This is a genomic window from Actinacidiphila yanglinensis, from assembly GCF_900107965.1.
Classification (GTDB): Bacteria; Actinomycetota; Actinomycetes; order Streptomycetales; family Streptomycetaceae; genus Actinacidiphila; species Actinacidiphila yanglinensis.
The window spans coordinates 515,758-629,109 of the sequence record NZ_FNVU01000003.1; the positions used below are offsets into that span (position 1 = coordinate 515,758).

The 113,352-nt window shown below is 73.7% G+C and carries 99 protein-coding genes, 2 tRNA genes and 1 pseudogene (2 of these 102 cut by a window edge); 56 read left to right on the forward strand and 46 right to left on the reverse strand.

Translation table 11 applies throughout. From position 1 onward, the window contains the following. Positions 1-751: the 5' portion of a glycoside hydrolase family 76 protein gene (locus C4U44_RS09180; RefSeq protein WP_103885152.1), read on the reverse strand. Its footprint begins 467 nt before the window's first position; the window shows 751 of its 1,218 coding nt (coding positions 1-751); the start codon lies at positions 749-751; its stop codon lies beyond the left edge, outside the window. 269 nt (positions 752-1,020) lie between these two features. Between C4U44_RS09180 and C4U44_RS09185 the strand changes: the two genes are divergently transcribed. Beyond that, positions 1,021-1,851 (forward strand): 3-hydroxybutyrate dehydrogenase, encoded by an 831-nt coding sequence (locus C4U44_RS09185; protein ID WP_103885153.1) that lies wholly within the window; start codon positions 1,021-1,023, stop codon positions 1,849-1,851. 85 nt (positions 1,852-1,936) lie between these two features. Beyond that, entirely contained in the window at positions 1,937-3,925 is a 1,989-nt protein-coding gene (locus tag C4U44_RS09190) for a helix-turn-helix domain-containing protein (RefSeq protein ID WP_103885154.1), read from the forward strand. A gap of 51 nt (positions 3,926-3,976) precedes the next feature. Here the strand turns inward: C4U44_RS09190 and C4U44_RS09195 are convergent, their stop codons facing one another. The 7 genes and pseudogenes from C4U44_RS09195 to C4U44_RS09225 form a co-directional block, all read right to left on the reverse strand. Further along, positions 3,977-5,503, reverse strand: coding sequence for an extracellular catalytic domain type 1 short-chain-length polyhydroxyalkanoate depolymerase (locus C4U44_RS09195; RefSeq protein ID WP_103885155.1), 1,527 nt, complete (start codon positions 5,501-5,503; stop codon positions 3,977-3,979). A gap of 143 nt (positions 5,504-5,646) precedes the next feature. Beyond that, positions 5,647-6,615 (reverse strand): alpha/beta fold hydrolase, encoded by a 969-nt coding sequence (locus C4U44_RS09200; protein ID WP_103885156.1) that lies wholly within the window; start codon positions 6,613-6,615, stop codon positions 5,647-5,649. Then, positions 6,612-7,700 carry a branched-chain amino acid ABC transporter permease gene (locus C4U44_RS09205; RefSeq protein ID WP_235031951.1) on the reverse strand — a complete coding sequence of 363 codons (1,089 nt, stop codon included), beginning with the start codon at positions 7,698-7,700 and terminating at the stop codon, positions 6,612-6,614. The genes C4U44_RS09200 and C4U44_RS09205 overlap by 4 nt, the downstream gene beginning before the upstream one ends. A gap of 86 nt (positions 7,701-7,786) precedes the next feature. Further along, positions 7,787-8,674, reverse strand: a complete 888-nt coding sequence (locus C4U44_RS09210) for a branched-chain amino acid ABC transporter permease (protein ID WP_103885157.1) — start codon at positions 8,672-8,674, stop codon at positions 7,787-7,789. A 203-nt stretch (positions 8,675-8,877) separates the two neighbouring features. Then, positions 8,878-9,582: pseudogene (locus C4U44_RS09215) on the reverse strand (ABC transporter ATP-binding protein); the annotation flags it as partial. Positions 9,583-9,623: 41 nt separating this feature from the next. Continuing rightward, positions 9,624-10,493 (reverse strand): ABC transporter ATP-binding protein, encoded by an 870-nt coding sequence (locus C4U44_RS09220; RefSeq protein WP_103885158.1) that lies wholly within the window; start codon positions 10,491-10,493, stop codon positions 9,624-9,626. A 5-nt stretch (positions 10,494-10,498) separates the two neighbouring features. Next, positions 10,499-11,740 (reverse strand): substrate-binding domain-containing protein, encoded by a 1,242-nt coding sequence (locus C4U44_RS09225; protein WP_103885159.1) that lies wholly within the window; start codon positions 11,738-11,740, stop codon positions 10,499-10,501. A 276-nt stretch (positions 11,741-12,016) separates the two neighbouring features. Here C4U44_RS09225 and C4U44_RS09230 point away from each other — a divergent pair, with 276 nt between their 5' ends. Together C4U44_RS09230 and C4U44_RS09235 are read left to right on the forward strand one after the other, a co-directional pair. After that, positions 12,017-13,084, forward strand: coding sequence for an RNA ligase (ATP) (locus C4U44_RS09230; RefSeq protein WP_103885160.1), 1,068 nt, complete (start codon positions 12,017-12,019; stop codon positions 13,082-13,084). 153 nt (positions 13,085-13,237) lie between these two features. Beyond that, entirely contained in the window at positions 13,238-13,663 is a 426-nt protein-coding gene (locus tag C4U44_RS09235) for an SseB family protein (RefSeq protein ID WP_103885161.1), read from the forward strand. Positions 13,664-13,738: 75 nt separating this feature from the next. Here C4U44_RS09235 and C4U44_RS09240 read toward each other — a convergent pair whose 3' ends face one another. After that, entirely contained in the window at positions 13,739-15,223 is a 1,485-nt protein-coding gene (locus C4U44_RS09240) for a phosphatase PAP2 family protein (RefSeq protein ID WP_103885162.1), read from the reverse strand. A 551-nt stretch (positions 15,224-15,774) separates the two neighbouring features. On the opposite strand from C4U44_RS09240, the gene C4U44_RS09245 reads away from it, so the two are divergent. Next, positions 15,775-16,986 carry an aminotransferase class I/II-fold pyridoxal phosphate-dependent enzyme gene (locus C4U44_RS09245; RefSeq protein ID WP_103885163.1) on the forward strand — a complete coding sequence of 404 codons (1,212 nt, stop codon included), beginning with the start codon at positions 15,775-15,777 and terminating at the stop codon, positions 16,984-16,986. A gap of 50 nt (positions 16,987-17,036) precedes the next feature. Then, positions 17,037-18,110 carry an MBL fold metallo-hydrolase gene (locus C4U44_RS09250; protein ID WP_103885164.1) on the forward strand — a complete coding sequence of 358 codons (1,074 nt, stop codon included), beginning with the start codon at positions 17,037-17,039 and terminating at the stop codon, positions 18,108-18,110. Between the two features lie 91 nt (positions 18,111-18,201). Here C4U44_RS09250 and C4U44_RS09255 read toward each other — a convergent pair whose 3' ends face one another. Next, a complete protein-coding gene (locus tag C4U44_RS09255; protein ID WP_103885165.1) occupies positions 18,202-18,894 on the reverse strand; it encodes a DedA family protein in 693 nt (230 codons plus the stop codon). Continuing rightward, complete coding sequence (locus tag C4U44_RS09260) at positions 18,891-19,691, reverse strand: MBL fold metallo-hydrolase (RefSeq protein WP_200823185.1); 801 nt, start codon at positions 19,689-19,691, stop codon at positions 18,891-18,893. The genes C4U44_RS09255 and C4U44_RS09260 overlap by 4 nt, the downstream gene beginning before the upstream one ends. A gap of 276 nt (positions 19,692-19,967) precedes the next feature. Between C4U44_RS09260 and C4U44_RS09265 the strand changes: the two genes are divergently transcribed. Beyond that, complete coding sequence (locus C4U44_RS09265) at positions 19,968-22,115, forward strand: alkaline phosphatase family protein (protein ID WP_235031953.1); 2,148 nt, start codon at positions 19,968-19,970, stop codon at positions 22,113-22,115. Between the two features lie 75 nt (positions 22,116-22,190). On the opposite strand, the gene C4U44_RS09270 is transcribed toward C4U44_RS09265, so the two are convergent. Further along, complete coding sequence (locus tag C4U44_RS09270) at positions 22,191-22,961, reverse strand: SDR family NAD(P)-dependent oxidoreductase (protein WP_103885167.1); 771 nt, start codon at positions 22,959-22,961, stop codon at positions 22,191-22,193. A 152-nt stretch (positions 22,962-23,113) separates the two neighbouring features. Continuing rightward, on the reverse strand, positions 23,114-23,695 hold the full coding sequence (locus C4U44_RS09275; protein WP_103885168.1) for a TetR/AcrR family transcriptional regulator: 582 nt from the start codon (positions 23,693-23,695) through the stop codon (positions 23,114-23,116). A 97-nt stretch (positions 23,696-23,792) separates the two neighbouring features. Here C4U44_RS09275 and C4U44_RS09280 point away from each other — a divergent pair, with 97 nt between their 5' ends. Next, a complete protein-coding gene (locus C4U44_RS09280) occupies positions 23,793-24,569 on the forward strand; it encodes a Clp protease N-terminal domain-containing protein (protein WP_103885169.1) in 777 nt (258 codons plus the stop codon). A gap of 209 nt (positions 24,570-24,778) precedes the next feature. Here C4U44_RS09280 and C4U44_RS09285 read toward each other — a convergent pair whose 3' ends face one another. Then, the gene (locus C4U44_RS09285; RefSeq protein WP_103885320.1) at positions 24,779-25,510 is read right to left on the reverse strand and encodes a class I SAM-dependent methyltransferase; all 732 of its coding nucleotides are present in this window, start codon (positions 25,508-25,510) and stop codon (positions 24,779-24,781) included. A gap of 181 nt (positions 25,511-25,691) precedes the next feature. On the opposite strand from C4U44_RS09285, the gene C4U44_RS09290 reads away from it, so the two are divergent. Next, entirely contained in the window at positions 25,692-26,378 is a 687-nt protein-coding gene (locus C4U44_RS09290; RefSeq protein ID WP_103885170.1) for an SLATT domain-containing protein, read from the forward strand. A gap of 124 nt (positions 26,379-26,502) precedes the next feature. On the opposite strand, the gene C4U44_RS09295 is transcribed toward C4U44_RS09290, so the two are convergent. Together C4U44_RS09295 and C4U44_RS09300 are read right to left on the reverse strand one after the other, a co-directional pair. Beyond that, positions 26,503-28,329 carry an AMP-dependent synthetase/ligase gene (locus C4U44_RS09295; protein WP_103885171.1) on the reverse strand — a complete coding sequence of 609 codons (1,827 nt, stop codon included), beginning with the start codon at positions 28,327-28,329 and terminating at the stop codon, positions 26,503-26,505. A 355-nt stretch (positions 28,330-28,684) separates the two neighbouring features. Then, positions 28,685-29,575, reverse strand: coding sequence for a LysR substrate-binding domain-containing protein (locus tag C4U44_RS09300; RefSeq protein WP_103885172.1), 891 nt, complete (start codon positions 29,573-29,575; stop codon positions 28,685-28,687). 206 nt (positions 29,576-29,781) lie between these two features. Between C4U44_RS09300 and C4U44_RS09305 the strand changes: the two genes are divergently transcribed. Both C4U44_RS09305 and C4U44_RS09310 read left to right on the forward strand, forming a co-directional pair. Beyond that, positions 29,782-30,870: a bile acid:sodium symporter family protein gene (locus C4U44_RS09305; protein ID WP_407642817.1), complete on the forward strand. Its 1,089-nt coding sequence runs from the start codon at positions 29,782-29,784 to the stop codon at positions 30,868-30,870. Next, positions 30,761-31,318 carry a DinB family protein gene (locus C4U44_RS09310; protein ID WP_103885174.1) on the forward strand — a complete coding sequence of 186 codons (558 nt, stop codon included), beginning with the start codon at positions 30,761-30,763 and terminating at the stop codon, positions 31,316-31,318. The genes C4U44_RS09305 and C4U44_RS09310 overlap by 110 nt, the downstream gene beginning before the upstream one ends. A 48-nt stretch (positions 31,319-31,366) precedes the next feature. Here C4U44_RS09310 and C4U44_RS09315 read toward each other — a convergent pair whose 3' ends face one another. Then, entirely contained in the window at positions 31,367-31,741 is a 375-nt protein-coding gene (locus C4U44_RS09315) for a hypothetical protein (protein ID WP_103885175.1), read from the reverse strand. Positions 31,742-31,810: 69 nt separating this feature from the next. Continuing rightward, entirely contained in the window at positions 31,811-32,656 is an 846-nt protein-coding gene (fdhD, locus tag C4U44_RS09320; protein WP_103885176.1) for a formate dehydrogenase accessory sulfurtransferase FdhD, read from the reverse strand. A 158-nt stretch (positions 32,657-32,814) separates the two neighbouring features. On the opposite strand from fdhD, the gene C4U44_RS09325 reads away from it, so the two are divergent. Continuing rightward, positions 32,815-33,174: a chorismate mutase gene (locus tag C4U44_RS09325; protein ID WP_103885177.1), complete on the forward strand. Its 360-nt coding sequence runs from the start codon at positions 32,815-32,817 to the stop codon at positions 33,172-33,174. A 97-nt stretch (positions 33,175-33,271) separates the two neighbouring features. Further along, positions 33,272-33,356, forward strand: a tRNA-Leu gene (locus tag C4U44_RS09330). 70 nt (positions 33,357-33,426) lie between these two features. On the opposite strand, the gene C4U44_RS09335 is transcribed toward C4U44_RS09330, so the two are convergent. Both C4U44_RS09335 and C4U44_RS09340 read right to left on the reverse strand, forming a co-directional pair. After that, on the reverse strand, positions 33,427-34,068 hold the full coding sequence (locus tag C4U44_RS09335) for a hypothetical protein (protein WP_103885178.1): 642 nt from the start codon (positions 34,066-34,068) through the stop codon (positions 33,427-33,429). Positions 34,069-34,143: 75 nt separating this feature from the next. Then, positions 34,144-36,234: a heavy metal translocating P-type ATPase gene (locus tag C4U44_RS09340; RefSeq protein ID WP_103885179.1), complete on the reverse strand. Its 2,091-nt coding sequence runs from the start codon at positions 36,232-36,234 to the stop codon at positions 34,144-34,146. A gap of 97 nt (positions 36,235-36,331) precedes the next feature. Here C4U44_RS09340 and C4U44_RS09345 point away from each other — a divergent pair, with 97 nt between their 5' ends. Further along, on the forward strand, positions 36,332-36,724 hold the full coding sequence (locus C4U44_RS09345; protein WP_103885180.1) for an ArsR/SmtB family transcription factor: 393 nt from the start codon (positions 36,332-36,334) through the stop codon (positions 36,722-36,724). Positions 36,725-36,754: 30 nt separating this feature from the next. On the opposite strand, the gene C4U44_RS09350 is transcribed toward C4U44_RS09345, so the two are convergent. Beyond that, complete coding sequence (locus C4U44_RS09350) at positions 36,755-37,345, reverse strand: TetR/AcrR family transcriptional regulator (RefSeq protein WP_103885181.1); 591 nt, start codon at positions 37,343-37,345, stop codon at positions 36,755-36,757. 131 nt (positions 37,346-37,476) lie between these two features. On the opposite strand from C4U44_RS09350, the gene hpnH (C4U44_RS09355) reads away from it, so the two are divergent. Together hpnH (C4U44_RS09355) and C4U44_RS09360 are read left to right on the forward strand one after the other, a co-directional pair. Continuing rightward, positions 37,477-38,481 (forward strand): adenosyl-hopene transferase HpnH, encoded by a 1,005-nt coding sequence (hpnH, locus tag C4U44_RS09355; RefSeq protein ID WP_103885182.1) that lies wholly within the window; start codon positions 37,477-37,479, stop codon positions 38,479-38,481. 52 nt (positions 38,482-38,533) lie between these two features. After that, positions 38,534-40,240: an exo-alpha-sialidase gene (locus tag C4U44_RS09360; RefSeq protein WP_103885183.1), complete on the forward strand. Its 1,707-nt coding sequence runs from the start codon at positions 38,534-38,536 to the stop codon at positions 40,238-40,240. Between the two features lie 106 nt (positions 40,241-40,346). Here C4U44_RS09360 and C4U44_RS09365 read toward each other — a convergent pair whose 3' ends face one another. After that, the gene (locus C4U44_RS09365; protein ID WP_103885184.1) at positions 40,347-41,252 is read right to left on the reverse strand and encodes a calcium-binding protein; all 906 of its coding nucleotides are present in this window, start codon (positions 41,250-41,252) and stop codon (positions 40,347-40,349) included. Positions 41,253-41,675: 423 nt separating this feature from the next. Continuing rightward, positions 41,676-43,193, reverse strand: a complete 1,518-nt coding sequence (locus tag C4U44_RS09370; RefSeq protein ID WP_103885321.1) for a glycoside hydrolase family 3 protein — start codon at positions 43,191-43,193, stop codon at positions 41,676-41,678. 495 nt (positions 43,194-43,688) lie between these two features. Here C4U44_RS09370 and C4U44_RS09375 point away from each other — a divergent pair, with 495 nt between their 5' ends. From C4U44_RS09375 to C4U44_RS09395, 5 genes are read left to right on the forward strand one after another with little or no spacing between them, the layout of a single operon-like run. Further along, a complete protein-coding gene (locus tag C4U44_RS09375) occupies positions 43,689-44,759 on the forward strand; it encodes a phytanoyl-CoA dioxygenase family protein (protein ID WP_103885322.1) in 1,071 nt (356 codons plus the stop codon). 2 nt (positions 44,760-44,761) lie between these two features. Next, complete coding sequence (locus C4U44_RS09380) at positions 44,762-46,096, forward strand: DUF6271 family protein (RefSeq protein WP_103885185.1); 1,335 nt, start codon at positions 44,762-44,764, stop codon at positions 46,094-46,096. A gap of 8 nt (positions 46,097-46,104) precedes the next feature. Next, positions 46,105-47,280 (forward strand): type III PLP-dependent enzyme, encoded by a 1,176-nt coding sequence (locus C4U44_RS09385; RefSeq protein WP_103885186.1) that lies wholly within the window; start codon positions 46,105-46,107, stop codon positions 47,278-47,280. Beyond that, positions 47,281-47,880 carry a GNAT family N-acetyltransferase gene (locus tag C4U44_RS09390; RefSeq protein ID WP_103885187.1) on the forward strand — a complete coding sequence of 200 codons (600 nt, stop codon included), beginning with the start codon at positions 47,281-47,283 and terminating at the stop codon, positions 47,878-47,880. Positions 47,881-47,885: 5 nt separating this feature from the next. Next, on the forward strand, positions 47,886-49,058 hold the full coding sequence (locus C4U44_RS09395) for an MFS transporter (protein ID WP_103885188.1): 1,173 nt from the start codon (positions 47,886-47,888) through the stop codon (positions 49,056-49,058). Positions 49,059-49,225: 167 nt separating this feature from the next. On the opposite strand, the gene C4U44_RS09400 is transcribed toward C4U44_RS09395, so the two are convergent. Next, positions 49,226-49,528: a hypothetical protein gene (locus C4U44_RS09400; protein WP_103885189.1), complete on the reverse strand. Its 303-nt coding sequence runs from the start codon at positions 49,526-49,528 to the stop codon at positions 49,226-49,228. Between the two features lie 212 nt (positions 49,529-49,740). On the opposite strand from C4U44_RS09400, the gene C4U44_RS09405 reads away from it, so the two are divergent. Both C4U44_RS09405 and C4U44_RS09410 read left to right on the forward strand, forming a co-directional pair. Further along, complete coding sequence (locus C4U44_RS09405) at positions 49,741-50,148, forward strand: hypothetical protein (protein WP_103885190.1); 408 nt, start codon at positions 49,741-49,743, stop codon at positions 50,146-50,148. Between the two features lie 15 nt (positions 50,149-50,163). Further along, positions 50,164-50,237, forward strand: a tRNA-Met gene (locus tag C4U44_RS09410). Positions 50,238-50,451: 214 nt separating this feature from the next. On the opposite strand, the gene C4U44_RS09415 is transcribed toward C4U44_RS09410, so the two are convergent. Next, positions 50,452-50,751, reverse strand: coding sequence for a DUF6343 family protein (locus C4U44_RS09415; protein ID WP_103885191.1), 300 nt, complete (start codon positions 50,749-50,751; stop codon positions 50,452-50,454). A gap of 150 nt (positions 50,752-50,901) precedes the next feature. On the opposite strand from C4U44_RS09415, the gene C4U44_RS09420 reads away from it, so the two are divergent. After that, on the forward strand, positions 50,902-51,840 hold the full coding sequence (locus C4U44_RS09420) for a GNAT family N-acetyltransferase (protein ID WP_103885192.1): 939 nt from the start codon (positions 50,902-50,904) through the stop codon (positions 51,838-51,840). After that, positions 51,812-52,411 (forward strand): DUF1349 domain-containing protein, encoded by a 600-nt coding sequence (locus tag C4U44_RS09425; RefSeq protein WP_103885193.1) that lies wholly within the window; start codon positions 51,812-51,814, stop codon positions 52,409-52,411. The genes C4U44_RS09420 and C4U44_RS09425 overlap by 29 nt, the downstream gene beginning before the upstream one ends. Positions 52,412-52,507: 96 nt before the next feature. Here the strand turns inward: C4U44_RS09425 and C4U44_RS09430 are convergent, their stop codons facing one another. From C4U44_RS09430 to C4U44_RS09465, 8 genes are all read right to left on the reverse strand, one after another. Further along, the gene (locus tag C4U44_RS09430; protein WP_103885194.1) at positions 52,508-53,179 is read right to left on the reverse strand and encodes a TetR/AcrR family transcriptional regulator; all 672 of its coding nucleotides are present in this window, start codon (positions 53,177-53,179) and stop codon (positions 52,508-52,510) included. Further along, positions 53,167-53,907: an enoyl-CoA hydratase family protein gene (locus C4U44_RS09435; RefSeq protein WP_103885195.1), complete on the reverse strand. Its 741-nt coding sequence runs from the start codon at positions 53,905-53,907 to the stop codon at positions 53,167-53,169. The genes C4U44_RS09430 and C4U44_RS09435 overlap by 13 nt, the downstream gene beginning before the upstream one ends. 13 nt (positions 53,908-53,920) lie before the next feature. Further along, complete coding sequence (locus tag C4U44_RS09440) at positions 53,921-55,111, reverse strand: acyl-CoA dehydrogenase family protein (RefSeq protein WP_103885196.1); 1,191 nt, start codon at positions 55,109-55,111, stop codon at positions 53,921-53,923. 2 nt (positions 55,112-55,113) lie between these two features. Continuing rightward, positions 55,114-57,351 carry an ATP-binding protein gene (locus tag C4U44_RS09445; RefSeq protein WP_103885197.1) on the reverse strand — a complete coding sequence of 746 codons (2,238 nt, stop codon included), beginning with the start codon at positions 57,349-57,351 and terminating at the stop codon, positions 55,114-55,116. A 15-nt stretch (positions 57,352-57,366) separates the two neighbouring features. Then, on the reverse strand, positions 57,367-58,950 hold the full coding sequence (locus C4U44_RS09450; protein WP_103885198.1) for an acyl-CoA carboxylase subunit beta: 1,584 nt from the start codon (positions 58,948-58,950) through the stop codon (positions 57,367-57,369). Then, entirely contained in the window at positions 58,947-59,756 is an 810-nt protein-coding gene (locus C4U44_RS09455) for a TIGR03084 family metal-binding protein (RefSeq protein WP_103885199.1), read from the reverse strand. Before C4U44_RS09455 ends, C4U44_RS09450 begins: the two co-directional genes overlap by 4 nt. 244 nt (positions 59,757-60,000) lie before the next feature. Further along, positions 60,001-61,587 (reverse strand): FG-GAP repeat domain-containing protein, encoded by a 1,587-nt coding sequence (locus C4U44_RS09460; protein ID WP_146088221.1) that lies wholly within the window; start codon positions 61,585-61,587, stop codon positions 60,001-60,003. A 178-nt stretch (positions 61,588-61,765) separates the two neighbouring features. Next, positions 61,766-62,605: a DMT family transporter gene (locus C4U44_RS09465; RefSeq protein ID WP_235031928.1), complete on the reverse strand. Its 840-nt coding sequence runs from the start codon at positions 62,603-62,605 to the stop codon at positions 61,766-61,768. A 75-nt stretch (positions 62,606-62,680) separates the two neighbouring features. Between C4U44_RS09465 and C4U44_RS09470 the strand changes: the two genes are divergently transcribed. From C4U44_RS09470 to C4U44_RS09485, 4 genes are all read left to right on the forward strand, one after another. After that, on the forward strand, positions 62,681-63,565 hold the full coding sequence (locus tag C4U44_RS09470; protein ID WP_103885202.1) for a MurR/RpiR family transcriptional regulator: 885 nt from the start codon (positions 62,681-62,683) through the stop codon (positions 63,563-63,565). 136 nt (positions 63,566-63,701) lie between these two features. Further along, positions 63,702-64,874, forward strand: a complete 1,173-nt coding sequence (locus C4U44_RS09475; protein WP_103885203.1) for a helix-turn-helix domain-containing protein — start codon at positions 63,702-63,704, stop codon at positions 64,872-64,874. Between the two features lie 158 nt (positions 64,875-65,032). Beyond that, on the forward strand, positions 65,033-65,968 hold the full coding sequence (locus C4U44_RS09480) for a helix-turn-helix domain-containing protein (protein WP_103885204.1): 936 nt from the start codon (positions 65,033-65,035) through the stop codon (positions 65,966-65,968). Beyond that, a complete protein-coding gene (locus C4U44_RS09485) occupies positions 65,968-67,605 on the forward strand; it encodes an ABC-F family ATP-binding cassette domain-containing protein (RefSeq protein WP_103885205.1) in 1,638 nt (545 codons plus the stop codon). Before C4U44_RS09480 ends, C4U44_RS09485 begins: the two co-directional genes overlap by 1 nt. A 60-nt stretch (positions 67,606-67,665) precedes the next feature. Here C4U44_RS09485 and C4U44_RS09490 read toward each other — a convergent pair whose 3' ends face one another. After that, positions 67,666-68,754 (reverse strand): aldo/keto reductase, encoded by a 1,089-nt coding sequence (locus C4U44_RS09490; RefSeq protein ID WP_103885206.1) that lies wholly within the window; start codon positions 68,752-68,754, stop codon positions 67,666-67,668. Positions 68,755-68,844: 90 nt separating this feature from the next. Between C4U44_RS09490 and C4U44_RS09495 the strand changes: the two genes are divergently transcribed. Continuing rightward, positions 68,845-69,735 (forward strand): AraC family transcriptional regulator, encoded by an 891-nt coding sequence (locus C4U44_RS09495; protein WP_103885207.1) that lies wholly within the window; start codon positions 68,845-68,847, stop codon positions 69,733-69,735. 111 nt (positions 69,736-69,846) lie between these two features. Here C4U44_RS09495 and C4U44_RS09500 read toward each other — a convergent pair whose 3' ends face one another. Continuing rightward, positions 69,847-71,904: a putative Ig domain-containing protein gene (locus C4U44_RS09500; protein WP_103885208.1), complete on the reverse strand. Its 2,058-nt coding sequence runs from the start codon at positions 71,902-71,904 to the stop codon at positions 69,847-69,849. A 391-nt stretch (positions 71,905-72,295) separates the two neighbouring features. Between C4U44_RS09500 and C4U44_RS09505 the strand changes: the two genes are divergently transcribed. Together C4U44_RS09505 and C4U44_RS09510 are read left to right on the forward strand one after the other, a co-directional pair. Further along, positions 72,296-73,111 carry a TrmB family transcriptional regulator gene (locus C4U44_RS09505; protein WP_103885209.1) on the forward strand — a complete coding sequence of 272 codons (816 nt, stop codon included), beginning with the start codon at positions 72,296-72,298 and terminating at the stop codon, positions 73,109-73,111. Positions 73,112-73,308: 197 nt separating this feature from the next. Beyond that, positions 73,309-74,196: a DMT family transporter gene (locus C4U44_RS09510; protein ID WP_103885210.1), complete on the forward strand. Its 888-nt coding sequence runs from the start codon at positions 73,309-73,311 to the stop codon at positions 74,194-74,196. Between the two features lie 42 nt (positions 74,197-74,238). On the opposite strand, the gene C4U44_RS09515 is transcribed toward C4U44_RS09510, so the two are convergent. Further along, positions 74,239-75,027: an enoyl-CoA hydratase/isomerase family protein gene (locus C4U44_RS09515; RefSeq protein WP_103885211.1), complete on the reverse strand. Its 789-nt coding sequence runs from the start codon at positions 75,025-75,027 to the stop codon at positions 74,239-74,241. 322 nt (positions 75,028-75,349) lie between these two features. Between C4U44_RS09515 and C4U44_RS09520 the strand changes: the two genes are divergently transcribed. Further along, positions 75,350-75,853: an ATP-binding protein gene (locus C4U44_RS09520; protein ID WP_103885323.1), complete on the forward strand. Its 504-nt coding sequence runs from the start codon at positions 75,350-75,352 to the stop codon at positions 75,851-75,853. A gap of 73 nt (positions 75,854-75,926) precedes the next feature. Here the strand turns inward: C4U44_RS09520 and idi are convergent, their stop codons facing one another. After that, positions 75,927-76,535, reverse strand: a complete 609-nt coding sequence (gene idi, locus C4U44_RS09525) for an isopentenyl-diphosphate Delta-isomerase (protein WP_103885212.1) — start codon at positions 76,533-76,535, stop codon at positions 75,927-75,929. Positions 76,536-76,701: 166 nt separating this feature from the next. Continuing rightward, positions 76,702-77,658: a cation diffusion facilitator family transporter gene (locus tag C4U44_RS09530; RefSeq protein WP_103885213.1), complete on the reverse strand. Its 957-nt coding sequence runs from the start codon at positions 77,656-77,658 to the stop codon at positions 76,702-76,704. A 370-nt stretch (positions 77,659-78,028) separates the two neighbouring features. On the opposite strand from C4U44_RS09530, the gene C4U44_RS09535 reads away from it, so the two are divergent. The 17 genes from C4U44_RS09535 to C4U44_RS09615 all read left to right on the forward strand — a co-directional run bounded on the left by C4U44_RS09535 (position 78,029) and on the right by C4U44_RS09615 (position 99,101). After that, complete coding sequence (locus C4U44_RS09535; RefSeq protein WP_103885214.1) at positions 78,029-79,948, forward strand: DUF5941 domain-containing protein; 1,920 nt, start codon at positions 78,029-78,031, stop codon at positions 79,946-79,948. Continuing rightward, positions 79,945-80,697 carry a phosphocholine cytidylyltransferase family protein gene (locus tag C4U44_RS09540; RefSeq protein ID WP_103885215.1) on the forward strand — a complete coding sequence of 251 codons (753 nt, stop codon included), beginning with the start codon at positions 79,945-79,947 and terminating at the stop codon, positions 80,695-80,697. The genes C4U44_RS09535 and C4U44_RS09540 overlap by 4 nt, the downstream gene beginning before the upstream one ends. Continuing rightward, positions 80,685-81,746: an iron-containing alcohol dehydrogenase family protein gene (locus C4U44_RS09545; protein WP_103885216.1), complete on the forward strand. Its 1,062-nt coding sequence runs from the start codon at positions 80,685-80,687 to the stop codon at positions 81,744-81,746. The genes C4U44_RS09540 and C4U44_RS09545 overlap by 13 nt, the downstream gene beginning before the upstream one ends. After that, the gene (locus C4U44_RS09550) at positions 81,724-82,503 is read left to right on the forward strand and encodes a CDP-alcohol phosphatidyltransferase family protein (protein WP_103885324.1); all 780 of its coding nucleotides are present in this window, start codon (positions 81,724-81,726) and stop codon (positions 82,501-82,503) included. The genes C4U44_RS09545 and C4U44_RS09550 overlap by 23 nt, the downstream gene beginning before the upstream one ends. After that, on the forward strand, positions 82,500-83,387 hold the full coding sequence (locus C4U44_RS09555; RefSeq protein ID WP_103885217.1) for a glycosyltransferase family 2 protein: 888 nt from the start codon (positions 82,500-82,502) through the stop codon (positions 83,385-83,387). The genes C4U44_RS09550 and C4U44_RS09555 overlap by 4 nt, the downstream gene beginning before the upstream one ends. 85 nt (positions 83,388-83,472) lie before the next feature. Next, the gene (locus tag C4U44_RS09560; RefSeq protein ID WP_103885218.1) at positions 83,473-84,405 is read left to right on the forward strand and encodes an ABC transporter permease; all 933 of its coding nucleotides are present in this window, start codon (positions 83,473-83,475) and stop codon (positions 84,403-84,405) included. Beyond that, positions 84,392-85,201 carry an ABC transporter ATP-binding protein gene (locus C4U44_RS09565; protein WP_200823187.1) on the forward strand — a complete coding sequence of 270 codons (810 nt, stop codon included), beginning with the start codon at positions 84,392-84,394 and terminating at the stop codon, positions 85,199-85,201. Before C4U44_RS09560 ends, C4U44_RS09565 begins: the two co-directional genes overlap by 14 nt. A gap of 383 nt (positions 85,202-85,584) precedes the next feature. Next, entirely contained in the window at positions 85,585-86,472 is an 888-nt protein-coding gene (hpnC, locus tag C4U44_RS09570; protein WP_103885219.1) for a squalene synthase HpnC, read from the forward strand. Further along, positions 86,469-87,431, forward strand: coding sequence for a presqualene diphosphate synthase HpnD (hpnD, locus tag C4U44_RS09575; RefSeq protein WP_103885220.1), 963 nt, complete (start codon positions 86,469-86,471; stop codon positions 87,429-87,431). Before hpnC ends, hpnD begins: the two co-directional genes overlap by 4 nt. A gap of 217 nt (positions 87,432-87,648) precedes the next feature. Beyond that, a complete protein-coding gene (gene hpnE / locus C4U44_RS09580; RefSeq protein WP_103885221.1) occupies positions 87,649-89,145 on the forward strand; it encodes a hydroxysqualene dehydroxylase HpnE in 1,497 nt (498 codons plus the stop codon). After that, positions 89,142-90,221: a polyprenyl synthetase family protein gene (locus C4U44_RS09585; RefSeq protein WP_103885222.1), complete on the forward strand. Its 1,080-nt coding sequence runs from the start codon at positions 89,142-89,144 to the stop codon at positions 90,219-90,221. The genes hpnE and C4U44_RS09585 overlap by 4 nt, the downstream gene beginning before the upstream one ends. Before the next feature lie 99 nt (positions 90,222-90,320). Next, positions 90,321-92,402 (forward strand): squalene--hopene cyclase, encoded by a 2,082-nt coding sequence (gene shc, locus C4U44_RS09590; RefSeq protein ID WP_103885223.1) that lies wholly within the window; start codon positions 90,321-90,323, stop codon positions 92,400-92,402. 27 nt (positions 92,403-92,429) lie between these two features. Further along, positions 92,430-93,023 carry a phosphorylase family protein gene (locus C4U44_RS09595; protein WP_103885224.1) on the forward strand — a complete coding sequence of 198 codons (594 nt, stop codon included), beginning with the start codon at positions 92,430-92,432 and terminating at the stop codon, positions 93,021-93,023. Between the two features lie 5 nt (positions 93,024-93,028). Continuing rightward, positions 93,029-94,057 (forward strand): adenosyl-hopene transferase HpnH, encoded by a 1,029-nt coding sequence (gene hpnH / locus C4U44_RS09600; RefSeq protein WP_103885225.1) that lies wholly within the window; start codon positions 93,029-93,031, stop codon positions 94,055-94,057. Between the two features lie 132 nt (positions 94,058-94,189). Beyond that, the gene (gene dxs, locus C4U44_RS09605; protein WP_103885226.1) at positions 94,190-96,265 is read left to right on the forward strand and encodes a 1-deoxy-D-xylulose-5-phosphate synthase; all 2,076 of its coding nucleotides are present in this window, start codon (positions 94,190-94,192) and stop codon (positions 96,263-96,265) included. Further along, positions 96,262-97,713 (forward strand): aspartate aminotransferase family protein, encoded by a 1,452-nt coding sequence (locus C4U44_RS09610; protein ID WP_103885227.1) that lies wholly within the window; start codon positions 96,262-96,264, stop codon positions 97,711-97,713. Before dxs ends, C4U44_RS09610 begins: the two co-directional genes overlap by 4 nt. Before the next feature lie 26 nt (positions 97,714-97,739). Continuing rightward, positions 97,740-99,101 carry a serpin family protein gene (locus C4U44_RS09615; protein WP_107503980.1) on the forward strand — a complete coding sequence of 454 codons (1,362 nt, stop codon included), beginning with the start codon at positions 97,740-97,742 and terminating at the stop codon, positions 99,099-99,101. 37 nt (positions 99,102-99,138) lie between these two features. On the opposite strand, the gene C4U44_RS09620 is transcribed toward C4U44_RS09615, so the two are convergent. Beyond that, positions 99,139-100,038 carry a tyrosine-protein phosphatase gene (locus tag C4U44_RS09620; protein WP_103885228.1) on the reverse strand — a complete coding sequence of 300 codons (900 nt, stop codon included), beginning with the start codon at positions 100,036-100,038 and terminating at the stop codon, positions 99,139-99,141. Between the two features lie 404 nt (positions 100,039-100,442). Here C4U44_RS09620 and C4U44_RS09625 point away from each other — a divergent pair, with 404 nt between their 5' ends. Next, positions 100,443-101,261, forward strand: coding sequence for an SGNH/GDSL hydrolase family protein (locus C4U44_RS09625; protein ID WP_103885327.1), 819 nt, complete (start codon positions 100,443-100,445; stop codon positions 101,259-101,261). Positions 101,262-101,370: 109 nt separating this feature from the next. On the opposite strand, the gene C4U44_RS09630 is transcribed toward C4U44_RS09625, so the two are convergent. Then, entirely contained in the window at positions 101,371-101,829 is a 459-nt protein-coding gene (locus tag C4U44_RS09630) for an ATP-binding protein (protein WP_235031929.1), read from the reverse strand. A 176-nt stretch (positions 101,830-102,005) separates the two neighbouring features. On the opposite strand from C4U44_RS09630, the gene C4U44_RS09635 reads away from it, so the two are divergent. The 3 genes from C4U44_RS09635 to C4U44_RS09645 all read left to right on the forward strand — a co-directional run bounded on the left by C4U44_RS09635 (position 102,006) and on the right by C4U44_RS09645 (position 103,959). Beyond that, complete coding sequence (locus tag C4U44_RS09635; RefSeq protein WP_200823188.1) at positions 102,006-102,830, forward strand: helix-turn-helix domain-containing protein; 825 nt, start codon at positions 102,006-102,008, stop codon at positions 102,828-102,830. A gap of 3 nt (positions 102,831-102,833) precedes the next feature. Next, positions 102,834-103,085: a DUF397 domain-containing protein gene (locus tag C4U44_RS09640; protein ID WP_103885230.1), complete on the forward strand. Its 252-nt coding sequence runs from the start codon at positions 102,834-102,836 to the stop codon at positions 103,083-103,085. A 67-nt stretch (positions 103,086-103,152) separates the two neighbouring features. Further along, the gene (locus C4U44_RS09645; RefSeq protein WP_103885231.1) at positions 103,153-103,959 is read left to right on the forward strand and encodes an SAM-dependent methyltransferase; all 807 of its coding nucleotides are present in this window, start codon (positions 103,153-103,155) and stop codon (positions 103,957-103,959) included. A gap of 201 nt (positions 103,960-104,160) precedes the next feature. On the opposite strand, the gene C4U44_RS09650 is transcribed toward C4U44_RS09645, so the two are convergent. After that, positions 104,161-105,192: a saccharopine dehydrogenase family protein gene (locus tag C4U44_RS09650; RefSeq protein WP_103885232.1), complete on the reverse strand. Its 1,032-nt coding sequence runs from the start codon at positions 105,190-105,192 to the stop codon at positions 104,161-104,163. Between the two features lie 113 nt (positions 105,193-105,305). On the opposite strand from C4U44_RS09650, the gene C4U44_RS09655 reads away from it, so the two are divergent. Together C4U44_RS09655 and C4U44_RS09660 are read left to right on the forward strand one after the other, a co-directional pair. Then, positions 105,306-105,581 (forward strand): DUF5302 domain-containing protein, encoded by a 276-nt coding sequence (locus C4U44_RS09655; protein ID WP_103885233.1) that lies wholly within the window; start codon positions 105,306-105,308, stop codon positions 105,579-105,581. A 177-nt stretch (positions 105,582-105,758) separates the two neighbouring features. After that, positions 105,759-107,771, forward strand: a complete 2,013-nt coding sequence (locus tag C4U44_RS09660) for a M3 family metallopeptidase (protein ID WP_103885234.1) — start codon at positions 105,759-105,761, stop codon at positions 107,769-107,771. A 109-nt stretch (positions 107,772-107,880) separates the two neighbouring features. Here the strand turns inward: C4U44_RS09660 and C4U44_RS09665 are convergent, their stop codons facing one another. From C4U44_RS09665 to C4U44_RS09685, 5 genes are all read right to left on the reverse strand, one after another. Next, the gene (locus C4U44_RS09665; RefSeq protein WP_103885235.1) at positions 107,881-109,053 is read right to left on the reverse strand and encodes an MBL fold metallo-hydrolase; all 1,173 of its coding nucleotides are present in this window, start codon (positions 109,051-109,053) and stop codon (positions 107,881-107,883) included. A 106-nt stretch (positions 109,054-109,159) separates the two neighbouring features. Further along, positions 109,160-109,999 carry a GNAT family N-acetyltransferase gene (locus C4U44_RS09670; protein ID WP_103885236.1) on the reverse strand — a complete coding sequence of 280 codons (840 nt, stop codon included), beginning with the start codon at positions 109,997-109,999 and terminating at the stop codon, positions 109,160-109,162. 153 nt (positions 110,000-110,152) lie between these two features. Continuing rightward, positions 110,153-110,794 (reverse strand): SRPBCC family protein, encoded by a 642-nt coding sequence (locus tag C4U44_RS09675; protein ID WP_160145002.1) that lies wholly within the window; start codon positions 110,792-110,794, stop codon positions 110,153-110,155. Positions 110,795-110,820: 26 nt separating this feature from the next. Further along, positions 110,821-111,450, reverse strand: coding sequence for a GNAT family N-acetyltransferase (locus C4U44_RS09680; protein WP_103885238.1), 630 nt, complete (start codon positions 111,448-111,450; stop codon positions 110,821-110,823). Then, positions 111,447-113,352: the 3' portion of a glycoside hydrolase family 2 TIM barrel-domain containing protein gene (locus tag C4U44_RS09685; RefSeq protein WP_103885239.1), read on the reverse strand. 1,142 nt of this gene lie beyond the right edge of the window; the window shows 1,906 of its 3,048 coding nt (coding positions 1,143-3,048); its start codon lies beyond the right edge, outside the window — the gene reads right to left on this strand; the stop codon is at positions 111,447-111,449. Before C4U44_RS09685 ends, C4U44_RS09680 begins: the two co-directional genes overlap by 4 nt.

Here is a 113,352-nt window from a genome sequence, read left to right on the forward strand (position 1 = left end):
TCCAGTCGTAGAACCGCTTGGCGTTGTCCAGGTAGGTGCGCTTGCCGGTGATCTGGTAGAGCCGCAGGCCGAGTTCGGCGGCGGGCATGTTGGACACCGTGTTGCGGTCGGTGCTCCAGGACGCCTGGGTCCAGAAGACGCCGCCGGGTGCGGCGTGGCTCGCATCGGTGTCCCACCCGGACTCGACCAGCGTGAAGATCTGCTCGGCCCGCGACAGTGCCGAACGGTCGTCGTTCTGCAGGTAGTCCTGGACCTTCTCCAGCCCCACCCACTCGTTGTCGTCGTAGAACAGGTCGCCGCCCGCTCCGTACGGGGCGACGGCGTACGAGTCGTAGCCCGCCACCCCGGTCGTGCCGCCGGCGGCGTTCCAGTAGTGCTCCTGGGCTCTGTCCACCGCGGCCAGCTTCCCCCGCGCACGCGGGTCGACGGTCGAGATGTCCAGCGCCGCGACGTGCACCTGGGACAGCGGCCACTCGTACGAGTAGGCGTTGTCGCCGGCCGCCACCGGATACTGCTCGTGGAACAGCCCGGACCCGTCCGTCGTGCCCAGGTACTTCTCCAGTGCCGCGTAGGTCGCGGTGGCGCGGGCCGCGTTCGTACGGGCCGTCGTCCCCTCCTGGTGCGAGGCCGCCGCCGCGGTGGCGGGAGTCGCCGCCCGTGCCGCGCCGGGGGCCGCCGCACCGAGGGTTCCGGCGGCGAGGACCGCCACGACGGCGCCGGTCAGGGAGAGTTCCAGACGACGTGAGCGCATGGGAGCGCCTCCATTCCGCCTGCCGCGGGCGCGGCAGAGCATCGGGCCGACAACGTTGTCAAGTTGCGGATCGCCAGTCTCCCAGGCATCCCCCGCGGGGGGTAAGGCTCGTGCGCGATGTTTGTCCATCGTTTTTAAGAAGGGGTCCCTCCCTCGGTCGGGCCGGGCCGCCCTCGGGCCGGTCATGGAGGAGGCCACCACGCCCGGCGCGCCAACTATGGCGGCGGACGACGTGTGCCGGGTCTCCGGATGTTCCTAGCGTGGCGGGTATGGAGAGCATCGAGAGCCCCGGCGGCGCCCCCGCGACGCCGCCCCCGCCCGCGGCGGGCGTCGCCGTGGCCGGCCTGGCCGCGGGACGGTTCCTGGCCGGGCGCACCGCGCTGGTCACCGGCGCCGCCAGCGGTATCGGGCGGGCCTGCGCGGTCGCCCTCGCCGAGGCCGGCGCGGCCGTCTACGTGGTGGACCGGGCCGCGGACGCCGCCCGTCGGGTCGCCGCCGAGATCGGCGGCACCTGCGTGGTCGCCGACCTGGCCGACCCCGACGCGGTGGACGCGTTGCCCGACGACGCCGACATCGTCGTCAACAACGCCGGGCTCCAGCACATCGCCCCGATCCACGAGTTCCCGCCGGAGCGCTTCACCCACATCCAACGGGTGATGGTCGAGGCGCCGTTCCGCATCCTGCGCCGCACCCTGCCGCAGATGTACGCGCGCGGCTGGGGCCGGGTGGTGAACATCTCCTCGGTGCACGGCCTGCGTGCCAGCCCGTACAAGGCGGCCTACGTGGTCGCCAAGCATGCCCTCGAAGGGCTCAGCAAGGCCGTCGCGCTCGAAGCCGCCGAGCACGGCGTGACCAGCAACTGCGTCAACCCCGGTTACGTGCGCACGCCGCTGGTGGAGGACCAGATCGCCGGTCAGGCCGCCGCCCGCGGCATCCCCCCGGCGGACGTGGTGGCCGAGGTGATGCTGGAACGCACCGCGATCAAGCGGCTGATCGAGCCGGTCGAGGTCGCCTCCACCGCGCTGTGGCTGTGCTCCGCGCACGCGGGCTACGTCACCGGTACCTCGCTGCCGCTCGACGGCGGGTGGACCGCGCACTGACCACCGGCCGCAACGGCCCTAGTGTGGTGGGACCCGCGCCCGCGGGCCCCGCTCCCGTCCCCCTCCCACGGCACGGTGACCCCACATGTCCGAACCGCCCGCCCCCATCGCCGCGTCGATCCGCCTGCTGCTCGACCTCGTCGCGCGGGACGCGCCCGCCGAGGAGTACGGGGCGGTGGCCGCGCGGGCCCGGCTGGACGGGATGCGGCCGGCGGACCTGTCGGAGCTGGAGGCGGCCACCGGGACCGCGCTGCGCATCCGCGGGGCGCTGCGCCAGCACCGGCGCCGGGAGACCGAGTTGGCCGCGCTCTTCGACACCGCCTCGGACCTCGCCGCGCTCCGCGACCTCGACGCGGTGCTCCAGTCGATCGTCCGGCGGGCCCGGATGCTGCTCGGCACCGACACCGCCTACCTGACCCTGCGGGACACCGAGGCGGGCGACACGTACATGCGGGTCACCGACGGTTCGGTCTCGCCTCTCTTCCAGAACCTGCGGCTCAGTTACGGCGACGGGCTGGGTGGCCTGGTGGCGCAGACCGCCTGCCCGTACGCGACCCCGGACTACCGCACCGACGAGCGCTTCCGGCACACCGGGTCGATCGACGAAGGGGTGCTGGACGAGGGGCTGGTCGGCATCCTCGGGGTGCCGCTGCTGCTGGGTTCCGGGGGCCCGGCCGGTTCCCGGGGCGCCATCTCGTCCGGGGTGAAGGGGCGCGGCGGGGACGGCGGCGAGGTCATCGGGGTGCTCTTCGCCGCCGACCGCACTCCGCGGCCCTTCACCCCGGACGAAGTGGCGCTGCTGTGCTCGCTGGCCGCGCACGCCGCCATCGCGATCGACACCGCCAAGGCCGTCACCGACCTCGCCGAGGCGAGCACGGTGATCCAGGCGCACGCCGCCGCGACGCAACGCGCCGAGGAGGCGCACGACCGGCTCACCGACCTGGTGCTGCGCGGCGGCGACCTGACGGAGGTGGCCGCGGCGGTCGCCGGGCTGCTCGACGGCGCGATCGGCATCCACGACCCGCAGGGGCGTACGCTCGCGGCCGTCAGCCGGGGCGGCGCGCCCTTCGTCCACCGGCAGCCGGCGCCCGCCGACCTGATGCGGTACGCCGCCGACGCGAACGCCGCGGCCCGGGCGGTGTTCCGCGACGGCCAGTGGCACTGCGCGGTGCTCGCCGGGCCGGAACTCCTGGGCAGCCTGGTGCTGTACGGGCGGAAGCAGCTCGACGACCCGGACCGCCGGCTGTTCGAGCGGGCCGGCGTGGTCACCGCCCTCCTGCTGCTGCTCAGCCGTTCCGTCGCGGAGACGGAGAACCGGGTGCGCGGCGAGCTCGTCACCGACCTGCTGACGGCGGCCGGCCGTGACCCGGCCGGGCTGGTGGTCCGCGGCCGGCGGCTGGGCGTGGAACTGGACCGGCCCTGCCTGCTGCTCGTCGCCGAGACCTCCGCGGAGTGCCACGACAAGCTCGCCGGCGCGGCCGTCAGCCACCTGTTCGGCAGCGACGGCATCAGCGCCGAGCACGCCGGGGCCGTGGTGCTGCTGCTGCCCGATCACGGCGTGCCGCCCGGCGAGGTCGCGCGGGCCGCGGTCGCCCACCTCACCCAGCTCGTCGGCGCACCGGTCACGGTCGGCGCGGGCGGACCCGCCGCCGGGCCGACGGCGCTGGCCGGCGCGTACGGCGAGGCGCTGCGCTGCCTGCGGGCCCTGCAGTCCCTCGGCCGGATCGGCGACGGCGCCGGCACCCTCGAACTCGGCTTCCTCGGCGTCCTGCTGGGCAACGGCCGCGACGTCGACGCGTTCGTGACCGCCACGCTCGGCCCGCTGCTGGAGTACGACGCGAGGCGCGGCACCGAACTGGTCCGCACCCTGGAGGCGTACTTCGCCTGCGGCGGCACCCTCACCCGCACCAAGGACGCGCTGCACCTGCACGTCAACACCGTGGTGCAGCGCCTCGACCGCATCCACGCGCTGCTCGGCCCGGGCTGGAACGAGCCGGAGCACGCGCTCGAACTCCAACTGGCCCTGCGGCTGCACCTGCTGTCCGGCAAGGCGGCCGTGCCCCGCGCCCGCTGATCCCGGCCGAACCGCGCGGCCCGGCCAGGCTGCCGGGCCGCGCGGGAGGGGTCAGCGCACGGCGGCCGGGCAGCCGCTGTCGGCGAGGACGTAGTACCCGGGCGAGGTCTCCTCCAGGGTGTGGCTGTAGAAGACGTTGTCCAGGCCCATGGACTGGCCGGACCCGTTGGCGTAGGCCACGCCGCCGACGTCGTGCGCGCGGCCCGCCGTGACGTGGCTGTAGTTGCTGCCGGTGAAGCACTGCGCGGGCGGCGGTGTGCTGCCCGACGCGGTCGTGGCGGTGACGGCGGCGGACGCGGCGCTCTCCCCGGCCTGGTTCACCGCGGTGACGGTGTAGGTGTAGCGCGTCGCGGCGGCCAGGCCCGTGTCGGTGTACGAAGTCCCGCTCGTGCTGCCCACCTTGGTGCCGTTGCGGTAGACCGCGTACGACCCCGCGCCGGAGACCGCACCCCAACTCAGGCCCACCGAGCTGCTGGTGACCGTGCCGACGGTGAGGCCGGACGGCACTCCCGGCGGCGTGGTGCCGCCGCCACCGGTGCCGGCGGCGTCCAGGCCCCAGAACAGGCCGGTGTAGTAGGTGGAGCAGATGGACTGGAGGAAGTAGGCGCCCGCGGTGCCGCACTGGGCGGTGCCGGAGCCGGGGTCGACCGCGAGGCCGTGGCCCATTCCGGAGACCTGGTACAGCTCCACGGCGGGCTTGCCCGAACCGTCGTTGTAGATGGTCTGCGTGGTGCCGCCGGTCAGGGTGGCGGTGCTGGAGGGGGTCTGGCCGATGCCCCACACGTCGGTCCACTGGTCGCGCAGCTCGGTGGCGTTGACGGGTGCGACGGTGGTGTCGGAGGTGCCCTGCCAGATCGCCACCCGCGGCCACGGTCCGCCGTAACCGGGGTCCGAGGCGCGGGCCTTGGCGCCCCACTGGGCGGGGGTCAGGTTCTGGCTCGCGCTCTGGCAGCCGGACGCGGCGGCCTGCGTGGTGGCGCACTGCGCGGGCAGGCCCGAGTCGACGGCGCCGCCGGCGAACACGTCCGGGTAGTCGGCGAGCAGGTCCGCGGCCAGGCCGCCGCCCGCGGACAGGCCGGTGACGAACACCCGGTGGGTGTCGGACCCGTACTGGCTCTCGGCGTGGCCGACCATGGAGGCGACGGAGGCCGCCTCTCCCTGGCCGCGGGTGTCCTTGCCCGAGTCGAACCAGCTGAAGCAGGACAGGATGTTGTTGGCGGTGCCGGTCTGCGGGAAGACCACGGCGAAGCCCCACAGGTCGGCGTACTTCTGCCAGCCGGAGTCGGCGTAGTAGTCACTGGCGGTCTGGGTGCAGCCGTGCAGGGCCACGACCAGGGGCGCACCGGCGGGCAGGTTCGCCGGCGCGTACTCGTACATGGTGAGGTTGCCGGGGTTCGAGCCGAAGCCGGAGACCTGCTGGAGGGTTCCGGACGCGGCGGGTGCGGCGGAGGCGGCCGGCGCGGCGGTGGCGGGCCCGGCGGTGACCGCGGCGCCGAGCACGGCCGCGAGCGCGATGACGGCGGCGGACGCGGTGGCGCGGGTCAGGACTCTTCGGATGCCCGAAGTCGACACGTGCATGGGGGGCTCCTGGGTGGGGGGTCGCCGCGTCGTCCGGCGCGGCCACTGGCGCTGGACGCTACGACCGGGTGCCGGGGACATCCACGTGGCGAACCGACACAACAGCGCCCGCTTGCATGGTGGTTGAGGGTGTCGCGGGGCGCTCAGTCCTGCGCGGAGCGCGCCTCGGCGGCGGCCAGCAGATGGCCGGCCACGATCCGGGCGCCCTCGTCGCCGATCAGCGCCGTGTAGTGGTTGGTGCCGGGCATCGCGACCGGCACCACCAGGTCCGGGTCGAGCTTCGCCGCGGCCAGCCGCCCCGGATCGTAGAGGCCCTGCGGTTCGTCCATCAGCCCGCGCTCGGCCCACAGCAGAGGCGTGCGGAACGGCAACCGGTGCACGGCGTCCAGCACTTCGGGGGCGAACAGCCCGACCCCGTCCACACGGACCGCCTCGATCCGGCAGGACGACCGCAACTCCGGTTCCGTGCCGACGAGATCGCGCTGGACGTAGGCGTCCGCCCAGGGTGACCACGCGGCACGGAAGGCGGGATGGGCCTGCCAGTACGCCCGGTACGCGGCGCGGTCGGCGAAGGTCATCGACAGCCGCCGCATCGCCGGGCCGATGACGGCGGTGAGCAGCTCGTCCGCTGACAGCTCCACCGGCGCGGGGAAGCCCACGCCGCCGTCGACGAGCACTGCCGCACCGAACAGCCGCGGGTGGCGGGCCGCGGTGAGCGCGGCCGTGAACGCGCCCATGGAGTGCCCGGTGAGCACCGCCGCGCGCAGCCCGAGCGCGCGGGCCACGGCCGCCGCGTCCTCCGCGTGCGCGGGGATGCCGTACGGTCCGGGCAGCCCGGCGCTGGCCGCGCGACCGCGCAGGTCGGGCGCGATCAGGGTGGCCCGTCCGGCGAGGTGGTGGGCGACCCGGGCCCAGCTCAGCGCGTTGGCGGTGATGCCGTGCAGGGCGAGTACGGCGGGGGCGTCCGGCGCGGCCGCGGGCCAGCGCAGGACAGCCAGTTCGCCGCCGTCGACCGCCACCCGCACCTCTTCGTACGGCGGGTGGCCCGCCGGGTCGGCGGCTCCGCTCCAATTGCTGCTGCCGGTACCGGCGTTGGCATCGGTGGGGCTCATGGCGACGGCTCCTCCCGCAAGGGGACGCTGGGGGACGGGGTGGGATGCGACGGGACCCGGCGTGCGGCGGAGCGTATCCGCTCCGGCAGCCGGACGACCCCGCCCGGCAGGAGGTAGACCACCGCCACGAACAGCGTGCCGAGCAGGAACAGCGGCTGGGACAGCGGCACCCGCAGGACGGCGGGCAGCCCGCCCACCGTCCCGGACCCGGCCAGGTCGCCCAGCCGGTGGTCGGCCCACGTGTACAGCACGCCGCCGATCAGCGGCCCCCACCGGCTGCCGGACCCGCCGAGCACCACCATGACCAGCAGCGAGAGGGTGAAGTCGGAGGTGGTGGTCTGCGGGGTCGCGCCGCCGGTCAGCAGCAGGTGGACGACGCCGCCGAGCGCGGCCAGCGCGCCGGCCAGGACGAACGCCACCAGCTTGAAGCCGTAGGGCCGCAGGCCGGTCACCTCGACCCGGCGCTCGTTCTCCTTGATGCCCTCCCAGACCCGTCCGACGGGCGAGCGGACCGCCCACGTCACCGCCGCGAGCGTCACCAGCAGGTAGGCCAGGCTGATCCAGTAGAGGTTGACGGTGTGCTGGATGCCGATCAGCGCCCCGGGCAGCCGGCCCGCCGGCACCGCACGGCCCTCCTCGCCGCCGGTGGCGCCGCCCGGATCCCGCTCGACCAGGATCGAGCCGGCCTGCGCGAAGGCGAGGGTCACCATCGAGAACGCGATGCCGCCGACCCGCAGGCTCACCGAGCCGAGCAGGGCGGCCAGCGCGGTGCCGGCCAGCACGCCGAGCACGGCCGAGGCCGCGAAGGACAGCCCGGACTCGACCATGATCGTGTTGGTGGCGTAGCTGCCCGCGGCGAAGTAGAGCGCGTGGCCGAAGGAGAGCAGCCCGGTACGGCCGAGCAGCAGGTCATAGCCGGTGGCCAGGGCGCCGAACACCAGGCACAGGGCGAGGAGTTGCAGGTTGCCCGCGCTGCCGATCGGCCCGTCGAGCAGGCCCGGCAGCGGCAGCGCGCTGTAGGGGGCCAGCAGCAGTGCGGCGCCGAAGGCGGCCGGCCACCAGCGTGCGGCGCGGCGCAGCCGCATGGAGGGGGTGGCGACGGGCAGCGGCATGGCGGTGCCCTCCTCCTCGCCCGCGGCCGTGCGGGCGGCGCCGGTCCCTGCGGTGGTGCTCACGCGAGCCTCCCGGTCAGCCCGCTCGGCCGCAGCAACAGGAGCGCGGCCAGGAGCACGACGACGGACAGGTCACCGAGCCCCGCGGTGGTGTAGTAGTTGGCGAACTGCTGGACCAGGCCGACCGCCACGGACGCCAGCGCGGCGCCGGTGAGCGAGCCCATGCCGCCCATCACGACGACCACGAAGGCGAAGATCAGCAGGGACGTGCCCTGGCCGGGATCGACCGAGCCGAAGTAGACGCCGCCCAGCGCGCCGCCGAGGGCCGCGGCCGCCCCGCCGAGCGCGAAGACCAGCGTGAACGCCTTGCGTACGTCGATGCCGAGCGCGGTGACCATGGCGCGGTCCTCCACCCCCGCGCGCACGATCAGGCCGTAACGGGTGCGGCGCAGGAAGGCCTTGAGCGCGACCAGCACCACCAGCGCCGCCGCGGCCAGCACCAGCCGGTTGACGGGGATGCGCGCGCCCAGCAGGCCGAAGGTGCCCGACAGCGCCTTGGGCGTGGGGAACGGCCGCGCGTCGGCACCCCAGATCGCCGACAGCAGCGCGGGCACCGCGAGGCCGACGCCCACGGTGGCCAGCACCTGCTCGCGGGGCCGGGCGTAGAGCGGCCGGATCAGGGCGAGTTCGAGCAGGGCCGCGGCGGCGGTGCCGACCGCGGTGCCGAACGCGACGGCCAGCACGAAGCCGAACCCGCCGGACCCCGCGCCCGGCAGGTGCCCGGACGCGGCCCACCAGGTGGCGTACGCGCCGACGGCCAGCAGCGCGCCGTGCGCGAAGTTGAGCACGTCCATCAGGCCGAAGATCAGCGAGAGTCCGGACGCGATGAGGAAGTACAGCGCGCCCAGGCCGAGGCCGGTCACGGTGAGCAGGATGACGGTGGCCATCAGGCGTCGCCCTCCGCGGTCCGGCCGGCGGGGTCCGCCGGGATGTCGGTGGCGCCCGCCGGGGAGCGGGCACCCGGTGCGGTGGCCCGGGCTGCGGCGGCCTCGGTCGCGGCCTCCTTCGCGGTCGCGGTGTGCGCACGGTCCGCGAACTCGCCGCCGTCCGGGAGCGGTTGACCGAGGCCGGCCGCGACGGAGGACGGGCCGTGCGCCGGGGCGGGTCGCCGCCCGACACCGAGCAGCCGGCGGGCGGCCTCCGCGTCGGCCAGCAGGTCGGCGGCGGGCCCGCGGTGAGCGGTGCGGCCGTCGGCGAGGACGGCGCACTGCCCGGCCAGGCGGCGCACCACGGCGAGGTTCTGCTCGACGAGCAGGATCGGCACGGCCTCCGCGGCGCGCTCCAGCGCGTGCGCGACCTCGGTGACCACCTTCGGCGCCAGACCCTTGGTGGGCTCGTCGGCGATGATCAGCCGGTTGCCGTTGAGCAGGGTGCGCGCGATGGCGACCATCTGCTGCTGCCCGCCGGACAGGGTGCCGGCCGCCTGCCGGGCGCGCTGCCGCAGTTCGGGGAAGAGCTGGTGCACCAGGGCGTAGTCCGGTTCGCCCGCCTCCGGCCGCTCGGCCAGCCGCAGGTTCTCCGCCACGGTGAGCGCGGCGAACACCCCGCGCTCCTCGGGCGCGTAGCCGACGCCGAGCCCGACCAGCTCGTGGGTGCGCATCCGCACCGTCTCCGTGCCGCCGAGCCGGACGCTCCCGGTGCGCGGCGTGAGCCCCAGGATGCCGCGCACGGTGGTGGTCTTGCCCGCGCCGTTGCGGCCGAGCAGCGCGGTGACGCCGGTCGCGGCCACGTCCAGGTCGACGCCGTGCAGGATGTGCCGCCCCCCGATGACGACCCGCAGATCGCGAACGGCCATCAGACCGGGGGGAGTCGGCGGGTGCGCGGGGGTCGCGGCGCTCACAGGTCCTCCCCGAGGTAGGCCTGCTGCACGGTGGCGTCGGCCATCACGGCGTCGGGCGTGTCCAGGGCGAGCAGGGTGCCGTGGTGCATCACGGCGAGCCGGTCGGCCAGGCCGAGGAGGACGTCCATGTGGTGCTCCACCATCAGGACGGTGCGGCCCTCGTCGCGGTGCAGCGAACGGATCAACTCCGTGAGGGCGGGCACCTCTTCGGCGCTGACCCCGGCCATCGGCTCGTCCAGGAGCATCAGCCGGGGCTCGGCGACCAGCAGGACCGCGAGTTCGAGCTTGCGCTTCTCGCCGTGCGAGAGGGCCGCGGCCCGCGCGCCGGCGCGGTCACCCAGCCCGGTCCGCTCCAGCGTGCGGGCCACCTGCGGCCCGAACCGGCCGGCGCGCCGCCAGATCCGGTACGAGCCCCCGGCGGCGGCCTGGGCGGCGAGGCGGATGTGCTCGGCCACGGTCAGCGCGGGCCACAGGCTGGAGGTCTGGAAGGTCCGGCCGAGCCCGCGTCGGGCCCTGGCGTGCACCGGCAGCCCGGTGATGTCGGCGCCGTCCAGCGTGATGGTGCCCGAGGTGGCCGGGTGGAGCCCGCTGATCAGGTTGAACAACGAGGTCTTGCCCGCCCCGTTGGGCCCGATGAAGGCGAGGAACTCGCCCTGGCGCACGTCCAGCGACACGTCCTGCAGGATCGTCGCGCCGCCGACCCGCCAGGCCAGCCCGCTCAGGCCCAGCACGGACGGCGGGGAACCGGCGCCCGGCCCCGGACCCTCCGCGGACGCGGGTGCGCCGGAGCGGCCCGCCGCTCCGGGCCCGCCCGCGCCGCCCGGCCCGTCCCCCGCCACGGAGCGCGCCGTGCTCGCGGACCCCATCCCGCTCAGCCCGCCATCTTCTTGGCCGGCGGCGCGACGCTGCTGCCCGGTACGGCGGCCAGCAGCGCCGGCTTGGCGGACGCGCCGGTCCCGGTCAGCCGGGCCTGGAACATCGGCTGGACCAGCGCGTGGTCGGCCGCCCGCACCGTCTCGCTCCCCTTCGGCCCGGCGAAGGTCCACCCCTCCAGCGAGGAGACCATCGCAGAGGTGTCGGTCGGGCTGCCCTGGATCGCGCGGACGATCATCTGGGCGGCGGTGAACCCGTCGGGGGAGAACAGGTCCGGCGTGCCGCCGGCCTTCGTGATGCCCTGCAGCATCGCGGTCTCCACCTTGTTCCCGGCGCCCGCGCCGGGGAAGTAGTGCGCGATGAAGGAGATCTTGCCGCCCGCGCTGCCGAAGATCGGGTAGGAGGCGACGCCGGCCAGCCCGGTGACGACCTTGGTGCTGCCGAGGACGCCCTGCTGGTCCAGCGCGGTCCACAGCGCCGGCGCGGTCGCACCGGCCCAGGCCACGTAGACCAGGTCCGGCTTCGCGGCCTTGACCTGCCGGGCGAACGGGGTCAGGTCGGTCGCGCTGGGCGGCGCCAGCACCGAATCGACCTTGGCCCCGCCCGACCCGGTGCCGAGCACGGCCTTGACCGCGGTCACGTTGCCCTGGCCGAACGCCGAGTTCTGGGTCAGGACGACGATCTTCTTGCCGGCGGGGTCGCCGATCAGGGACCCGGCGGCGGCGATGTCCTGGTAACTCTCGCGTCCCGAGCGGAAGGTGTACTTGTTGATGCCGGTGATCCCGTCGGTGGCGGCCGGCCCCGCGATGTAGAGCGTCTGGTTCTGCGCGGCGAGCGGCGCCAGTTGGAGGGCCACGCCGGAGTCGGTGGTCCCGGCGAGGATCTTGTAGCCCTTGCCGATCAGCCCCTTGGCGTCGGCGACGGCCGTGGCCGGGTCGCCGGTGTCGTCCTCCTCGGTGACCTGGATCTCGTGCCCGTCGACCTTGCCGGTGCCGCCGGTGGCGTAGGAGAGCCCGGCCTTGAAGCCCTGCTCGTACTGCGTACCGTAGGCGGCGAGCGGGCCGGTCCGCGAGTAGACCAGCCCGACCTTGACCGGCGCGTGCGCGGAACCGCCGCCGCTCCCGCTGGAGGAGCCCGCCGTTCCGGCCGACGAGCAGCCCGCGAGCAGCGCGCTGGCGCCGAGGACGCACAGGGCGAGGAAGGGCCGGGATCCGGGGCCCGTACCGCGGGAACGTGTCATGACCGGCTCCAAAGGGTCTGCCACCCGACGGCAGCACAGGGGGTGTGGGGGGCCCACCGTAGAAGCAGGCCCTGCCCGCCGATATGTGGGCGGTTTCCGTTTCTCCGCGCCCTCACGTGTGGGAGGCGCACATGGACAAGCAACTCCCCGCCGCACCGCGGGGAATGGGTGCCACCGGCGAAAACCGATGGCCCGCCGGCGGGGGCGGCGAGCACAGTGGGGGCGCGCGCCGGGACGGCGCCGCGGCACACGGAACGACGAACGGGGGGCACCACCATGTCCACACTGCGGGTCACCGCCGAACGGCTCACCATCCTCGACCACCCCGATGCCGACGCGCTGGAGCTGGCGCAGGTCGGGCTCTACCGCGCGGTGGTGGCCAAAGGGGCCTATCGGACGGGGGAGTTCGCCGTCTACATACCCGAACAAGCCGTCCTCCCGGAGCCGTTGATCGACGAGCTGGGTCTGACCGGGCGGCTGGCCGGGTCGGCGCGGAACCGGGTGCGGGCGGTCCGGCTGCGCGGCGAGCTCTCCCAGGGCATCGTCTGCCGGCCCGGCGCGCTCGACGGCGTCGACCTGGAGCGCGCCGCCGCCGACGGCACGGACTTCGCCGAGCGGCTGGACATCGTCAAGTGGGTGCCGCCGGTGCCCGTCTCGATGAGCGGTGACGTCGACGCGGCGCCCGACCTGCTGCCCTGGATCGACATCGAGAACCTCAAGCGCTACCCGGACGTCTTCGCCCCGGGCGACCCGGTCACCGTCACGGAGAAACTGCACGGCACGGCCTGCTGCCTCACCTTCCACACCGGTTCCGGCACCCTCGAGGTCACCTCCAAGGGCCTGGGTGCCAGGCGCCTCGCGCTGAGGGAGTCCGACGGCAACCTGTACTGGCGTGCCGTGCGCGGCCACGGCCTGCCCGCGGTGGCGGCCGCCCTGGCCGAGCGGCTGGGCGCGGACCGGATCGGGATCTACGGCGAGGTGTACGGCAGCGGCGTGCAGGACCTCGGCTACGGCGCGAACGCCGGCGCCGGACTGCCCGGCTACGCCGCGTTCGACGTCTGCGCGGACATCGGCGGGCAGCTGAGCTGGTACGACCCGGCCGACCTGCTCGACGGCGAACTGCCGCTCGTCCCCCGGCTCTTCCACGGCCCGTTCGACCTGGACCGGGTGCTCGCGCTGGCCGCCGGCAACGAGACGGTCTCCGGTCGCGAGCTGCACATCCGCGAGGGCGTGGTGATCCGCACCGCCGACGGCAGGTACAGCCCCGACCTCGGGGGCCGCGCCATCGCCAAGGTGGTCGCCGACGCGTACCTGACCCGCAAGGGCGGCACCGAGTACGAGTGAGCCGCGCGACCGGCCGGGGTGAATTCGGTGAAGGGGCGGCATGCTCCGGCGCGGGCTGGGTACGCGCCGGGTTCAGCCACTTGCAGAGACTCCCCGTACCCCGAGTATCCCGAGTACCTCCGAGTGCAGACGCGGCGAGAGGAAGCCACGACGATGACCGACATCAACCCCGACGGTGCCCTGCCCCCGGCGCAGCGCGCCCTCCACGAGATCTCCCACGGCAGCGAGAACGTCATCGCCCTGAGCACGCTCGCGGTCAGCGAGGTACTGCTGCCGGTGCCGGGCGCCGAGGAGCGCCCGGAGACCGACGCGGCGGCCGCCGAGCCCCCCCGCGAGATCCAGCTCCCGGTCTACGAGCAGGAGGACGGCCGCCAGCTCGTCCCCGTCTTCACCTCGGAGACCCGGATGGCCGAGGCGCTGCCCGCCACCCGCCGCTACCGGCTGGTCCAGCTCGCCGTGCTCAGCGGCGCCTGGCCGTCGGACGACCTGATCCTTTCCATCGACACCGGCAACGAGGACGCGCTGAGCATCTCCGGCGAAGGGGTGCGGGCGCTGGCGGGCCTGGTCGGCGGCAACTGAGAGCGCCCACCGCCTGCCGGTACGACGACGGACGGCCCCCGCGCACCGCGCGGGGGCCGTCCGTCGTGCGAGACCTCAGGTGCGGGCGCGGTAGACGACCAGGCCGCCCGGCGCCTTGTCGAGCAGCACCTCCCCGGGCGCCGCGGCCACCTCCCCGTCGTGCGCGAGGTGCACGCCCGTCCCCGGCACGCGCAGCCGCAGCCTCGGCACGGCCGCCGCGGTGTAGACCGGCGAGGAGGTGAGCGCCCCGGTCAGCGCGGCGCCCATCATCCGCGTCCTGGCGAACGGCCCGCCGTCCACCATCCGCACGTCCAGCACCCCGTCGGCCAGGTCGCGCCGCCGCACCGGGGCCGGACCCCAGCTGGAGTAGCGGCAGTTCCCGGCGAACAGCAGCCACACCGAGCGCGGCCGCCCGTTCACCACCACCTCGACCGGCTCGCAGGTGCGCAGGACGTGCACGGCCGCCAGGACGCTCGCCGGCCAGCTGCCCACCCGCCGCGACCAGCGTTCCCGCACCCGGACCAGGTCCGGGTAGGCGCCGATGCTGAAGGTGTTCAGGAAGTGCGCCGACTCCCCGGGGCGCCCGCCGTCCCCGGCGCCGTCCGTGCCGGTGCTGCGCGCCACGTCCACGCGTGAGGCCCGCCCCGCCTCGACCGCGGCGGCCGTCAGTTCGATCGACAGCAGGCCCAGGTCGGCGGCGAAGTGGTTGCGGGTGCCGCCGGGGAACACCGCCAGCGGCAGGCCGTGGCGCACCGCCATCGCGGCCGCCTCGCCCACCGTGCCGTCGCCGCCGCACACCCCGAGCGCGCCGCCCTCCCGCGCCGCCGCCCGCGCGGCCCGCTCCAGCAGTTCGACCAGGTCGTCGTCCTCCGTGCACTCCTCGACGGTCGCCTCCGGCAGGGCCGCGGCGATCCGCACGGCCGGCGTGCTCAGCAGCGCCGGCGGGCCCGACGCGGTGTTCGCCACCACGTGCAGGCCCTTCCCCGCGGCCAGCCGGGGCGCCCGCGCCGGCGGTCCCGACTCCGGCCGCCGCTGCACCGGGAACACCGCCCGCAACGTCAGCGCCGCGCCGACGCCCAGCGCCGCCCCGACCACCACGTCGCTCGGGTAGTGCACCCCCGTGTAGACCCGGGAGAAGGCCACGCTCGCCGCGACCGGCGCCACCGCCGCGCCCCACGCGCCGGACTGCGCGGCCACCCCCGCCGCGAACGCCGCCGCGGAGGCGGAGTGCCCGGACGGGAAGGACGTGGTGAGGGGCTGCCGGTGCAGCCGCCGGATCATCGGCACTGCCTCCAGCAGCGGGCGGGCCCGGCGCACCGCGCCCTTGCCGAGGGTGTTCACCGCGAGCGAGGCCACCGCCAGCGACCCCACCCCGCGCAGCGCGGCCTTGCGGCCGTTGGGGCCGCCGGCGACGGCCATCCCCGCGGCGATCCCGAACCACAGCCGGCCGTGGTCGGCGGCCCTGCTCAGCCGCGGCAGCACGGGCTCCGCACCCGGCCAGTGCCGACCGGCAACCTGCGTGAACAGCACCCGGTCCCAGCTCTTCCACGGATACGTCATGCCGCTCAACTACCCCCCAAAAGCACACCTTCACCTGGAACGTGAGCCCGCGGCGCCGGGAGTACGAACGGTTTGCGGGTGGGGTGCGGATGAGTCGGTACGGTTCGCCGTTGTAGCCGGCGAGCCGAAGGGCGCGCCGGTGTCGAAAGGGAGAGCGCGCGGAGATCGCCGAGGAACGAGGTGATCGAGCACGGTCGACCGTCGACACCGGATCCAAGCGCCCGGAGGCGAGCCGGCGGCAAAAAGGGGCTTGAGTGGGTGCCTCCACGGGCGGACGGTTTCCAGGTGAGGGTGTCGATACGTTCGGCGCTTGCCTGTGAGCGCCCCGGGCCACGGTGGGCCGTTCTTACGTGGGTGCCTCCACGGGCGGACGGTTTCCAGGTGAGGGTGCCGATACGTTCGGCGCTTGCGCGTGAGCGCCTCGCGCCACGGTGGGCCGTTTCTCGGTGTAGGGCATCCACGTACGCGTGGAGGTCGCACTCGACAAGCGGGGACCCCGGAAACGGGGGAAGGTGGGCCGTAGTGCCTAACTTCGCACCTGGAGGTGCGCGATGCCGTGGGCGTATGAGGTGAGGCCCGATCCGGGGTTGCCGGTGCCCGGGTACTGGGAGGCGTGGCTGGCCGCAGCGGCGGCCGGGACCGAGCCTGCCGGGGGCGGCCGGGAGCTGCTGGAGGCGGCCGACGGGTACTGGTCGCGGCGGGCGCTACCAGGGGGCGCGGCACACGTGCTGGCCGCGCCCGGCGCGGAGCAGCTGCTGCTCGCGGTGCTGGCGGCCAGTGACGGCGACCCGGTGCTGGCCCGTCCGGCCGCGGCGTGGCAGGCCCCGGTGGCCCGGCTGCTCGGCCGCCGGGTGCACACCGCGCCCACGCCAGCGGAGGGCGGCGGGGTGCCGGACCCGGTGGCGCTGCTGGAGACGGTGCGGCGGGCCCGGGCGGAAGGCGGCGACCCGCGGCTGCTGGTGCTGTCGGCCGCGGACGACCCGACCGGCACCGTCACCGCGCCGGAACTCCTGCACGAGACCTGTGAGGCCGCCGCGGAGGCGGGCCTGCTGATCGTGTCCGACGAGACCTACTCCGACACCCTGCACCACCGCGAGACGGTCCTGCTCAGCCCGGCGGAGATGCTGCCCGAGCACACCGTGGTACTCACCGACCTCGGCGCGACGCTGGTGCCGGCGGGCGTGCCGGCCGCGCTGGCCCGCTTCCCGGACACCGTGCACGGCACGTCGTGGCGGCAGCGGGCCGTCGACGTGCTGGCCGCGCTGCGGGCGGTGCTGCCCGCGCCCGTCGCCGCCGCGACCGCGTACGTGCTCGGCGAGCCGCCCGAGGTCACCGAACGCAGCGCCGCCGCGAACCGGCTGCACGCCAGGACCGCGGCTGCCGCGTACCGCGCGATCACCGAGGCGGGGGCGTCCTGCCGCCCGCCGAAGGCCGGCTTCCAGCTGTATCCGACCGCCGGGCCGTCGGGGCCGCACGCGGCGCGGCAGGCCGAGGAGCAGTTGAGTGCCGCGCTCGGGTACACGGTGCCCGGCGGGCACCGCTTCGGCGACGACCCGCAGGAGCCGAGGGTGCGGATCGACACCGGGCTGCTGCACGGTGCGACCGAGGCCGAGCGGCAGGCCGTGCTGGCGGCGGCCGACCCGGCGGCGGTGCCGCACGTCGCGGCCGGGCTGGCCGCGCTGACCGCGGCGTTCACCGCGCTGACCGGCGTGGACGTGGTCAGTGGTTCGGCCGACACCGGATCGCGGGGGTCGGGGGTCTGACCTACGTTCGAGGTGACGTTCCAGCCGGGTGGGGGAGCGAGGGAGTGCCGATGAGCGACCAGCGTGCACGCGTCCTGGCCGCGCCCGGAGCCGTGGACGGTCCCGCGGACACCCCTCGCACCGACCGCCCCCGTACCGACCGCCCCCGCACCACCGATGTCCCGGAGCCGTCCGCCGGGCCGAGGAACTGGCCGGCCAGCTTCGTCGACAGGCTCTCCGACCCGCTGCCGATGCCGGGGGTGCGGGACATCGTCCGGCTGGTCCGCGAGTGCGCGGTCCGGCCGCCGTCGCACAGCCTCAAGGACGTGCCGCTGCTGCCGGTCGAGCCCGGGCCACTGCCTTCCGCGGGCCGCGCCACCGTCAGCGTGACCTGGGCGGGGCACGCGAGCTGGGTGGTCAGGATCGGCGGGCTGACGGTCCTCACCGATCCCGTCTGGTCACGCCGCATCCCCGGGACGCCCCGCCGGATCACCCCGGTCGGCGTGCCCTGGAAGGCGTTGCCGCCGATCGACGCGGTCGTCATCAGCCACAACCACTACGACCACCTCGACGCGCCGACCGTCAAGCGGCTGCCGCGCTCCACGCCCTGCTACGTGCCGGCCGGGCTCGGCGAATGGTTCCGGCGGCGCGGCTTCACCCGGGTGGCGGAGCTCGACTGGTGGGAGGGCACCTGGCTGCGCGGGGTGCGGTTCGACTTCGTGCCGGCCCACCACTGGAGCCGCCGCACCCTCACCGACACCTGCCGGTCGCTGTGGGGCGGGTGGGTACTCACCGACTCCGACGGGCACCGCGTCTACTTCGCCGGGGACACCGGCTACGGTGCCTACTTCGCGGAGATCGCCCGGGTGCACCCCGGCATCGACCTCGCGCTGCTGCCGATCGGTGCCTACACGCCGCGCTGGATGCTGCGGCCGGTGCACACCGACCCCGAGGAGGCGGTGCAGGCATTCCTCGACCTCGGCGCCGCCGCGATGGCACCGATGCACTGGGCGACGTTCCTGCTCTCCGGCGAGCCCCCGCTCGAACCGCTCACCCGGCTGCGCGCGGCGTGGTCGGCCGCCGGGCTGCCGCGCGGCGCGCTGTGGGACCTGCCGATCGGGGCGTCCCGGGTGCTCGCCGGGTGAGCCCGCACCGCATCCGGTAAGGACCGTCCCGTCAGGGTCTTGCCCCTTACCGCTTGCCCCTTACCGCCGCTGTCCCGTCGGGACCTGCCGCCTAAGGTGCCGTGCGCGGCTCCTGCTCCGGGCCGTCCCCGCGCCGCTGCTCCGGCGCGTCCTCCTTCGGCTGCCGCATCTTCCGGATCCGCCCGGTCACCGCGGGGACCGCGGCGATCACCAGGGTCATCGCGACCGCCAGCGCCACGCCCTGCCACGGCTTGTCGAAGAGCGACCCGCCGAGTATCCCGATGAGCTGGTACGCCGCCGCCCATGCCAGGCACGCCGGTATGTCGCCGCGGACGAAGCGCCGCAGCGGCATCTCCGCCAGCAGGCACGCCACCATCACCGGGATCCGCCCCGCCGGCACCAGCCGGGACAGCACCAGCACCGCCGCGCCGTGCCGGTCGAGCTGGCGCTCCGCCCGCTCCAACGTGCCCTGCTCGGACCGCTGCTGGAGCCGGTGCAGCCAGCGCGAGCCGTTCCGCGACCGCACCCCGCGCAGCCCCAGCCAGTACAGCGCCACGTCGCCGATGAACGCCGCTACGGACGCCACCGCGAAGACGAGGACCAGCGCGACGGGTTCGGTCTGGTGGAACGCCACCACCGCCGCTCCGGACACGACCGCGCCGGTCGGCACCACCGGCACGAGCGAGCCGAGCACCACCAGGAGGAACAGCGACGGGTAGCCGACCGCCGACTGCGTGCTCTGGGACGCCGGGGAGTTGGCCGCCGCGGCCAGGATGCCGATCATCCGCCGCTCCCGTGACCGGCCCGGCCCGCGGTGGTGACCCGCACGCTCTGCCCGTGCTCCGGCCGGTGCACGGCGACATCCGGCGCGAGTGCGGCGGCGTACCGCTCGAACTCCTCGCCGGGGGTGTGGAACTCGTGCGGGCGCACCGCCTCCATCCCGATCGGCCAGTACGTGCCGTAGTGCACCGGCACGGCCGCCTGGGGCGCGAGGTCGGCCAGCGCACGTGCCGCCCGCTCGGGGTTGAGGTGGCCGGCGCCCAGGAACGGCCCCCAACCGCCCACCGGCAGCAGCGCGATGTCGCACGGCCCGACCGCCTCGGCCATCCCGTCGAAGAGCCCGGTGTCACCGGCGAAGTAGGTCCGGGCCTCGCCCGTCACCACGTACCCGAGCGCGTCGGTGCGCTGCGGGCCGACCGGCAGCCGCCGCCCGTCGTGCGCGGCCGGCACCGCCCGGACCGCCAGCCCGCCGAACTCCCGCACGTCCCCGGCAGCCACCTCGACCAGCCGCAGCCGCTTCCGGACCCGGCGCAGCGCGGGCACCGCGGCCTGCGCGCCGCGCGGCAGCAGCACGGTGGTGCCCGGCGCGAGCCGCGCCAGCGAGCCGACATGGAGGTGGTCGGCGTGCAGGTGCGACACCAGCACCACGTCGGCCCGGGCGGCGGCCGCCGTGGGCAGCGCCCCGCGGCGCCTGCGCAGGTGCGCCAACCGCCGCGTGAACAGCGGGTCCGTGAGCACCCGCACGCCCGAGTCCACCACCGTCACCGTGGCATGCCCCCACCACGTGATCTCCACCGCCACGCTGCCACGCACCCTTCCGGCCGTTCGTCCCCGGGGACCCGGCCCGGCCGCGATCCGCCGTGCGCCGCCCGCGCGCCCGCGGCGTCCGCTTCCGGCCGCCCGTTCGCCGCCGTCCTTGAGCGTATGCCCTGCTCGCGCGCCCCGATCACCTGCGGGACCGCCGGACCGTACCTGCCGATATGGCAGGCTGGGGGCGTGCCTCAGCCGGGAGAGAGTCGGAGACGGGCCGCGAGGCGCAGTGCCGTGCGGACCGTCGGCCGCGTGCTCGCGGTGTGGATGGTCACCTCCGCGACCCTCGCCGTGCTCGCCGCGATCATGCCCGACCTCCGGCTGGAGTCGACCGGCGGCGACAGCCCCACCCAGGTCGCGACCACCGCGGCGCTGGGGGCCGGCGCGTTCGGCGTGCTGAGCGCGCTGGTGTGGCCGCTGCTGGTCCGCGCGCTGCTGCTGGTGCCCGCGCTGGTGCTGGGCGCCCTGGTGTTCTTCCTCAACGGCTCGCTGCTGCTGGTCGCGTTGAGCCTGACCCCGCACGGCCGCGGCGAGGTGACGCCGGCCACCGCCGTGGTGATCGCCGCCGTCATGTCCGCGGCGTCCTCGGCCACGAGCACCGCGCTTGCCGTCCGCGACGACGCCGCCTACGGGCGCCGGCTGGCCCGGCTGGCGGGCCGCCGGCGGCATCACGCCGACGACCCGCCGCTGCCCACCACGCCCGGCACCGTCTTCCTCCAACTCGACGGCGTCGGCCACGAGGTGATGCGCGACGCCCTCACCGGCGTGCCGCCCGTGATGCCCGGCGTCGCGTCCTGGCTCGACGGCACCCACCGGCTCGCCGCCTGGCGGACGGACTGGAGCAGCCAGACCGGCGCCAGCCAGCTGGGGATCCTGCACGGCACCAACCACGACGTCCCCGCCTTCCGCTGGTACGAGAAGGAGACCGGGCAGGTCATGGTCTGCAACCGCCCCTCCAGCGCCGCCGAGCTGGAGCGGCGGGCGGTGCGGCGCACCGGCTGCGGCGGCCTGCTCGTCGACGGCGGGGCCAGCCGCGGCAACCTGTTCACCGGCGGCGCCGCGCAGTCCGCGCTGGTGATGTCGGTGGCGGCCCGGCGGGCGAAGTTCACCCGCTCCCGCTCCGGTTACTTCGCGTACTTCTCCGACCCGGCCAATGCTGTGCGCACCGCCTGGTCCTTCGCCGCCGAAGTGGTCCGGGAGGTGGGGGAGTCCACCGCGGCGCGCCTGCGCCGGGACCGGCCGCGGGTCAAACGCGGCGGCCTCTACCCGCTGTTGCGGGCCTTCGCGACCGTCGTCGAGCGCGACGTCGCGGTCGCGGCCGTCATCGGCGACATGCTCGCCGGGCGCGCCGCGGTCTACGCCGACCTGGTCGCCTACGACGAGGTCGCGCACCACTCCGGGCCGCGCAGCCGCGATGCCCGCAAGGTGCTGGCCCGGCTGGACCGCTCGATCCGGCTGATCGCCGATTCCTCCCGCTACGCCCCGCGCCCCTACCGCATCGTGCTGCTGTCCGACCACGGGCAGAGCGCCGGGGAGACCTTCGAGAGCGCCTACGGCACGGGGCTGCGCGAACTGGTGCGGACCGGCTGCGGGCTCACCGAGCCGGCCGGGGCCACCCGGCCGCGGCGGCCCGCGCGGCGCGGCGGCGGCGCGGAGGCGCGGGGGGCGGCCCGGACCGCGCTGCGGCGGCCCGAGCGCGGTAGGCGGGCGGCGGAGGAGGCGGAGTGCGACGGGCCGCCGTCGGAGCCGGTGGTGCTCGCCTCGGGCAACCTCGGTCTGGTCACCTTCCCCGACATCGCCGGACGCGCGACGCTGGAGGAGGTGGAGCGCCGTTGCCCGGACCTGCTGCCGACGCTGACCGCGCACCCCGGGATCGGCTTCGTCCTGGTCCGCAGCGCCACGCGGGGGCCGGTCGTCCTCGGCGCCTGCGGCTCGCACGAACTGGCCACCGGGCGGGTGACCGGAGCCGACCCGCTGGCGCCCTTCGGCCCGGGCGCCGTGGCGGCCGTCCTGCGCACGGACGCCTTCCCGCACGCCGCCGACCTGATGGTCAACTCCTCCTGCGACCAGGCGACCGGCCGCGTGCACGCCTTCGAGGAGCAGGCCGGCTCGCACGGCGGCCTCGGCGGCCCGCAGACCGACCCGTTCCTGCTCCACCCCGCCGACCTGCCCCTGCCGCCGCACCCGCTCCTCGGCGCGGAGGCCGTCCACCGGCTCTTCCACGGCTGGCTGGCCGCGCCGCCCGAGGCCGAGGCACCGCGGTCCGGGACCGCGCGGCCTGTCCCGGTGCCGCAGGACGCCGCGGACAGCGGGACCTGCCCGCGCCCGGCCCCGCTGCTGTCGCCGCGCTGCCCGGCCGAGGACGCGCCTCCGCCGCTGGCCGTGCACCCGGGGCCCTTCAGCCCCGCGGAGTGAGCGCGGCCGGCGGACCGGCCGCGACGGACGTGACGGGTGCTGCGGGCTCGACGGCCGCCGGCCCGCGGGGGAGCACTACGCCGTGGCGCCGCCGTCGAGGACCAGGTCGGCGCCCACCGTGGACGCGGCGGCCGGGGACGCGAGGTGGAGGACGGCGGCGGCGATCTCCTCGGTGGAGGAGACCCGGCCGACCGGCAGGGCGTCGCGCATCCGGGCCGCCTTGGCGTCGGGCGTCTCGCCGGGGAGCGTGGACATGGGGGTGTCGACGGGCCCGGGGCTGACCGCGTTGATCCGCACCCCGTCACGGATGTGGTCGAGCGCGGCGGTCCGGGTGAGCACGCCGACCGCGGCCTTGCTCGCTGCGTAGGCGGCCAGGCCCGGCGCCCGGCGGTGCGCCCCGATGTTGGAGGCGATGTTGACGATCGCGCCGCCGCCGTGCGCGCGCATGTGCGCGATCTCGTACTTCATGGACAGCCACATCCCGGTGAGGTTCGTGTCGAAGGTGCGGTGCCACTGCTCCTCGGTGATGTCGGCGACAGCGGCGGGCGGCGGGAATACGCCCGCGCAGTTCACGGCGACGTCGAGCCCGCCGAACTGCCGTGCGGTGGCCTCGACCAGCGCGCTCACGTCGGCCGCGCGGGTGATGTCCGCGGGGCGGGCGGCGGCCTCGCCGCCGCCGGCCTCGACGAGGGCGACGGTCTCCTTGAGCGTGCTCCCGGTGCGTCCGGCGACGGTCACCCGGGCACCCTGGCGGGCGAAGGCGAGCGCCACGCCCCGGCCTATGCCGGTGCCGCCGCCGGTGACCAGCACGGAGCAGCCGGCGAAGATCCTGGATTCCCCGGTCATGTCGGGTTCCCTCCCACGTGATTGATAATGGAACGATCGATCTGAAAAAGGGTCGGAAAAGTCAACAAAGAGACGGGCTCTCGCGCACCCTACGGCGCGGCTCCGGTCGGCGGCCCCGGTCCGGCGCCCGACCGGGCGGGAGTGGCGGGAGGTCAGTCCAGCAGGGCCAGTGCCTGCGCCGCCGCGTCGCGCGCCCGTTCCCCGTCGCCCCCCGCCTTGCCCACCACCCGGATCCCCTGGAGCAGGACGAGCAGCATCCGGGCCAGGCCGCGCGGGTCGCGCCCGGCCGGAAGCTCCCCCTGGGCGCGGGCCCGCAGCAGCGCGGAGGTCAGGCCCGCCTCCATGGCGTCCCAGCTCGCCTCCACCCGGCGGGCGGCCGCGGTGTCGTGCGGCGCCATCTCCACCGCGGTGTTGGTGACGAAGCAGCCGCGCCGCAGGTCGTCGTGGGCGGCCTGGTCGGCGAAGTCGGTGACGAGGGCGCGCACCGCGGGCAGCGCGGGGCCGGGCCGGGAGAGCGTGTCCAGCAGCGCGTCGTCCCGCGCGCGCTGGTAGCGGGAGAGCGCGGCCAGGTAGAGGTCGTGCTTGCTGCCGAAGGTGCCGTAGATGCTGGCCCGCGCGATGCCGAGCGCGTCGACGAGGTCGGCCATGGAGGTCGCCTCGTAGCCGCGCCGCCAGAACAGCTCCAGCGCGCGGTCGAGCACCGCGTCCGGGTCGAACTCCTTGGTCCTCGCCATGCGGGTGACCCTAGCCGTATCGAGAACGGTCGGTCAATATTGCGGGAATCGTCAACCCGAGGTTGACGATCATGGATCGTCAACTTATGGTTGACGCATGACCCAGCAGCAGCCGGTACGACTCGACGACCTCATCGACTACGTCAAACATCAGCACCCCGGCTCCGATCCGCTCGAGGACCTCGAGCGCGCCGTGGGCGTCGCCGGCCACCTCGGCGACGTCGCGGACCACCTGATCGGGCACTTCGTGGACCAGGCCCGCCGCGCGGGCGCGTCATGGACCGACATCGGGCAGCACATGGGGGTGACCAAGCAGGCCGCGCAGAAGCGCTTCGTCCCCAAGGTCCCCGAGGACCTGGAGTTCCTGGGGGTCGAGGCGACCTTCTCCCGTTTCACCCCCCGGGCCCGCAAGGCCGTCGCGGCCGCCGAGACGGAGGCCCGCAAGGCCAGGCACGCCTTCGTCGAACCCGAGCACCTCGTCCTCGGACTGCTCGACCAGGCCGACACTCTGGCGGTCCGCGCGTTCGCCGCCCTCGGCGCGGGACCGGAGGAGATCCGGGACGCGGTCGCCACCCCGGGCGCCGAGGAGCAGCCGCTCATGGGCCACATCCCGGTGGGTGCGGAGACCAAGCGGGTGTTCCGCCTCGTGCTGCGCGAGGCGCTGCGCCTCGGCCACAACTACATCGGCACCGAGCACATCCTGCTCGGGGTGCTCAGCGACGAGCAGGACCCCGCGGCCCGCGCGCTGACCGCCCTCGGCGTCTCGCACGAGGCGGTCGAGCGGTGGCTGCTCGCGGAGCTCGCCCGGATCGTCCAGGCGAACCGCGCGGCGGAACAGGCGTCCGGAGCGGCCGGCGGGGGAGCGGCGGAGTGACGCGGGGGCGGTGACGCGGCAACGGGGTGGGAGCCGTGGCGGGCGGTCCGGTGGGCGCGCGCCCGGCCGAACGGCGCCCGGCCGAACGGCGCCCGGCCGAACGGCGCCCGGCCGAACGGCGCCCGGCCGGGCGGGGATTGTGGCGGGCGGCGGTGCCCGGGCGGGCGTTCGGGCGGCTCCAGCCGCACAGGGGCGCGACCGCCGCCCGCTCACGCCTCCTTGCGCAGCGCCAGCAGCCGATACACCGGATCGGCGCGCGGCACCTCGGGGTCCGGCAGCAGCTTCAGCCGCCGGACCAGCGCCCGGGACGCCTCCGGGCCCAGCGCGGGCACCGAGGCGAAGTCGCCGCGCGCCACCCGTGCCGCGGCGAGCGCCGGGGACATGCCTTGGCCGTGCCCGGTGAAGCGGGCCTCGCCCGCCCGGCGCAGCCCGTGCTCGGCGCCCACCGCCAGTACCCGCAGTGCGGTGTCATGGCCGCGCACCACGCGTACCCGCGCGAGGAGTTCGCCGACGTCGCTGTCCATGTCGTGCCCGGCGTCCTTGTCGACGGTGGCCACGAGAACCCCGCCCGGCCTCAGGACCCGCGCGCACTCGGCGACCACCGCGGCGGCGTCCGGCAGCAGGTGCAGCAGCCACACCGCGCTCACCGCGTCCAGGCACCCGTCGGCGAACGGCAGCCGCCGGCAGTCCCCCCGCACCAGCCCGCCGCACAGGCGCCCGGCCGCGAGCCGGGTCATCCCCGACGAGGCGTCCACCCCGAACACCCGGAGCCCCGGGCGCAGCAGCCGCTCCGTCACCAGCCCCGTCCCGCATCCCACGTCCAGCAGGGTGCGGGCCCGCTCGGGGACCAGGGCGAGCACCGCCCGGGCCGCCGAGCCGGCACGCGGAACACCGCCGCGGGTCGTGTCGTAGCGCTCCGCCTCCACGTCGTAGTCCAGCATGCCGACCACGCTACGGGCGGCGGATGAACGGCGGTCCACCCCGCGTCTTGCGCGCCGGTTACACCTGCGGGCGTGCCGCGCGGCGGGTACGGGCGCCAGGACCCCTGCGCCGGGCGGCCGTCGGCCGGTACTCTCACGGCCGGGACCCGCACGGGGGTGCGGCGGGACGGGAGCCGGAGCGATGCCAGTCGCGGAACACGACGATCAGCGCAGGGAGCGCGGCGCCGCCGCCCGGCCGCGCCGCCCGCGGCGCGGGGACCTCCAGATGCGGCCCTTCCCCGCGGTCGCCGCCGACACCCCGGCCGCCCAGCGCCGCGCGCTGGCCGAGCTGCGGGCGTGGGCCGAGCAGGGCGCGGAGGACGCCATCGACTGGTACCTGCGCGACAAGCGGAGCAAACGCACCGCCTCCCGGCTGCTCCAGGGGCTGGCGATCGTGCTCGCGGTGGCCGGCACCGCGATCCCGCTGGGCGCCGCCGCCACCGGCAGCCGCGGCCAGGGCTGGGGATACGTGCTGCTGGCGGCCGCCGCCGGGTGCAAGGGCTTCGACCACTTCTTCGGGCTCTCGGCGGGATGGATGCGGGACATCGCCGTCGCGCACGCGCTGCGCTTCGAACTCGGCGCGGTCCGGCTGGAATGGGCCGCCGAGGTGCTCCGCGCCGGGCCGGCGGCCGCACCGCCGTCCCCCGACGCGCCCCTCGACCCCGCGGAGGTCGAACGCCGGCTGGCCCTCGTCGACCGGCTCGTCGCGGCCGTACGCACCCACGTCGAGGGCGAGACGGCCGCCTGGCAGGCCGAGTTCAGCGCCGCCACCCGCCAGCTGAACGAGCAGGGCGGGCTCCCGGGCGCGGACCGCCCGCCGGGGACCTGACCGCCCGCCGGGAACCCGACCGCCCGGCGGGAACCCGACCGTCCATCGGGGCACCTGTCGCCGGGGAGTCGACACCCTGGGTGTCGCGCCCCGCTTGAGGCGCGACGCGTTCGTATACCGGTCGTCAGCCCCGGTACAGCGCCTCGACCTCCGCCGCGTACAGCGTCTCGATCGCCCGCCGCTTCAGCTTCATCGAGGGCGTGAGGGTGCCGCGCTCCTCGGAGAACTGCGATGCCAGGATGCGGAAGGTGCGGATCGACTCGGCCTGCGAGACGAGGGTGTTGGCCGCGACCACCGCGCGGCGGATCTCCGCCTCCAGATCCGGGTCGTGCAGAACCTGGCGGGTCGGCAGCACCGGCTTGCCGCGCATCTTCAGCCAGTGCGCGACGGCCTCGGAGTCGAGGGTGATCAGCGCGGCGACGTAGGGGCGGTTGTTGCCGATCGCCACGCACTGGGAGACCAGCGGGTGGGCGCGCACCCGGTCCTCAAGGGGGGTCGGCGACACGCTCTTGCCGCCGCTGGTGACCAGGATCTCCTTCTTCCGCCCGGTGATCGTGAGGTAGCCGTCCTCGTCGAGGGCGCCGAGGTCGCCGGTGGCCAGCCAGCCCTCCCGCAGCACCTCGGCGGTGGCCTTCTCGTCGTTGAGGTAGCCGACGAAGACCTGTCCGCCGCCGAGCCATATCTCGCCGTCCTCCGCGATCAGCACGGTGGTGCCGGGGACCGGCTGCCCGACGGTGCCGAAGCGGGTCTGCTCGGGCGGGTTGGCGGTGGCGGCGGCGGTCGTCTCCGTGAGGCCGTAGCCCTCGTAGATGGTCACGCCGGCGCCCGCGAAGAACAGGCCGAGCCGCCGCTCCATCGCCGAGCCGCCGGAGATGCCGTGCCGCACCCGGCCGCCGAGGGCGTGCCGGACCTTGCTGTAGACCAGCTTGTCGTAGATCTGGTGCTGCATCCGCAGGGCCGCGCTCGGGCCGGGGCCGGTGTCGAACGCCTTGGCCTCCGCGGCCTCGGCGTACCGCACCGCGATGTCGACGGCCTTCTCGAACGGGCCGAGCCTGCCGCCCAGTTCGGCCTTGCGGCGGGCGGCCTGGAAGACCTTCTCGAAGACGTAGGGCACCGCGAGCACGAAGGTCGGCCGGAAGGCGGCCAGGTCGGGTATGAGGTCGACGGCGGCCATGCTCGGCTGGTGCCCGAGCTTGACCCGGTGCCGGATGCAGCCGACCTCCACCATCCGCCCGAAGACGTGGGCCAGCGGCAGGAACAGCAGCGTCGACGGCTCCTCGCCCGGCTTGCTGGCGAACACCGGCTCCCAGCGGGACACCACGTTGTCCGTCTCGGCCATGAAGTTGCCGTGGGTGAGTACGCAGCCCTTGGGGCGGCCGGTCGTCCCCGAGGTGTAGATGATCGTGGCGATCGCGTCCGGGGTGACCGCCAGGCGGTGGCGCTCCACCACGTCGTCGCCCAGCTGGCGCCCCGCCTCGGTCAGTTCGGCCACGCAGTCGGAGTCCAGCTGCCACAGCCGGGTCAGCTGCGGCAGCTCGTCGACGGCCGCGCCGATCGTCATCGCGTGGTCCTCGTGCTCCACGATCGCGGCGACGGCCTCCGAGTCGTGCAGCATCCAGCGGACCTGCTCCGAGGAGGACGTCGGGTAGACCGGGACCGGCTGGGCGCCGATCGACCACAGCGCGAAGTCGAAGAGCGTCCACTCGTAGCGGGTCCTGGACATGATCGCGACGCGGTCGCCGAACCGGATGCCCTCGGCGAGCAGTCCCTTGGCCACTCCGACCACCTGGTCGCGGAACTCCGCGGCCGTGACGTCCAGCCATCCGCCCTGCCCGTCCGCACGTCCGAGCACCACTTGGTCGGGGTGGTCCTGGCCGTTGCCGAAGACGGCATCGGCCAGTCCTCCCGCCTGTGGTGTCGTGACCAGTGGGGGGACAGTGAACTGACGCAACTGTTGTTCTCCTAGAGGGCCGGTGCGGGCCCGTAAGCTATCCGATCCCGGCAGCCTGCGGGAGGGGCCGGAACAGACCCTCTCCACATGCCATCGGTGCAGCTCACCCCCTGGTTACCGGAAGTATCGGGGGGTTCGGTCCCGTACCCGGCCCGATCGCTTGTGCGACACACGGTGCGGATCTCCACCAAATCTGCCCTGATCGGCCACGCTCACTCCACCGCACTCTCGCCGTGTCGCCTGCCGGCCTGCGTGTTTACGACACTGGCGGGAGTCCGCCCCCGGCGCGGCCAGGCACTCCGTGGAATGCCTGTGCGGTCGCTGTGGACCGCCGGCGGGGTCCGGCTGCCGGGGGTCAGGGCAGGGAGCGGTGGAGGGTGTCGCCCGCGGCGAGGATGGCCTGCGAGAGAGCCGCGGCCGCGTCCTGGGTGGCGGTGCGCGCCCGGTCGCCGCGGCGGGCGCGGCCGTGCAGGAGCACGAAGTCGACACCGCCGAGTTCGGGCAGTCCCGCGGTGCGGGGCGGGAGCCGGACCAGCCCGGGCGGGACGAGCGCCTGGGCGTGGGCCATCACGCCCAGTCCGGCGCGGGCCGCGGCGACCAGGCCGCTCAGCGAGGCGCTGGTGCACGCGATCCGCCAGGCGCGGCCGTGCCGCTCCAGCACGTCCAGCGCGCGGGCGCGGGTGATGCCGGGGGGAGGGAAGGCGATCAGGGGTACGGGGCGGCGCGGGTCGAGCCGCAGCCGGTCGCTGCCGATCCACACCAGGGTGTCCCGCCAGACCAGTTGCCCCGGGCCGTCGGGGCCGTACCGCTTGGCCAGGCACAGGTCCAGCCGCCCCGCGTCCAGCATCTGGTGCAGCGTGCCGGACAGCTCGACGGTCAACTCCAGGTCGACCTCGGGGTGTTCGTGGCGGAACGCGGCCAGGATCTCCGGCAGCCGGGTCAGCACGAAGTCCTCGGACACCCCGAACCGCAGCCGCCCGCGCAGGCGGGTGCCCGCGAAGAAGCCGATCGCCCGCTCGTGGGCGGCCAGGATCGTCCGGGCGAAGCCGAGCATCGCCTCGCCGTCCTCGGTGAGGGCCACGCCGTGCGTGTCCCGTACGAAGAGCCGGCAGCCCGCCGCCTCCTCCAGCCGCCGCACGTGCTGGCTGACGGTCGACTGCCGCAGCTCCAGCCGGTTCGCGGCCTGCGTGAAGCTCAGCGTCTGGGCGACGGCCAGGAACGTCCGCAACTGCACCGGTTCGAACACGGGGCCAGCCTAGCCGGTCATCGCGGATCGTGATGACAGTCAGTACGGTGTGCGGGGTTCCCGATGATCGTCGGGCGGGGCAGGCTGGGCAGGTGCCCAGCTCCGCCGCCGCAGGCCCCGCCGCCGCCGACCCTTCCACCGGCCCCGCCGGCGCAGACCCTTCCACCGGCCGCGTCGGCGGCCCCGTTCGCGGATTCGCCGCCGCGATCCGTACGGGCCTGCGGTGGCTGCCCGTCGACCCGTACATCGCGGCGCTGCTCGGCACCGTCCTGCTCGCCGCGCTGCTGCCCGCCACCGGCGGCGGCGCCCGGGTGGCCGGCGGCGCCTCCGACACCGCGGTCGGGCTGCTCTTCTTCCTCTACGGCAGCCGGCTGTCGACCGGCGAGGCGATGGCCGGACTGCGGCACTGGCGGCTGCACCTGACCGTGCTCGCCGCGACGTTCGCGGTCTTCCCGCTGCTCGGGCTCGCCGCCCGCGGCCTGGTCCCGTACGTCATCGCGCCCGGGCTCTACCCGGGCTTCCTGTTCCTGTGCGTGCTGCCGTCCACCATCCAGTCCTCGATCGCCTTCACCTCGCTGGCCCGCGGCAACGTGGCCGCGGCGATCTGCGCGGGCTCCTTCTCCAGCCTCGCCGGGATCGTGCTCACCCCGCTGCTGGCCGCCCTGCTGATCGGCGGCGGCGCCGGGATCGACGGCCACGCCGTGACCGGGATCGCGCTCCAGCTCCTCGCGCCCTTCCTCGCCGGGCAGTTGCTGCGCCGATGGACCGCGCCCCTGCTCGCCCGGCACCGCAGGGCCCTCGGCTTCGTCGACCGCGGCTCCATCCTCCTGGTCGTCTACACCGCGTTCAGCGCGGGCATGGCCGAGGGGATCTGGCACCAGGTGCCGGTGCCGCGGCTGCTGGAACTCCTCGCCGCCGAGGCCGTCCTGCTCGCCCTGATGCTGTCGGCCACCGCCTACGGCGCCCGCACGCTCGGCTTCGGCCGCGCCGATCGGATCACCGTCGTCTTCGCCGGCTCCAAGAAGAGCCTCGCCTCGGGGTTGCCGATGGCCACGGTGCTCTTCGGCTCCGGCGCCGGGCTCGCGGTGCTGCCCCTGATGCTCTTCCACCAGATGCAGCTGATGGTCTGCGCGGTCATCGCCAAACGATGGGCCCGCCAGGCGGAGCCGTCGGTAGGGTTGCCCGATGAGCGACACCGAGACGACCCCGGACTCCCCAGCGGGCCAGGGCAGTTCGACCTCGGCCCCGAGCAGCGGCCCGCTCGACCTGCGCCCGCCGGAGGCGCACGCCGATGAGCGGACCACGCTCCTGACCTTTCTCGGCTACCTGCGCGAAGCGCTCGTCCGCAAGGCCGAGGGGGTGCCCGACGACGTCGCCCGCACTCCCGCCGTTCCTTCCGGCACCAGCCTGATCGGCCTGCTGCGGCACCTGGCCGGCGTCGAGCTGAACTGGTTCCTGTGGGCGTACGCCGGTGAGGGGGACGAGCCGTGGGACGACGAGCCGGCCGTCCTTGACGGCGACACCGTGCCGGCGGCCGCCGCTGCGTACCGGGACGCGGTGCGCCGGGCCGACGCGGTGGTGCTCGGCTGCGACGACCTGGAACGGCCCGGCGCGCGCTCGCTGCGGGAGACGGCGCCGCCCTCGATGCGGTGGGTGCTGGTGCACATGATCGAGGAGACCGGACGGCACGCCGGGCACGCGGACATCCTGCGCGAGCTGTACGACGGGTCGGTGGGCCGCTGACGGTCCTGCCGGTGACCGGTCGGAGTGATCGCAGGAGCCGGCGGAAGGTCAGAGCCGGGCGACCGCGGCGAGGAGCACCAGCAGCGACCAGCCGGCGAAGAGGGCATACGCGAAGAGCGCCCGGCCGCGGTCGCCGGCGGCGAACTGGCGGGTGAGGACCCAGCCGAAGAAGAGGACCTCGAGCCCGGCGCCGAGCACGCCCCAGGCGGGATGCCAGATGCCGACCAGGACCAGCACGGTGCACGCGGTGTGCAGCAGCCCGGCCGCCCTCGGCACCCACCGGTGCCGTCCCTCGCGCAGCCCGAGCCGGGTGAGGCTGTCGAGGCGTTCCACTCCGGGGCCGAAGCGGGTGACGCCGGAGAGCGCGGAGGGCAGCACTTCCAGCAGGAGGAGGGCGGTCAGTACGGCGCTCAGCGCGAACACGGCGGGCTCCCGGTCTCGTCGGGACCCTGCCCCCGGCGGCGCGCACCGCCGGTCGGCCGGGCGCGCTGATCAGTGTGCCGCTTCGGGCTCCAGCGCGAAACGGTTTTCTCCCGCGTAGACGTTCATGGAGCCCCCGCGCAGGAAGCCGACCAGGGTCAGCCCCGACTCGGCCGCGAGGTCCACCGCCAGCGAGGAGGGCGCCGACACCGCGGCGAGCACCGGGATGCCCGCCATCACCGCCTTCTGCACCAGCTCGAACGACGCCCGCCCGGACACCATCAGCACCCGCCCGGCCAGGGGGAGCAGCCCCTCCCGCAGCGCCCGTCCCACCAGCTTGTCCACCGCGTTGTGCCGCCCGACGTCCTCCCGGACGTCCAGCAGTGTGCCCTCGCCGTCGAACAGCGCCGCCGCGTGCAGGCCGCCGGTGCGGTCGAACACCGCCTGCGCCGCGCGCAACCGGTCGGGCAGCGCGCTCAGCAGCGCGGGGGTCAGCCGCGGCAGGTCCGGGTCGCCGGGCGGCATCCGCGTCGCGGTGCGCACCGCGTCCAGGCTGGCCTTCCCGCACAGGCCGCAGGACGACGAGGTGTACACGTTCCGCTCCAGGGCGATGTCGGGCAGCGGGACGCCGGGGGAGAGCGTCACATCCACCACGTTGTACGTGTTCCCGCCGTCCGAGGTGGCGCCCGCGCAGTACACGACGCTCGCCACGTCCGCGGCCGACGCGAGTACCCCTTCGCTCACCAGGAAGCCGACCGCCAGCGCGAAGTCGTCACCTGGCGTGCGCATGGTGATCGCCAGCGGCCGGCCGTTCAGCCGGATCTCCATCGGCTCCTCGGCGACCAGCGTGTCCGCCCGGTGCCCGAACGCGCCGTCCCTGATCCGCAGTACGCGGCGCCGCTCGGTGACACGTCCCATGGCCCACCATCCCGTCGATCCCGCCGGTGCTCCCGACCGGTCCGCTGCCGGGCCGGTCCTGCCGCCTTCCGGAGCGCCCCGCACCGCCCGCGCACCGTGACATAGGGTGTGGCAGGCAGGAGCGGAGCCCCACGGACTTCCCAGGATGGCAGACCGAGATGACAGATCAGCCGACGCCGGCCGCCGAGCACACCCTGGGCGACGACGAGCGGGCCCTGGCCAAACTGCGCGCGCTGCGCGGCAGCATCGACAACCTCGACGCGGCGCTCGTCCACCTGCTCGCCGAGCGCTTCAAGTGCACGCAGGAAGTCGGCGAGTTGAAGGCGACGCACCACCTCCCGCCGGCCGACCCGGCGCGCGAGGCCGACCAGATCGCCCGGCTCCGGCGGCTGGCCGTCGACGCCAGGCTCGACCCGGCGTTCGCGGAGAAGTTCCTCAACTTCATCATCGAGGAGGTCGTCCGCCACCACCGGGCGATCGCGGCCCGCCCGAGGCAGGACGGGGCGGGCGCCGAGTAGTCGGGTCCGCCCGCCTGAATCCCAGGTGAGGAGCACCACGATTCCTTGGTATCGTGGACGCGTCACCGCGACCCATCCGGTCCGGCGACGCCCACCGGTCCGGGTGGCGGAATGGCAGACGCGCTAGCTTGAGGTGCTAGTGCCCTTTATCGGGCGTGGGGGTTCAAGTCCCCCCTCGGACACTCATCGCACCACCCATGTCGTTCGGGTCGAGATCCTTCTCGGCCCGGGCGATTTTTTCGTGTGACGGGATCAGGCGCCGAGGCTGCGGACGCCACCGGGGCCGTCGAGTGCGCCGCCCCCAGGTGCACCGGGACCGCCGAGCACGCCGGGACCGCCGAAGTCACCCAGGTCGCCGAAGTGCCGGACGTGCGGGGCGAGGACGGCCAGTTCGGTGGCCAGGCGGAGCGGGTCGAGGCGGCTCAGCGTGGTGTCGCGGCCGATCACGGTGGTGCTCCGGAACGTCGCGGCGAAGTCCGGGTCGACCTGCGTGGCCAGGTAGTCGTCGAGCCCTTCGAGCCCCGCGCCGTCTGCCGCGGGGAGGGCGGCCACCGGGTGCGCGGTCCGGCGGCGGACCTCCAATGTGCCGGTGCGGCCCCAGAAGCGGCCGCGCCCCGACCAGTCGACCGCCACGACCTCCGCCCAGGGCACGAAGCACGGAGCGCGGAAGGGCAGCAGCCGGTAGAGGGTGACGCCGAGCTTGTCCAGCCGGAGCACCTTGCGGCGGCTGGAGCAGACGGCCGTGATCCACAGGGGCAGCGGGCTCAGCACCAGCTCGATGTGGTCCGTGCCCGCGGGCTCCACGTGCGGCAGGAAGCACAGCCCGATGAGCAGCGCGGTGCCCGCGCACCGGATGATCCCGGCGCGCGTCCACCCGTACCGAACCACGTACACCCTCGTGCACCCCCCTGACCTGCCACGGCCCGGTCACCGGGCGGGCGTCACCATGCCGTGGCTCGAACCTAGCGGTCACCGGGGCGCCGTGAGAATCCCCGTCCCGTCCTCCCGCGGGCGGATCGCGGGAGCCGGGCCGGGACCGGCCGCGCCGTCGTGTCCGGCCGCGCGCCGCCAGGCACGATCGGCGAGCAGGCGCAGCCCGTTGAGGCCGACGACGACCGTGGAGCCCTCGTGGCCGGCCACGCCCAGCGGCAGCGGAAGATCGCCGGCCAGGTCCCACACGACCAGACCGGTCAGGAAGACCGCAGCGATCACCAGGTTCTGCGCCACCAGCCTGCGGGCGGCGCGCGAGAGGCCCACGACGGCGGGGACAGCGGCCAGTTCGTCCCGGACGACGACGGCGTCCGCGGTCTCCAGGGCGAGGTCGGACCCCGCCCGGCCCATGGCGATGCCGCTGTGGGCGGTGGCCAGCGCCGGGGCGTCGTTGACACCGTCGCCGACCACCAGCACCTTCCGTCCGGCGTCCTCCAGTTCCCGCACGGCGGCGACCTTGTCCGCGGGGAGGAGCCCGGCGCGTACGTCGGTGATGCCGGCGTCGGCGGCCAGCCGGGCGGCGGCCCGCGGGTTGTCCCCGGTGACCAGGATCGGGCCGGCGCCGGTCAGCCGGGTCAGCGCGGCGACGGTGCCGGCCGCGTCCGCGCGCAGCCGGTCGGAGATCCCCAGGACGGCGACGGGATCGCCGTCCACGAGCACGAGTACCGCGGTGTGCCCCTCCTCCTCCACCCGGGCCGCCGCGGCGAGCGCGGTGGGCCCGGCGCCCGCCGGCAGCCGCGCCGGGCTGCCCACCGTGACGACGCGGCCCTCGACGGTGGCGGTGACGCCGGCGCCGGGGGTGGAGGTGAAGGCCGTCGCGGCCGGGAGGTCCAGACCGCGCGCGCGTGCGGCGTCCACGACGGCGCGGGCGAGCGGGTGCTCGCTGGCGTGCTCGGCCGCGGCGGCCAGCCGCAGCACGCCCGCCTCGCCGAGGCCGAGGCCGAAGCCGGGGACCGGAACGGAGCCGGAAACGGAGCCGGGACCGTCGCCGGGCAGCAGGTGCACGCCGTCGACCCGCGGGGCGCCCTCCGTCAGGGTGCCGGTCTTGTCCAGCGCCACCGCGTCGATCTGCCCGAGCCGCTCCATGACCACCGCGGACTTCACCAGCACGCCGTGCCGCCCGGCGTTGGCGATCGCGGACAGCAGCGGGGGCATGGTGGCCAGGACGACCGCGCACGGCGAGGCGACGATCATGAACGTCATCGCGCGCAGCAGGGTCGGCTGCAGCGCGGCGCCCAGCGCCGTCGGCACCGCGAACAGCGCGAGGGTGGCGGCGACCATGCCCAGGCTGTAGCGGTGCTCGACCTTCTCGATGAACAGCTGGGTCGGTGCCTTGGTCCGCGAGGCCTCCTCGACCATCGTCACGATCCGGGCGATGACCGAGTCCGCCGGGTCGCGTGCGACCCTGACCCGCAGCGCCCCGGTGCCGTTGAGGGTGCCCGCGAAGACCTCGTCCCCGGGCTGCTTGGCCACCGGCAGCGGCTCCCCGGTGATGGTTGCCTGGTCGACGTCGCTCGCCCCGTCCACGACCCGGCCGTCGGCGCCGATCCGCTCGCCGGGACGGACGAGGACCAGGTCCCCGACGGCCAGCCGGTCGGCGGGCACCTCCTCCTGGCCGCCGCCGTCCGGCAGCCGGGTGGCCGTGGCCGGGGCCAGGTCCAGCAGACCGCGCACCGAGTCGGCGGTGCGGGCGGTGGCCAGCGCCTCCAGCGCGCCGGAGGTGGCGAAGATGACGATCAGCAGCGCGCCGTCCAGCACCTGCCCGATCGCCGCGGCGCCGATCGCGGCGACCACCATCAGCAGGTCCACGTCCAGCGTCCGGTCCCGCAGCGCCTTCAGCCCCGCCCATCCGGGCTCCCAGCCGCCGGTGGCGTACGCGGCGGCGAACAGCGGGCCCCACGTCCACGCGGGCGCGCCCAGCAGGTCCAGGGGCAGCGCGACGAGGAACAGCGCCAGCGCGGCCAGCGCCCAGCGGGCCTCCGGAAGGGCCAGCACGCGGGTACGCCGCCGCGGCGCCGTCCGCGCACGGGCGGCCGGCGGCGCGGCCGGTTCGGTCAGGGTGGTGGACATGGGGAAGGGGAGTCCTTCGGGAAGGGGATCCGACCCGACCACCGTACAGGAAGGCTTGAACAGTCATTCATATGTTCATGTCCGTAGAATGGCTGCCATGGGCCATGGAGCGAGCACCCCGACCGACAGCGCGGTACCGCGCGCCGCGCTCACGGCGCAGAACGCGCCGAAGGTCGCGGCCACCCTCCAGGCCCTGGCCACCCCGTCCCGGCTGCTGATCCTGGCCCGGCTGCGCGAAGGACCGCTGCCCGCCACCGAACTGGCCGACGCGGTGGGCATGGAGCAGTCCGCCTGCTCCCACCAGCTGCGCCTGCTGCGCAACCTCGGCCTGGTCACCGGCACCCGCCGGGGCCGCTCGGTCGTCTACGCGCTGTACGACGACCACGTCGCCCAACTCCTCGACCAGGCCCTCTACCACGTGGAGCACCTGCGCCTGGGTGTCACCGACAGTCCGGGTGCGGCCGCGGCCGCGGTGGCTCCGGCGGGCTGAGGGCGGGCCGGGTCGGCGCGATCGGCCGGGTCAGGCCGGGCGGCGTTCGAGGCCGGCGAGGATACGGTCCAGGGCGTCGCCGGTCTCCTCGCGCGCGCGGGCCTGGTCCTGGGCGCGGGCGATGTACAGGCTCGCCTCGGAGATGAGCGCGGCGAGCATGCGGGTCAGCGGCTGGACCGCCAGCGCGTCGATGCTGCCCTCCTGCATGGCCTTGGTGAGCACTTCGGCCAGCAGGACGTAGCCGTGCTGGTCCACCAGGGAGTCCCAGATGCTGTGGCCGAGGACCGCGGGGCCCTCGATGAGGACGATCCGCTGGAACGACGGGTCGGCGCAGGCGTCCAGGAAGGACTGGAACCCCAGCCGCAGGGTGGTCCAGGCGTCGTATTCGGGGTGCGCCTCGGCGCGGGCGGTCTCCTGCTCGATGAGGCGCTGGGCCATGTCGCGCGCCGAGCGCTCCATCACCGCCCGGAAGAGATCGGCCTTGTCACTGAAGTGGTGGTAGAGCGCTCCGCGTGTCACGCGTGCAGAGGAGACGATGTCCTCGGTGCCTGTGGCCGCATAGCCGCGGGAGGCGAAAAGCGTCGCGCCCGCGGCGACGAGCGCCTCGCGCGTGTCGGCCATATGCTCCGCTTTTCTACGCCCTCGGGTGGGCTCGGCTCGCTCCATGCCTTCATCATCCAACATACAGCCTGTATGTTGGATGCAGCTTGTATGTCGATGTGAACCCCGGTCAGAAGACGGAGCACGGGACCATGGCACTTCCGCTCAACCTCACGCTCAAGATCGGCACCTACCTGGTGAAGCAGAAGCTGCGCCGCCGGGAGAAGTTCCCGCTCATCGTCGAGATCGAGCCGCTGTTCGCCTGCAACCTGGCCTGCAACGGCTGCGGCAAGATCCAGCACCCGGCGAGCGTCCTCAAGCAGCGGATGCCGGTGGAGCAGGTGATCGCCGCGGTCGAGGAGTGCGGAGCGCCGATGGTCTCGCTGGCCGGCGGCGAGCCGCTGATGCACCCGAAGATCGACGTGATGACGCAGGAACTGCTGAAGCGGGGCAAGTTCGTGGTGCTGTGCACCAACGCGGTGCTGCTGCCCAAGCACCTGCACAAGTTCAAGCCGCACCGGAACTTCGCGTGGATGGTGCACATCGACGGCCTGCGCGAGCGGCACGACGAGTCGGTGAGCAAGGAAGGCGTCTTCGACCAGGCGATCGAGGCGATCCGGCAGGCCAAGGCGGCCGGCTTCGCCGTCTACACCAACTCCACGTTCTTCAACAACGACAGCCCGCAGGACGTCATCGACGTGCTCGACTACCTCAACGACGACCTCAAGGTCGACATGCTGCAGATCTCGCCCGGCTACGCCTACGAGAAGGCGCCCGACCAGGACCGCTTCCTCGGCGTCGAGCAGACCCGGCAGCTGTTCCAGAAGGCGTTCTCCGAGGGCCGCCGCAAGAAGTGGCGCTTCAACCACTCGGAGCTGTACCTCGACTTCCTGGAGGGCCGCGCCGACTTCGAGTGCACTCCATGGGGCATCCCGTCCTACTCGCTCAAGGGCTGGCAGCGCCCCTGCTACCTGATGGCCGACGGCTACGCGAGCTCGTACCAGGAACTCCTCGACACCACGGAGTGGGACAACTACGGCCGCGGCAAGGACCCCCGGTGCGACAACTGCATGGCGCACTGCGGGTACGAACCGACCGCCGTCCTCGCCACGATCGGCTCGCTCAAGGAGTCGCTGCGGGCGGTCACCGGCCGCTGACCGGGGTGCGGAGGCGGCCCGGGGCCGGGCGGCGGGAGGGACGGGACGGGTCATGACCCGAGGGCGGCCGCGGGCGCCGGGCGCGGCAGCCGCCGGGCCCGGCAGGCGCGCGCTGCTCGTCGCGTCGGGGCTGTCGGCGGTCTCGGCGGGCGCCGCGCTGTGCGGCGCGGGCCCGGCCGTCGCGGAGGGCACCGACCGGACCCGGTATCCGGCAGCGGCCGGAGCCGGGGCGGGCCGCTTCGCCGAGTCCGTGGTGTGGGCCGCGGGTGAGGACGCCGCGGTCGAGCACTTCCTGTACGGGCTGGTGGTGACCGCGCGCGGCACCGTACTCGCGTGCAGCGAGGCGCGGTTGGACCCGTCCGACACCGGCGCGCACCACATCGCGGTCAAGCGCAGCACCGACGGGGGCGGCAGCTGGCCGGCATCGGTGCTGGTGGAGCGCGGCACCGACGGCCGGTGCTGGGCGAACCCGACGCTGGTGGCCGACCCCGTGAGCGGACGGGTGATGCTCTTCTACGCGCTGAACTCCGGCAACGACAGCAGCCGGGTGTTCTTCCGCGCCAGCCGGGACGACGGCCGGACCTGGTCGGACCGCACCGAGGTGACCGGGCTGTTCGCCGCAGATCCGCGGGCGCGCCCCTTCCACCTGCCGGGCCCCGGACACGGCCTCTGCCTGCGTGACGGGCGGCTGCTGGTCCAGGTCTGGCACCGCGAGTCCGTGACACTGCCCGTGGCCGCGCGCGCCTACGGGGCGAGCGTGCTGGTCAGTGACGACCACGGGGTGACCTGGCGGGCCGGCGGCACCCTCCCGGTGGACCCGGCGTACCCGGTCAACGAGTCGCGGCTGTTCGAACGCTCCGACGGCGCCGTGGTGCTGGAGGGCCGCTGCTCCAGCGGCGGGGTGCGTCCCCGGATCACCTCCGTCAGCCGGGACCGGGGCGGCAGTTGGGCGCCGCCGGTGTTCGACCCGGCGGTCCGGTCGTACACGTCCGTCGACTCCGGGATGGCCCGGCTCAGCGGCGGGTACCGCGAACAGGGCGTGTCCCGGCTGCTGTTCAGCCGTCCCGACAGCACCACCGCGCGGCAGAACCTGACGGTGGGCGTCAGTTACGACGAGGGCCGCAGCTTCCCGTACGAGAAGGTCGTGTACCCCGGGCCGGCCGGGTACTCCGACCTGGCCCACTTCGCGGACGGCACCGTGCTGGTCCTCTACGGCAAGGACACCTCCGAGGGGCGCCCCGTCGACCACGTCGCCCTGGCGCGCTTCGACCTGGCCTGGCTCACCGGCGGCCGCGACAGCAACCGCACCGGGCCGCGGTGGCACGAACACCGTTACGACGCCGCGTCGTTGGCGATGCTGCACACCGACCGGCTGCGTGCGGCGCGTTCCGCCGCCGACCCCTACACCGCGGCCGGGCGCGGGCTGCTGCTGCGCTGCGCGGGACCGGGCGCGTCGGTGACGTTCCGCCTCGACGTCCCCGCCCCCGGCCGCTACGAGCTGGTGGTGCGCTGCCGGCTGCGGCCCGGCGGACCGTCGCTGACCGCGCTGCTGGACGGTCGCGGGCGGGCCGCGGAGTTCTCCACGGACCTGGCCGACGGCATCGGGTACGGCGAGTTCTCCGCCGGCCGCCACGTCCTCACCCGGGCCGGCGCGCACACCCTCACCCTGACGGTGGTGGCGGCGGGAACGGGCGGGGCGGGCGCCGGATCCGGCGGGGACGCGGACGTCGAGCTGGACTACCTGGCGCTGCGCGCCTGACCCGTCCGGGTCGCCGGGCCCTGATGTCCGGAGCCGGACAGCGGGCGGGGGCGCCGCGCGGCCGGCCGCGCGGCGCCCCCGGAGGGACCCGGTATCAGTCCTGGTGTCAGTCCTGGTGGACGATGTTCGTGCCCGGGCCACCGGAGAGGGTGTCCGTGCCGGGGCCGCCGTACACCCCGTCGTTGCCGCTGTTGCCGTAGATCGTGTCGTTCCCGCTGTTGCCGTACAGGATGTCGTCGCCCTTGCCGCCGTACAGGAAGTCGTCGCCCTTCCCGCCGTAGATCTTGTCGTTGCCGTCGCCGCCGGACAGGTCCTGCCGGCCGTCGCCGCCGTTGATCACGTCGTTGCCCGCGCCGCCGTCGACGTTGCTGCCCGCACCGGACGCGTCGACGGTGTCGTTGCCGTTGCCGCCCTGCACGATGGTGTCCGCGCCGGCGTGGATGGTGTCGTTGTCGTCACCGCCGAGGGCCACGGTGTACGAGCTCACCGTGAGGGTGTCGTCGCCCGCGCCGCCCAGGACGTCGTTGCCCTGGACCTTGCCGGTCTCGGTGTAGGTGTCCTTGCCGTCGCCCAGGTCGAACCGGGCGAAGTAGTAGGCCTGGTTGGTGCCGTTGGCGTACGTGACGGCATCGTCGCCGTCACCGAGCGCGAGCTCCAGGGTGGCGTACGGGTCCTCGGTGTCGAGCATGGGGGCCGCGCAGGACACCTTGGTGTGGTCCGTGCTGGTGGGGTAGGTGCAGCCGTCGCCCGCGGTGATGGGCACCACGTCGTCGATCACGTAGGTGACCTTCGTGTTGCCGTCGGTGAGCGAGGAGGTGACCGTCACCTTGTTGGCCTGGCCGGCGGCGGCCGTGTAGACGATCGCGTTGTCGCTGAGCCCGGCGGTGGCGGACGGCGTCGCGGCACCGGCGGATCCGGCCGCGAGGAGCGGGGCTGCCAGTCCCGCGCCGAGGCTCAGTGTCAGTGCCGAGGCGGCACGGAAAGCCCGGCGGCCGGAGAAGTGAGAGGACATTGCATAACCTCACTGAGGAGTCTGTGGTTCTGACAATTGCGTGTGACTCCCTGAGTTGACGGTTGGTTGTAAGTGGGCGTCCGCGCTCCGGCGTCGCGGCTGTCGCGGGCGGACCGCGGAAAATCCGCTGACCAGGGGTGTTCGGCCGGTCATCCGCGCGGCGAAAAGCGGAATCCACGCCTGGTTCATCCGAAATTCATGCCGCCGGACGGGATTTCACGACGTGCCGGAGCGCCTTCGACCCGGCCGGAACGGGGCGTTGCTGCGCCGCGCGAGGAAACCGAAGGCCCGCACCCGGCGGTCGGGTACGGGCCTTCGGTTCGCTCGCAATACGCTTTGTGCGCGGCGTTATTGACCGGGTGTTGACCCCGGCCCCGCCCGCCGCTCCTGCCCGCGCGGATGGGGGCGGGCGGCGCGGTGCGGCTACCGGGCGTGGCCGCCGATCAGGACCTCCGCCGCGGCCACCCCGGACGCCGCGGTGGCGCCGTGCGTGAAGATCCGGACCGCGCCGGCGCCGGAGTCGTCCGGCAGGCCCATCTCCACCACGACCGCGTCGGGGCGCGCGGCGGCGAGGTCCGCCAGCGCCCGGCCCATCCACTTGTTGCGGGCGGCGTCCCGGACCACGACCACCAGCGGGCGCCCCGTGGCCGGTGCGAGGGCGTGCTCGTCGACGGCCTCGGGCCGGTCCGACAGCTGCTGCTGGTCCACTCGGACGAAGGTGGTCCCGGGCAGGCGCTCGCGCAGCGGGACGGCCACGCCCCACGGCGTCTCCTTGCCGATCGCCAGGTTGGTGGTCGGCACCAGCTCCACCACGTGCGGTGCGGCGGCCAGCGGGAGCACGCCGTCCGTCTCGCCGCTGACCCGCACGGCGCGCCGTGCGGCGGCGAAGCCGATGTCGCCGTGGACCGGGTCGACCGGGACCGAACCGGCCAGCCCGGTCGACCAGTCGGCGAACTCCCGGACCCGGCGGGACGCCTCGGCCAGTCGCGCCTCGGCGAGCTCGCCGGACCGCACGGCGCCGGCGAGCGCACCGGCGAGCAGCCCGACGGTGGCCTCCTCGGCGTTCTCCCCGCCGACGCAGACGGCGTCGGCGCCGGCGACCACCGCTCGTACGGTGGCGCCCTCGATGCCGTAGCGGCCGGTCACGGCGCCCATCTCGATCGCGTCGGTGACGATCAGGCCGTCGAAGCCGAGTTCCTTGCGGAGCAGGCCGCCCAGGATGCGGCTGCTGAGCGTGGCCGGGACGTGTTCGTCGTAGGCGGGCACCAGGAGGTGGGCGCTCATCACCGCGCGCACGCCCGCCTCCAGGGCGGCCCGGAACGGCGGGAGTGCCTGGGCGGCGATGGTGTCGAGGTCGGCGTCGTAGCGGGGCAGGCCGTGGTGGGAGTCGACGGCGACGTCGCCGTGCCCGGGGAAGTGCTTGGCGCAGGCGGCCACCCCGCCCGACTGGAGCCCGCGGATCCAGGCGGCGGCGTGCCGGGCCACCCGGTCGGGTTCGACGCCGAAGGACCGCACCCCGATGATCGGGTTGTCCGGGTTGGAGTTGACGTCGGCGCTCGGCGCGTAGTCGAGGGTCACCCCGGCGGCGTGCAACTCGCGGGCCAGGTCGCGGGAGACGGACTCGGTCAGGGCGACGTCGTCGACGGCGCCGAGCGCGAAGCTGCCGGGCCGGGTGGAGCCGGTGGAGGACTCGATCCGGGTCACGTCGCCCGCCTCCTCGTCGATCGCGATGATCAACGAGGGGTTCTCCGCGCGGAGTTGCCGGGTGAGCCGGGCGACCTGCTGGGGCGAGGAGATGTTGCGGGAGAAGAGCACCACGGATGACAGACCGTCAGCGATGGCCCGCAGCACCCAGTCCGGAGCCTCCGTGCCGACGAAGCCGGGCTGGAGGACGGAGAGCGCGAGGCGGCGCAGTTCGTCGCTCTCTTTGCTGGTGGACACCGATTTGCTGGCGGACATCAACGGGGCCTTTCGCGTGGGGCCGACGCACTGACCGCTCCGGCGGCGATTGGTACAGACCAACGGATACTCGCTCAGCCGATCAGGGGTGTCAAGACGATCCTGTCTGTCGGTTGGTCCCCTTACGCCTGGTGCGGGACGGATTGCACAACGCAACCGGCGCGCTCGCGAGTGGCGTCGTTCACCAACTCGCCATTTGACATCGCGAGTTGGTCTAGTCCAACTTAGGGGAGCGCGAGTTCAGCGAGCGACAGCCGTGGCGAATGGGGCGGATGGGCACGTTGGCTGGCGGAGCCCCAAAGGACCGGTCGGCGCGGCCGCGCGGTCCTCTCCGAGCCCCACGGCCAGGTATCCGTTCGTCTCCGGCGCCGATATCCGTTGCTGTGTACGTCCGCTGCGCCCGCACAGTCGACAGCGTCCGCCCGCGGAATTCGCGTTTCGCGCCGGACGCTCATGAACTTCCGAACCTTGGAGCGACTGTTGGCGCCGAACAGCCCCCACCGGGCATCCTCGGACATCCCGTACTTCAGCTCGGACGGCGAGATCTATCTCAGCCCCGTACCGCTGCGCGATCTGCGTAAGACACAAAAGCTCCGGGTGCTGTCCGAAGAGGACTTCGCCCACTGGCAGAACTACGGCTACGTGATCGTGGAGCAGGCGATTCCCGCCGAGGCCGCGCAGGAACTGCTCGACTTCGCCTGGGATTTCCAGGGCCTCGACCCGGAGCGCCCGGAAACCTGGTACGAGGAAAAGGAGTTCCGCTCCGACCTCGACCGGGAACTGCACATCTACGGCTTTGTCGAGGCGTACCAGCACCAGCTCATGTGGAACAGCCGTCAGGCGCAGCGGGTCTACGACGCGTTCGTCGACGTCTGGGACTGCGAAGAGCTGTGGGTGACCCTGGACCGGCTCAATCTCAATCCGCCGAACGTCGGGAACCGCGACCGCGCCCTCATCGCGCCCACCGAGCGCGGCTTCGACATCAAGCTGCACTGGGACATCGACAGCACGCTGGAGGTGCTGCCCCAGCGCGTCCAGGGCATCATCGCCCTCAATGACACCAAGCCCGACCAGGGCGGCTTCCAGTGCTCGCCCGAGCTCTTCCACCGCTTCGAGGAGTGGAAGGCGCTCCAGCCGGAGGACCGCGACCCCATCCGCCCGAGCACCGACACCGACGAGTACCCCGTCGTGCGCCCCGACCTGCGGGCTGGCGACCTGCTCATCTGGAACGGCGCCCTGGCGCACGGCGTGGCGCCCAACACCTCGGCGCAGGGGGTGCGTTCCGCGCAGTACCTCTCGATGATGCCCGCGCTGGAGTCGCACGAGGAGCTGCGCCGCTCCCGCGTCGAGTCCTGGCGGACCCTGAGCACGCCGGAGTGGAACAAGACGCTCGTCGGTGACGCCACCCGGCACGAGTCGCTCCGCTACGGCCCCGCCGAGCTCACCGACCTCGGCGCCAAGCTGCTCGGGCTGAACCCCTGGCACCCGGAGGACGGCGGCAGCACCGAAGACGCCGGCCAGGACGCCGAGCCCGCGGCCGGAGCGTAGCGATGCGCCGAATATGCCTCGCGCTGCCCACCAACAGGTCCTGCCTGCCGGCGATCGGCGCCCTGCACGACGAAGCGGCCCACGCCGCAGCGCACTTCGACGTCGAGGTGCACCTGCTGGTGCTCGACTCCTGCGGGACGGCGGAGTTCGAGCAGCACGCGGCCGCCGTCCGCGCGCTGCCGGCCACCCCCGGCGTCGTCCACCACCACCTCGGCGAGGCGCAGCAGCGGGACTTCCTGCGGCGGGCGATCGCCGTCTCCGGTGTGGCCAAGCCCGAGCACGTGCTGGACCTGATGCTCCCGTCCGCCCTGTCCTACGGCGCGTGCACCAACCGTGCGTTCCTGCTCGCCGCGGCGCTCGGCTGCGAGTCCGTGCACCGCCGCGACTCCGACAGCAGGTACCAGGTCGTCGCGGGGGAGCCCGGGCAGGACGCGTGGACGGTCTTCCCGATCCACCACGAACTCCTCTCGCTGGGGCGGCCCGCGAAGGACGCCGCCGCCGTGACACGGACCGACCTCGACCCCCGGCACGCGGGCAAGACCGTCTCCATGGTGGGCAGTTCGTTCGTCGGCGAGATGTCGGTGGACATCGAGGAGATGTTCCGCATCGACCCGGAGGTCTACTACGAGGTGGTCGGCCTGTGGGCCCCCTTCGACTGGTCGGCCCAGGACAAGCGGGAGTTCGCCGACGAGTCCTTCCGCGGGGCGGGCACCGAGCCCTTCACGCGGGACCACTCGACGCTCACGCTGGTCGACCCCATGCGGGTCGACATGTGCAACATCGCCTTCCACGGCGTGCACGAGGCGGTACCGCTGATGCCGGCCACCGACACGATCGGCAGCGACTACTTCCTCATCCACCTGGTGCGCGACGCCACGCTGCCCGGGGTGCTGCACAACCGGAACATCGAGAACTTCTACACCGCGGAGCGCCGGACCGGACCAGGGTTCACCGCGTACCAGCTGCGGTTCGCGAAGTTCTTCCTGTCCATGCTCTACCTGAACTTCGTCTACGACCGCATGGAGCGGGCCGGCGGGGAGCTGCTCGACGGCGGCGACCGGGTACGGACCGCCGCGATCGCGGACCTGCTGTGGGAGAGCAGCCGGCTGGACCAGGCGGAGAACGTGCAGCGGCTGGACGTCCTGGACCGCTGCTACCGCGCCCTGGGCGGCCGGTACGCGGAGTTCGCCGACGTGCTGGCCGAGTGCCGGGAGCGGCTGCTCGACGAGGCCCGGCGAGACATCGAGGAGTTCGCGGTGCTCACCGAGGCGTGGCCGGCCCTGGTCGGCGGCGCGAGAGCCACCGACCCGTACCCGCCCCAGCGGCAGCGGGACTGACGGCCGCGATGCGTGACGATACGCTGCTCGCCGCGCTGGCCGCGGCCGAGGAGGACCGGATCGTCTTCGATCTCACCGGGATCGAGGAGCGGTACGCGTCCCTGCTGGAGGAACTGCCCGGTGTCCGGGTGCGCTTCGCGCTGAAGGCGTGCCCGGTGGACGAGGTGCTGGACTGCCTGGCGAGGAAGGGGAGCGGGGTGGACGCGGCGAGCGTCCAGGAGATCAGGCAGGCCGTCGGCGCCGGCGTGCCGGCCGATCGCATCCACTACGGCAACACCATCAAGTCCGACGCGGACATCGCCGAGGCGTACCGGCTCGGCATCAGGGACTTCGCCACCGACACCGTGGAGGACGTCACCGCGATCGCCGCGCACGCGCCCGGCTCCCGGGTGTTCTGCCGCCTCGCGACGGACGGCGGCGGCGCCCTGTGGGGGCTGAGCCGGAAGTTCGGATGCTCGGCCGAGGACGCGGTCGCCGTGCTGGAACGGGCCCGGGACGCCGGGCTGGAACCGGCCGGCCTGTCGGTGCACGTCGGGTCGCAGCAGATGACGGCCGAGGCGTGGCAGCGGGCCTTCGAGCAACTCGTCGACCTGCTCGGGCTGCTGGGCCGGCGCGGTACGGCGCTGAGGTACGTCAACCTCGGCGGCGGCCTGCCCGCGCTCGGCTACCTCGACCGGCGCGGCGAACCCCTCGACCCGCCGCTGGACAAGATGTTCGCCGTGATCCGAGAGGGGATGCAGCACTGCCGGGACGCCGGTGGCCCGCTGGACTTCGTCGTGGAGCCGGGCCGCTACCTGGTCGCCGACCACGGCGCCGTCCGGGCGCACGTCTCCCGGCTGACCCGGCGCCACACCGAGACCGGGGAACAGCAGTTCTGGCTCTACCTGAGCTGCGGGAAGTTCAACGGCCTCTACGAGATGGACGCGTTGCAGTACCGGCTGGTCTTTCCCGGCCACCAGGGCGGCCCGTCCGTCCCGGCGACGGTCGCGGGGCCCAGCTGCGACAGCGACGACGCCTATCCCGGCGGCCACGGCCTGGTCCAGGTGCCGGAAGCGGTCGCGTCGGGCGACCCGGTGTGGGTGCTGTCCAGCGGGGCCTACGCCGTCAGCTACATGACGCAGGGGTTCAACGGGTTCGCGCCCCTTCCCTGGACCTGCGTGCGCAGAACGGAGGGCGAGCGCTAGATGACCCGCGACGTGCGGATCCGGCGGATCGCCGAGAGCGACTGGGCGGACATCGTCACGCTCGAGGCCGGCGCCTACACCGCTCTCGGCCTCACCGAGGGACGGGCGGTGCTGGAGTCGAAGGCCCGGGTCTCCCCGGCGACGTGCTTCGCGCTGGACGTCGTCCCCGGCGCGAGCACCGGCCGCCCCGCCGAACGCCGGCTGGGCGGCTACCTGCTGGCCCTGCCGTATCCCGAACGGTCCTACCCCGGCCTCGCCAGGCGCGAGGAGGTGGTCTTCCACTCGCGGAAGCTGCACCTGCACGACCTCGTGATCGCGGAGGACCTGCGCGGACGGGGGCTCGGCAGGCTGCTGTTCCGCCGGCTGGCCGGTGGGGCCCGGCGGCAGGGGTACGAGCAGATCTCCCTGGTCGCGGTCGGCGGCAGCCACACCTTCTGGTCCGCCAACGGCTTCACCGCCCACCCGGGCATCGCGGACCCCGGCGACTACGGCCCCGGCTCCGTGTACATGACCATGGCGCTGGCCCCGGACCGGGTCGGGGACCCGGCGCCGGTCGGCGGCCTGCTGAGCGGAGCACCATCACGAGACGAAGTGGGATGAGCCCTATGCTGCGCGTTCACGATCCTTTCCGCCGCGGGCAGTTGGCGACCGCCGCGCTGTTCTGCTCGCTGGGCTTCCAGTACGCCACCTGGGCCTCCCGGCTTCCCGCGATCAAGTCGCACCTGGGCCTGACCGCGGCGGAGGTGGGCCTGCTGCTGATGGCCACCGGGATCGGCGCGGTGGCGGCCTTCCCGCTGGTGGCCGTACTGATGCGGCGGCTCGGCTCGCGGCGCCTCGCGCTCGGCTCGGCCCTGTGCCTGGCACTGCTCCTCCTGGCGATGTCGGCGCTGCCGGACTACCCGGTCGCGCTGCTGGTGATGTTGTGCGACGGCGCTCTGGTCGCCGCCCTGAACGTCGCGATGAACGCGCAGGGGGCGGCCCTCGAAGCCGTGCACGAGCGCAACGCGATGGCGAGGCTGCACGCCACCTTCAGCGGCGGGTCGCTGGCGGCGGCCCTGCTCGCGTCCGGGATGAACGCGCTCACGTCCACGCTGATCGCGCACTTCGCGGTCGCCACGGTCCTGCTCCTCCTGCTGGTCGGCTCCGCGCGGACCGGCCTGCTCACCGAGGACCGCCGGGCCGAGGAGAAGAAGGAGAAGGGCCGCGGGCGCTGGACCATGCCGTCCCGGGTGACGCTCTGGCTGGGCGCCGCCATGGTGTTCGGCACGGTGACCGAAGGCGCCATGAACGACTGGTCCGCCCTCTACATGAAGGACGTGGCCAAGGCGTCGGCCGAGCTGGCACCGATGGGGATCGCCGTCGTCTCGGTGATGATGGTGCTCGCCCGGGTCTTCGCCGACAGCTGGCGCAGCCGCTGGGGCGACGGCCGCATCGTCCGGATCGGCAGCGCGCTGGCCGGGGCGGGGCTGGCGCTCGCCCTGCTCAGCGGCGGTGTGGTGCCCGCGCTGATCGGCTTCGCCTGCGTCGGCCTGGGCATCGCCTCCGTCACTCCCTGCGTGTACGTCGCCGCCGCGAAGAACGGTTCGGACGCGCTCACCGTCGTCGCGACGATGGGCACCACCGGGCTGCTCGCGGGCCCGCCCGTCATCGGCTTCATCGCGAACGCGAGCGGGCTCGTCTGGGCCCTCGGAGCGGTCGCCGCGGCCGCGATGCTCGTCGCGGTGTGCAGCACCCGGATCCGCTGGACCCCGGTCGAGGCGGTCCCTGCGGAAGCGTGAGCGGATCGCCCGAGGGGTGGTGCGGTGCGGGCACGCGCGCGCCCGCACCGCCCGCGCCGTTCACCGACCCCCGGCCGCACCGCCGAGCGCCGGGCGATGCCTTGCCGCCCTCGCAGGTCGCCCGCCCCGCCGCCCCGGACGGCCCGCTCCCGGCGACCCCGTGACCGCTACCGGCCGCGCCGGGCGACCGCCCAGGAGGCCGCGGCTATCCCCCCGGCGACGGTGAAGACGGCCGGCCAGGCGCCGACCTTCTTCGCCAGCGGGTGCGAGCCCGCGAACGCCGCCACATACGCACTCGTGAGGGCCGCCGCCGGCACCGCACCCGCGGTCCGCCGCCACTCGCGCGCCGCCACCACGCCGGCCGCGGCCAGCGCCGCGCCTCCCAGCTCGCGCCGCTTGGTCCAGCGGGCGAGCCCGTAGCCACCGATCAGTCCACCCGCCGCCACCACGCTGGCGTTCACCCCGGCCATGACGCACTCCTTCGCCCTGCTCACAGGCCCTCCACCGCTCCGCGGGCCCCACCGATCTCCGACTCCCCGAGATTAACCCGGCCCCGCTTTTCGCCGTCCGGGAGCCTGTGGAAAACTCCCGCGCCCCCGTCGTACCTGCTCCTCGAACGAGGCCGGGCCGACCGGGGCGCCGGGCCGGGCGGGCGCGGCAGGCACCTGAGTAAGGTGCACGCATGGCGGGCAACGCGGCGCGGACCGCTCCCAAGGCCGATCCGGCATCGGCCCTCAGGTTCGGCCTGGAACTCGTGGCCTGGGTGGCGACCCCCTGGTACTTCGCGGGGATCTCGTGGGTCCTGGCGGTGTTGTCACTCGTCGTCCTCATCGGACTTCCCACCGTGTTCGCGACGCCGGGCGACAAGCGGGCAGTCATGGTCGCGGTGCCCGGATGGGCCACGATCTGCCTGGTGCTGCTCCAGCTCGGCGCGGCGGTCGCCGCCTCCTGGGCGGTGTGGCCGGCGGGGGTGGCGGTGGCCGTGTCCGTGCTCGCCGCGGTGTGCGTCGGGACCGAGCGGCGGCGCTGGCGGCGCCTGCTGGACCGGGCCGGCGGGAAAGGATTTGGCGCTGGGGCGTCCACACCGTAAGGTGGTGTTCACCGACGCGGGGTGGAGCAGCTCGGTAGCTCGCTGGGCTCATAACCCAGAGGTCGCAGGTTCAAATCCTGTCCCCGCTACGAAACGAAGGGCCCGGCACTCAGTGCCGGGCCCTTCGCGCGTCTGCCGCGCCCCTCCCGCACCGCCCGGGGGCGTATGCGCCCGGCCACCCGTCGAGGCTCGGCACCGTATTCGCTCGGCGCCGTACCCTCTCGGCACCCCGTCGAAGCCCGGCGCCGTACCCGTCCGGCGCCGTACCCGTCCGGCGCCGTACCCGCCCAGCGCCGCGCCCGCTCAGCGCCGCGGCCCGCCGCGCGGCACTCCGCGCGGACGGCGCGTCTCGGGCAGGCGATACGGGGGCACGTCGCGGCCCGGCTGGTAGTGGGGCCCCTGGTGGATGCGGTGCAGGACGACGAAGACGTCGACGACCGCGACCAGCGCGATGAAGGCGCAGATGCCGGCCCAGCCGGGCTGGGACGCCATCGCGAAGCCCACCGCGGCGGCCACGCCCCAGATCACCCCGAGCAGCGCCAGCGTGAGGCGGAGCCGCAGCGGGCTGCGGGCCTTCGTCGGTTCGTACCCGGTCCTGGGCATCGCGCTCACCTCCCGAAGATCCGCCCCGCAGGGCATGCCGTCCTCTGCTTCCAGGGTCCACCCAGGAGACCCGGTCCGGGCAGTACCGGCGCGACGGGAGTACGGAAAACCGGGGCGCGGGCCCGTATCCGCCGCGTAGGGTGCGGCACCATGGTGGCGATCATCCGGGAGTACGAGGCCGCGGACGCCGTTGCCCTCTGCGCGTTGCTGCGGGCCGAGGAGCCCTACCAGGTGACGACGCCCAGGAGCGTGCACGCCCAGACGATCGGCGCTCCGGCGCGGCAGCGCTGCCTGCTGCTGGTCGCGGTGGACGCCGGGCGGATCGTCGGGTGCGCCAGGACCGGGCTGTTCGCCGACGCCCGGGACGCGGGCGCGGCCTTCGTGAACATCAACGTGGCGGCCGCCGAGCGCGGACAGGGCACCGGTGCGGCGCTGCTGGCCGCCGCCGAGGAGCATCTGCTCGCGATCGGCGCGACCGCCTCCTACGCGTGGGCGCACCCCGAGCCGGCCTGCGACACTTTCGCCGCCGCGCACGGCTACCTTCCCGGGCGCGAGGCCCAGTTCCTGCGGCTCGACCTGGGCTCCAAGGGGCCGCTGCCCGCACGACCGCGGGTGCCCCGCGGCGTGCTGCTGCTTCCGGCGGTCGCGTGGGAGCGCGACCCGAGGCCCCTGTGGCTCACGGACGTGGAGTGCTTCGCGGACGAGCCCGGCGACGTCGCCGCCGACCACCTCAGCTATGCGGACTGGCGCGCCCTGAACTGGGACCGCCCCGACTTCGACGCCGACCTGACGACGGTGGCCGTGGTGGACGGCGAGGTCGCCGGGCTGGTGATCGCGCAGACCGACGGCGAGCGGCACTACGCGTCCGGGGGCACCGGAATCCGCCGCCCGTTCCGCGGCCGGGGCCTCGCCAAGGCCGCCAAGGCGCAGTCCCTGCACCTGGCCCGCGCGAAGGGCTACCGCGAGGCCACCACCGCCAACGACGACGGCAACGCCCCCATGCTCGCGATCAACATCTGGCTCGGATACCAACTCTGCGGCTCAGAACGGCGGTACATCCGTGACCTCACCCACCCCCGCCCCGCGTGACCTGCCGTGGTCGCAGGGCCACTGGCTCAACCCGCCCGAGCAGGTCTCGCCCGACGGCGCCGACCTGCTCGTCACGGCCCGCGCGGGCAGCGACTTCTGGCGCACCACGAGCTACGGCTTCGTGCGCGACGACGGCCACGCCCTGCTCACCGACCTGCCGCCCGGCACCGCCGTCGAGGTCGGATTCCGCGCGGACTTCACCGAGTTGTACGACCAGGCCGGCGCCCTCGTGCGGGTCGACGCGTCGACCTGGATCAAGGCCGGCGTCGAGATGTCCGACGGCCTGCCGCAGCTCGGCGCGGTCGTCACGCACGGCACCTCCGACTGGTCGCTGGCACCGGTCCCGGAGTGGGCCGGCCGCGAGGTGACGGTCCGGGTCAGCAGGTCGGGCGACGCGCTGACGGTACGGGCCCGCTGCGAGGCCGAGCCGTGGCGTACGGTCCGGCTGGCCTGGCTGGACCCGGCCGCGAAGGCGCAGGGCGGGCTGTTCTGCTGCGCGCCGGAACGCTCCGGGCTCACGGTACGGTTCACCCGCCTGGCCGTCGGCCCCGCCGACACGTCCCTGCACTGACACTTCCCGCGCCGGACGCCACCGTACCGACCTGTCAGGCACCGTCCGTTTCCGCCGAACGCCCTTGCAGTCAGGCCCACTTCGGGCCCGTCCGGATCAGGCCGCCGGGTCCGGGGGCCGCAGGACGGCGTCCAGCGTGCGGGACCACTGCCGGACGATCCCGGCCCTGCGCGCCGAGTCGTCGCTGAGCAGGTTCGCCAGGCCCAGGCCGCGGGCCATGTCCAGGGTGGCCTGTACGGTCTCGCGCACCCCGGGGACCGACTCGTCGGCGGCCAGGAACTCCACCGCGAGCCGGTGCGCCTCCCGCCCGATCCGGGACTCCAGCGCGGCCACCCGCTCCCGCAGCTCGGGTTCGTCGGTGGCCGCCACCCACAGGTGCAGCGCCGCGCGGAACAGCGGCCCGGTGTGCACGGCGACGAGCATGTCGACGACCGCGTAGGTACGGTCCCGCCCCCGGCCGGGCAGCGCGCGGGCCCGTTCGCGGACGCTGGCCTGCCACTCCTCGGCCATGTGCGCCACGGCCGCCGTGAACAGCTCCTCGCGGGTGCCGAAGTGGTGCTGCGCGGCGCCCCTGGACACCCCGGCGCGTGCGCACACCACGGCGACGGTGCTGCCGGCCCAGCCGTGTTCGGCGAGGCAGGCGAGGGCGGCGGACAGGATGCGCTGCCGGGTGGCGCGGCTGCGGTCCTGCTTGGGCCCACGGTCGGTGCCGCCGGTGGACCGGTTCGCCGCCGCGGCGTCCTCGGCCGCTCCGGTCACAACGTCCATGGCGGGTCCCGCCGTTCGAGGAACGCCGTCATACCCGCGGCGGCGTCCGCGGAGGCGAAGAGCCGGCCGCTGAGCCGGGCCAGCGCCGGGCCGTCGGCGGTCAGCCGCTCCCGCAGTCCCGCGGTGGTCAACTCCTTGGTGGCGGCCAAGCCCTGCGGGGAGCCGGCGCGCAGCCCGGCCAGGATGCCGTCGAGGGCGTCCTCCCGCGCGGTGACCAGCCCGATCCTGATCGCCTCGGCGGTGTCGAAGCGCTCGCCGGTGAGGAAGTAGCGCGCCATGGCCCGCGCGTCGCCGCCGGCCAGCACCGGCATCGAGGCCACCGCGGGCGCCAGGCCGAGCCGGGACTCGCTGAACGTGTAGGTCGCCGCCGCGGTCGCCACGGAGATGTCGCAGGCGGCCAGCAACCCCAGCCCGCCGGCCCGGACATGGCCCTTCACCTCCGCCACCACCGGCTTGGGCAGCACGGCGATCCGCTCCAGCAGCGCGACGAGTTGCCCCGGTCCCTCGGCGACACGGCCCTCGGTGAGGTCGGCGCCCGAGCAGAAGGTGGTGCCGGTGTGGGTGACCAGCACCGCCCGGACCTCCGGGTCGCCGCCGGCTTGGTCCAGCGCGTCGTTGAGCTCGTCGAGCAGGCCGGAGGACAGGGCGTTGCGGTTGCGGGGGGAGTCGAGGGTGAGGACGGCCACACCCCGATCGAGGTGCCGGCGGACCAGCGGTGCTGTCGCCACGGACGGGCTCCTCTCAGTAGGACTTGGGCAGTCCCAGCGTGTGGTGCGAGACGAAGTTGAGGATCATCTCGCGGCTGACCGGGGCGATGCGGCCCACGCGGGAGGCGGTGAGCAGCGTGGCGAGGCCGTACTCGGCGGTCAGGCCGTTGCCGCCGAGGGTGTGCACGGCCTGGTCGACGGCTTTCGCGCCGGCTTCCGCAGCAGCGTACTTCGCCATGTTGGCGGCCTCTCCGGCACCCATGTCGTCGCCCGCGTCGTAGAGATGGGCGGCCTTCTGCATCATCAGGCGGGCCAGTTCGAGTTCGATGTGCGCCTGCGCGAGGGGGTGGGCGATGGCCTGGTGCGCGCCGATCGGGGCCTGCCAGACCTGCCGGGTGCGGGCGTACTCCACGGCCCGGGATATCGCGAAGCGGCCCATCCCGATCGAGAACGCGGCCGTCATCACCCGCTCCGGGTTCAGCCCGGCGAACAGCTGGAGCAGACCGGCGTCCTCGTCGCCGACCAGCGAGTCGGCGGGCAGCGCCACATCGTCCAGGAAGAGTTGGAACTGCTTCTCCGGGGCCGCGAGTTCCATGTCGATCTGCCGGAACTCGAAGCCCGGCGTCTCGCGTTCGACGACGAACAGGCACGGCTTCAGCCGGCCCGTGCGCGCGTCGGCGGTGCGGCCGACGATGAGGGTGGCGTCGGCGATGTCGACCCCGGAGACGAACACCTTGCGGCCGGTCAGCAGCCAGCCGCCGGTGGACGGGTCGCGGCGCGCGGTGGTGGTGAGCCGGTGCGAGTTGGACCCCGCGTCCGGCTCGGTGATGCCGAAGGCCATCCGCAGCGAGCCGTCGGCCAGGCCCGGCAGCCAGCGCTGCTTCTGCGCCTCGGTGCCGAACCGGGCGATCACGGTGCCGCAGATCGCGGGGGAGACCACCATCAGCAGCAGGGGGCTGCCGGCGGCGCCCAACTCCTCCAGCACGATGGACAGTTCGGCGAGGCCCTGGCCGCCGCCGCCGTACTCCTCCGGCAGGTTGACCCCGAGGTAGCCCAGCCGGCCGGCCTCCTGCCACAGCTCGTCCGGCTGCTTTCCGGCCCGCACCGTCGCGGTGAAGTAGGAGCGGCCGTAGCGGTGGCCGAGGGCGCCGACCGCCGCACGCAGCGCCCGCCGCTCGTCGCTCTCCAGCAGTGCGCGGTCGAAGGTGCCCGAGTCCGTGCTCATGGTCACTTTTCCTCCCGGTCGGTGGTGACGGCGTGGGCGCCCGCGTGCCCGTCGGGCGGCTGGTGCTGTGCGTCCCGCGGCCGGCCGCCGGTGTCCTCCTTGACGACGGCCAGCACGGCGCCGGGCTCGACCTGGCGGCCGACCTCGGCGGTCAGGTCGGTGAGGGTGCCGGTCGCGGGGGCGGTGACCGCGTGCTCCATCTTCATCGCCTCCAGCCACAGCAGCGGCTGCCCGCGCTCCACCCGGTCGCCCGGTGCGAAGTTGCCCAGTCGCACCACGGTGCCGGGCATCGGCGCCCGGAGCGAGCCCGGCGCGACCTGCTCGGCGGGGTCGGTGAAGCGGGGCAGCGCCCGGAGCGACGCGCTGCCGCCCGGGGTGTCGACGAAGACCCGGTCGCCGTGGACGGCCACATCGAACGCCCGCCGCACGCCGGCGACTTCCAGCTCCACCCGGTCCGGTGCGGCCGACCGCAGCACGACGTCGTCGTGGCCCGCGGCGGTCAGGCCGTCACGGGTGAGGCGGTAGCGGACCTCGTGCTCGGTGCCGGAGGGCTCGGCGCGGAACCGCTTGACCTGGTGCTGCGAGGGGAGGTTGCGCCAGCCGCCGAGCCGGGCCGCGACCGTGGCGCGGCCTCTACCGATGGCCGGACCGGTCGCCGGACCGTCTGCCGCGTGCGGTGCCTGATGCGTGCGGCGTGCGGTGTCCGCGAGCGCGGCGGCCAGCGCGGCGAGCCGTTCCAGCGAACGCGTCGCCGGCCCGGGTCCCTCGGTCAGCTCGGCCAACCGCCGTTCCAGGAAGCCCGTGTCGAACCGGGCCGCGGCGAAGTCCGGATGGCGCAGGATGTCGACAAGCAGCCGACGGTTCGTCAACAGACCGTGGATGCGCCCGCGTTCGAGTCCGTGGGCGAGGCGGCGGATCGCTTCCGCACGGGTCGGCGCCCAGGCGACGACCTTGGCGAGCATCGGGTCGTAGTGCACCCCGACGGTGTCCCCGGCGCCCACTCCGGAGTCCAGTCGCAGGCCCGCGTCGCGGCCGGGCGGCAGTGTGAACTCCGCGTCCACACCGGGAAGGTCGAGCCGGTGAAGCGTCCCCGCCTGCGGCTGCCAGTCGCGCGCCGGGTCCTCGGCGTACAACCGCGCCTCGATCGCGTGGCCGCGCGGCGCCGGCGGTTCCGGGGGCAGTGCGGAGCCCTCGGCGATCCGGAGCTGCCACGCGACGAGGTCCAGGCCGAAGACGCACTCGGTGACGGGGTGCTCCACCTGGAGACGGGTGTTCATCTCCAGGAAGTACGGCAGCCCGTCCGTGCCGACCAGGAACTCCACGGTGCCCGCGCCCTCGTAGCCGATCGCGCGCGCCGCCCGGGCCGCCGCGTCGTGCAGGGCGGTGCGCGTGGCGGCGCTCAGCCCGGGGGCCGGCGTCTCCTCGACCACCTTCTGGTGCCTCCGCTGCATCGAGCAGTCCCGCTCGCCGAGCGTCCACACCGTGCCGTGCGCGTCGGCCAGCACCTGCACCTCGATGTGCCGGGCACCTTCGGCGTACGGCTCGACGAAGACCTCGCCGTCACCGAAGGCCGCTGCCGCCTCGGCCCGGGCGGCCGTCAACTCGCCTTCGAAGAAGGTCAGTTCACGTACCACCCGCATCCCGCGGCCGCCGCCGCCCGCTGCCGCCTTCACCAGGACCGGCAGGTCGGCCGGGCCGACCTCCGCCGGGTCCAGCGCGGCGAACAGGGGTACCCCGGCGGCGGCCATCAGTTCCTTCGCCCGGGTCTTCGACCCCATCGCGGCGACGGCCTCCGGGGACGGGCCGATCCAGGTCAGCCCTGCCTCCCGCACGGCGGCGGCGAAGACCGCGCTCTCCGAGAGGAAGCCGTAGCCCGGGTGCACCGCGTCGGCCCCCGCGGCCAGCGCGGCGGCGACGACCGACTCGCCGCGCAGGTAGGTGTCCGCGGCGGCCTCACCCGGCAGCCGCACGGCGGCGTCCGCCTCCCGCACGTGCGCCCCGTCCGCGTCCGGGTCGGAGTGCACGGCGACCGTGCCGATGCCCAGGGCCCGGCAGGTGCGGAAGACCCGCCGGGCGATCTCGCCCCGGTTCGCCACCAGGACCACGTGGATCGGCGCGCGTCGGGCGGGTGCGGGTGCGCCGGCCGGTTCGGGTAGGGGTCCGTCTGCCGGTTCGGCCGCGGGACCGGGTACGCCGATCCCCTGCACCGGCTCCCGCTCTTGCCCCTGCTCGCTGCTCATCTCGGGTCCAGCTCCTCACATCCGGAAGACGCCGAAGCCACCCCGCGCGCCCTCGACCGGGGCGGTGTGGATGGCGGACAGGCACAGGGCCAGGACGGTGCGGGTGTCGCGCGGGTCGATGACGCCGTCGTCGTAGAGCCGCCCGGACAGGAACATCGGCAGCGACTCCGACTCGATCTGCTGCTCCACCATGGCCCGCAGCGCCGCGTCGGCGTCCTCGTCGTACGGCCGGCCCTTCGCGGCGGCGGACTGGCGGGCGACGATCGACAGCACCCCGGCGAGCTGCGCGGGGCCCATGACCGCGGACTTGGCACTCGGCCAGGAGAAGAGGAAGCGCGGGTCGTAGGCGCGGCCGCACATGCCGTAGTGGCCGGCGCCGTAACTCGCTCCCATCAGCACCGAGATGTGCGGTACCCGGGAGTTGGCGACCGCGTTGATCATCATGGCGCCGTGCTTGATGATGCCGCCCTGCTCGTACTCCCGGCCGACCATGTAGCCGGTGGTGTTGTGCAGGAAGAGCAGCGGGATGTCCCGCTGGTTCGCGAGCTGGATGAACTGCGCGGCCTTCTGCGACTCCGCGCTGAACAGCACCCCTTGGGCGTTGGCGAGGATGCCGACCGGATAGCCGTGCACCTCGGCCCACCCGGTGGCCAGGCTCGGCCCGTACAGCGGCTTGAACTCGTCGAACTCCGAACCGTCCACCACCCGGACCACGACCTCCCGCGGGTCGAAGGGCGTCCGCAGGTCGCCCGGCACGATGCCGAGCAGGTCCTCCTCGTCGAAGAGCGGCGGGCGGGGCTCGGGACGCGGATCGGGTCCCTGCTTGCGCCAGTTGAGCCGGGCGACCACGCGGCGGGCGGTCCGCAGCGCGTCGGGCTCGTCGAGGGCGAAGTGGTCGGCGAGGCCGGAGACGCGCGCGTGCATGTCCGCGCCGCCCAGCGACTCGTCGTCGCTCTCCTCGCCGGTGGCCATCTTCACCAGCGGCGGCCCGCCGAGGAACACCTTGGACCGCTCCTTGACCATGATCACGTGGTCCGACATGCCCGGGACGTACGCGCCGCCCGCGGTGGAGTTGCCGAACACCACGGCGACGGTGGGGATGCCGGCCGCCGACAACCGGGTCAGGTCGCGGAACAGGGCGCCGCCGGGGATGAAGATCTCCTTCTGGCTCGGCAGGTCCGCCCCGCCGGACTCGACCAGGCTGATCACCGGCAGCCGGTTGGCGGCCGCGATCTCGTTGGCCCGCAGCGCCTTCCGCAGTGTCCACGGGTTGCTCGAACCGCCCTTCACCGTGGGGTCGTTCGCGGTCACCAGGCACTCGACGCCCTCGACCACGCCGATTCCGGTGACGATCGAGGCGCCGGTCGTGAAGTCGCTGCCCCAGCCGGCGAGCGGGGAGAGTTCCAGGAACGGCGTGTCCGGGTCCAGCAGCAGCTCGATCCGCTCGCGCGCGGTCAGCTTGCCCCGACCGCGGTGCCGGGCCAGGGACTTGGGGCCGCCGCCGGCCAGCGCGTCCTGGTGGGCCGCCTCGACCTCCGCCAGCCGCTCCAGCATCACCGCCCGCCGCTCCTCGAAGCCGGCGCCGCGCAGCGCGCTCATGCCGCACCCCCGCCCGCTCCCGGTGCCCGCCCCGGGCCGGGCGGCCCCGCGAACGCCTGGGCGATCGACAGCCACGCGTCCGCGCCGGGCCCCTGCGCGCGTACCGCGGTGTCGTCACGGTGCCGTCGCCGGACGGCCAGCAGGCAGAAGTCCAGCGCGGGACCGGTCACCTTCTGGACCGCCTGCTCCGGGCCGTACGTCCACAACGCGCCGTCCGGCGAGGTCAGTTCGACGCGAAAGGGCTCCGCGGGCGGCGTCGCGCCGTGCACCGCGAAGGCGTAGTCGCGCGCCCGCACCGCGATCCTGGCCACGTGCCACAGCCGGGCGGTCGGTGCCCGCCGTACCCCGAGCGTGTCGGCGACGTCCTCGCCGTGCGCCCACGTCTCCATCAGCCGGGCGGTCGCCATCGACGCGGTGCTCATCGGCGGCCCGAACCAGGGGAACCGCGCGTCGGGCGGCGCCGTGTCGAGTGCCGCCTGGAGTTGCTCGCGTCCCGCACGCCAGCGCGCGAGCAGCGCCGACGGCGCCGTCGCCGCACCTGCCGCGGCCTGCTTGTCCACGTGCGTCTCGAACTGCACGGCGGCAAGGGCGAGTTCGACGGCGAAGCGGTCGGGGTCGCGTACGGCGAGCAGCGCCTGGTCGTCGGTCCACGCCAGGTGCGCGATCTGGTGCGCCACTGTCCACCCCACCGCCGGGGTGGTGGCGCTCCACTGCTGCGTTCCGAGCCCGGCGACCAGCCCGTCCAGCGCCTCGCTCTCCGCGCGAAGATCGTCCAGCACGGCGCGTACTGCCTGCGGATCGGCCACGGCCACTCCTCGTCGAGCCAAGCCCACGGAACTGACAGGACGGTGCGCCACCGAGGGTGGCAGGGGCGCGCGAAACAATCAACCGTGCATGCTTTTTTCCGCTCGCCAGACCTTCCGGAGATCCCCTGCCCGCCGGTCGGGGGACCACCCGCCGGTGGGGGCGTGGCGTGTGGTCCCCGCGCCCCTGGTGCGGGTGCGGCTCGTCTTCCGGGGGCAGCACCTCCAAGGGCGCGGGGACGTCAGGTCAGGCCAGACCCGTGATCGTGGACCAGTCCAGGCCCGTGCCGGAGACCGGCTTCGCCTTGCCGAAGTGGCCGCCCGCCTTGCCCGGGACGAAGTTCAGCGTGCCGTCGGCGGTCACGCCGTACATGTCGGGGAAGCCGTCGCCGTTGGCGTCACCGACCACCGTGAGCAGCGGGTACGCGGCCTTGCCGAAGCCCTTGCCGACCTTCGTCCAGCCGGACTCGGGCAGGACGGTACCGTCCGCGGTCATGGGGGCGATCCGCAGGCTGCCCGTGAGGTCGTCGCGGATCAGCAGGTCGGGCACGCCGTCACCGGTGACATCGCCCGGCGTGAGGACGGTCAGATCGGTGTATCCCGCGCCGAGATCGGTGGGGTCGCCGAAGATGAAGCCGTTGTGGCTGGGCCACTGCAGGAGATGGCCGTTCTCCACGGACATCAGGCCGCCCCACGAGGTGCCGTCGGCCGCTCCCGGCTGCACCAGCTGGGTGGCCGCCGACCAGTCGGAGCCCTGCCGCGTGACCCCGACCGTTGTTCTGCCGAGGTCACCGAGGCCGTTGTTGACGGCCTCCTCCAGTACGTGGTTCGGGGTGATCCCGAGCAGATCCTGGTAGCCGTCGTTGTTCCCGTCCCCGTTCAGGGCGATCAGGCCGGTGAAGTCGGCGGATGAGTCCTGGTGGGTCACCGCGGGCCGGAGGGTGCCGTCGCCGTTGCCGATCAGGGTGCGAAGCCTGCCGTCCGCGCCGGCGGCGATCAGGTCCGCCGTGCCGTCGCCGTTGACATCGCCGTGCCCGTCCGGTTTCGGGTCGGTCGCGACAATGAAGTCGTACCGTATCTCCTGCGACCGGTTTCCGACGCGGTCCAGGGTCTGGACCGTCAGCGAGTGGGGGCCCCAACTCGTCGGCGTGATCGTGATGTCCGCGGTTCCGTCCGCTGCGATCGGCACCGTGGAGCCGCTGTCGTCCGGGACCGTGCCCTGGTCGGTGGTGTATGTGGCCGTGACGGCGTCCGAGGAGCCGGGGCCGGTCACGGTGACGTGCACCGTGCCGGTGGTGCGGGCGTACGGACCCGGCAGGCCCGAGGTCTCCGACGGGAAGTCGGTCGAGGTGAGGACCGGCGCCGCGGGCGGTGTGTGGTCGGCGACGAAGTGGCAGGGCGCGGACCAGTCGGAGACCGCGCCGCCGCTGCCGACCGCGCGGGCCTGCCAGGTGTACGTCACCCCGTCGGTGAAGTCCTCGCTGGGCAGCGTCAGCTGGGCCTGGCTGCCGCTGACCTGGTTGCCGCCGGTGTAGTCGTAGCCGGACGCTCCGTCGCTCGGCGTCACGGAGAACTCCGTCCCCACCAGCGAGCCGTCCGTCGTCGTGGCGGTCGCCACGAACCTGACCGCGCCGAGCCCGATGGAGCCGTACGGCTCGTCACTGCCGCAGTTGTCGCCCGCCGCGCCGCCCGCCGGCGCGGGATCGGTTCCGAGAGCGGTCGGCACCGGCAGGGCGGAATCCGCGTGTGCCGTCGTCTGGACCGCGCCGGCCGCCACGACCGCGCACACCGCGGCCAGTGCCAGCCCGCGGCCGCCCAACCGCCTTGTGAACATGGACAATCGAACCCCCCAAGGTGATGAGGCCGCGCGTCTGGTGACGCGCGGCCGTGTCCATGACTGAATCTAGGGCCAGGTACGGACAACGACCGGGGGAGCCGGCAACTCGGGAGCTGCCGCGCCCTAGAGACCCAAACGGAGGAGGCGGGGACGGGCTGTCTCCGGGGCGGGTGGGTCAGCCCACGGCCAGGCCGACGATTCCGGTCAGGACGATCGCGGAGCCGATCAGGCGGCGGGCCGGGTGGGGCTCGCCCAGGACGCGCCAGCCGACGAGGCTGCCGATGACGATGCTCAACTCGCGGACCGGGGCCACCACGCTCACCGGGGTGGTCCGCATCGCGAAGAGGACGAACAGGTAGGCCAGCGGCGACAGCGCCGCGATGACCGCGATCTCCCGCCGGTGCGCGCGCCACAGCCGGGCGGCCTCCGACCTGCGGGCCAGCGCGTACGGCGTGAGCATCGCGCTCTGCAGCGCGCAACCGGCGGTGAAGTACAGGACGGGGGGTATCGCCCAGGCCCCGACGGAGCGGTCGTCCCAGAGGGTGTACCCGGCGATCGCCGCACCCGTCAGCACGCCGTAGACCACGCTGGGCGTCCGCGGCCCACCGCCCGTGGCGGCGGCCGGGCGGCTGCTGATCACGCACACGCCGAGCACGACCGCGAGGACGCCGAACAGCCCGACCAGGCCCGGGCGTTCCCCGAGCAGCGGCACGGCGACGGCGACCGAGAGCAGCGGTCCGGTGCCCCGCGCGAGCGGGTACACCACCGACATGTCGCCGACGGCGTACCCGCGTTGGAGGATGACGCCGTACCCGACGTGCAGTGCCGCCGTGCCGAGCGCCGCCACGATCCACCACGGGTGCGGCCGTACGTGCGCGACGCACAGATTCCCGATCGCGAACGGCAGCAGGAGTACGGCGGAGAGTGTGGAGTAGCACCAGACGAACACCGCCCCACCGGCGCCGACCCGTTTGGCGGCGAAGTTCCATGAGGCGTGCAGGACGGAAGCGCTCACCAGCAGGACGAGAGGAACGGCGTGCACGACACCCCCGAGGGAACTCGATTTCCCCACGACGGTAGCATCGGGAACATGGTTTCCGAACCTGGTTCCGGCCAACCCGCGGACGTCGCCTGGGGGTTGCGTGCCACGATCACCGCGCTGATGCCCGGACTGCGGCCCAGCGACGCGAAGGTGATGCGCCTGGTGCTGGAGGACCCCGCGTTCGTGCAGGCCGCGACCACCGGTGAGGTGGCTGAGCGGGCCGGGGTGTCGCCGGCCACGATCGTGCGTGCCGCCCGCGCCGCCGGGTTCGAGGGGTTCGGTGCGCTCAAGCGCGCACTGGTGAAGGACTCCGCGCTGCGGCCCGGTTCGGCGCCACCCGGGGAACTCAACGACAAGTCGACCGCGCGGGAGATCCGCGAACTGGTGCTGTCCAGCCACTCCGACACCATCGGCGCGACCCGTGCGACGGTCGACGCCGGCCAACTGGGCCGCGCCGCCGCGCTGCTGGCCGCCGCCGACTCGATCCTCGTCTTCGGGGTCGGAACGTCGGCCGCTCCCGCCGCCGACGCCGCCTACCGGTGGACCGCCATCGGCTGCAAGGCCAGTGCGCCGCACGACTCCCGCACGGCGCAACTCCAGGCCCGGCTGCTGAGCCCGCGCTCGGTGCTGGTGGTGGTCAGCCACTCCGGCCGCAGCGCGGAGACGCTCACCGTGGTCGACGCGGCGGCCAAGGCCGGTGCGAGCGTGGTGGCGATCACCAGCTTCGCCTCGTCCCCGCTCGCCGACCGGGCGAGTGCGGTGCTGGTCGCGGGGGGTCCCGACCTCGGTCTGCACATGGCCGCGTCGAGCAGCCGGCTGGCCCACCTGGCGGTGGTGGACATCCTCCATGTCGCGATCAGCCTCGCGGATCTGCCGCGGGCGCTGCACGCGCTCGGCATCGCGGCGGACATCACCGAGAGCCGCAGTCTGTAGGGACGGCCGGTTTGTGGGTGGGGCGCGCTTACATTGGGAAGGCGTCCGCCCGGCTGCGGTCAATGGTCGGTGGCCACGTCGACCGGTGCTGCGTTCGCCGGTTGCACCGTCCCCGTGTCCCAGAACGGAGCACGTCATGGCAGAGAACATCGGAACGCCGATCGGCGAACGGCTGAGGGAGGTGCGCAAGCGCCGCGGAATCAGCCAGCGTGAACTCGCCCAGGTGTCGGGTGTCTCGCTGTCCTTGATCCGGAAACTGGAACAGGGCGAGATCAAGGACACGCGCGTGGAGACGGCCCGACGGCTGGCGGTGTCCCTGCGCGTTCCCACCAGCAGGCTGGTCGCGCGCGACGATCACGCCGCCGAGTCGGTTCCGCAACCGTGGGCGCCGCTTCAACTCGCCGTGGAGGGGCCTCCGTTCCAGCCGGAGGACGAGCCGACCCTCGACGGCGTTCGCGACTGCGTCGCAGCGGTTCGAGCCGCATACTTCGACGGCCGCATGGCCGACCTCTCTGCGATCCTGGCACCTCTGCTCCGTGATGCCGATGCCCTGGGCGAAGGTGTCGGCGCGCGTGAGGTCCGTGCGCATCTGCTGCAGATCGCCGGCTCCACGCTCACTCAGGCCCGGCAGTTCGGCGCGGCCGAGACCGCTTTGGCCCGTGCCCTCGACGACGCGCCGGACCGACATCGTGCTGCCTCCATCGTCACCACCTGGTCGTGGCTGCTCGTGCGCCAAGGACGGTTGGACGACAGTCGCAGGCTTGCCGTCCGGTGGGCTGACGACCTCGAACCCCGAGTGTCGCGGGCCACTTCGGAAGACCTGGCGGCGTGGGGGTGGCTGCTTCTCCAAGTGTCGTCCGCCAGCCTGCGCGACAACCGTATGGGTGAGGCTGAGGACGCGATGCGGCTGGCGAACTCGGTGGCAGTCATGACTGGCCATGAACTTCCGTGCGGGGAAGTCCGGTTGGCGACATGGGGACCCGTGACGGTGGCCTACAAGACCGCAGAGCGCGGAATCGTGCTCGATCGGCCGGACCGGGTGCTCAAAGCGGCGGCGCAGTTGGAGGGCGTGGGCCGGCGGGTCAGTACCGAGTATCACCGGCACCGTCTGGACGTGGCGAAAGCGCACACCATGGTGCGGCAGTACGGAGAGGCGGTGACCGTCCTTTCCTCGGTGCGGCAGCAGGCACCGGAGTGGCTGGCGCAACAGCGTTATGCCCGCGACATCCTGGGCGAGGTGATCAGCAAGCGCCGGACGCTGACTGCGGAGATGCGTGAGTTGGCGGACAGCGTCGGTGTACCCATGTGACGCTCCCTGGCACTTCCTCCCGGCGGGCTTCGATAGTGCCATTGAACGCCTACGAAGAGTGCTTCTACGGTCTGATCCTGACGATCCGTCATCCGATCCAACCGGGTCCGGATGCTGCGACGAGCGCGGATGAATCGAAGGAAGGCAGGCGGGATGCGATGAGTGCTGGCAACGGACTGAACGGCGTCGGGAACCCGGACGGCCCATGGCTCTCGGCGCGAGCCGTCTACGCCTCCGAACTGGCCTCGCGGCGCGAACTCTCCGGGATGAGCCTGGTGCAACTCGCCGCCCTGTGCCGGTACGAGCAGTCGTACCTGCACCGGCTGGAACGGGGGCAGCGGCTCGGGACCGTCGAGGCCGCCGGCGCCCTGGACCGGGTCTACAAAACCGGCACGCTGCTGGTCAAGCTGTGGCACCTGGCCAAACGCGAGACCCAGGAGCGCCCGTTCCTCGGGCCCGCCGCACTGGAGGCCACCGCGAGCAGCATCCAGGAGTACGCCCCCAGCGCGGTGCCGTACCTGCTCCAGACCCCGCGCTACGCCGAGGAGCAACTGCGCGCGGGCCGCCCGCAGGGCGGGAACACGGTGACCGACGAGGTCGCCGCCCGGATCGCCCGACAAGGCATCCTCACCGGAACCACGGCCACCCCCGGAACCACCGGGGCCGCCCCCGTGCACTACCGCGGCCTGCTCGACGAAGCCGTCATCCGCCGCGAGGCCCGCGACCCCGGGACGTGGACCGGGCAACTGGAGCACCTGATCGAGACGGCGCTACTGCCCGGCGTCTCACTGCACCTCGTGCCGTTCGGCGCCGGCCCGCACCACCTGCGCGGCGCCCTGGAACTGATCTACCTCCGCGACGGCCGCACCCTCGCCTGCACGCAGAGCGGGTGGAGCTGCCACCTCGTCGAGGAACCCGAGGACGTGGAGCCGCTGCGGCTCGCCTACGACCTGCTGCGGGACACGGCGCTCACGCCCGCCGAATCCCTCGCACTGCTGCGCGCCGCGCACGAGGACCACGGCCGCCGGGCGGGCCGGGCGGGGCGAAAAACGGCAGCTCGGGGAGCGGGGGAGCCGGTAGACTCCCGGACCTGATGAGCGCCACACTCGTAGCAAAGAACCTCGCCGCCGGGCACGGCGACCGCGCCCTGTTCAGCGGGCTGGACCTGGTGGTCGCCGGCGGCGACGTCGTCGGTCTGGTCGGCGCCAACGGGGCGGGCAAGTCGACGCTGCTGCGGCTGCTCGCCGGGCTCGGCACCCCGGAGGAGGGCTCGGTGCGGCTGTCGCCTTCGACGGCCAACGTCGGGTACCTGCCGCAGGAGCCGGACCGCAGGCAGGGCGAGACCGTGCGGGAGTTCCTCGCCCGCCGTACCGGGGTCGCCGCCGCGCAGGCCGCGCTGGACACTGCCACCCAGGCCCTGGTCGACGAGGCACCCGGCGCGGACGACGCGTACGCGGAGAGCCTGGACCGCTGGCTGAACCTCGGCGGCGCCGACCTGGACGAGCGCGCCGAGGAGGCCGCCGCCTCGCTCGGCCTCGGCGTCGGCCTGGACGAGCAGATGCGCGCGCTGTCCGGCGGCCAGGCCGCCCGCGCGGGCCTCGCCTCGCTGCTGCTCAGCCGCTACGACGTGTTCCTGCTGGACGAGCCCACCAACGACCTCGACCTGGACGGCCTGGAGCGGCTGGAGAAGTTCGTCGCCGGCCTGCGCGCCGGCACCGTACTCGTCAGCCACGACCGCGAGTTCCTGGCCCGCACGGTCAACCGCGTCGTCGAACTCGACCTCGCCCAGCACCGGGTCGCGAGCTTCGGCGGCGGCTACGCGGCGTACCTGGAGGAGCGGGAGACCGCCCGGCGGCACGCCCGCGAGGAGTACGACGAGTACGCCGACACGAAGGCGGGCCTGGAGGCCCGGGCCCGGATGCAGCGCGGCTGGATGGACAAGGGCCTCCGCAACGCCGTGCGCAAGCAGCCCGACAACGACAAGATCGCCCGCAAGGCCCGCACGGAGAGCAGCGAGAAGCAGGCCGCCAAGGCTCGCCAGACCGACAAGATGATCGAACGCCTGGACGTCGTCGACGAGCCCCGCAAGGAGTGGGAGCTGCGGATGGAGATCGCCGCCGCGCCCCGCTCCGGCGCTGTGGTCGCCACCCTGCGGCAGGCCCGGGTCCGGCGCGGGAGCTTCGACTTCGGGCCGGTCGACCTCCAGATCGACTGGGCGGACCGGGTGGCGATCACCGGCGCCAACGGTTCCGGCAAGTCCACTCTGCTCGCCGCCCTCCTCGGCCGGCTGCCCCTGGACGAGGGGAACGCCGCCCTCGGGCCCGGCGTGGTGGTCGGCGAGATCGACCAGGCGCGCGGGCTCTTCCGCGGCGAGGACACCCTGCTCGACGCGTTCCGGGCGCCCGCGCCCGACCTCGACCCCGCCGACATCCGCACCCTGCTGGCCAAGTTCGGGCTGAAGGCCGGGCACGTGCTGCGCCCCGCCGCCACCCTCTCCCCGGGCGAGCGCACCCGCGCGGCCCTCGCGCTCCTCCAGGCCCGCGGCGTGAACCTGCTCGTCCTCGACGAGCCCACCAACCACCTCGACCTGCCCGCGATCGAGCAGCTGGAGTCGGCCCTCGCCTCCTACGAGGGGACCCTCCTGCTCGTGACCCACGACCGCCGCATGCTGGGCGCGGTGCACACCACCCGCCGCATCGAGGTGGCCGAGGGCCGCATCACCGAGCGCTGACCCGAGCGCCGGGCGGGCGCCTCCGCGTCATCGAGCGCTGACGCCCCGCCGCACCAGATGTCACCAGGACGGCATCATCGACTCCGGGTAGCGCGACCCGGCCGCGCCGCGCGGCAGGATCTCGTGGATCCGGGCGAGATCCCCGGCGGTGAGGTCCGCCCGCGCCGCCGCGACGTTCTCGGCCAGCCGCTGCGGGCTGCGGGTGCCGGGGATCGGCACGATGTCGTCGCCCTGCGCCAGTAGCCAGGCCAGCGCCAGCTGCGTGACCGTGATGCCCCTGGCCTCGGCGAGTTCGCGCAGCGCGCGCACCGCGGCCGCGTTCCGCTCGAAGTTGCCGGGCTGCCAGCGGTCGTCCCAGCTGCGCATGTCGTCCGCCGGGTACTCCGCGGCCGGCTTCACGACGCCGGTGAGGAAGCCCCGCCCCAGCGGGGAGTACGGCACGAAGCCGATGCCGAGTTCGCGCAGCACCGGCAGCACGTCGGCCTCCACGGCGCGCTCGAAGACGGAGTACTCGGTCTGGAGCACGGAGACCGGCTGCACGGCGTGCGCGCGCCGGATGACGTCCGGGCCGGCCTCGCTGAGGCCGAAGAACCGCACCTTGCCCTCGGCTATCAGCTCGCCGACCGTGCCGGCCACGTCCTCGATCGGGACGTCGGGGTCGACCCGGTGCTGGTACAGCACGTCGATGTGGTCGGTGCCGAGGTACCGCAGGCTGTTCTCGGTCACCTCGCGAATGTGCTCGGGCCGGCTGTCCAGCGCGGTCCCGACGTTCTGCGGGTCGCTCAGGTCGAAGCCGAACTTGGTCGCGATCACCACCTCGTCGCGGAAACCGCGTACGGCCCGGCCGACCAGTTGCTCGTTGCTGCCGGTGCCCATGCCGTAGAGCTCGGCCGTGTCGAAGAGGGTGACGCCCAGGTCATGGGCGCGCTGGATGGTCGCGAGGCCGCCGGGCTCGTCTCCCGAACCGTAGGCCATCGTCATGCCCATGGTGCCCAAGCCGATCGCCCCGACCTCCAGGCCCTGGCTGCCGAGCCTGCGCCGGGGCAGCTCCGCGGCGCCTGGGCCGCCGGAACCATTCGCGCCGTTCGAGGTGTTCGTCCCCTCCGAGTAGTTCGGGATGTTCGTGCTGCTTCCGCTGTTCTGTGCCATGCCTCCACGCTAGGGTCCGGCCGGCGCCACGGCATGGGGTACTGATCGCATATTCTTGCCCGATACTCTCAGTCACCCGGAAGGGGCTTCATGGTGGATCAGCTCGCGGCGGCCGTGGCCCGCCACAGCGAGGGCGCATGGTGCGACAGCGGGGTGCCGCGCCTCACCCTCGTCTCGCTGGACGAGCCCATCGCCCCGATGGACATGCTCTACGAGCCGATGATCTGCTTCGTCGCCGACGGCGCCAAGCACTCCAGCGCGGGCGAGCTGAGCTGGGCCACCGGGCGCGGCGAGATGTTCTTCAACTCGCAGATCATCCCGGTCACCGCCGTCTTCCAGCGGCTGCCGTACCGCTCCGCGGTGATGCGGCTGGACGGGCGGGTGCTCGCGGACCTGCTGCTCGAACTGGAGGGGGCGGCCCCGCAGCCGTCCACCGGCTCCGTCGGGCGGATCGCCGCCCCGATGACGCCCGAGATCGTCGACGCGGTCACCCGCTGGGTACGGCTGCTCGACACCCCCGGCGACATCCCCGCGCTCGCCCCCAGGATCGAGGCCGAGATCCTCTACCGGCTGCTCGGCAGCCCGCTGGGCCCGATGCTGCGCCGCTTCACCCCGGTCGAGACGGCGGCGTCCCGGGTGCGCGCCGCGGCCGCCTGGATCTGCGCGCACTATCGCGAGCCGCTCACCGTCGAGGGGATCGCCGCCATCGCGCACATGAGCACGGCCTCGCTGCACCGGCACTTCAAGGCGGCCACCGGCATGAGCCCGCTGCGCTTCCAGAAGCAGCTGCGGCTGCAGGAGGCGCGGCGCCGGCTCATCGCGGGCGATGCCACCGCGGTGCTGGTCGCGGAGGCGGTCGGCTACGTGAGCGCCACGCAGTTCACCCGCGAGTACCGGCGGATGTACGGCCTGCCCCCCGCCCGCGACGCCGCCCGGCAGCGCGAGCGGCTGACGGCGCCCCGCCCCGCCCGCCAGGGGTGAGCATCCCAGAACCGGCACCTGTCCCCGCACCCGGCGCCGCGCAGCACGCAGCCCGGGCCGCTTCAGGAGCGACCCGGGCCACGTGATCTCAGCGAGCCTGCGCGCAGCGCGTCAGCTCACGTTGACCGCCGTGTCGTCCAGCAGGAACGACGTGGCGAGGCTGGAGTCCTCCGTGCCGGTGAACTTCAGCGTGAAGGTCTTGCCGATCTGCGAGGACAGGTTGACCGTCTTCAGGACGTAGCCGCTGGTCGCGTTGACGTTGGAGTACGTCGCGACCGTGGTGGAGCCGGCCGCGACCGTGAGCTTGTCGTAGGCGGTGGAGCCGGTCTCGTCCGTGCTGATGTAGACGTAGAAGGACAGGCTGGCGCTGGTGCAGGTGGCGGGAATCGTCACCGACTGGGACACGGTGTCGGTGTGGGTGGTGCCGTACCCGTCGAGCCAGGCCTTGTACGAGCCGGAGTGCGCCGGGGCGTCGGTGCTGTTGTCGATGACGCCGGAGGACGTGGTCCAGCCGGTGGCGCCGGACTCGAAGCCGGGGTTGCTCAGCAGCTGGGAGGCCGTGCAGCCGCCGCCCCCGCCGGAGGTGCTGACCGTCCAGCTGAAGGACGCCGAACCGGACGCGTTGGTGCCGTCCTTGGCGGTGACCGTCACGTTGGAGGTGCCCGCGGTGCTCGCGGTGCCGGAGATCAGCCCGGTGGAGGAGCTGATCGACAGACCCGCCGGCAGGCCGGACGCGCTGTAGGTGAGGGTCTGGCCGGACGCGGAGTCCGAGGCGTGGATCTGCAGGCTCACCGCGGTGCCGGTCGCCGTGGACTGGTTGCCCGGGTTGGTGACGGTGACCGTGTTGCCGCCGGTCGAGCCGCCGTTGGTGAAGGCGGCCGTGCCGTTCGGGGTGCCCAGGCCGGTCGGGCCGTCGTAGCCGGCGCCCGCGGTGCACAGGTAGCTACCGCCGCAGCTGCCGTTGGAGCCGCTGGTCACGTCGTTGAGCGAGCCGGTGTGGGAGTACGGGTAGGACGCCGGCGTGGTGCCGGCGGCCGGGGTGCCGGCCAGCGCGTAGACCGAGGCGATGATCGGCGACGAGGCGCTGGTGCCGCCGTACTGCTGCCAGCCGCTGGCGCCGTAGCTGTCGTAGACGGCCACGCCGGTCGCCGGGTCGGCGACCGCGGAGACGTCGGAGACGGTGCGCTTGGAGCAGCCGCTGTCGGTCTGCCAGGTGGGCTTCGTGTCGTACGCGGAGCAGCCGGAGCCGGTGCCCTCGGTGCTGGAGGTGTTCCAGACGGACTCGGTCCAGCCGCGGCTGGTGCCGCTGGAGCGGTTCAGGGCGGTGCCGCCGACCGCGGTGACGTACTTCGAGGCGGCGGGGTACTCCGCGCCGTAGCCCTCGTCACCGGCACTGACGGTGATGGCGACGCCCGGGTGGTTGAAGTACGAGCTGTCGTACGAGGTGTCCGAGGACGACTCGCCGCCGCCGTAGCTGTTGGAGACGTACTTCGCGCCCAGGGTGACCGCCTCGTTCACGGCGGTACCCAGGTTGGTCATGCTCGCGGAGGTCGCCTCGACCAGCAGGATGTGGCAGGACGGGCAGACCGCGCTGACCATGTCGAGGTCGAGCGAGATCTCACCGGCCCAGCCGGAGTCCGCCGTCGGGTAGCTGGTGCCACCGGTCTGGTTGACCTTCTTGAAGCAGCCGTTGGCGGTGGTGCAGGCCGGCAGGCCGTACTGCGAGCGGTACGTCGCCAGGTCCGCCTCGGCGTTGGGGTCGTCCTGCGCGTCGACGATGCCGACGGTCTGGCCGGAGCCGCCCGAGGGCAGCGCGTACGCGCTCGTCAGGTCGCTGGGGCCGTAGCCGGACGGGGTCGCGTTCGGGGAGACGCCGAGGTGGTGCGCGACGTCGGTGCGGACCAGCGCCATACAGGCCATCTGGCCCTTGGCGGGGGTGGCGCACACGTGCTGGGCGTTGTCACCGGCGGCCGGACCGGCCGCCGCGGTGCCGTTGCCGCTCGCCGCGGGGGCGGCGGCGGAGGTGGTGGTGGCCGGGGCCGCGGTGGCCGCGGTGGCGGCGAACATGCCGCCGGTCATGAGCGCGCCCGCGGCGATCGCCGCGATGGCCGCGCGCCGGAAGGCCCGTCTGACCGGGCCGGTACTGAGCTGCAATGATCTGCCCTCCATGGGGGGATCGGCTCCCGAGGGCGTCCACGGATGACGAATATGTCAAGGTCATGACAAGCCATCATCTCGCGACATCGCCAAGGGACTTCGGGGACTTCCGTGTGGCGCGGGTTCACCGGTGGGGGTGGAGCGGAAGAACGAGCGAACGGGGTGGAACGGGAGAAACGGGCGGCGCGGGACGAGCCTTGCGGAACCGGTGGAGCCCGTGGAACAGGTGGATCTGATGCCAACTTCTGTTCGCTGCCACCCCGTTGAGTGGTGACGTAGTGAAGGTAGTGAGACTGGAGTCAAGGGACTACCAGGTGTTGGCAAAGGATTGCCCTTGACTTGCCCCCAGGTGTACGCCCGGTCGCTTCCGCCGGACGATCTCCGCCGTATACCGTCATGGGCCATGGACACGGAGGAGGAACCGGTCGCAGACCTGGTCGCACTGGGTCTGGCGCGTTACGAGGCACGCGTCTACCTCGCTCTGGTCCGTCGGGAGTCCTACACCGCGGCCGAGGTGGCCCGCGAGGCCGACGTACCGAGGCAGCGGGTCTACGACGTGCTCGACGCGCTGGTCAGGAGGCGGCTGGCCACCACCCGGCCGGGCCGGGTCGCCACCTTCTCCGCGGTCGCGCCCGAACTCGCCGTGGCCCGGCTGATGGCGCACCAGCGCGAGACGCTGGAGCGGCTGGACCGGGTGTCGTCCGCGCTCACGGCGGCCCTGGTACCGGTCTGGGCCGACGGCCGCACCCAGACCGTGCCGATGGACTACGTCGAGGTCCTGCGGGACCCGAAGTCCATCGCCGAGGCGTTCACCGACATCCAGGCGCACGCCCGGCAGGAGCTGCTGAGCTTCTGCAAACCCCCCTTCGTCTCCTCGCCGCAGAACACCAGCGGCGTCAAGGTCGTACGGCGGCTGCGCCGCTCGGGCGGCTCGGTCCGCGCGATCTACACCAACGAGGCGCTGGACGACCACGAGGTGCTGAAGAACGTCCGGACGTTCTCGGCGGCGGGCGAGGAGAGCCGGTTCGCGGCGGAGCTGCCGCTGAAGATGGTGGTCGCGGACGCCTCGCTCGTGCTGTGCGACATGCCCGACCCGGTGGCCGGCACCGACGCGACCACCGCGCTCTACATCGAGCACCCGGCGCTCGCCGCATGCCTGCGGCTGGCCTTCCTCACCGTGTGGGACGGCGCGCAGACCGCGCCGAGCGCCCGCCCCTGAACCTCGGTCCGAACCCGGCCTGAACCCCGCCCTGAACCCCGGCCCTCCGCGGCCGGGGTGCGGATACGGGTCGGCCCCGGGCGCGGACACGGGTGGCCGCCGGGCGCGGGACGGGGCGCGGCGGCAGCGGGCGCAACGCGCGGGTTCGAGGGGCGGCAACACCGGACGTGCCCAGGTCCGGGAGCTACAGTGACCGCGTGGCCGTGTTCCTGCTCGGACTGGGTGCCGCATGCTGCCTGGGTCTGGGATTCGTGCTGCAGCAGCGCGCGGCGGCCCGTGCCCCGCGGGCGGACATCCTCTCCTTCCGCCTGCTGCTCGACCTCATCCGCATGCCGGACTGGCTGCTGGGGGTCGGCTTCCAGGTCGCCGGGCAGGTGCTGAGCGCGATCGCGCTCGCCTACGGCGAGGTGTCCCTGGTCGAGCCGTTGACCGCGACGAACCTGCTGTTCGCGATGGCCCTGTCCCGCTGGCTCACCCGGCAGCCGCTCGGCTGGAGCGGCTGGGGCGGGGTGGCGCTGCTCGCGCTCGGCGTGACCTCCTTCATCGTCGCCGGGCGTCCGCACGGCGGCGGGCAGGACGCCGGCGCGCTGCGGCACTGGCTGGTCTTCGGCATCGTCGCCGGGCTCGCGCTGCTGGTCACGCTCTTCGCGAAGGGGCTGCCCGCGTCCTCCGAGGCCACCCTCCTCGCGCTCGCCGCCGGTCTCCTCTACGGGCTCCAGGACGCCCTCACCCGGATCTGCGGCTCCCTCGTCAAGGACGGCGGGATCACCCACCTGCTGGTGAACTGGCAGCCCTACGCGGTGCTGGGGATCGGCGTCATCGGCATGGTCCTGGTCCAGTCCGCCTTCGAGGCGGCGCCCCTGCGGATGTCCCTGCCCGCCCTGACCGCCGCGCAGCCGCTGGCCGGGATCGCCTGCGGGATCGGCTTCCTCGGGGACCAGATCCGGGTCACGCCCCTCGCGCTCGCCTTCCAGGCCCTCGGCCTGGTCGCCGTCGTCGCCGGCGTGCTGCTCCTGGGCCGCCACCCGGCGATGCCGCAGGGCACGTCGAAACGCGAGTCCCTCGGGGCCACCCGCATCCTGTAGCGGGGTGGTCGGGTGGCCCGGCCCGGCGCGGTCGGAGGCTGCCTACTCCGGCGGCGGCGGGGACGCGGGGGACCAGCCGAACCGCGGCGCGCGGCCGGCCAGGAAGGCCGCCGCGCCCTCGGCCGTCTCGGCGGAGGCCGCGGCCTGCTCGGCCCAGTAGGCGGCCCGTCCCGGGGCGGGTGGGCCCGCCGCGAACTCCTTCGCCGCGGCCTGGGTGAGCCGCGAGCGCGTGGCCAGCACCTGTGCGAAATCCCGTACCCGGGCGTCGAGCGCCTCACCGTCGGGCAGCAGCTCGTCGATCAGGCCGGTGCGCAGCGCCCGCTCGTCGTCGATCAGTTCGGCGGAGAAGAGCAGGTGCTTCGCGGTGCCCGGTCCGGTCAGCTCGACCAGGCGGCGGGTGGACGCCGGCGGATAGACCACGCCGAGCCGGGCCGGAGTGACCCCGAAACGCGCTCCCCGTGCGGCGAACCGCAGGTCGCAGGCGACCGCGAGCTGGCAGCCGCCGCCGACGCAGAAGCCGCGCACCGCGGCGACCGTGGGCTTGGGGAAGGCGACGACCGCCTCCTCGGCGGCAAGGGCGGCGTCCTGCAGGGCCGGGCCCACGTCCGGGTCGGCCAGCTCGGCGACGTCCGCGCCCGAGCTGAACACGTCGCCCTCGCCGGTGAGCACCACCAGCCGCACTCCGGGGTCGGCGGCCAGCCCGGCGAGCACGCCGGGCAGCGCGCGCCACATGCCGAGCGTCATCGCGTTGCGCCGGGCTGTGTTGCTGAGGGTGACCGTCGCGGCACCGTCCTCGGTGCTTACGACCAGGCCGGGGCCGAACCGGGACATGGCGCTCCTTCGTGCGGGCGCGAGCACCGTCCAGGTGCCGCCGGATGATCCTAACCACGCGAGACGCCCCGGCCTCGGCTGCCCCAAGCACGCACCCACCGGTCCGAACCGGCCGCGCCACCGATCCGTTTCGGTCGAATCAGGGTCCGAAACGCGCAAAGTCGCGGAATAGCGGTCTCCTGCACGTGCAGGTGCAGCGGGCGCGGACACTCGACGGGTGAGGCTGATTCTCCCGGTCCCCCCGGTTGCCACGGTTCCCCCGGCGGACGCCTCGGCAGGCCCTATCGGACGACGTCACGCGAAGGCGATGGTGGGTGCGGTCATGGAGGTCCGCGGGAGTGTCCCGCTCGGTCAGGCGCCGCCACCGAGAGCGTACGAGGGGGTCTGGCGGTTCACCGCTCCGACGGTCGAGGCGTCCGTGCCCCAGGTGCGCAGCGGTGTGCGCGCGCTCGTCCACGAGCAGGGCGTCCCCATCGACGACGACACCCTCTACGGCCTGCTGCTGATCCTCTCCGAGCTGGTCACCAACGCGGTCAAGCACGCGGCGGTGCTCTCGCCCGAGGTGGCCGTCGAACTCGCCGTGGGGCCCGAGTGGATCCGGATCGCGGTGGAGGACAACCACCCGTACCGGCCCAAGGCGCTGGAGACGGACCACGCGCGCACCGGCGGGCGCGGCCTGCTGCTGGTCAAGACGGTGACGGTGGAGGCCGGCGGCACCTGCGACGTCGCCCAGACCCCGAACGGCGGCAAGGTGATCTGGGCGGCCCTCCCGCTGCGCCCCCCGGGCCCCGGGACCGCCGGCTTCCTGAACCCGCAGGGGTCCTGATCCGCGCACCCCCGAAGCCGCGTACGCCCCGAAGCCGCACGCATCCCCGACCCGCCTGCTCCCGGCCCGCGGGCTACCAGCCCGCGGAGCCCGTGACCTCGCGCACCGCGGGCAGCGCCGCGTCCAGCACGGTCCCGAACCAGGCCGAGAAGGGCCCGGTCTCGCGCAGCTCGGCCAGCTCGCCGGGGGAGGCGAAGAGCGTCTCGCCGATCTCGTCCGGGTCCGGCCGCAGCGGGTCGCGGACCAGGCCGACGTAGAGGTGGTTGTACTCCTGCTCCACCAGGCCCGAGGCCGGGTCCGGGTGGTTGTAGCGGACCGTGCCCGCCTCGCGCATCAGCACCGGGGCGACCCCCAACTCCTCCGCGGTGCGCCGGGCGGCGGCCACGAACGGCTGCTCGCCGGGGTACGGGTGCCCGCAGCAGGTGTTGGACCACACACCGGGGGAGTGGTACTTGCTCAGCGCCCTGCGCTGGAGCAGCAGCCGGCCGTCGTCGTCGAACAGGAAGACCGAGAACGCCCGGTGCAGCCGGCCGGGCGCCAGGTGCGCCGACAGCTTCTCCGCCGTGCCGATCGTGACCCCGCTCTCATCGACCAGTTCGAGCATGATCGGTTCCGCGACCCCGTTCGGGGACGGCACGGTGGAGGGGGAGCCGGGTCGGCCGGTGGCAGGACTGGTTGGCATTTCCATCCTTCGCGTTCGACGACAAGCCCATAGTCTGCCTCACCTCGGTGGCCGTTCCGCGCCCGCACCGCCCGGTCGTACCAGCGCTCGGAGGCGCGGCGGTGGCACAAACCCCCGGTGGGAGCCGCCGGGGAGGGCGGGGTGCTGCCGGGCGGGCGGGCACGGGTCAGCGGCACAGTCCGGACTCGTGCGCCTCGTGCCCGGCCGGTTCCAGCTGGAAGGTGCAGTGCGCGACGTCGAAGTGCGCGCCGAGGCAGCCCTGGAGGTCGTGCAGCATCTTCTCGTAGCCCACCGTGTCCAGGACGTCGGGGCTCACCACCACGTGCGCGGACAGCACCGGCAAGCCCGAGGTGATGGTCCACACATGCAGGTCGTGCAGTCCCTCGACGCCCGGCAGCGTCTCGATGTGCCGGCGGACCTGCCCCATGTCGACGCCCTTGGGCGCCGCCTCCAGCAGCACGTCCAGCGCCTCGCGCATGAGCTGCCAGGTGCGCGGCACGATCAGCACGCCGATGAGCAGCGAGGCGACCGCGTCGGCCTGCCGCCATCCGGTGGTGAGGTAGACCACCGCCGCCGCGACCACCGCGAGCGAGCCGAACGCGTCGGCCATCACCTCCAGGAAGGCGGCCCGGACATTCAGGCTCTCCTTCTGGCCGCGCATCAGCACCGTCAGCGACACCGAGTTCGCCACCAGCCCGATCACGCCGAACACGATCGTGGCGCCGGCGTCGATGCCGTGCGGGGTGATCAGGCGGAGGATGCCCTCGTAGAAGATGAAGACGCCGACGGCGAGCAGCAGCAGGGCGTTGAGGCCGGCGGCGAGGATCTCGGCGCGGGCGTAACCGAAGGTGCGGCGCTCGCTGGGCGGGCGGGCGGCGATGTGCACGGCCAGCAGCGCCATCGCCAGGCCCATCGCGTCGGTGGCCATGTGACCCGCGTCGGCGAGCAGCGCGAGCGAACCGGTGGCCAGGCTGCCGGCCACCTCGACCGCCAGCACCAGCAGGGTGATGGACAGCGCGATCCGCAGCCGGCCGCGGTGCGCGCCGCCGGCGGTGGCCGCGACCGCGCCATGGCTGTGGCCGTGGCCACCCTGCCCGTGGCTGTGGCCGATCCCTGCCCCCATCGGCGAGGCCCCTTTCCGCCTGCGACTGGTGTGCGCTCGCGTGGTTCGCGGGCCAGTCAACACCGGTCACCCACCGTGGGCAAGCCGATACTGGAGACCGTTGTCATGTGCGGTGACCTGCGGTGGTGAGGTGACCCTCATCAGTCGCGGACGGTGAGCGGCGCGGGTGTCGGGCAGTGGCGACGCACGAATGTTGTGGGGGGCGGCCGGAATCGAGGATGATGATCACACCGGATGGGCCAAGTTCAGGCGAACACGCAGTGAACGGCCGCCGACCCGTATCCGATAACCTCGCCGTCGTGTCCGGCCCGGAGCCGCCTGTCGCGGCCTCGCCGGTGCGCCCTCGTACGCATTCAGGGAGTGGGTTCCTCTGTCGACCGCAATTCTCACCGGCCCGTCCGGTGCCGGCACGCCGTCGCCGCTCGCGGACGACCTGCGGGCCCTGGGATTCCAGGTCGTGGAGGCCGACGGGCCGCACGCGGTGAGCGCCCGCCTGGCCGCGGCGCCGCCCGCCGAGCGCGTCGCGGTCGTCGACCGCCGCTTCCTCGGGCACCGGCACGCCCTGCGGCTGGCGCTGACCGACCCCCGCTTCGACGCCGGCGCGGTGGCCGGCGCGCTCGCCGTGCAGCCCGCAGCCCGCCCCGCCCTGACCCGGGCGCTGGCCGCGGTGGGCGGCGGCGACGCCCCGGTGCCCGCGGGCGCCCCGGCCGCCGCCGACCCCGACGGCCCGCGGACCGCGGCGCCCGCGGCCGCGTCCGGGCTCGCCGTGACCGGCGCGGCCGGAGGCGGCGACGTGCTCGCGGACCTGCTCGCCGAGGAACTGGAGCGGCAGGGCGCGCAGCCCTACCGCCCGGAGCTGGGTGTGCTGGTGGCCCGGGTGGTGCGCGGCCCGGCCGAGCGCGAGGAGACCGCCCGGGAGATCGCCGGGGTGGACGAGGAGGCGGTGCGGCTGCGCAGCGCGGTGAAGTCCCGCGACGGCTTCTTCACCACCCACTTCATCAGCCCCTACTCGCGCTACATCGCGCGGTGGTGCGCCCGGCGCGGCCTGACCCCGAACCAGGTCACCACCGCGTCCCTGCTGGTCGCGCTGATCGCCGCCGGCTGCGCGGCCACCGGCACCCGCGCCGGCTACGTCGCCGCCGGGGTGCTGCTGCTGGCCTCCTTCGTCCTGGACTGCACCGACGGCCAGCTCGCCCGCTACTCCCTCCAGTACTCCACCCTCGGCGCCTGGCTGGACGCGACCTTCGACCGGGCCAAGGAGTACGCCTACTACGCCGGCCTCGCGCTGGGCGCGGCCCGCGGCGGCCACGACGACGTGTGGGCGCTCGCGCTCGGCGCGATGGTGCTCCAGACCTGCCGGCACGTCGTGGACTTCTCCTTCAACGAGGCCAACCACGACGCCGCCGCGAACACCAGCCCCACCGCCGCCCTCTCCGGGCGGCTGGACAGCGTCGGCTGGACCGTGTGGCTGCGCCGGATGATCGTGCTGCCGATCGGCGAGCGCTGGTTCCTCATCGCGGTGCTCACCGCCGCCACCACGCCCCGGATCACCTTCGTGGTGCTGCTGATCGGCTGCGGCCTGGCCGCCTGCTACACCACCGCCGGCCGAGTGCTGCGCTCGCTCACCCGGAAGGCCAGGCGCACCGACCGCGCCGCCCGGGCGCTCGCCGACCTCGCCGACAGCGGGCCGCTCGCCGAGGCCGTGTCGCGGGTGGCCGGCCCGCTCGCCCGGCGGCTGCCCGCGTTCGCGCCGCCGCTGCTGGCCGCGATCGGCGCGGGCGCCCTCACCGCGACCGCGGGCCTGGCCGCACGCGGCAGCTGGTGGGTGGTCGCCGCCGCCGTGCTCTACGTCGTGACCAGCGGGATCGCGGTCGCCCGGCCGCTGAAGGGCGCGCTGGACTGGCTGGTGCCGCCGTTCTTCCGGGCCGGCGAGTACGGCGCGATCCTGGCACTGGCGGCTGTCTCCGAGGTGAACGGAGCGTTGCCCGCCGCATTCGGGCTGGTGGCCGCGGTCGCCTACCATCACTACGACACGGTGTACCGCATCCGCGGCGGCACCGGAGCTCCGCCCCCCGCGCTGGTGCGGGCGGCGGGCGGACACGAGGGCCGGGCGCTGCTGGTGGCCGTCCTCGCGGCGGCCCTGGTCGGAGGGGCCCACCACGCCGGCTTCCGCACCGCGCTGACGGTCCTCGCCGTCGCACTCGCGCTGCTCGTCCTCACCGAGAGCATCCGCTTCTGGGTGTCCTCCGGGGCGCCCGCCGTACACGACGAATCAGGAGAACCCGCATGATCGGCCTCGTGCTGGCGGCAGGTGCAGGACGGCGTCTGCGGCCGTACACGGACACGCTGCCGAAGGCGCTGGTGCCGGTCGGACCGGACGGCGCCGCGGACGGCCCGACCGTGCTCGACCTCACGCTGGGGAACTTCGCGGCGGTCGGCATCACGCGGGCCGCGGTCGTGGTCGGCTACCGCAAGGAGGCCGTGTACGCCCGCAAGGACGCGCTGGAGGCCCGGTACGGGGTCGAGCTGACCCTGATCGAGAACGACAAGGCCGAGGAGTGGAACAACGCCTACTCCCTGTGGTGCGCGCGCGACGTGCTCCGGGAGGGAGTGATTCTGGCCAACGGCGACACCGTCCACCCGGTCTCCGTCGAGCGCACGCTGCTGGCCGCCCGCGGTGAGGGCCGTCGGATCATCCTCGCGCTGGACACGGTCAAGAAGCTCGCCGACGAGGAGATGAAGGTCGTCGCCGAACCCGGCCGCGGAGTACGCCGGATCACCAAGCTGATGGACCCGGCCGACGCCACCGGCGAGTACATCGGCGTCACCCTGATCGAGGCCGAGGCCGCCGCCGACCTCGCCGACGCGCTCAAGGCCACCTTCGAGCGCGACCCGGACCTCTACTACGAGGACGGCTACCAGGAACTCGCCAACCGCGGCCACACCCTCGACGTGGCGCCGGTCGGCGACATCCCGTGGGTCGAGATCGACAACCACGCCGACCTCGCCAGGGGACGGGAGATCGCGTGCCAGTACTGACCCGGCTGATCCCCTCGCCGGTCGTCGTCGACATCCGCGGGGGCGCGCTCGCCGACCTCTCCCGGCTCCTGGCCGACCAGCGGATCTCCACGTCCGGCAAGATCGCCATAGCGGTCAGCGACGGCTCCGGCGCCCGGCTGCGCGAGCGGCTGGCGCCCGAACTGCCCGGCGCCGCCTGGTTCCCGGTGGCCGGCGGCACCATCGACGCCGCCGTGAAGCTCGCCGACGCGATGCGCGGCGAGCGCTACGACGCGGTGGTGGCCCTGGGCGGCGGCAAGATCATCGACGCCACCAAGTACGCGGCGGCGCGGGTCGGCCTGCCGATGGTCGCGGTCGCCACCAACCTCTCGCACGACGGCATCTGCTCGCCGGTGTCCACCCTGGACAACGACAACGGCCGCGGCTCCTACGGCGTACCCGGCCCGATCGCGGTCGTGATCGACCTGGACGTCATCCGCGCCGCCCCGGCCCGCTACGTCAGGTCCGGCATCGGCGACGCGGTGTCCAACCTGTCCGCGCTCGCCGACTGGGAGCTGTCGCACCGCGAGACCGGCGAGCGGATCGACGGGCTGGCCGCCGCGATGGCGCGCAGCGCCGGCGAGGCGGTGCTGCGCCACCCCGGCACCATCGCCGACGACGACTTCCTGGTCACCCTGGCGGAGGGCCTGGTGCTCACCGGCATCGCGATGTCGATCAGCGGCGACACCCGCCCGTCGTCCGGCGCGTGCCACGAGATCAGCCACGCCTTCGACCTGCTCCACCCGCAGCGCGCCGCCACGCACGGGGAGCAGGTGGGGATGGGCGCCGCCTTCGCGATGCACCTGCGCGGTGCCCGCGACGCGTCCGTGCTCATCGCCGACACGCTGCGCCGCCACGGGCTGCCGGTGCTGCCCGAGGAAATCGGCTTTTCCGCCCGGGAGTTCGTCGAGGCCGTGCGATTCGCGCCACGGACGCGACCCGGGCGCTTCACGGTCCTGGAACACCTCGACCTGTCCGACACCGAGATCAGGGACGCGTACGCCGACTATGCCAAAACCATCAGTAGCTGAACTGCGCCCGGTCGTTCACCCGGCGGGGGTCAAGGACCGGCGCAGCGGTGAGCACTGGGGAGGCCGCCTCTACATGCGCGAGGTTTCGCTGCGCATCGACCGGCACCTGGTGAACACCCGCGTCACGCCCAACCAGCTGACGTACCTGATGACCGTGTGCGGCGTGCTCGCCGCCCCGGCGCTGCTCGTCCCGGGGATCGCCGGAGCCGTGCTGGGCGTGGTCGCGGTCCAGCTCTACCTGCTGCTGGACTGCGTCGACGGCGAGATCGCCCGGTGGAAGAAGCAGTACTCGCTGTCCGGCGTGTACCTCGACCGGGTCGGCGCCTACCTCACCGACGCCGCCGTGCTGGTCGGCTTCGGGCTGCGCGCCGCCGACCTGTGGGGCAGCGGCCGGATCGACTGGCTGTGGGCGTTCCTGGGCACCCTGGCCGCGCTCGGCGCCGTGCTGATCAAGGCCGAGACCGACCTGGTCGGCGTGGCCCGGCACCAGGGCGGGCTGCCCCCGGTCAAGGAGGCGGCGTCCGAGCCGCGCTCGTCCGGGATAGCACTGGCCCGCCGGGCCGCCGCCGCGCTGCAGTTCCACCGGCTGGTGCTCGGCATCGAGGCCTCACTGCTCATCCTGGTGCTGGCGGTCGTCGACCACATCCGCGGCGACCTGTTCTTCACCCGGCTCGGCGTGGCCGTCCTGGCCGGAATCGCACTGCTGCAGACCCTGCTGCACCTGGTCTCGGTGCTCGCCTCCAGCAGGCTGAAATGACCACCCCGCCGACGGTCGGCGCCGTCATCATCACCATGGGCACCCGTCCCGCGGAGCTGCAGGACCTGCTGGACTCCGTGGCCAAGCAGCAGGGCGCCCCGATCGAGGTCGCCCTGGTGGGCAACGGCTCCCCGCTGCCGGTGATCGAGCGCGAGCACCTGCGCACCGCCGAACTGCCCGAGAACCTGGGCATCCCCGGCGGCCGCAACGTCGGCGTGGAGCTGCTCGGCCCGGGCGGCAGGGACGTCGACGTGGTGCTCTTCCTCGACGACGACGGCCTGCTGCCCGGCGACGACACCGGGGAACTGGTGCGGCAGGCGTTCGCCCAGGACCCGGAACTGGGCATCATCAGCTTCCGGATCGCCGACCCGCAGACCGGCGAGACCCAGCGCCGGCACGTCCCGCGGCTGCGGGCCGCCGACCCGATGCGCAACTCCCGGGTGACCACCTTCCTCGGCGGCGCCTGCGCCGTGCGCACCGAGGTCATCCGGCAGGTCGGCGGGCTGCCCGAGCAGTTCTTCTACGCGCACGAGGAGACGGATCTGGCCTGGCGTGCCCTTGACGCCGGCTGGATGATCGACTACCGCTCCGACCTGGTGCTGTACCACCCCGCGACCTCGCCGGCCCGGCACGCCGTCTACCACCGGCTGGTGGCCAGAAATCGCGTCTGGCTGGCCCGGCGCAACCTGCCGTGGCCCCTGGTGCCGGTGTATCTCGGCGTATGGTTGACGCTCACCTTGGTGCGCAGGCCGTCAGGCAGCGCACTGCGCGCGTGGTTCGGCGGCTTCCGCGAGGGCTGGGCCACTCCGTGCGGTCCGCGACGGCCCATGCGCTGGCGTACGGTATGGCGGTTGACCCGGCTGGGCCGACCCCCGATCATCTGACAAGCTCGGACCTGAGAGCATCAGGCGCAGCCCGGGGAACACCCCCTGCCACCCGGCGCGCACATTGAGGACGAAAGTGTCAACTGTGAGCGAGACAACGCACAATGGTGCGGTGGCCGTCGGTGCCCCGCCGGCGCCGTCGGCTTTTGACGACGGCCTCAGCCCCGCGGAGCTTGCGGCCAAGTACGGGCTGTCCGTCAGCGGCGCCCGGCCGGGGCTGCTGAGCTACACCCGGCAGCTTTGGGGCCGTCGACATTTCATCAACGAGTTCGCCAAGGCGCGGACCGCGGCGCAGTACACGCAGGCCCGGCTCGGCCAGCTCTGGCAGGTCATGACCCCGCTGCTCAACGCGGCCGTGTACTACCTGATCTTCGGCATCCTGATCGGCACCCACAAGGGCATCGACAACTTCATCGCCTTCCTGGTGACCGGCGTCTTCATCTTCACCTTCACCCAGTCCTCCGTGCTCAGCGGCGTCCGGTCGATCTCCAGCAACCTCGGCCTGATCCGGGCCCTGCACTTCCCGCGCGCCTCGATGCCGATCGCCTTCACGCTCATGCAGCTCCAGCAGCTGATGATGTCGATGTTCGTCCTGCTGGCGATCGTGCTCATGACCGGCGAGGTGCCGGACATGTCGTGGCTGCTGATGTTCCCCGCGCTGCTGTGCCAGTGGGTGTTCAACACCGGTCTGGCCCTGATCGTGGCCCGGTTGGGCAGCAAGATGACCGACCTCACCCAGCTGATGCCGTTCATGCTGCGCACCTGGATGTACATGTCGGGCGTCATGTACAGCATCACCAAGCTCACCACGACCGCCCCGCACATCCTGAGGATCCTGCTCGACATCAACCCGGCCGCGGTCTACATCGACCTGATGCGCTTCGCGTTGATCGACAGCGTGACGGCGGCCCAGATGCCCGCGCACGTGTGGGCGATCGCCGTAACCTGGGCAGTGGTCGTCGGGGTGGGCGGCTACATCTACTTCTGGAAGGCGGAAGAGTCCTATGGCCGTGGCTGAACAGCAGGCGCTTCCCCCGGTGCAGGTGAGCAAGCCCAAGGTGCCCACCGTGATCGTGGAGAACGTCAACATCGTCTACACGGTCTACGGCGCCGGCACCGGAAAGGGCAGCGCCAGCGCGGCCCTGGGCCGGATGCTCTCCAAGAAGCGCCGCTCGTCCAACGTGCGCCGGGTGCACGCGGTCAAGGACGTCAGCTTCACCGCGTACCGCGGCGAGGCGATCGGCATCATCGGCTCCAACGGCTCGGGCAAGTCGACGCTGCTGCGGGCGATCGCGGGCCTGCTGCCGCCGGAGAGCGGCAAGATCTACACCGACGGCCAGCCGTCGCTGCTGGGTGTCAACGCGGCGCTGATGAACGACCTGACGGGCGGTACCAACGTCGTCCTCGGCGGGCTGGCGATGGGCATGTCGCGCGACGAGGTGCGCTCCCGCTACAAGGGCATCGTCGACTTCTCGGGCATCAACGAGAAGGGCGACTTCATCTCGCTGCCGATGCGCACCTACTCCTCCGGCATGGCGGCGCGGCTGAGGTTCTCCATCGCCGCGGCCAAGGACCACGACGTGCTGATGATCGACGAGGCGCTGGCCACCGGCGACCGCGCGTTCCAGAAGCGTTCGGAGTCCCGCATCCGCGAACTGCGCAAGGAGGCGGGCACCGTCTTCCTGGTCAGCCACAGCAACTCCTCGATCCGGGACACCTGCGAGCGGGTGATCTGGCTGGAGCACGGTGTGATGCTGATGGACGGTCCGACCGAGGACGTGCTGTCCGCCTACGAGGACCGCACCGGGAAGTGAGCACGGACCGGGCCGGCAACCGCCGGCCGGTCCACCCGGTCCGTCCGGTCCGGCGCGAGGCGCGCCGCCCGGGAGAATTTTCCGAAGAACCGATCCCCGCCGGATGATCCGGCGGGGATCGGTTGTTGTGGAGCTGTGTCGTCGTCCGCGGTTCGGGGCGCGCCCCCGGCGTACGCCGGGTGGTGCCCCGACGTAAGCTGTACCGGTGCTGGGAGCCTGCCGATGATCGATACCCGGGGACGGGTGTCCGCGAGTGAAGGTGCGGCGTGTCCGAAATGGGAAGTTTCGACGGGGCAGTGTAGAACGGGGGATGTGGCGGCCATGACGATCGGGACCCTCGCGTTCCTGGGCACGCTCGCCGCCTGTGCGCCGGGAACCCCGCGGTGACCGGGGACGTCACGTCCCGGGCCGTCCTGGACAAGGCTGCGCGCGAGAACTTCCCGGTGGCACCGGTGTTCCTGCCGCGTGCCTGGCGCCAGGACCTGATGGCCGTGTACGGATTCGCCCGGCTGGTGGACGACATCGGCGACGGCGACCTGGTCGACGGCGGCCGGCCCGACGCGGTCCGGCTCGGCCTGCCCCCCGAGGCGGCCGGCGACCGGATCGCGATGCTCGACGCCTTCGAGGCGGACCTGCGCCGGGTGTTCGACGGCACCCCCGCCCATCCGCTGCTGCTCGCGCTGCGTCCCACCGTCGAGCGGCACCGGCTCACCCCGGAGCCGTTCCTCGGCCTGATCGCCGCCAACCGGCAGGACCAGCAGGTCAGCCGGTATGCCACCTACGACGACCTGCTCGCCTACTGCGAGTTGTCCGCCAATCCGGTGGGCCGGCTGGTGCTCTCCATCACCGGTACCTCCACCCCGGAGCGGGTCCGGCGATCGGACGCGGTGTGCACCGCGCTGCAGATCGTGGAGCACCTCCAGGACGTCGCGGAGGACCTCGGCAGGGACCGGGTGTACCTGCCGGCGGAGGACATGAAACGCTTCTCGGTGAGCGAGGCCGATCTCGCCGCACCGACCGCGGGGGAGAAGGTGCGCGAACTGGTCGCGTTCGAGGCCGGGCGGGCCCGTGACCTGCTCGGTGAGGGCGGCGCCCTGGTCCGCAGCGTCCGCGGCCGACTCAGACTGCTGCTCGCCGGATTCGTCGGCGGCGGCAGGGCGGCATTGCGGGCGGTGGAGGATGCGGGGTACGACGTGCTGGCGGGTTCTCCCAAGGCCACCAAGCCCGTCCTGCTGCGTGAGGTGGGGTCGACATTGCGAAGAGAGGGGTGACCCGGACCGTGAACGGTTCCGCGCACACGTCCGGACAGGTACTTGCCGCATACAAGTACTGTGAGACCGTGACCGGCCAGGAGGCCCGCAACTTCGCCTACGGAATCCGCCTGCTGCCCACGGCGAAGCGGCAGGCGATGTCGGCGGTCTACGCGTTCTCCCGGCGGGTCGACGACATCGGTGACGGCGAGCTGCCGCCCGACGAGAAGCTGCGCCGCCTGGAGGGCGCCCGCTCGCTGCTGGAGCGGGTCGAGGCCCGCGAGGTGGAGGAGGACGACACCGACCCGGTCGCCGTTGCCCTCGCCGACGCCGCCAGGGTCTTCCCCATCCCGATGGGCGGGCTCGGCGAACTCATCGACGGCGTCCAGATGGATGTTCGAGGCGAGAGCTACGAGACCTGGGACGACCTGGCCATCTACTGCCGCTGCGTGGCGGGAGCTATCGGTAGGGTCTCGTTGGGCGTTTTCGGCACGGTGAATGGGCACGATCATGCACGTGCCGCCGAATACGCCGACACGCTCGGCCTCGCCCTGCAACTCACCAACATCCTGCGCGACGTCCGCGAGGATGCCGGCAACGGACGGACCTACCTGCCCGCCGAGGACCTCGCCAAGTTCGGCTGCGCGGAGGGCTTCCACAGCGACTCCCCGCCGCCCGGATCCGACTTCGCCGGGCTGGTCGAGTTCGAGGTCCGGCGGGCCCGCTCGCTGTTCGCCACCGGATACCGGCTGTTGCCGATGCTCGACCGCAGGAGCGGCGCCTGCGTCGCCGCGATGGCGGGCATCTACCGGCGGTTGCTGGAGCGGATCGCCGCCGACCCCGAGGCGGTGCTGCGCGGCCGGGTCTCGCTTCCCGGCCGGGAGAAGGCGTACGTCGCGGTCCGCGGCCTGGCCGGAGTCGACGCCCGGCGCACCGCGCGTACCCCCGCCCCCGTCGCCGACCCGCGGAGGGACGCGTGAGATCGACCCGCGTCCACCCAGCGGGTCCCACCGCGCAGTACGCTCCGTCCACGCCGTCCGTCCGTCCCGCTCCGCCCGCCCTGTCCGCGGGTCCGGTGGCGTTCGTGCGGCCCGTTCCGTACCCGTCGTCCGACCGAGCAACCCTGCCGGCGCTGACTGCGTCACCTTCCGCGACGGCTCGCCGCACCCCGCCTGGTGCGGCCCGAGGAGAACGCGCATGACGACCACCCGATCCGGCCCGGAGGCCGGCCCAGCCGGCGCCGCGGACGACGGCGGCGATCCCGCCCACGGGCGGCGGACCGCCGTCGTGGTCGGCGGCGGGCTGGCCGGGGTGACCGCGGCGCTCGCGCTCGCCGACGCCGGGGTCGCGGTGACCCTGACCGAGGCCCGTCCGCGCCTCGGCGGCCTCGCCTTCTCCTTCCGGCGCGGCGACCTGAACGTCGACAACGGCCAGCACGTGTTCCTGCGCTGCTGCACCGCCTACCAGTGGTTCCTGGACCGGATCGCCGCCCGCGACCTGGTGACGCTTCAGGACCGGCTGGACGTCCCGGTCTTCGACGCCGCCACCGGGCGGCTCGGCCGGATCGGCCGGGTGGCGCTGCCGGTTCCGCTGCACCTCGGGCCGAGCCTGCTGCGCTACCCGCACCTGTCGGTGCGCGAGCGGGCGTCGGTGGGGCGGGCCGCACTCGCGCTGCGCGCCCTGGACCTGGACGACCCCGCGCTGGACCGGATCGACTTCGGCAGTTGGCTCGCGAAGCGCGGGCAGTCCGCCCGGACTATCGAGGCGCTGTGGGACCTGGTCGGCGTGGCCACCCTCAACGCCACCGCGGGCGAGTCCTCGTTGGGCCTTGCCGCGAAGGTGTTCAAGACCGGGCTGCTGTCCGAACCGGGTGCGGCCGACATCGGCTGGGCCGCCGCGCCGCTCGGCGACCTGCACGACGTCCGGGCCCGCGCGGCCCTCGACGCGGCGGGCGTAAGGGTGTTGCTGCGGGCCCGGGCGACCGGCCTGACCCCCCTGACCGGCGACGCCGAGGCAACCGCCGACGGCGGCACGGGACGTGACGTCGCACACGCCGGCTGGCGGGTGGACGTCGAGACCGGCCCGGGCCGCGGCGAGCAACTGACCGCCGGCACCGTGGTGTTGGCGGTGCCGCAGCAGGAGACGCACGACCTGCTGCCGGCCGGCGCGCTGGCCGAGCCGGAAAAGCTCTTGCGCATCGGCACCGCGCCGATCCTCAATGTCCATGTGATCTACGACCGGCAGGTGCTCGAACAGCCGTTCCTGGCGGCACTCGGCAGCCCGGTCCAGTTCGTGTTCGACCGCACCAAGAGCTCCGGGCTCACCGGCGGCGGCCAGTACCTGGCACTGTCCCAGTCGGCCGCACAGGACGAGATCGACCTGCCGGTCGCGGAGTTGCGGCGGCGCTACCTGCCCGAACTGGAGCGGGTGCTGCCCGCCTCCCGCGGCGCCGGCGTCCGCGACTTCTTCGTCACCCGGGAGCGCACGGCGACCTTCGCGCCCACCCCCGGCGTGGGCGCGCTGCGCCCCGGACCGGCCACCCGAGCCCCCGGCCTCTACCTGGCCGGTTCATGGACCGCCACCGGCTGGCCCGCGACCATGGAGGGTGCGGTGCGCAGCGGCCTGCACGCCTCCCGACAAGCTTTGTCCGTCCTCGGACTGCCCTGCGAGTACGGCGTACTGGAGGCGGCATGAGTGCAATTGGTGCGACAAGAGGAGAGAACGTGACCGCTGACAGCGTGATCGCGCTGCTGGAGAACGGCCGCATCCTGACCACCCCCGTGCTGCGCGCGGCGGTGGCACGGCTCGCCCCGCCGATGGACACCGTCGCCTCGTACCACTTCGGGTGGATCGACCAGGCCGGCCGGCCCGCGGACGGTGACGGCGGCAAGGCGGTGCGCCCGGCGCTGGCCCTGCTGTCCGCCCAGGCCGCGGGCGCGCCCGCGGAGACCGGCGTGCCCGGTGCGGTCGCGGTGGAGCTGGTGCACAACTTCTCCCTGCTGCACGACGACCTGATGGACGGTGACGAGCAGCGCCGGCACCGCGACACGGTGTGGAAGGTGCACGGCCCGGCACAGGCGATCCTGGTGGGCGACGCGCTGTTCGCGCTGGCCAACGAGATCCTGCTGGAGCACGGCACCGCCGACGCCGGCCGCGCCACCCGCCGGCTGACCACCGCGACCCGCAAACTGATCGACGGTCAGGCCCAGGACATCTCCTTCGAGCACCGCGAGCGGGTCACCGTCGCCGAGTGCCTGGAGATGGAGGGCAACAAGACCGGGGCCCTGCTGGCCTGCGCCTCCTCCATCGGAGCGGTGCTCGGCGGCGCGTCGGAGTCCGACGCGGACGCGCTGGAGGAGTACGGCTACCACCTGGGGCTTTCGTTCCAGGCGATCGACGATCTGCTGGGCATCTGGGGGGATCCGGCCACCACCGGCAAGCAGACCTGGAGCGACCTGAGGCAGCGTAAGAAGTCGCTGCCGGTGGTCGCCGCGCTCGCCGCGGGCGGTCCGGCGTCGGAGCGGCTGGGTGAACTCCTGGCGGCGGACGCGAAAAATTCCGGATTGATCGAAACTGATGCCTTCAGTGAGGAAGAGTTCGCCCTGCGCGCGGCGTTGATCGAGGAGGCAGGTGGGCGGGAGTGGACGTCTCAGGAGGCCCGGAGGCAGTACACGACCGCTATCGCCGCACTCGACAAAATGGACATGCCGGACGAAATCCGACGTAAGCTCGTGGGCCTGGCGGATTTTGTGGTGGTCCGCGAAAAGTAAAGAGACAGACGTGGAGCGTATGACGTCGCCGGTCCCACTCACGTGACGGCGGACGGCCGCCCCCGACACCGCAGACGTCTCAACTGCAAAGGGGAAGCCATGACAGCGACGACCGATGGCAGTCCAGGAACGCCAACCCACCGGACACCTTCGGCCAGCAGCGCCTCGGAGCCGGATCCTGTTCCAGCCGGTGACACGGAGGCGGCGGCGCAGCGTGCCGTGCGGCGCGCCGCAGACCATCTCCTGGCACGGCAGCATCCGGACGGATGGTGGAAGGGCGACCTCGAGACGAACGTGACGATGGATGCCGAGGACCTGCTGCTGCGGGAGTTCCTCGGCATCCGTGACGCGCACGTCACCGCGGCGTCGGCCCGCTGGATCCGCTCCCAGCAGCGTGAGGACGGCGCCTGGCCGACCTTCCACGGCGGGCCCGGCGACCTGTCGGCCACCATCGAGGCGTACGTCGCGCTGCGGCTGGCCGGGGACGAGCCTGACCAGGCGCACATGCAGCTGGCCGCCAAGTGGTCCCGCGGCGAGGGGGGAGTGGCCGCGAGCCGGGTCTTCACCCGGATCTGGCTGGCCCTGTTCGGCTGGTGGAGCTGGGACGACCTGCCGGAGATGCCGCCCGAGGTCATCTTCCTGCCCAAGTGGATGCCGCTGAACATCTACTCGTTCGGCTGCTGGGCCCGGCAGACCATCGTGCCGCTCACCGTCGTCGGCGCCCACCGGCCGGTGCGGCCCGCGCCGTTCGGTATCGACGAGCTGCATCTCGACCCGGGCCGGCCCAACCCCAAGCGCCGCCGGAAGTCCATCACCAGCTGGGACGGCGTCTTCCAGCGCCTGGACCAGGTGCTGCACGTCTACCGCCGGTTCAGCCCGCGCATGGTGCGCCGCAGCGCGATGAACGCCTGCGCCCGCTGGATCATCGAGCGGCAGGAGGCCGACGGCTGCTGGGGCGGGATCCAACCGCCGGCCGTCTACTCGGTGATCGCCCTCCACCTGCTCGGATACGACCTGGACCACCCGGTGGTGAAGGCCGGGCTGGACTCGCTGGATCGTTTCGCCGTGTGGCCCGAGGAGGGCGTGCGGATGATCGAGGCGTGCCAGTCCCCGGTCTGGGACACTTGTCTGGCCGCGATCGCGCTCGCCGACGCCGGCGTTCCCGCCGACGACCCCGCGCTGATCAAGGCCGCGGACTGGATGCTCGGCGAGCAGATCACCCGCCCCGGCGACTGGTCCGTGCAGCGCCCGCAACTGGCGCCCGGCGGCTGGGCCTTCGAGTTCCACAACGACAACTACCCGGACATCGACGACACCGCCGAGGTGGTGCTCGCGCTGCGCCGGATCGACCACCCCGACCGGGCCCGGTTGGACTCGGCGATCGACAAGGCGGTGCGCTGGAACGTCGGCATGCAGTCGAGGAACGGCGCATGGGGCGCCTTCGACGCCGACAACACCAGCTCCTTCCCGAACCGGTTGCCCTTCTGCGACTTCGGCGAGGTGATCGACCCGCCGTCGGCCGACGTGACCGCACACGTGGTGGAGATGCTGGCCGCGCTCGGCCTGGAGCACGACGGGCACACCCGGCGCGGCATCGAGTGGCTGCTGTCGGAACAGGAGGACAGCGGCGCCTGGTTCGGCCGCTGGGGCGTCAACTACATCTACGGCACCGGGTCGGCCGTCCCGGCGCTGGCCGCGGCCGGGCTGGGCCCGGAGCACCCGTCGATCCGCCGGGCCGTCGACTGGCTGCACGAGGTGCAGAACGCCGACGGCGGCTGGGGCGAGGACCTGAGGTCGTACTCCGAGCAGGAGTGGGCCGGGCGCGGGCACTCGACGCCCTCGCAGACCGCGTGGGCGCTGATGGCGCTGCTGGCGGCCGGCGAGCGGGACACCGACTCCGTCGAGCGCGGGGTGCGATGGCTGGCCGAGACCCAGCTGCCGGACGGGTCGTGGGACGAGCCGTACTTCACCGGTACCGGTTTCCCGCGCGACTTCTCGATCAACTACCACCTGTACCGGATGGTCTTCCCGCTGACCGCGCTCGGCCGCTACGTGCGCTCCGAGCCCTTCGGCGCCGGCCACCCGGCGGTCCCGGCCGGCGCCGCGGCCACGCCGCCCGCCCCGGGGACGCCGGGCACCGTCTCGCCCACCACCATCGCGAGCACCGGAAAGGGGGCCTAGTTCGTGGGCCGTCCCCGACCCCCGCTGATGGTGGTGTGCGCCCTGCCCATCGAGCGCTTCGCGCTGCGCAGGGGCATCGCCAGAAGCACCGCGGACTTCCCCGTCACCGTGCTGAGAACCGGCATGGGGCCGAAGAACGCGGAACGGGCTGTCGTCCAGGCCCTGCAGGACCCGGCGCTGCACGAAGGGTCCGTCCTGACCACCGGCTTCTGCGCGGGGCTCGCCCCCGGCATGCGGCCGGGAGATGTCGTCGTGTCCGACGACGGGCACGAGAGCGCGACGCTGGCCGCCGCGCTCAAGGCCACTCTCGCGGACAGGGGACTCACCGTGCACACCGGCACGCTGGCGGAATCCGATCACGTCGTGCGGGGCGCCGAGCGCGCCGCACTCGCGGCGACTGGTGCCATCGCCGTGGACATGGAGTCGGCCGCGATGCGCCGCGCCGCCCTCGCCGAGGGCGCGCACCGCATCGCGGCGGCCCGCGTCGTCGTCGACACGCCCGAGTTCGAACTCGTGCGCGTCGGCACGCTCCGCACCGGAGTCATCGCATTCCGCGTGCTCAGAGATCTTGTTCCCGCCTTTCTCGATTGGCACCGCACTACCGTGCTCCCCTGGAGGTGAGCTAGATGGCCATGCCGCTCCGTCAGACCGTCCGCGTCGCGTCGTACCTCTTCGAACAGAAAATGGTCCGGCGTCGCGAAAAGTTCCCGTTGATCGTCGAACTCGAACCGCTCTTCGCCTGCAACCTCAAATGTGAGGGCTGCGGCAAGATCCAGCACCCGGCCGGAGTGCTGAAGCAGCGCATGCCGGTGGCCCAGGCCGTCGGGGCGGTGCTGGAGTCGGGTGCGCCGATGGTCTCCATCGCGGGCGGCGAGCCGTTGATGCACCCCCAGATCGACGAGATCGTCCGCCAGCTGGTGGCCAAGAAGAAGTACGTATTCCTCTGCACCAACGCCCTGCTCATGCGTAAGAAAATGGACAAGTTCACACCGTCCCCTTACTTTGCCTTTACTGTTCATATTGACGGCATGCGTGAGCGGCACGACGAATCCGTGGCGAAGGAGGGCACCTTCGACGAGGCCGTGGCCGCGATCAAGGAGGCCAAGCGCCGCGGCTTCCGGGTGACCACCAACTCCACCTTCTTCAACACCGACACCCCGCAGACCCTCATCGAGGTGCTCAACTTCCTCAACGACGACCTGCAGGTCGACGAGATGATGCTGTCGCCCGCGTACGCGTACGAGAAGGCGCCCGACCAGGACCACTTCCTCGGCGTCGAGCAGACCCGCGAGCTGTTCCGCAAGGCGTTCGGGGACGGCAACCGGAAGAAGTGGCGGCTCAACCACAGCCCGCTCTTCCTGGACTTCCTGGAGGGCAAGGCGGACTTCCCCTGCACTGCCTGGGCGATCCCGAACTACTCGCTCTTCGGCTGGCAGCGCCCCTGCTACCTGATGAGCGACGGCTACGTGCCGACGTACCAGAAGCTGCTCGACGAGACCGACTGGGACAAGTACGGCCGGGGCAAGGACGAGCGCTGCGACAACTGCATGGCCCACTGCGGCTACGAGCCCACGGCCGTGCTGGCGACCATGGGCTCGCTGAAGGAGTCCATCCGCGCCGCCCGGGAGACCGTCGCGTCCAACCGCGCGAAGTGACCTTCCCGTAAGCGGGTACGAGCCATCGGCGACGGCGGCCTTCGCCGTCGCCGATGGCTCGTACCCGCACTGCCACCGGCCGGTCAGCGGCCGGCGAACCACCGCAATCCCCGGCAGGAACGAGGTCCCTGTATGTCGATGCTGGAGAACATCAAAGGCCCCCACGACCTGAAGGCTCTGCCGGACGGCCGGCTCGACGAACTCGCCGCCGACATCCGCCACTTCCTCGTCGAGGCGGTCGCCAGGACCGGTGGCCACCTCGGCCCCAACCTCGGCGTGGTGGAGCTGACGATCGCGCTGCACCGCGTCTTCGACTCACCGGCCGACCGCATCCTGTGGGACACCGGCCACCAGTCCTACGTGCACAAGCTGCTCACCGGCCGGCAGGACTTCTCCAAACTCCGCAGCAAGGGCGGCCTGTCCGGCTACCCCTCCCGCGCCGAGTCCGAGCACGACGTGATCGAGAACAGCCACGCCTCCACCGTGCTCGGCTGGGCCGACGGCCTCGCCAAGGCCAACGAGGTGCGCGGCCGCGACGACCGGGTGGTCGCCGTGATCGGCGACGGCGCGCTGACCGGCGGCATGGCCTGGGAGGCGCTGAACAACATCGCCGCCGCCAAGGACCGCCCGTTGATCATCGTCGTCAACGACAACGAGCGCTCCTACGCCCCCACCATCGGCGGCCTGGCCAGCCACCTCGCCACCCTGCGCACCACCGACGGCTACGAGCGCTTCCTGTCCTGGGGCAAGCAGTTCCTCCAGCAGACCCCGGTGATCGGCCAGCCGCTCTACGAGTCGCTGCACGGCGCCAAGAAGGGCTTCAAGGACGCCTTCGCGCCACAGGGCATGTTCGAGGACCTGGGGCTGAAGTACCTCGGCCCGATCGACGGCCACGACATCGAGGCGGTGGAGTCCGCGCTGCGCCGCGCCCGCCGCTTCCACGGCCCGGTGCTGGTGCACTGCATCACCGAGAAGGGCCGCGGGTACGCCGCCGCCGAGCAGGACGAGGCGGACCACTTCCACACCGTCGGCGCCATGGACCCGCTGACCTGCCTGCCGCTCGCACCCTCCCAAGGACCCTCCTGGACCTCGGTGTTCGGCGAGGAACTGGTCGCGATCGGTGCCGAGCGGCCCGACGTGGTGGCCGTCACCGCGGCCATGCTGCAGCCGGTCGGCCTGGAGCGGTTCGCCGCCGCCTACCCGCACCGCGTCTTCGACGTCGGCATCGCCGAGCAGCACGCGGCGACCTCCGCGGCGGGTCTGGCCACCGGCGGGCTGCACCCCGTCGTCGCGGTGTACGCGACCTTCCTGAACCGGGCCTTCGACCAGGTGCTGATGGACGTCGCGCTGCACCGCTGCGGCGTGACCTTCGTCCTCGACCGGGCCGGGGTCACCGGCGTCGACGGCGCCTCGCACAACGGCATGTGGGACATGTCCGTCCTCCAGGTCGTACCGGGGCTGCGGATCGCGGCGCCCCGCGACGCCGACCAGCTGCGCGCGCAACTGCGCGAGGCGGTCGCCGTGGACGACGCGCCCACCGTCGTCCGCTTCCCGAAGGAGACCGCGGGCGCGCAGGTGCCCGCGGTCGGCCGGGCCGGCGGCGTCGACATCCTGCGCCGGCCCGCCGACGGGCTGGGGCCCGACGTGCTGCTGGTCTCCGTCGGCGCGCTCGCCGGCACCTGCCTGTCCGTCGCGGAGTTGCTGGCCGGGCGCGGCATCGGCGTCACCGTGGTCGACCCGCGCTGGGTGAAGCCGGTCGACCCCGCGCTGCCCGAACTCGCCGCCGCCCACCGCATGGTGGCCGTCGTGGAGGACAACGGCCGTGCCGCGGGCGTCGGTTGCGCGATCGCCCAGGCACTGCGGGACGCGTCCGTCGACGTGCCGCTGCGGGACTTCGGCATCCCCCCGCAGTTCCTGGCGCACGCCAAGCGGAGCGAGGTGCTGGCCGACATCGGGCTGACCCCGGCGGAGATCGCCGGGTCCGTCGGCGCGTCCTTCCTGCGGCTCGCCGCGCGGGACGCACGCGGGGCCGAGCCCGCCGCGGTGCCCGAGCCCGCCGCGGCGTCCGAGCCCGCCGCGGCGTCCGAGCCGGGCGCTGCCGGCGGGACCGTACCCGGTCAGGCCGACCCGACCGGTCCCGACGCCGCGCGCCCGGCGCATACTTCGGGTGGCAGCACCCCCCGCACGCGAGGAGCAGGTGAACGATGACATCGTCCGACCCGACACCGGAGCCGGAGCCCGGCAGCACCGCTCCCGGCGCTCCCGGCGGGCAGCCCAAGGGCTTCGACCTGGGCACGCTGCTCGCGGAGCGGGGCGGTGAGCGGTACGAACTGCACACCAAGCACCTGAACCACCAACTGCCGCGGATGCTGCACACCATCGGCTTCGACAAGTACTACGAGCGGGCCGAGGGCGCGCACTTCTGGGACGCCGAGGGCAACGACTACCTGGACATGCTCGCCGGGTTCGGCGTGATGGGCGTGGGCCGCCACCACCCGGTGGTCCGCAAGGCGCTGCACGACGTGCTGGACGCCGGCCTGCCGGACCTGACCCGGTTCGACTGCCAGCCGCTGCCCGGCCTGCTCGCCGAGAAGCTGCTGGCCCACACCCCGCACCTGGACCGGGTGTTCTTCGGCAACAGCGGCACCGAGGCGGTGGAGACCGCGCTGAAGTTCGCCCGGTACGCCACCGGCAAGCCCCGGGTGCTGTACTGCACCCACTCCTTCCACGGCCTGACCACCGGCTCGCTGTCGGTCAACGGCGAGGAGGGCTTCCAGGACGGCTTCGCGCCGCTGCTGCCGGACACCGAGATCGCCGTGGGCGACCTCGACGCGCTGGAGCGGGAGCTGAAGCGCGGCGACGTGGCGGCACTGATCGTCGAGCCGATCCAGGGACACGGCGTCCACATCCCGCCGACCGGCTACCTGCGGGCCGCGCAGGAACTGCTGCGCCGGCACAAGGCGTTGCTCATCTGCGACGAGGTGCAGACCGGCATCGGCCGCACCGGGGCCTTCTACGCCTATCAGCACGAGGAGGGCGTCGAGCCCGACCTGCTCACCGTGGCGAAGACCCTCTCCGGCGGGTACGTCCCGGTCGGCGCGACCCTCGGGAAGGACTGGATCTTCAAGAAGGTCTACTCCTCCATGGACCGGGTGCTGGTGCACTCCGCCAGTTACGGCTCCAACGCGCAGGCCATGGTCGCGGGCCTGGCCACGCTGGCGGTGGTGGAGGACGAGCAACTGGTGGAGAACTCCCGCCGGATGGGCGACCTGCTGCGCACCCGGCTGGCCGCGCTCGTCGACAGGTACGAGCTGCTCAAGGACGTCCGCGGTCGCGGGTTGATGGTCGCCGTGGAATTCGGCCGGCCCAAGTCGCTGAAGCTGCGCAGCCGTTGGACGATGCTGCAGGCCGCGCGCAAGGGCCTGTTCGCGCAGATGGTGGTCGTGCCGCTGCTCCAGCGGCACCGCATCCTCACGCAGGTCTCCGGGGACCACATTGAGGTCATCAAGCTGATCCCGCCGCTGGTCGTCGACGAGGCGGACGTCGACCGCTTCGTGACCGCGTTCACCGAGGTCATGGACGACGCGCACGGCGGGGGTGGCCTGATGTGGGAGTTCGGGCGGACGCTGGTGAAGCAGGCCGTCGCCAACAGGTAGGGCGGATCCGGGGAGCGGGGGGCGGGATGGCCTGGCGACACGGCAGGGACCGGCGCGGCGACGGGCGCGGCGCCCCGGGCGGGCCGGGCCCCGCCGTTCCGCCGCGCCCCGCCTTCCCGCCGACCGTCGGCGTCCCGCCGCCGGTCCCGCACCCGGCGGCGCCGCGCTCCGGCGGGAACCGGCCGTACGCGCCGCAGGCCGTCGACGCCGCGACGGTCGACGCCGTCAACGCGCTGAGCGCGCGCTGGGCGAGCCGGTTCACCGCGCCGGAGGAGGGCACCGCGTTCGGCGCCGTCGGGCTGTGGCCGCTGCTGGCCTTCCTCGCCGGCGCGGCGCGGGAGGGCGCCGTACGCGACGAACTGGCGGACGCGGTGGGCGTGGGCGCCGACGAGGCGCCCGACCGCGGCCGCGCGGTGATGACGGCGCTGGACGGGCAGCCGGGCCTGTCCACCGCGCTCGGGGTGTGGACCCGGGAACAGGTGCGGCTCCATCAGCAGTGGGTGGCGCGGCTGCCGCCCGGCACGCTGGGGCGGTTGACCGGTGACCCGGCGGCCGACCGGGCCGCGCTCGACGCCTGGGCGGCGCGGCGCACCCGCGGTCTGATCCCCGCGATGCCGGTGGTGTCCGGCCCGGCGGTGATGATGGTGCTGGCGAGCGCCCTGACCGTACGCACCCGCTGGCAGCGGGCGTTCACCCCGTCGCCGCTGCGGGCCGCCTCGGGGCCGTGGGCCGGGCGCACCGACCTGCCCGGGCTCACCCGCTCGGGCCCGGACCTCGACGAGGTACGCGTCGCCGAGGCGCCGGGCGGGCCGCTGACCGTGTACGAGGTCCGCGGTGACAACGGGATCGACGTGCATCTGCTGCTGGGCGCGCCCGACGCCGTTCCGGGCGCCGTGCTCGACGCCGGGGTGCGGGTCCTGGCGGGGGAGTGCGCCACGGTCCCGGGCAGCCGCCTGCCGGCGGGCCGGCCCGGGCCCGGGCTGACGCTCGGCGAGATCGACGCCGCGGAGCCCCTCGACCGGATCCGCCTGGACACGGCGCCCTTCCGGATCGGCGCCGAGCACGACCTGCTGGGGCGGCCGGCGCTGTTCGGGCTGGCGGCGGCGGCCACCGCGGACGAGCGCGGGCACTTCCCCGGCGCGACCGGCTTCCCGCTGGTGATCGGACAGGCCCGGCAGGCGGTGCGGGCGGAGTTCGGTGCGGAGGGGTTCGAGGCCGCGGCGGTCACCGCGCTCGCGATGCCGCCGGGCGGCGCGCCGCCGGCCTCCGCGTACCGCGCGAGGCTCCTCCGAGCCGACCTGACCCGTCCGTTCGGCTTCCTCGCCGTCCGCCGCGCCGACCGGCTCGTCCTCACGGCGGGCTGGGTGCCGGTGCCCGCGCAGGTGTGAGGGCAGCAGCCGGACGGGGCAGGGCCCGCCGGCCCGGTCAGGCGGTCAGCAGGCGCGCCTGGAGGCGGAGGCGGCCGGCCGGGGTGAGGGCGAGGCCCGCCTCCAGGTAGCGGTCGACGGTGCCCCAGCGCTCCTCGATGGTGTCGAACGCGGACCGCAGGTACTCGATCCGGGCCTCGAAGAGCGGGTCGAGCAGTTCCCGCACGGCGGGGTCGATCGCGGTACCTGTGGTCCCGTCGCCGCGCACCACCTTGTAGCGGCGGTGCCGGGCGTTGCTCTCCAGGTAGTCCGCCTCGATCGCGGACCGCTCCACCCCGAGGGCGAGCAGGATGACCGCGATGGAGGTGCCCGCCCGGTCCTTGCCGGCGGCGCAGTGCAGCAGCGCGGGTACGGCCGGCTCCCGGTCCACGGCGCCGTCCGTGGCCCCGTCCAGAGCCTCGCCGAGGGCCCCGTCGACGGTCGCGTCCTGCTCAGCGGGCCCGGCGAGCAGCGCGAGCATGCGGCCGTGCTCGGCGGTGCGCTCGACGATCAGCTTGCGGTAGGAGGCCGCCATCCGCTCCGCCGCCCTGCCGTCGCCGAGCGCGGCCTGGAGGGCGGCCAGATCGCCGTCGCGGACGGTCCGCCAGAAGCCCGCGTTCTGCGCCGGGTCGCTGAGCGGCATGTTGATGCTGCGGGTGCCGGGCAGCACGACGTCCGGCCCCTCCAGCGCGATGTCGTCGCCGTTGCGGAAGTCGAAGATCGTGTGCAGGCCGAGCGAGGCGAGGAAGGCGGTGTCCTGCGCGTCGGCGTGCGCGAGGTGGCCGCTGCGGAAGAGCACTCCCGGCCGCACCCGGCGGCCGTCCGCGGTGGGCAGCCCGCCCACGTCGCGGAAGTTGCGCACCCCGTTCAGCCGGGGTTCCGGGCCGGTCGCGGCGGACTGCCGCACTTCCTGCGTCACCGGTGCTCCTTGTCGTGAGGGGGTCGAGACGGGGGTCGTCGGGTCGTGACGGGGCCGGGGCGGGTTCGCCGGACGTCCGGGTCGCCGGACGCCCCGCACCTCCCGGGCCTCGCCGTGAGCTGCGCGCCTCGCGGACCGTCACCGGTCCCTTGCCGACGATACGGCAGGGCGGGCGGCGTCGTACCGAACGGTAGGTGTCCGTCGGTATTCCCGTCGGCGGCCGGTCCTTCCGGGCGGGACAGGTGGGATGAATCACGTGCCGCCGACCCGTCCTTACGGTCGCGTAGGTCGGCGGCCGAGGAGCAGGATGGACCGACGTGGCGGACCTGATACGGACAGATGACAGCGAAGGAAGCGGCGGGGAACGACCGGCGCCGGACGCGCCCGCGAGCCGGCCGGCGCCCGTGCTCGCGGCGGCCGCGACCGGGTTCGGGTCGTACGCGGCGGTGGGGGACAGCTTCACGGAGGGCGTCGGGGACCCCGGTCCCGGCGAGGCGTTCGTCGGCTGGGCCGACCGGTTGGCGGTGCTGCTCGCCGACCGCCGGGCGCTGGAGACCCCGCCCGGCGACTTCCGTTACGCCAACCTCGCGGTGCGCGGCCGGCTGCTGGACCGGGTGATCGAGGAGCAGGTGCCCCGGGCCGTCTCCCTCGCCCCCGATCTGGTCACCTTCTGCGCGGGCGGCAACGACATCCTGCGCCCGGGCAGCGACCCGGACGTGCTGGCCGAGCGGTTCGAGGGAGCGGTCGCCGAACTGCGCGCGGTGGTCGGCACCGTGATGGTGTGCACCGGCTTCGATACCCGCGGGGTGCCCGTACTCGGCCTGCTGCGCGGCAAGATCGCGACCTACAACGCGCACATCAGGGCGGTCGCCGACCGTTACGGCTGCCCGGTGCTCGACCTGTGGTCGCTGCGGGCGATCCACGACCGGCGGGCCTGGAGCGAGGACCGGCTGCACCTGTCGTCCGCGGGCCACGTGCGGGTCGCGCTGCGCGCCGCCCAGGTGCTCGGCCTCGACACGCCGACCGACCCCGACCTGCCCTGGCCGCCGGAGGCGCCGAGGCCGCCCGCGCAGGTCCGCCGGGACAACCTCCACTGGGCGCGGGAGTACCTGGTGCCGTGGATCGGGCGCCGGCTGCGCGGGGAGTCGTCGGGCGACGACGTGCTGCCCAAGCGGCCGGAGTTGCTGCCGCTGCGGCCGGACGGCCGCACCGCGACGCGCTGAGCGGTCCTACGGCGGGCCGAGCCGCCGCCAGGCGTGGAACGGGTTCCGCTCGCGCGTCCGCGCGCGGGCGGTCCACCCGCGCGGTGCGCCGAGGTTCGTCGCCCGGACGTCAATGGGGCGCGCGGTGCAGGGCCAGTTCGGCCCACACCACGCGCCCCGTACCATCGGCTGCGGGATCGGACCCCCAGGCTGCCGCCAGTACGCTCACCAGCAGCAGACCTCGCCCGCCTTCCTCGTCGGCAGTGGCCGCACACGGCATCGGGTCCCCCTCGCCGCGCCCCTGATCGGTCACTTCGAGCCGCACTGCCGAGCCGACGTCATGCAGTGCGCACGTGATTCTCCGGCTGTCGGTGTGACGGACCGCGTTGGTGAACAACTCGGTCATCACCAGCCCCGCGTCGTCCCTCAACTCGGCGTCCGCGCCCCATTCGCGCAGCCGGGCCCGTATCCGCGCGCGGGCGTCCGACACGGACGCGCACAGCGCGGGCAGCCGGAAGACGTCGTGGCGCGCGGGGGCGCCGACGTCCGCCCGGCTGTCGTGCCGGAAAGCGTGAGTTGAAAGGACCACACCGTAACTATGAGGCCCGCGCTGGACACATGGCAAGGTCCGAACTGTAAATTACAGAATCGACAGAACATGCTGTTGCCGGCGCTGACGTCATGACACACTGCTTGTCAGCCAAGGGACTTGGAGGAAGGCACGTGATGGACCCCCGGCCGGGTGGTGCACCGACGGTCCTGCGCATGGTGCTCGGCAAACGCCTCCAGGACCTGCGGGAGAAGGCCGGCCTCAGCTTCGAGCAGGCCGGCCGCGCTCTCGATGTGACCCACGCCACCATCCGGCGGATGGAAAAGGCCGAAGTCGGGCTGAAGATCCCCTATGTCGAGAAGCTGCTCACCACCTACGGGGTCACCGCGCCCGACGAGATCGGCGGCTTCCTCGCGCTGTGCCGCGAGGCCAACCGCCCCGGCTGGTGGCACAACTTCCGCGACGTGCTGCCCGAGTGGTTCAGCGCCTTCGTCAGCCTCGAGGGCGAGGCGGCCGTCATCCGTGCGTACGAGCCCCACTACGTCCCCGGGCTGCTCCAGGTCCCCAGCTATGCCCAGGCCGTGCTGCGCGCCGGGCTGCCCAACGCCGCCCCCGAGGAGATCGACCGCCTGGTCACCCTCCGGGTCGAACGGCAGGGGCTGCTCGACCGCCCGGACGCGCCGCTGCTGTGGGTGGTGATGGACGAGACGGTGGTGCGCCGCCCGATCGGCGGCCGCGAGGTGATGCGCGAGCAGTTGGGCGCGCTCATCGAGGCGACCGAGGCGCCCAACGTCCGGCTCCAGGTGATCCCCTTCACCGCGGGACCGCATCCGGCCATGTACGGCCCGTTCCACATCTTCCGGTTCCATCTCAAGGAGATCCCGGACATCGCCTACACCGAGAGTCTGGTGGGCGGCGCCTACTTCGACGACCGCGACGACGTGTCCGCCTTCCTCGAAGCCCTCGACCGGATGTGCGCGCAGGCAGCGCCGGCACAGAGCACCAAAGCCATCCTCGATGGCGTGCGCAAGGAGATCTGAACCATGGATCGCGTCACCAACGACAGCATCTACAACGGAATGCCCGCCATGGAGCTGGGCGCGGACGGCTGGCGGAAGCCGTGGAGCGGCGGCAACGGCGGTTCCTGCGTCGAGGCCAAGCGGCTCAACGACGGCCGGGTGGCGCTGCGCCAGTCCACCGATCCGGAGGGACCCGCGCTCATCTACACCAACCACGAGATCACGACGTTCATCCAGGGCGCCAAGTCCGGCGACGCGGACTTCCTGCTCGGATGACCACGAATCACCCGCGGCCGGACCGGACCGACACCCCCGACCAGGTGATCACGAAGCGGAGGACGGCGTGACCGACCAGGGGTTCACCGCCGGGGAGATCGACACCAGCCGGGCGCACCCGGCGCGGATGTACGACTACTACCTCGGCGGCAAGGACAACTACGAGGTGGACCGGCAGGCAGCCGACCGGGTCATCGAGGTCTCCCCGGACGTCGTGCTCGGCGCCCGCGCCAACCGGGACTTCATGCACCGCGCGGTGCGCTTCGTGGCCCAGGGCGGGATCCGGCAGATCATCGACATCGGCACGGGCATCCCGACCTCGCCCAACACCCACGAGATCGCCCAGGCGGTGTCCCCGGACGTCCGCGTCGCCTATATCGACAACGACCCGATCGTCGCCACCCACGCCGGCGCGCACCTGCTCGGCAACGGCAGTACCGGCTTCTTCCTCGCCGACATGCGCGACCCGGAGAAGATCCTCGGCCACCCGACGATCAGCCGGCTGATCGACTTCGACCAGCCGGTGGCGATCATGCTCGTGTCCGTCCTGCACTTCGTCAGCGACGCCGAGGACCCGCGGGGCATCGTCGCCACCCTGCGGGAGGCGATCTGCCCCGGCAGCCGGCTGGTGCTCTCGCACGGCACCGCGGACTTCCACGCCGCGACGGCCGACGAGGTCCAGGGCGCCTACGGCAAGGCCGTCGCCGGGCTGCGGCTGCGTGGCCACGACGAGGTGATGGCCCTGTTCGAGGGCTTCGACCTGGTCGAACCCGGGCTGGTCCAGGCGCCGTTGTGGCGCCCGGACGGGCCGGTGCCCGACGACGCGGAGAGCCGGCGGCGCGGCGTCTACGCGGCGGTCGGCACCAAGCGCTAGACCCCACCGGGGCGGAGCCACCGCTGCCGCCCGGAGGACACCGAGCAGGGGCCCCGCCGGTCACCCGGTCACCCGGTCCGCGTCAGGGGAAGCACGCGACCGGCCATCCGCCCGACGGGGCCCCACATCCGCACGCGCCGGACGGCCGCGCCCGATCGAGGGCACGGCCGTCCGGCGTTGCGCTGCCTGAAGGTGCCGGACTCAGTGGTGGGCCTCGACCTCGACGACCACGTCGTCCATCGACGCCGCGAAGTTCGCGCCCAGCGCCCGCGAGGGGGTCTGGAAGCCCGCTGCCAGTTCCGGCAGCCGCTCCACGATCCGCAGCACCGAGTCCGCCGTCATCCGGTACGGGTTCGGGCCGGTCAGCGTGGCCGCGACCGTGTTGCCCGCCGCATCGGTGGCCTGCCCCCACACCTCGCTGCGGGTGCCGCTCAGCCGGCGCTCGCCCGGCCCGCGCACCAGCCGGGCCACCGTGCCCGCGACCGCGCCGCGCAGCGGACCGAGCCGCAGTGCCCGGGAGGCGGCCACCACCGCCTGCGGCACCGCGGTGTACGTGGTCACGTCGGGAATGCCCGTCGAGTGGTAGGCGGTGCTCACGTCGCCCCACGGGACCGACACCACCGTGCGCGCGCCCGACGGGAAGGCGGCCCGCACCTGGCGGGAGCCCAGCGGCACGCTGCGGATCTCGCCGCCGCTGCGGATCCGACCGCCGTCGGGCGCGCCGCCCTCCATCATGGTCCGCGCGGTACCCGGGCTCGGGCCGCCGCCCGTCATGAACGCCAGGTCGAGCTGCGTCGCGTCCGGCAGCCGGGCCGCCAGCAGCGCCGCCACGCAGTCCGTCGGCACCACGTCGAAACCCGCACCCGGAAGGAGGGTCACCCCGGCCGCCTCGGCGCGCGGGCCGAGCGAGTGCAGCGACTCGAACACGTCGATCTCGCCGGTGATGTCCAGGTACGGCGTCCGCGTCTCCACGCAGGCGTGCGCCATCGGCAGCGCGGTACGGGCGAAGGGCCCGGCGCAGTGCGCGACCGCGGACACGCCGTTCAGCCCGCGACGTATCGTGCTCGGCTCGGAAAGGTCGAACACCCGGTGCTCCAGGCCGAGTTCGGCGGCGAACGGAACCAGCTTCGCGGCGTTGCGACCGGCCAGCACGGGGCGCCGGCCCTGCGCCACGGCACGACGTGCGATCAGGCGACCGGTGTACCCGGTGGCCCCGTACAACAGCCAGGTCATGGAGTGCGATCCTTCCGCGGCGGCGCTACGAGAGCTGACCGGAACCGTACACGCGGGGTCTGTCAGGCCGCTATTCGGTACGCGGCGGGCGGCAGGCGTGCGAGGCTTGGGGTATGAGCGACGCAAAGCAGGTGGCCGCAGCGGCCGCCGACAGCAACCCGCTGGATGCGGAAGAGGCCGCACCGGCCGATCCCGCGGAACCGGAAGGGGAGAGTACGGCGGCGCCCGCCGAGGACGAGGTGAAGCGCAAGTTCCGCGAGGCGCTGGCGCGGAAACAGGGCGGGGGCGGCCGCGGCGGCGCCGCGACGACCGGCCCGGACCAGTCCAAGATCCACGGTGCGCACGGGCGCGCGGGCGGCCCGCGCGAGTTCCGCCGCAAGTCGGGGTAACGCGACCGCCCGGCCGTCCCGTCCCCGCGCGTCGTACCTCGCGGTGGACGGGCGGCCGTCGGCGCGGTGCGCTCTCGCGGGCGGACCGCGGTGCCTCCGCGACCCCGGGCAGGTCACGGCCCTGCGGGCGGCCACGAGGCCGGGCGCCTGGCGGCGGGGCCCCGTTAGAGTCGAGCGGTGACCACGAATCCACTGCTGACCCCGAGCACACTGCCCTACGGCCTGCCGGCGTTCGCCGAGCTGGAGGACGCCCACTACCTTCCGGCGTTCGAGCGGGCCCTCGCGGAGCACTCCGCCGAGATCGAGCGGATCGCGAAGAACCCCGACGCCCCGACCTTCGCGAACACGCTGGAGGCGATGGAGTGTTCGGGCCGCCTGCTGGCGCGGGTGCGGGAGGTGTACGACAACCAGGCCGCCGCGCACCTCACCGAGGGCATCCAGCGGATCGAGGCCGAGGTGAGCGCGAGGCTGGCCGCGCACGAGGACGAGGTGCACCTCAACGCGGCGCTGTACGGGCGGATCAGGGAGCTGTACGAGGCCCGCGACACCCTCGACCTCGACCCGGAGTCGCTGCGGCTGCTGGAGCGCTACCGGACCGGCTTCGTGCGGGCCGGGGCGGAGTTGCCGGAGGAGGGCCGGGTCCGGCTGCGCGGGCTGAACGCGCGGATCGCGGCCGCCAGCACCGAGTTCGGGCAGAACCTGCTGGCCGCCAACAAGGCCGGCGCGCTGGTGCTCGACGACGTCGCGCAGCTGTCCGGGCTGTCCCCGGACGCGGTCGCGGCGGCCGCGGCCAACGCCCGCGAGCTCGGCCACGACGGCGCATGGGTGCTGAGCCTGCGCAACTTCACCAACCAGATCGAACTCGCCTCCCTGGACGACCGCGACGTCCGCCGCCGCTTCCTGGCCGCCGCCACGGACCGTGCGCAGGACACCAACGGGCCGCTCGCGGTCACCCTGGCCACCCTGCGCGCCGAGCGCGCCGCCCTCCTCGGCTACGACAGCCACGCGGCCTACACCGTCGCCGACACCACCGCGGGCAGCACCGAGGCGGTGACCGCGCTGCTGGAGAGCCTGGTGCCGCCCGCCGTGGCCAACGCCCGCCGTGAGGCCGAGGCGCTCGCCGAGACCGCCGGCGGTCCGGTCGAGGCGTGGGACTGGGCGTACTGGTCGGAGAAGGTCCGCAAGGAGCGGCACGCCATCGACCAGGCCGCGCTGCGCCCGTACTTCGAGCTGGAGGCGGTGCTGCGCGACGGCGTCTTCCACGCCGCGCACGAGGTGTACGGCATCACCGTCACCGAGCGGCCTGACCTGGTCGGGTACCACCCCGACGTCCGCGTCTTCGAGGTCTTCGACGCCGACGGCAGCGGGATCGGGCTGTTCCTGATCGACTTCTTCGCGCGGCCCACCAAGCGCGGCGGCGCCTGGATGAACGCGCTGGTCCAGCAGTCCCACCTGCTCGGCGACCGGCCGGTCATCGTCAACAACCACAACATCGGCAAGCCCGCTCCGGGCGAACCCGCGCTGCTGACGTTCAGCCAGGTCGACACGCTCTTCCACGAGTTCGGGCACGCCCTGCACGGGCTCTTCTCCGACGTGCGCTACCCGTTCTTCTCCGGCACCTCGGTGCCGCGCGACTTCGTGGAGTACCCCTCCCAGGTCAACGAGATGTGGTCGACCTGGCCGGAGGTGCTGGCGCGCTACGCCCGCCACCACGAGACCGGCGAGCCGATGCCGGACGACGTGGTGGTCCGGATGCGGGAGGCCGCGCGCTTCGGGGAGGGCTTCGCGACGGTGGAGTACCTGGCCGCCGCGCTGCTGGACTGGGCCTGGCACTCGCTGCCGGCCGGGACGGACCCGGGCGACCCGCTGGAGTTCGAGGCCCGCGCGCTCGCGGCGGCCGGCATCGACCTGCCGGCGGTGCCGCCGCGCTACCGCACCACCTACTTCAGCCACATCTTCGGCAGCGACTACAGCGCCGGCTACTACTCCTACATCTGGAGCGAGGTGCTGGACGCCGACACCGTCGACTGGTTCGACACCCACGGCGGAATGCGGCGCGCCAACGGCGACGTCTTCCGCCGCGAACTGCTGTCCAGGGGCGGCAGCAAGGACCCGATGGAGGCGTTCGCCGCGGTCCGCGGGCGCGCTCCGCGGGTGGAACCGCTGCTCGCCCGGCGCGGGCTGGGATGACGGGCCGGGATGACCCGAGCGCCGCGCGCCCCCGGGCCCGGAGGACCCGGGCCCGGGGGCGCGGGCGCTCAGCAGGCGAGCGCGGGCCCGGGGGACCCGCCGCCCGGCGCTACGCGTCCGCGACCCGGTCCTTCTGAGCCGGGGCGGGCGGCGGCCAGGGGCTCCACCCCGAGGTCGGGGTGACGGCGACCTCACGCCACCACGGGTAGGCGGCCGGCGGGTCGGCCGGCTCGAAGGGCTGGCCGACGAGCGGGGTGACCGCCCGCACGCCGGAGCGGTGGGCGTGGTCGAGGGTGCCCTCGCCCGGGTCGGACCAGGCGTGCGGCGCGAGGTTGAAGGTCCCCCAGTGGATCGGCAGCATGACGCCGTGGGAGCTGCCGCCGGACAGGTCCAGGTGGGTACGGACGCCCTCGGCGGGGGTCATGTGGATGTCGGGCCAGAACTCGCTGTACGCGCCGATCTGGATCATCGTGGCGTCGAACGGGCCGTGCCGCTCGGCGATGTCGGCGAAACCGGGGAAGTAGCCGGTGTCACCGCTGTGGTAGACGCGGTGGGTGCCGTCGGTGACGACCCACGAGGCCCACAGGGTCTGCTGCCGGCCGCGCAGGCCGCGCCCGCAGAAGTGCCGGGCCGGGGTGGCGGTCAGGGTCAGCCCGGCCAGCTCGGTGGACTCGTGCCAGTCCAGCTCGCGCAGCCGCTCCGGCGGCACGCCCCAGTGCTCCAGGTGGGAGCCGACGCCCAGCGGCACCACGAACACCGCGCCGCCGCGGATCAGCGCGACGATCGTCGGCATGTCGAGGTGGTCGTAGTGGTCGTGGGAGATGACCACCGCGTCGATGCCGGTCAGCGACTCGAGGGGCACCGGCGTGGGGTGCACCCGCTTCGGCCCGGCGAACGCGAACGGCGAGCACCGCTCGCCCCAGACCGGGTCGAACAGCACCCGCCGGCCGCCGATCTCGGCGAGTACCGAGGAGTGGCCCATCCACGTCAGCCGCAGACCCGAGGCCGGCGGCCGGGCGAGGTCGGCGAGCGTGGTGGGGTGCAGCGGGACCGGCCCGGCGGGCTTGCGGGACCGCCGCACCTCCTTGCGGAGGTTGGCCGGCAGCGCCTTCATCATGCTGCCGCTGGGCATGGTGCGGGCGCCCACCGGGTTCACGAAGGCGCCGTCCGCGTAGTTGGGGGAAGCGAGGATACGTTCCAGCCGCGCGCCCACGGCGTCCGCGCCGAACGGGGCGGGCCGCAGCTTCACGAGGGGGGACGGCTGTCGGCGGGCGCCGGTCACGGCTCCTCCTGGTGATCGATCGGACGGCGGGGTATCCGCCGCCTCCATTATGCGGGGCCGCCTGGAAACCGCCTCGTGTTCCGGAAGGGCCGGAAGAGGCGGCCGATCATGTGAACGCGACCGAGAGCTGGTCGCGCACCGGCAGGTAGCCGAGCCGCCGGTACAGGTGGTTGCTGACCGGGTTCGCCAGATCCGTGGCGAGCAGGACGTCCCGCGCCCCGGTGTCCAGCGCGGCCCGCGAGACCGCGGCGGTCACCGCCCCCGCGTACCCGCGGCCGCGCAGCTCCGCGGGGGTGTAGACGGCGACGATCCGGAGTGCGCCGTCCTCCGGGGAGGTGTGGCCCGCCATCGCGACCGGCTCGCCGTCGACCTCCCACAGGGTGCGGCCGCCGTAGCCGAGGGCGTCCTCCAGGACGCGCGCGACCCCCGGCGTGCTCTCCCCGATGTCCCGAGCGAACTCCTCGTGCCAGCGCACCAGCAGTCCGAGGTCGTCCCGCCCGGCGACCCGGGCGCGGCCGGGCGGTGCCGGGGTGCGCGGGGTCAGCGTGCCCAACCGGTGCAGCCGCTGCTCGCGTTCGACCCGCAGCCCGGCGCCGGTCCGCTCCTGCCACGCGGCGCCGAACGCGCGCACCGCCTCCGCGTCACCGCGCGCCCCCGCCAGCGGGCCCTCCCACGCGGCGGCGAGCTCGTGCAGGGCGCGCTCCGGACCCCGGGCGAGCAGCGGCGGATACGGCGGCGTGCACAGGAAGGCGGCCGCCACCTCGCCGCCGTCCTCCTCGCGCCACCATCCGAACCGCGGCGCCTGCGGCCCGTACGCGTCCGCACCCCGCCGGCGCAGCGTCCCGGAGACGGTGCGCAGCACGGAGTACTCCACCGGGCGCCGGTCCAGGAAGCCGCCGGCCGCGGTGCCGAACTCCGTCACGGACTCGGTGATCATCCATCCCATCCGCCTATCCTGGCCCACCCTCCGGCGCCCCCGCATCCGGAATTCCCCGCGGTCCGGGCCGACTTGGCGGTGCCGGTCGACGCGCCGGACCGACGTGCGCGGCCCTCCTGACGCGGTCCTCCCGACGCGGCCGGTTCTCCACGGCCGGTCCGGTCATCCCTGGGCCCGGCCGCCGAACTCCGTGCCGAACTGCGTGCCGAACTCCGTGCCGGAGCCGTCCTCGGAGGCGTCGTCGGGTACGTCGCCCGGTATCGCCCCGGACAGCTCGTCCAGCACCATCTCCTCCAGCCGCTCCAGCGTCTGCTCCATGCTGCCGATCCACACCTGCCCGTCGCGCATCCCGGCCCGCTCGTCCGCGGGGGCGCGCGAGCAGTCGTAGGACTCGGTGACGAGGGTGCTCGCGGGGCCGGTGGGGGTGAGGGAGTAGGTCCAGCGGTGGCCCCACCGGGCGCCGGACGCGTCGTGGTCGGGATGGCCGCGGCCGGCCTCCGGCTCCCAGGCGATGCGGCGGTCCTGCTCGAACTCGACCACGTGGTTGTTCATCTCGTAGTGGCCGTGCGGCGCGTGGTACATGCCCATCACGAAGACGTCGCCGACGCGGGCGACGGCCGTCTCGGTGACCGCGCCGCGCAGCATGCCGGAACCGTCGAGATCGGTGTGCCGGGCAGGGTTGGCCAGGACGCGGAAGAGGGCGGCGGCCGGCGCGGGGATCAGCCGCGACACGGCCACCGGCTCGTACGAGGACTCGTCGGTCATCATGTGCACCTCCTGCTCCCGCAGGGTAGGGGCCGGCACCGACAACGGGTCCTGGCGGCGCCCCGCTACGCGGTGGACCGGCCGAGGTAGGTCAGCGGCCCGGGGTCCGCCACCGGGATCTCGTGGAAGCCGAGCCGGTCGTAGAAGGCGCGGGCCGGGGTGTTGGTGGTGAGCATGCCCAGGTGCACCGCGGGGACGCCCTTCGCCGCGAGCGCGGCCAGGTACGCGGTCATCAGGGCGCGGCCGTGCCCGGACCGCTGGGCGCGCGGGAGCAGGTCGAGATGCAGGTGGGCCGGGTAGGTGGCGAGGTCCGGGAGCACCATCCGCTCGGGGGTGTGCAGCAGCAGGGTCATCAGCTCGGTGGCGGTGGCCGGTTCGGCCGCGGATCCGTCGGGCGGCGCGGGCCACCTGCCGGCCACGGTCGGCAGCCACTCGGCGCGGAACCGCTTCACGAACGCGGCGGTGTCCGCGGCGCCCAGGATGTAGCCGACCGGCTGCCCGTCGCCCTCGTCGACGACGAAGGCGAGGTCCGGTTCGAGCACCGCGTACGGCGCGGCGAAGATCGCGCCGACCAGGTCGCGGTCGAGCTCCGCGTAGGAGGCGGTGGCGTCCGCTCCGCCGTCAGCGGTGCGCAGGCATATGTCGTACAGCGCGGGCAGGTCGGCGGGGCGGTACGGGCGGACGGTGCCGGTCACGGCTGCTCCGGTGCGTCGAGGTCGGTGGTGGGCCCTTCGCCGGGGCCGGCGAAGGGGTCCGGCCCGAACGGGGGCCGCGGGGCGGACGGCCACCCCGAGCCGATCGCTCCGGGGCGGTCCCGGCCGGCGCGCAGGGCGGTAAAGGTGAAGGAGAACGTCGCCGGGGCGGCGGCCAGCCGGAAGTCCGGCAGCACCTCGGGCCCGCAGGCGTGGCTGCCCACCCCGTGCAGCCCGTGGTCCAGGTGCAGCCACACCGCCTCCCCGCGGGTCAACTCGTGGGTGTGCTCGGCCGCGTCGAGTTCCTCGGTGCTCCACGGCCGTGCGGTGAACCAGAACGGCGGCACCCCCGACACCCGCAGTCCTGCGCCGTCGGAGCGGCGCAGTTCCGCCCACCGCACGTCCGCCCGGGCGCCGTTCTCCTGCGGGCGCACGTAGGGCGTCTGGAGGCCGTCGACGGTGGAGCGGTACCGGCCCAGCCGGGACGCCTGCCGGGTGTCGGGATACGCCTCGCCGGGCCCGCCGCCGTACCACTCCACGGCCTCCAGCATGGGGCTCAGCCCCAGCCGTATGCCGAGCCGGGGCAGCGGCAGCGTCCACGGCCCCTCCGGGGTGACGTCGACGGTGAGGTCGAGCCGGTCACCGGTGGCCGCCCAGCTGTAGACCGCGCGCAGCCCCAGGTCCGAGGCAGCCGGGGCGACCCGGGTGGTGACGGTCAGCGTGTCGCCGCCGACGGAGACCTGGTCGATCCGGTGCCGCATCCGGTCCAGGCCGGCCTCGCGCCAGAGGTGTTCGAGCCGCCCCTGCGGATGCCATCGCGTGCCGCGGTCGTTGTCGATCGGCGCGCGCCACACGTCCAGCCGCGGGCCGTGCACCACCGCGCCGTCCAGGTAGCGCAGCGTGCCGTCGGCCGCGTCGAACGTGCCCGGACCGAGCACGATCATCCCGCCCTCGACCCGCCGCGGGCTGTGCGGCGCACCCGGCAACGCCCGTGTCCACGCGGTCGATCGGGGCACCTCGAACTGCGCCCACGCCACCTCGTGGCCGGACGGCGCCCAGGCGGTGTCCTCCGCGAGCACCGCACGCACCGTCCAGCAGGCATCCCCGGCCCGCACGATCCGCGGCATCCGCGGCAACTCCACCTCGACGGTGCGACCGGGCGCCACCGCGGGCAGCTCCAGCCGCCCCTCGTCCCTCGGTTCGCCCTCCACCTCGTAGCTCCACCGGAAGGACAGCCCCGAAAGGTCCACGAAGTCATGGCGGTTGGTGATCGCCAGCAGGCCGCGCGCCAGGTCGGCGGCGAAGCCGACCGGCTGGACCACCTTCTTGTACTCGACCAAACCGGGGGAGGGGGTCCGGTCCGGGAACAGCAGCCCGTCGCAGACGAAGTTGCCGTCGTGCAGCTCCTCGCCGAAGTCCCCGCCGTACGCGAAGTAGCTGCGCCCGTCCGCGGTCCGGCGGCGCAGGCCCTGGTCGATCCACTCCCACACGAAGCCGCCCTGGCAGCGCTCGTAGGTCTCGAAGATCCGCTGGTACTCGCTGAGTCCGCCCGGGCCGTTGCCCATCGCGTGGGCGTACTCGCACAGCAGGAACGGCATCGCCCGGCGGCGCGCGTCCGCCGCCGCGTCCGGCAGGGGTGCCTCGGCGCGGCGCCCGATCGCCTCGCTCTCCGCGTGGTCGGCGTACATCCGCGAGTAGACGTCCACGTCCGCGCAGGACAGGTCTCCCTCGTAGTGGATCGGGCGGGCCGGGTCCCGGTGCCTGATCCAGCCGGCCATCGCGGACAGGCCGCGCCCGGTGCCGCACTCGTTGCCCAGCGACCACATCACCACCGACGGGTGGTTCTTGTCGCGCTCCACCATCCGCGCGGCCCGGTCCAGCAGCGCGGGCGTCCACCGCTCGTCG

What these genes read in the sequence shown, in the direction of transcription:
- C4U44_RS09185 (WP_103885153.1), top strand. Translation starts at nt 1,021, where the DNA reads ATGGAGAGCATCGAGAGCCCCGGCGGCGCCCCCGCGACGCCGCCCCCG.
- C4U44_RS09190 (WP_103885154.1), top strand. Translation starts at nt 1,937, where the DNA reads ATGTCCGAACCGCCCGCCCCCATCGCCGCGTCGATCCGCCTGCTGCTC.
- C4U44_RS09195 (WP_103885155.1), bottom strand. Translation starts at nt 5,503, where the DNA reads ATGCACGTGTCGACTTCGGGCATCCGAAGAGTCCTGACCCGCGCCACC.
- C4U44_RS09200 (WP_103885156.1), bottom strand. Translation starts at nt 6,615, where the DNA reads ATGAGCCCCACCGATGCCAACGCCGGTACCGGCAGCAGCAATTGGAGC.
- C4U44_RS09205 (WP_235031951.1), bottom strand. Translation starts at nt 7,700, where the DNA reads ATGCGGCTGCGCCGCGCCGCACGCTGGTGGCCGGCCGCCTTCGGCGCC.
- C4U44_RS09210 (WP_103885157.1), bottom strand. Translation starts at nt 8,674, where the DNA reads ATGGCCACCGTCATCCTGCTCACCGTGACCGGCCTCGGCCTGGGCGCG.
- C4U44_RS09220 (WP_103885158.1), bottom strand. Translation starts at nt 10,493, where the DNA reads ATGGGGTCCGCGAGCACGGCGCGCTCCGTGGCGGGGGACGGGCCGGGC.
- C4U44_RS09225 (WP_103885159.1), bottom strand. Translation starts at nt 11,740, where the DNA reads ATGACACGTTCCCGCGGTACGGGCCCCGGATCCCGGCCCTTCCTCGCC.
- C4U44_RS09230 (WP_103885160.1), top strand. Translation starts at nt 12,017, where the DNA reads ATGTCCACACTGCGGGTCACCGCCGAACGGCTCACCATCCTCGACCAC.
- C4U44_RS09235 (WP_103885161.1), top strand. Translation starts at nt 13,238, where the DNA reads ATGACCGACATCAACCCCGACGGTGCCCTGCCCCCGGCGCAGCGCGCC.
- C4U44_RS09240 (WP_103885162.1), bottom strand. Translation starts at nt 15,223, where the DNA reads ATGACGTATCCGTGGAAGAGCTGGGACCGGGTGCTGTTCACGCAGGTT.
- C4U44_RS09245 (WP_103885163.1), top strand. Translation starts at nt 15,775, where the DNA reads ATGCCGTGGGCGTATGAGGTGAGGCCCGATCCGGGGTTGCCGGTGCCC.
- C4U44_RS09250 (WP_103885164.1), top strand. Translation starts at nt 17,037, where the DNA reads ATGAGCGACCAGCGTGCACGCGTCCTGGCCGCGCCCGGAGCCGTGGAC.
- C4U44_RS09255 (WP_103885165.1), bottom strand. Translation starts at nt 18,894, where the DNA reads ATGATCGGCATCCTGGCCGCGGCGGCCAACTCCCCGGCGTCCCAGAGC.
- C4U44_RS09265 (WP_235031953.1), top strand. Translation starts at nt 19,968, where the DNA reads ATGGTCACCTCCGCGACCCTCGCCGTGCTCGCCGCGATCATGCCCGAC.
- C4U44_RS09270 (WP_103885167.1), bottom strand. Translation starts at nt 22,961, where the DNA reads ATGACCGGGGAATCCAGGATCTTCGCCGGCTGCTCCGTGCTGGTCACC.
- C4U44_RS09275 (WP_103885168.1), bottom strand. Translation starts at nt 23,695, where the DNA reads ATGGCGAGGACCAAGGAGTTCGACCCGGACGCGGTGCTCGACCGCGCG.
- C4U44_RS09280 (WP_103885169.1), top strand. Translation starts at nt 23,793, where the DNA reads ATGACCCAGCAGCAGCCGGTACGACTCGACGACCTCATCGACTACGTC.
- C4U44_RS09285 (WP_103885320.1), bottom strand. Translation starts at nt 25,510, where the DNA reads ATGCTGGACTACGACGTGGAGGCGGAGCGCTACGACACGACCCGCGGC.
- C4U44_RS09290 (WP_103885170.1), top strand. Translation starts at nt 25,692, where the DNA reads ATGCCAGTCGCGGAACACGACGATCAGCGCAGGGAGCGCGGCGCCGCC.
- C4U44_RS09310 (WP_103885174.1), top strand. Translation starts at nt 30,761, where the DNA reads ATGAGCGACACCGAGACGACCCCGGACTCCCCAGCGGGCCAGGGCAGT.
- fdhD (WP_103885176.1), bottom strand. Translation starts at nt 32,656, where the DNA reads ATGGGACGTGTCACCGAGCGGCGCCGCGTACTGCGGATCAGGGACGGC.
- C4U44_RS09325 (WP_103885177.1), top strand. Translation starts at nt 32,815, where the DNA reads ATGACAGATCAGCCGACGCCGGCCGCCGAGCACACCCTGGGCGACGAC.
- C4U44_RS09340 (WP_103885179.1), bottom strand. Translation starts at nt 36,234, where the DNA reads ATGTCCACCACCCTGACCGAACCGGCCGCGCCGCCGGCCGCCCGTGCG.
- C4U44_RS09345 (WP_103885180.1), top strand. Translation starts at nt 36,332, where the DNA reads ATGGGCCATGGAGCGAGCACCCCGACCGACAGCGCGGTACCGCGCGCC.
- C4U44_RS09350 (WP_103885181.1), bottom strand. Translation starts at nt 37,345, where the DNA reads ATGGCCGACACGCGCGAGGCGCTCGTCGCCGCGGGCGCGACGCTTTTC.
- hpnH (WP_103885182.1), top strand. Translation starts at nt 37,477, where the DNA reads ATGGCACTTCCGCTCAACCTCACGCTCAAGATCGGCACCTACCTGGTG.
- C4U44_RS09360 (WP_103885183.1), top strand. Translation starts at nt 38,534, where the DNA reads ATGACCCGAGGGCGGCCGCGGGCGCCGGGCGCGGCAGCCGCCGGGCCC.
- C4U44_RS09365 (WP_103885184.1), bottom strand. Translation starts at nt 41,252, where the DNA reads ATGTCCTCTCACTTCTCCGGCCGCCGGGCTTTCCGTGCCGCCTCGGCA.
- C4U44_RS09380 (WP_103885185.1), top strand. Translation starts at nt 44,762, where the DNA reads ATGCGCCGAATATGCCTCGCGCTGCCCACCAACAGGTCCTGCCTGCCG.
- C4U44_RS09385 (WP_103885186.1), top strand. Translation starts at nt 46,105, where the DNA reads ATGCGTGACGATACGCTGCTCGCCGCGCTGGCCGCGGCCGAGGAGGAC.
- C4U44_RS09390 (WP_103885187.1), top strand. Translation starts at nt 47,281, where the DNA reads ATGACCCGCGACGTGCGGATCCGGCGGATCGCCGAGAGCGACTGGGCG.
- C4U44_RS09395 (WP_103885188.1), top strand. Translation starts at nt 47,886, where the DNA reads ATGCTGCGCGTTCACGATCCTTTCCGCCGCGGGCAGTTGGCGACCGCC.
- C4U44_RS09400 (WP_103885189.1), bottom strand. Translation starts at nt 49,528, where the DNA reads ATGGCCGGGGTGAACGCCAGCGTGGTGGCGGCGGGTGGACTGATCGGT.
- C4U44_RS09405 (WP_103885190.1), top strand. Translation starts at nt 49,741, where the DNA reads ATGGCGGGCAACGCGGCGCGGACCGCTCCCAAGGCCGATCCGGCATCG.
- C4U44_RS09415 (WP_103885191.1), bottom strand. Translation starts at nt 50,751, where the DNA reads ATGCCCAGGACCGGGTACGAACCGACGAAGGCCCGCAGCCCGCTGCGG.
- C4U44_RS09420 (WP_103885192.1), top strand. Translation starts at nt 50,902, where the DNA reads ATGGTGGCGATCATCCGGGAGTACGAGGCCGCGGACGCCGTTGCCCTC.
- C4U44_RS09430 (WP_103885194.1), bottom strand. Translation starts at nt 53,179, where the DNA reads ATGGACGTTGTGACCGGAGCGGCCGAGGACGCCGCGGCGGCGAACCGG.
- C4U44_RS09440 (WP_103885196.1), bottom strand. Translation starts at nt 55,111, where the DNA reads ATGAGCACGGACTCGGGCACCTTCGACCGCGCACTGCTGGAGAGCGAC.
- C4U44_RS09445 (WP_103885197.1), bottom strand. Translation starts at nt 57,351, where the DNA reads ATGAGCAGCGAGCAGGGGCAAGAGCGGGAGCCGGTGCAGGGGATCGGC.
- C4U44_RS09450 (WP_103885198.1), bottom strand. Translation starts at nt 58,950, where the DNA reads ATGAGCGCGCTGCGCGGCGCCGGCTTCGAGGAGCGGCGGGCGGTGATG.
- C4U44_RS09460 (WP_146088221.1), bottom strand. Translation starts at nt 61,587, where the DNA reads ATGTTCACAAGGCGGTTGGGCGGCCGCGGGCTGGCACTGGCCGCGGTG.
- C4U44_RS09470 (WP_103885202.1), top strand. Translation starts at nt 62,681, where the DNA reads ATGGTTTCCGAACCTGGTTCCGGCCAACCCGCGGACGTCGCCTGGGGG.
- C4U44_RS09475 (WP_103885203.1), top strand. Translation starts at nt 63,702, where the DNA reads ATGGCAGAGAACATCGGAACGCCGATCGGCGAACGGCTGAGGGAGGTG.
- C4U44_RS09480 (WP_103885204.1), top strand. Translation starts at nt 65,033, where the DNA reads ATGAGTGCTGGCAACGGACTGAACGGCGTCGGGAACCCGGACGGCCCA.
- C4U44_RS09485 (WP_103885205.1), top strand. Translation starts at nt 65,968, where the DNA reads ATGAGCGCCACACTCGTAGCAAAGAACCTCGCCGCCGGGCACGGCGAC.
- C4U44_RS09490 (WP_103885206.1), bottom strand. Translation starts at nt 68,754, where the DNA reads ATGGCACAGAACAGCGGAAGCAGCACGAACATCCCGAACTACTCGGAG.
- C4U44_RS09495 (WP_103885207.1), top strand. Translation starts at nt 68,845, where the DNA reads ATGGTGGATCAGCTCGCGGCGGCCGTGGCCCGCCACAGCGAGGGCGCA.
- C4U44_RS09500 (WP_103885208.1), bottom strand. Translation starts at nt 71,904, where the DNA reads ATGGAGGGCAGATCATTGCAGCTCAGTACCGGCCCGGTCAGACGGGCC.
- C4U44_RS09505 (WP_103885209.1), top strand. Translation starts at nt 72,296, where the DNA reads ATGGACACGGAGGAGGAACCGGTCGCAGACCTGGTCGCACTGGGTCTG.
- C4U44_RS09515 (WP_103885211.1), bottom strand. Translation starts at nt 75,027, where the DNA reads ATGTCCCGGTTCGGCCCCGGCCTGGTCGTAAGCACCGAGGACGGTGCC.
- C4U44_RS09520 (WP_103885323.1), top strand. Translation starts at nt 75,350, where the DNA reads ATGGAGGTCCGCGGGAGTGTCCCGCTCGGTCAGGCGCCGCCACCGAGA.
- idi (WP_103885212.1), bottom strand. Translation starts at nt 76,535, where the DNA reads ATGCCAACCAGTCCTGCCACCGGCCGACCCGGCTCCCCCTCCACCGTG.
- C4U44_RS09530 (WP_103885213.1), bottom strand. Translation starts at nt 77,658, where the DNA reads ATGGGGGCAGGGATCGGCCACAGCCACGGGCAGGGTGGCCACGGCCAC.
- C4U44_RS09540 (WP_103885215.1), top strand. Translation starts at nt 79,945, where the DNA reads ATGATCGGCCTCGTGCTGGCGGCAGGTGCAGGACGGCGTCTGCGGCCG.
- C4U44_RS09550 (WP_103885324.1), top strand. Translation starts at nt 81,724, where the DNA reads ATGCCAAAACCATCAGTAGCTGAACTGCGCCCGGTCGTTCACCCGGCG.
- C4U44_RS09555 (WP_103885217.1), top strand. Translation starts at nt 82,500, where the DNA reads ATGACCACCCCGCCGACGGTCGGCGCCGTCATCATCACCATGGGCACC.
- C4U44_RS09565 (WP_200823187.1), top strand. Translation starts at nt 84,392, where the DNA reads ATGGCCGTGGCTGAACAGCAGGCGCTTCCCCCGGTGCAGGTGAGCAAG.
- hpnE (WP_103885221.1), top strand. Translation starts at nt 87,649, where the DNA reads ATGACGACCACCCGATCCGGCCCGGAGGCCGGCCCAGCCGGCGCCGCG.
- C4U44_RS09585 (WP_103885222.1), top strand. Translation starts at nt 89,142, where the DNA reads ATGAGTGCAATTGGTGCGACAAGAGGAGAGAACGTGACCGCTGACAGC.
- shc (WP_103885223.1), top strand. Translation starts at nt 90,321, where the DNA reads ATGACAGCGACGACCGATGGCAGTCCAGGAACGCCAACCCACCGGACA.
- C4U44_RS09595 (WP_103885224.1), top strand. Translation starts at nt 92,430, where the DNA reads ATGGTGGTGTGCGCCCTGCCCATCGAGCGCTTCGCGCTGCGCAGGGGC.
- hpnH (WP_103885225.1), top strand. Translation starts at nt 93,029, where the DNA reads ATGGCCATGCCGCTCCGTCAGACCGTCCGCGTCGCGTCGTACCTCTTC.
- dxs (WP_103885226.1), top strand. Translation starts at nt 94,190, where the DNA reads ATGTCGATGCTGGAGAACATCAAAGGCCCCCACGACCTGAAGGCTCTG.
- C4U44_RS09610 (WP_103885227.1), top strand. Translation starts at nt 96,262, where the DNA reads ATGACATCGTCCGACCCGACACCGGAGCCGGAGCCCGGCAGCACCGCT.
- C4U44_RS09615 (WP_107503980.1), top strand. Translation starts at nt 97,740, where the DNA reads ATGGCCTGGCGACACGGCAGGGACCGGCGCGGCGACGGGCGCGGCGCC.
- C4U44_RS09635 (WP_200823188.1), top strand. Translation starts at nt 102,006, where the DNA reads ATGGTGCTCGGCAAACGCCTCCAGGACCTGCGGGAGAAGGCCGGCCTC.
- C4U44_RS09640 (WP_103885230.1), top strand. Translation starts at nt 102,834, where the DNA reads ATGGATCGCGTCACCAACGACAGCATCTACAACGGAATGCCCGCCATG.
- C4U44_RS09650 (WP_103885232.1), bottom strand. Translation starts at nt 105,192, where the DNA reads ATGACCTGGCTGTTGTACGGGGCCACCGGGTACACCGGTCGCCTGATC.
- C4U44_RS09655 (WP_103885233.1), top strand. Translation starts at nt 105,306, where the DNA reads ATGAGCGACGCAAAGCAGGTGGCCGCAGCGGCCGCCGACAGCAACCCG.
- C4U44_RS09670 (WP_103885236.1), bottom strand. Translation starts at nt 109,999, where the DNA reads ATGGGATGGATGATCACCGAGTCCGTGACGGAGTTCGGCACCGCGGCC.